85 protein-coding genes are annotated in these 115343 nt (G+C 45.9%); 54 read left to right on the top strand and 31 right to left on the bottom strand.

The features are described from left to right. Positions 1-186 precede the first annotated feature (186 nt). Positions 187-1062 carry an AraC family transcriptional regulator gene (locus tag MUY27_RS09940; RefSeq protein ID WP_245129863.1) on the bottom strand — a complete coding sequence of 292 codons (876 nt, stop codon included), beginning with the start codon at positions 1060-1062 and terminating at the stop codon, positions 187-189. 160 nt (positions 1063-1222) lie between these two features. Here MUY27_RS09940 and MUY27_RS09935 point away from each other — a divergent pair, with 160 nt between their 5' ends. The 28 genes from MUY27_RS09935 to MUY27_RS09800 all read left to right on the top strand — a co-directional run bounded on the left by MUY27_RS09935 (position 1223) and on the right by MUY27_RS09800 (position 57653). Then, on the top strand, positions 1223-2815 hold the full coding sequence (locus MUY27_RS09935; RefSeq protein WP_245129862.1) for an MGH1-like glycoside hydrolase domain-containing protein: 1593 nt from the start codon (positions 1223-1225) through the stop codon (positions 2813-2815). 183 nt (positions 2816-2998) lie between these two features. Next, complete coding sequence (locus MUY27_RS09930; RefSeq protein WP_245129861.1) at positions 2999-5710, top strand: alpha-d-galacturonidase; 2712 nt, start codon at positions 2999-3001, stop codon at positions 5708-5710. 3 nt (positions 5711-5713) lie between these two features. Further along, positions 5714-9244: a malectin domain-containing carbohydrate-binding protein gene (locus MUY27_RS09925; RefSeq protein WP_245129860.1), complete on the top strand. Its 3531-nt coding sequence runs from the start codon at positions 5714-5716 to the stop codon at positions 9242-9244. Further along, the gene (locus MUY27_RS09920) at positions 9244-11991 is read left to right on the top strand and encodes a family 78 glycoside hydrolase catalytic domain (RefSeq protein ID WP_245129859.1); all 2748 of its coding nucleotides are present in this window, start codon (positions 9244-9246) and stop codon (positions 11989-11991) included. Before MUY27_RS09925 ends, MUY27_RS09920 begins: the two co-directional genes overlap by 1 nt. A 5-nt stretch (positions 11992-11996) precedes the next feature. After that, complete coding sequence (locus MUY27_RS09915; protein ID WP_245129858.1) at positions 11997-13136, top strand: glycoside hydrolase family protein; 1140 nt, start codon at positions 11997-11999, stop codon at positions 13134-13136. Between the two features lie 2 nt (positions 13137-13138). Further along, complete coding sequence (locus tag MUY27_RS09910; RefSeq protein ID WP_245129857.1) at positions 13139-15541, top strand: glycoside hydrolase family 2 TIM barrel-domain containing protein; 2403 nt, start codon at positions 13139-13141, stop codon at positions 15539-15541. A gap of 252 nt (positions 15542-15793) precedes the next feature. Next, on the top strand, positions 15794-16741 hold the full coding sequence (locus MUY27_RS09905; protein WP_245129856.1) for a dihydrodipicolinate synthase family protein: 948 nt from the start codon (positions 15794-15796) through the stop codon (positions 16739-16741). Between the two features lie 278 nt (positions 16742-17019). Then, the gene (locus MUY27_RS09900) at positions 17020-17703 is read left to right on the top strand and encodes a DUF3826 domain-containing protein (protein WP_245129855.1); all 684 of its coding nucleotides are present in this window, start codon (positions 17020-17022) and stop codon (positions 17701-17703) included. A 94-nt stretch (positions 17704-17797) separates the two neighbouring features. Continuing rightward, complete coding sequence (locus MUY27_RS09895) at positions 17798-21052, top strand: SusC/RagA family TonB-linked outer membrane protein (RefSeq protein ID WP_245129854.1); 3255 nt, start codon at positions 17798-17800, stop codon at positions 21050-21052. A gap of 13 nt (positions 21053-21065) precedes the next feature. Next, positions 21066-22910 carry a RagB/SusD family nutrient uptake outer membrane protein gene (locus tag MUY27_RS09890; protein WP_245129853.1) on the top strand — a complete coding sequence of 615 codons (1845 nt, stop codon included), beginning with the start codon at positions 21066-21068 and terminating at the stop codon, positions 22908-22910. A 403-nt stretch (positions 22911-23313) separates the two neighbouring features. Continuing rightward, positions 23314-24960 carry a polysaccharide lyase gene (locus tag MUY27_RS09885; RefSeq protein WP_245129852.1) on the top strand — a complete coding sequence of 549 codons (1647 nt, stop codon included), beginning with the start codon at positions 23314-23316 and terminating at the stop codon, positions 24958-24960. 16 nt (positions 24961-24976) lie between these two features. Further along, positions 24977-28126 (top strand): DUF6298 domain-containing protein, encoded by a 3150-nt coding sequence (locus MUY27_RS09880; protein WP_245129851.1) that lies wholly within the window; start codon positions 24977-24979, stop codon positions 28124-28126. Positions 28127-28174: 48 nt separating this feature from the next. Further along, positions 28175-29116 (top strand): glycoside hydrolase family 43 protein, encoded by a 942-nt coding sequence (locus MUY27_RS09875; protein ID WP_245129850.1) that lies wholly within the window; start codon positions 28175-28177, stop codon positions 29114-29116. A 4-nt stretch (positions 29117-29120) separates the two neighbouring features. Further along, positions 29121-30971 (top strand): exo-alpha-sialidase, encoded by a 1851-nt coding sequence (locus MUY27_RS09870; RefSeq protein ID WP_245129849.1) that lies wholly within the window; start codon positions 29121-29123, stop codon positions 30969-30971. Then, positions 30971-32416 carry a sialate O-acetylesterase gene (locus MUY27_RS09865; RefSeq protein ID WP_245129848.1) on the top strand — a complete coding sequence of 482 codons (1446 nt, stop codon included), beginning with the start codon at positions 30971-30973 and terminating at the stop codon, positions 32414-32416. The genes MUY27_RS09870 and MUY27_RS09865 overlap by 1 nt, the downstream gene beginning before the upstream one ends. Further along, positions 32416-35223: a glycoside hydrolase family 2 protein gene (locus tag MUY27_RS09860; RefSeq protein WP_245129847.1), complete on the top strand. Its 2808-nt coding sequence runs from the start codon at positions 32416-32418 to the stop codon at positions 35221-35223. The genes MUY27_RS09865 and MUY27_RS09860 overlap by 1 nt, the downstream gene beginning before the upstream one ends. Beyond that, positions 35216-37969 carry a glycoside hydrolase family 78 protein gene (locus tag MUY27_RS09855; protein WP_245129846.1) on the top strand — a complete coding sequence of 918 codons (2754 nt, stop codon included), beginning with the start codon at positions 35216-35218 and terminating at the stop codon, positions 37967-37969. The genes MUY27_RS09860 and MUY27_RS09855 overlap by 8 nt, the downstream gene beginning before the upstream one ends. Before the next feature lie 10 nt (positions 37970-37979). After that, positions 37980-39119: a sialidase family protein gene (locus MUY27_RS09850; RefSeq protein WP_245129845.1), complete on the top strand. Its 1140-nt coding sequence runs from the start codon at positions 37980-37982 to the stop codon at positions 39117-39119. Position 39120: 1 nt separating this feature from the next. Continuing rightward, positions 39121-40527: an acetylxylan esterase gene (locus MUY27_RS09845; protein WP_245129844.1), complete on the top strand. Its 1407-nt coding sequence runs from the start codon at positions 39121-39123 to the stop codon at positions 40525-40527. 6 nt (positions 40528-40533) lie between these two features. Further along, a complete protein-coding gene (locus tag MUY27_RS09840) occupies positions 40534-41427 on the top strand; it encodes a sugar phosphate isomerase/epimerase family protein (protein ID WP_245129843.1) in 894 nt (297 codons plus the stop codon). Positions 41428-41450: 23 nt separating this feature from the next. Next, the gene (locus MUY27_RS09835; RefSeq protein WP_245129842.1) at positions 41451-43367 is read left to right on the top strand and encodes a right-handed parallel beta-helix repeat-containing protein; all 1917 of its coding nucleotides are present in this window, start codon (positions 41451-41453) and stop codon (positions 43365-43367) included. Further along, entirely contained in the window at positions 43364-44056 is a 693-nt protein-coding gene (locus MUY27_RS09830) for an L-rhamnose mutarotase (protein ID WP_245129841.1), read from the top strand. Before MUY27_RS09835 ends, MUY27_RS09830 begins: the two co-directional genes overlap by 4 nt. A gap of 14 nt (positions 44057-44070) precedes the next feature. After that, positions 44071-45153, top strand: coding sequence for a Gfo/Idh/MocA family protein (locus MUY27_RS09825; RefSeq protein WP_245129840.1), 1083 nt, complete (start codon positions 44071-44073; stop codon positions 45151-45153). Positions 45154-45158: 5 nt separating this feature from the next. Further along, on the top strand, positions 45159-46748 hold the full coding sequence (locus MUY27_RS09820) for a sodium:solute symporter family transporter (protein WP_245129839.1): 1590 nt from the start codon (positions 45159-45161) through the stop codon (positions 46746-46748). 68 nt (positions 46749-46816) lie between these two features. Then, positions 46817-48943, top strand: a complete 2127-nt coding sequence (locus MUY27_RS09815; protein WP_245129838.1) for an alpha-L-rhamnosidase-related protein — start codon at positions 46817-46819, stop codon at positions 48941-48943. A 3-nt stretch (positions 48944-48946) separates the two neighbouring features. Further along, the gene (locus MUY27_RS09810; protein ID WP_245129837.1) at positions 48947-52237 is read left to right on the top strand and encodes a glycoside hydrolase family 2 TIM barrel-domain containing protein; all 3291 of its coding nucleotides are present in this window, start codon (positions 48947-48949) and stop codon (positions 52235-52237) included. 3 nt (positions 52238-52240) lie between these two features. Beyond that, positions 52241-55624: a glycosyl hydrolase gene (locus tag MUY27_RS09805; protein WP_245129836.1), complete on the top strand. Its 3384-nt coding sequence runs from the start codon at positions 52241-52243 to the stop codon at positions 55622-55624. Positions 55625-55628: 4 nt separating this feature from the next. After that, positions 55629-57653, top strand: a complete 2025-nt coding sequence (locus MUY27_RS09800; protein WP_245129835.1) for an aceric acid hydrolase — start codon at positions 55629-55631, stop codon at positions 57651-57653. On the opposite strand, the gene MUY27_RS09795 is transcribed toward MUY27_RS09800, so the two are convergent. The 3 genes from MUY27_RS09795 to ychF all read right to left on the bottom strand — a co-directional run bounded on the left by MUY27_RS09795 (position 57650) and on the right by ychF (position 62982). Then, on the bottom strand, positions 57650-59965 hold the full coding sequence (locus MUY27_RS09795; RefSeq protein ID WP_245129834.1) for a DUF5703 domain-containing protein: 2316 nt from the start codon (positions 59963-59965) through the stop codon (positions 57650-57652). The genes MUY27_RS09800 and MUY27_RS09795 overlap by 4 nt on opposite strands. Further along, positions 59962-61551 carry a sodium:solute symporter family protein gene (locus MUY27_RS09790; protein WP_245129833.1) on the bottom strand — a complete coding sequence of 530 codons (1590 nt, stop codon included), beginning with the start codon at positions 61549-61551 and terminating at the stop codon, positions 59962-59964. Before MUY27_RS09790 ends, MUY27_RS09795 begins: the two co-directional genes overlap by 4 nt. Before the next feature lie 333 nt (positions 61552-61884). After that, complete coding sequence (ychF, locus tag MUY27_RS09785) at positions 61885-62982, bottom strand: redox-regulated ATPase YchF (RefSeq protein ID WP_245129832.1); 1098 nt, start codon at positions 62980-62982, stop codon at positions 61885-61887. 241 nt (positions 62983-63223) lie between these two features. Here ychF and mgtE point away from each other — a divergent pair, with 241 nt between their 5' ends. Beyond that, positions 63224-64585 carry a magnesium transporter gene (gene mgtE / locus MUY27_RS09780; protein ID WP_245129831.1) on the top strand — a complete coding sequence of 454 codons (1362 nt, stop codon included), beginning with the start codon at positions 63224-63226 and terminating at the stop codon, positions 64583-64585. 56 nt (positions 64586-64641) lie between these two features. After that, positions 64642-65118 (top strand): DUF5362 family protein, encoded by a 477-nt coding sequence (locus MUY27_RS09775; RefSeq protein ID WP_245129830.1) that lies wholly within the window; start codon positions 64642-64644, stop codon positions 65116-65118. 53 nt (positions 65119-65171) lie between these two features. Here MUY27_RS09775 and MUY27_RS09770 read toward each other — a convergent pair whose 3' ends face one another. Together MUY27_RS09770 and MUY27_RS09765 are read right to left on the bottom strand one after the other, a co-directional pair. Next, positions 65172-65501 (bottom strand): DUF3276 family protein, encoded by a 330-nt coding sequence (locus MUY27_RS09770; RefSeq protein WP_245129829.1) that lies wholly within the window; start codon positions 65499-65501, stop codon positions 65172-65174. A gap of 218 nt (positions 65502-65719) precedes the next feature. Then, entirely contained in the window at positions 65720-67507 is a 1788-nt protein-coding gene (locus MUY27_RS09765; RefSeq protein ID WP_245129828.1) for an ABC transporter ATP-binding protein, read from the bottom strand. Between the two features lie 195 nt (positions 67508-67702). Between MUY27_RS09765 and MUY27_RS09760 the strand changes: the two genes are divergently transcribed. The 9 genes from MUY27_RS09760 (at position 67703) to MUY27_RS09720 (ending at position 73779) form a co-directional block, all read left to right on the top strand. Then, complete coding sequence (locus tag MUY27_RS09760; RefSeq protein WP_245129827.1) at positions 67703-68791, top strand: Glu/Leu/Phe/Val family dehydrogenase; 1089 nt, start codon at positions 67703-67705, stop codon at positions 68789-68791. 50 nt (positions 68792-68841) lie between these two features. Beyond that, on the top strand, positions 68842-69792 hold the full coding sequence (gene nusB, locus MUY27_RS09755; protein ID WP_245129826.1) for a transcription antitermination factor NusB: 951 nt from the start codon (positions 68842-68844) through the stop codon (positions 69790-69792). A 3-nt stretch (positions 69793-69795) separates the two neighbouring features. Continuing rightward, complete coding sequence (locus MUY27_RS09750) at positions 69796-70233, top strand: DUF1573 domain-containing protein (protein ID WP_245129825.1); 438 nt, start codon at positions 69796-69798, stop codon at positions 70231-70233. A gap of 12 nt (positions 70234-70245) precedes the next feature. Continuing rightward, positions 70246-70578, top strand: a complete 333-nt coding sequence (yajC, locus tag MUY27_RS09745; protein ID WP_245129824.1) for a preprotein translocase subunit YajC — start codon at positions 70246-70248, stop codon at positions 70576-70578. A 79-nt stretch (positions 70579-70657) separates the two neighbouring features. Then, positions 70658-71605, top strand: coding sequence for a CdaR family protein (locus tag MUY27_RS09740; RefSeq protein WP_245129823.1), 948 nt, complete (start codon positions 70658-70660; stop codon positions 71603-71605). Then, positions 71606-72205 carry a dephospho-CoA kinase gene (gene coaE / locus MUY27_RS09735; protein WP_245129822.1) on the top strand — a complete coding sequence of 200 codons (600 nt, stop codon included), beginning with the start codon at positions 71606-71608 and terminating at the stop codon, positions 72203-72205. Then, positions 72202-73140 (top strand): MBL fold metallo-hydrolase, encoded by a 939-nt coding sequence (locus tag MUY27_RS09730; protein WP_245129821.1) that lies wholly within the window; start codon positions 72202-72204, stop codon positions 73138-73140. The genes coaE and MUY27_RS09730 overlap by 4 nt, the downstream gene beginning before the upstream one ends. Continuing rightward, positions 73140-73301 (top strand): C1orf53 family protein, encoded by a 162-nt coding sequence (locus MUY27_RS09725; RefSeq protein ID WP_245129820.1) that lies wholly within the window; start codon positions 73140-73142, stop codon positions 73299-73301. The genes MUY27_RS09730 and MUY27_RS09725 overlap by 1 nt, the downstream gene beginning before the upstream one ends. Positions 73302-73332: 31 nt before the next feature. Beyond that, a complete protein-coding gene (locus MUY27_RS09720; RefSeq protein ID WP_245129819.1) occupies positions 73333-73779 on the top strand; it encodes a MarR family winged helix-turn-helix transcriptional regulator in 447 nt (148 codons plus the stop codon). Here MUY27_RS09720 and MUY27_RS09715 read toward each other — a convergent pair. Further along, positions 73776-74486, bottom strand: a complete 711-nt coding sequence (locus MUY27_RS09715) for a ZIP family metal transporter (protein ID WP_245129818.1) — start codon at positions 74484-74486, stop codon at positions 73776-73778. The two genes, MUY27_RS09720 and MUY27_RS09715, sit on opposite strands and share 4 nt — an antisense overlap. Continuing rightward, positions 74483-75055, bottom strand: a complete 573-nt coding sequence (locus MUY27_RS09710; RefSeq protein WP_245129817.1) for a phosphatase PAP2 family protein — start codon at positions 75053-75055, stop codon at positions 74483-74485. Before MUY27_RS09710 ends, MUY27_RS09715 begins: the two co-directional genes overlap by 4 nt. 114 nt (positions 75056-75169) lie before the next feature. On the opposite strand from MUY27_RS09710, the gene glmM reads away from it, so the two are divergent. The 3 genes from glmM (at position 75170) to MUY27_RS09695 (ending at position 78480) form a co-directional block, all read left to right on the top strand. After that, on the top strand, positions 75170-76558 hold the full coding sequence (gene glmM / locus MUY27_RS09705) for a phosphoglucosamine mutase (RefSeq protein WP_245129816.1): 1389 nt from the start codon (positions 75170-75172) through the stop codon (positions 76556-76558). A gap of 70 nt (positions 76559-76628) precedes the next feature. Then, the gene (locus tag MUY27_RS09700) at positions 76629-77765 is read left to right on the top strand and encodes a cysteine desulfurase family protein (RefSeq protein ID WP_245129815.1); all 1137 of its coding nucleotides are present in this window, start codon (positions 76629-76631) and stop codon (positions 77763-77765) included. A gap of 136 nt (positions 77766-77901) precedes the next feature. Beyond that, the gene (locus MUY27_RS09695) at positions 77902-78480 is read left to right on the top strand and encodes a hypothetical protein (protein ID WP_245129814.1); all 579 of its coding nucleotides are present in this window, start codon (positions 77902-77904) and stop codon (positions 78478-78480) included. Positions 78481-78558: 78 nt separating this feature from the next. Here the strand turns inward: MUY27_RS09695 and MUY27_RS09690 are convergent, their stop codons facing one another. Both MUY27_RS09690 and accD read right to left on the bottom strand, forming a co-directional pair. Next, entirely contained in the window at positions 78559-79839 is a 1281-nt protein-coding gene (locus tag MUY27_RS09690) for a BamA/TamA family outer membrane protein (RefSeq protein WP_245129813.1), read from the bottom strand. Positions 79840-80007: 168 nt separating this feature from the next. Continuing rightward, positions 80008-80853 (bottom strand): acetyl-CoA carboxylase, carboxyltransferase subunit beta, encoded by an 846-nt coding sequence (gene accD / locus MUY27_RS09685; protein WP_245129812.1) that lies wholly within the window; start codon positions 80851-80853, stop codon positions 80008-80010. 185 nt (positions 80854-81038) lie between these two features. On the opposite strand from accD, the gene fbaA reads away from it, so the two are divergent. The 3 genes from fbaA to MUY27_RS09670 all read left to right on the top strand — a co-directional run bounded on the left by fbaA (position 81039) and on the right by MUY27_RS09670 (position 83112). Next, entirely contained in the window at positions 81039-82118 is a 1080-nt protein-coding gene (gene fbaA / locus MUY27_RS09680) for a class II fructose-bisphosphate aldolase (protein WP_245129811.1), read from the top strand. A 96-nt stretch (positions 82119-82214) separates the two neighbouring features. Beyond that, the gene (locus MUY27_RS09675; RefSeq protein WP_245129810.1) at positions 82215-82718 is read left to right on the top strand and encodes a low affinity iron permease family protein; all 504 of its coding nucleotides are present in this window, start codon (positions 82215-82217) and stop codon (positions 82716-82718) included. Next, positions 82681-83112 (top strand): GNAT family N-acetyltransferase, encoded by a 432-nt coding sequence (locus MUY27_RS09670; RefSeq protein ID WP_245129809.1) that lies wholly within the window; start codon positions 82681-82683, stop codon positions 83110-83112. The genes MUY27_RS09675 and MUY27_RS09670 overlap by 38 nt, the downstream gene beginning before the upstream one ends. A gap of 552 nt (positions 83113-83664) precedes the next feature. On the opposite strand, the gene MUY27_RS09665 is transcribed toward MUY27_RS09670, so the two are convergent. The 4 genes from MUY27_RS09665 to MUY27_RS09650 form a co-directional block, all read right to left on the bottom strand. Beyond that, on the bottom strand, positions 83665-85002 hold the full coding sequence (locus MUY27_RS09665; RefSeq protein WP_245129808.1) for an NAD(P)/FAD-dependent oxidoreductase: 1338 nt from the start codon (positions 85000-85002) through the stop codon (positions 83665-83667). Between the two features lie 101 nt (positions 85003-85103). Then, positions 85104-88067 (bottom strand): protein translocase subunit SecDF, encoded by a 2964-nt coding sequence (gene secDF, locus MUY27_RS09660; RefSeq protein WP_245129807.1) that lies wholly within the window; start codon positions 88065-88067, stop codon positions 85104-85106. Positions 88068-88180: 113 nt separating this feature from the next. Then, entirely contained in the window at positions 88181-88669 is a 489-nt protein-coding gene (locus MUY27_RS09655) for a dihydrofolate reductase (protein WP_245129806.1), read from the bottom strand. Positions 88670-88877: 208 nt separating this feature from the next. Then, positions 88878-89672, bottom strand: coding sequence for a thymidylate synthase (locus tag MUY27_RS09650; RefSeq protein ID WP_245129805.1), 795 nt, complete (start codon positions 89670-89672; stop codon positions 88878-88880). 161 nt (positions 89673-89833) lie between these two features. Here MUY27_RS09650 and ispE point away from each other — a divergent pair, with 161 nt between their 5' ends. Further along, positions 89834-90637 (top strand): 4-(cytidine 5'-diphospho)-2-C-methyl-D-erythritol kinase, encoded by an 804-nt coding sequence (gene ispE, locus MUY27_RS09645; protein WP_245129804.1) that lies wholly within the window; start codon positions 89834-89836, stop codon positions 90635-90637. Here the strand turns inward: ispE and MUY27_RS09640 are convergent. The 5 genes from MUY27_RS09640 to tgt form a co-directional block, all read right to left on the bottom strand. Then, positions 90634-91521: an NAD(P)-dependent oxidoreductase gene (locus MUY27_RS09640; protein WP_245129803.1), complete on the bottom strand. Its 888-nt coding sequence runs from the start codon at positions 91519-91521 to the stop codon at positions 90634-90636. The two genes, ispE and MUY27_RS09640, sit on opposite strands and share 4 nt — an antisense overlap. A 24-nt stretch (positions 91522-91545) precedes the next feature. Further along, entirely contained in the window at positions 91546-91845 is a 300-nt protein-coding gene (locus MUY27_RS09635; protein ID WP_245129802.1) for a LapA family protein, read from the bottom strand. Between the two features lie 714 nt (positions 91846-92559). Further along, positions 92560-93474 (bottom strand): DMT family transporter, encoded by a 915-nt coding sequence (locus tag MUY27_RS09630; RefSeq protein WP_245129801.1) that lies wholly within the window; start codon positions 93472-93474, stop codon positions 92560-92562. Then, a complete protein-coding gene (locus MUY27_RS09625; protein WP_245129800.1) occupies positions 93474-94571 on the bottom strand; it encodes an LptF/LptG family permease in 1098 nt (365 codons plus the stop codon). The genes MUY27_RS09630 and MUY27_RS09625 overlap by 1 nt, the downstream gene beginning before the upstream one ends. A 1-nt stretch (position 94572) precedes the next feature. Further along, positions 94573-95703 carry a tRNA guanosine(34) transglycosylase Tgt gene (gene tgt, locus MUY27_RS09620; RefSeq protein WP_245129799.1) on the bottom strand — a complete coding sequence of 377 codons (1131 nt, stop codon included), beginning with the start codon at positions 95701-95703 and terminating at the stop codon, positions 94573-94575. Between the two features lie 113 nt (positions 95704-95816). Between tgt and MUY27_RS09615 the strand changes: the two genes are divergently transcribed. Genes MUY27_RS09615 through rsmG form a run of 3 tightly spaced genes read left to right on the top strand, consistent with a single transcriptional unit; the run spans position 95817 to position 98156 of the window. Continuing rightward, positions 95817-96941 (top strand): glycosyltransferase, encoded by a 1125-nt coding sequence (locus tag MUY27_RS09615; RefSeq protein WP_245129798.1) that lies wholly within the window; start codon positions 95817-95819, stop codon positions 96939-96941. Continuing rightward, a complete protein-coding gene (locus MUY27_RS09610) occupies positions 96932-97537 on the top strand; it encodes an RNA polymerase sigma factor (protein WP_245129797.1) in 606 nt (201 codons plus the stop codon). Before MUY27_RS09615 ends, MUY27_RS09610 begins: the two co-directional genes overlap by 10 nt. After that, complete coding sequence (gene rsmG, locus MUY27_RS09605; RefSeq protein ID WP_245129796.1) at positions 97527-98156, top strand: 16S rRNA (guanine(527)-N(7))-methyltransferase RsmG; 630 nt, start codon at positions 97527-97529, stop codon at positions 98154-98156. Before MUY27_RS09610 ends, rsmG begins: the two co-directional genes overlap by 11 nt. A gap of 112 nt (positions 98157-98268) precedes the next feature. On the opposite strand, the gene MUY27_RS09600 is transcribed toward rsmG, so the two are convergent. Then, the gene (locus MUY27_RS09600) at positions 98269-98631 is read right to left on the bottom strand and encodes a BlaI/MecI/CopY family transcriptional regulator (protein WP_245129795.1); all 363 of its coding nucleotides are present in this window, start codon (positions 98629-98631) and stop codon (positions 98269-98271) included. 347 nt (positions 98632-98978) lie between these two features. On the opposite strand from MUY27_RS09600, the gene dprA reads away from it, so the two are divergent. Next, complete coding sequence (gene dprA / locus MUY27_RS09595; protein WP_245129794.1) at positions 98979-100079, top strand: DNA-processing protein DprA; 1101 nt, start codon at positions 98979-98981, stop codon at positions 100077-100079. On the opposite strand, the gene MUY27_RS09590 is transcribed toward dprA, so the two are convergent. The 6 genes from MUY27_RS09590 to sppA all read right to left on the bottom strand — a co-directional run bounded on the left by MUY27_RS09590 (position 100076) and on the right by sppA (position 106263). After that, positions 100076-100552: a SixA phosphatase family protein gene (locus tag MUY27_RS09590; protein ID WP_245129793.1), complete on the bottom strand. Its 477-nt coding sequence runs from the start codon at positions 100550-100552 to the stop codon at positions 100076-100078. The two genes, dprA and MUY27_RS09590, sit on opposite strands and share 4 nt — an antisense overlap. A gap of 13 nt (positions 100553-100565) precedes the next feature. Continuing rightward, positions 100566-101189: a porin family protein gene (locus MUY27_RS09585; protein WP_245129792.1), complete on the bottom strand. Its 624-nt coding sequence runs from the start codon at positions 101187-101189 to the stop codon at positions 100566-100568. Between the two features lie 6 nt (positions 101190-101195). Further along, positions 101196-102164, bottom strand: coding sequence for a glycosyltransferase family 9 protein (locus tag MUY27_RS09580; protein ID WP_245129791.1), 969 nt, complete (start codon positions 102162-102164; stop codon positions 101196-101198). Positions 102165-102172: 8 nt separating this feature from the next. After that, entirely contained in the window at positions 102173-102679 is a 507-nt protein-coding gene (gene rfaE2 / locus MUY27_RS09575; protein WP_245129790.1) for a D-glycero-beta-D-manno-heptose 1-phosphate adenylyltransferase, read from the bottom strand. A gap of 18 nt (positions 102680-102697) precedes the next feature. Further along, the gene (locus MUY27_RS09570; protein ID WP_245129789.1) at positions 102698-104362 is read right to left on the bottom strand and encodes a DNA polymerase/3'-5' exonuclease PolX; all 1665 of its coding nucleotides are present in this window, start codon (positions 104360-104362) and stop codon (positions 102698-102700) included. A 131-nt stretch (positions 104363-104493) separates the two neighbouring features. Continuing rightward, entirely contained in the window at positions 104494-106263 is a 1770-nt protein-coding gene (sppA, locus tag MUY27_RS09565) for a signal peptide peptidase SppA (RefSeq protein WP_245129788.1), read from the bottom strand. Positions 106264-106349: 86 nt separating this feature from the next. Here sppA and folK point away from each other — a divergent pair, with 86 nt between their 5' ends. Together folK and MUY27_RS09555 are read left to right on the top strand one after the other, a co-directional pair. After that, on the top strand, positions 106350-106829 hold the full coding sequence (gene folK, locus MUY27_RS09560) for a 2-amino-4-hydroxy-6-hydroxymethyldihydropteridine diphosphokinase (protein WP_245129787.1): 480 nt from the start codon (positions 106350-106352) through the stop codon (positions 106827-106829). 27 nt (positions 106830-106856) lie between these two features. Continuing rightward, positions 106857-107225: an Hpt domain-containing protein gene (locus MUY27_RS09555; protein ID WP_245129786.1), complete on the top strand. Its 369-nt coding sequence runs from the start codon at positions 106857-106859 to the stop codon at positions 107223-107225. 6 nt (positions 107226-107231) lie between these two features. Here MUY27_RS09555 and purS read toward each other — a convergent pair whose 3' ends face one another. From purS to rho, 3 genes are all read right to left on the bottom strand, one after another. After that, complete coding sequence (gene purS, locus MUY27_RS09550; protein ID WP_245129785.1) at positions 107232-107486, bottom strand: phosphoribosylformylglycinamidine synthase subunit PurS; 255 nt, start codon at positions 107484-107486, stop codon at positions 107232-107234. Next, positions 107483-108193: a CDP-alcohol phosphatidyltransferase family protein gene (locus tag MUY27_RS09545; protein WP_245129784.1), complete on the bottom strand. Its 711-nt coding sequence runs from the start codon at positions 108191-108193 to the stop codon at positions 107483-107485. The genes purS and MUY27_RS09545 overlap by 4 nt, the downstream gene beginning before the upstream one ends. 91 nt (positions 108194-108284) lie before the next feature. Continuing rightward, the gene (gene rho / locus MUY27_RS09540) at positions 108285-109976 is read right to left on the bottom strand and encodes a transcription termination factor Rho (protein ID WP_262918308.1); all 1692 of its coding nucleotides are present in this window, start codon (positions 109974-109976) and stop codon (positions 108285-108287) included. 271 nt (positions 109977-110247) lie between these two features. Between rho and pyrF the strand changes: the two genes are divergently transcribed. After that, positions 110248-111081, top strand: coding sequence for an orotidine-5'-phosphate decarboxylase (pyrF, locus tag MUY27_RS09535; RefSeq protein WP_245130240.1), 834 nt, complete (start codon positions 110248-110250; stop codon positions 111079-111081). A 267-nt stretch (positions 111082-111348) separates the two neighbouring features. Here pyrF and MUY27_RS09530 read toward each other — a convergent pair whose 3' ends face one another. After that, the gene (locus MUY27_RS09530; protein ID WP_245129783.1) at positions 111349-112248 is read right to left on the bottom strand and encodes a cation diffusion facilitator family transporter; all 900 of its coding nucleotides are present in this window, start codon (positions 112246-112248) and stop codon (positions 111349-111351) included. A gap of 110 nt (positions 112249-112358) precedes the next feature. On the opposite strand from MUY27_RS09530, the gene MUY27_RS09525 reads away from it, so the two are divergent. Continuing rightward, positions 112359-113675, top strand: a complete 1317-nt coding sequence (locus tag MUY27_RS09525) for a M23 family metallopeptidase (RefSeq protein ID WP_245129782.1) — start codon at positions 112359-112361, stop codon at positions 113673-113675. Between the two features lie 30 nt (positions 113676-113705). Here the strand turns inward: MUY27_RS09525 and MUY27_RS09520 are convergent, their stop codons facing one another. Then, the gene (locus MUY27_RS09520) at positions 113706-115088 is read right to left on the bottom strand and encodes an exonuclease domain-containing protein (RefSeq protein WP_245129781.1); all 1383 of its coding nucleotides are present in this window, start codon (positions 115086-115088) and stop codon (positions 113706-113708) included. Between the last annotated feature and the right edge of the window lie 255 nt (positions 115089-115343).

Genomic DNA, 115343 nt, shown 5'->3' with positions numbered 1-115343 from the left:
AGTTTTGATGTCATTTCGACGAACGAGGCGGGAAAAAGCATTGGAGTGAGGAGAAATCTTCTATATCATGTACTTTTTCTTGCTTATCTCAGAAGATTTCTCTTTCGCGCAAACGCGCATTTCCTCCCTTGCTCTTTCGAAATGACAGTTTGAGATAGTTTATTTCTTTTCCCCAAGACTACATTATTATTTGCCTTGCAGGTACTTTCTCTTGTAAGCCAAAGGCGTCATCTTGGTCACCTTTTTAAAATGGCGGTAAAAGTTAGACACATTGTTGAAGCCGCATTCATAACAAATTACTTCCGTAGGTAACTTGTTTTCAATCAGCATCCGGTAAGCATGACTGATCCTGATCTCGGTTAAAAAATCATAGTAAGTCTTCTTGGTCATCAGCTTAAAATACCGGCAGAACGATGTAACGCTCAGGTTACTGATGGATGCAATTTCTTCCAGGCTGATCTCATTTTTATAGTTGGTCAGCGTGTACGAATAGATCTTTTTCAACCGTACAATTTCGGCCTCGTTAGAAGAAAGGAAGGTTTGCGGATTGGTGGTGATCAGGTCTGTATTTTCTTCGTCGATCAGAATGTCAAAGATCTTCAGCAACGAAATTATGCGGGTCAGGTTATTAGCTTGCAGGGTCTCTTCCATCAGTTTGGCTATCTGCTTGCGGGCATGGGGTTTTACCATTAAACCGTTCTTGGCCCTTTCAAACATCTTCGCCATCTGGAAAGTTTCTGGCAGATTAAGCATCTGCGGCCCCAGAAACTCCGGCAGAAAATGGACCACAATGGCTTCTACGTTCAGGTCAGGGTTGTTCTGAAAATATTCTTCCTTACAACGCCAGCAATGCGGCAGATTTTCGCCCAAAAGCACAATTTCCCCGGCAGAAAAGTTATTGATCTTATTACCGATAAATCTTACCCCTTCGCCCTTGATAATGTAATGCAGTTCCAGTTCGGGGTGATAATGCCAGATACCTCTGAAGCTTGGCTGAACATCGCGGCGGATACTGAAAGAATTCTGCTGGGCAATCGGAACTTTAAGAAAATGGGCCTTCATAATTAGGGGGTCTCAGGATATTTTTGTTCAATAATTAACTGGTTTTATACCTGGTACTGACCAAAGTTAGCTCAAATCTATAAGATATTAGCATAAAGACACTATGTAATAAAACTTTTAGATAACTTTCGTCATCGTACCTTTCGAACACCAATTGTAAATGATTATTAAGTTTAAAATGGCTGGCGGCAACACCCGTGGTATTGCGAAGAAGATAACTGTTTGCAAGCTGTTACTCCTGCTGGGTTGCGCTTATGTTAATAACGGTTTAGCGCAGGTAAAAGTACTGAGCGATGCCAAACTGAAAAGTTATGTGAATGAGTTTAACCTGGCCGATACGGAAACCGTAAAGAACTATGTTACGAATGACCGTGCCGCTGCCTGGATGTCTGATAACGTGCCGCTGTTTGAATGCCCGGATTCTGCTATTGAGAAAATTTATTACTACCGCTGGTGGACGTTCCGTAAGCATTTGAAGCAAACACCAGATGGCTTCGTGTTCGATGAATTCATTACCCCGGTTAACCACGCCGGCATCTACAATACGGTGAGCAGTGCGTTAGGCCATCATATTTATGAAGGCCGTTGGCTGCGCAACCCGCAGTATATTAAAGATTACATCAACTTCTGGCTGTTTGTAGACCCTAAGCAAAAGAAGCCGCATCTACGCGCATTTAGTAGCTGGCTGCAAGATGCGGTATATCATTTCTACCTGGTGAACCAGGATCAGGCATTTGTGAAATCGGTATTACCGGCTTTAGATCAGGATTACCGCGCTTGGGAGGGTGAGAAGATGCTGCCAAACCACATGTACTGGCAATTTGATGTGAAAGATGCTATGGAGGAATCTATCAGCGGTTCTCGAAAACAAAAGAATATTCGTCCCACTATCAACAGTTATATGTACGGTAATGCGAAAGCGCTGGCGCGGATGAGCAAACTGATTGGCGTAGACTCTTTACAGAAAAGATACGCTGAAAAGGCTAAAGAATTAAAAAGCCTGGTGCAGGATAAGCTTTGGGACGATAATGCTTCTTTTTTTAAAGTGCAGTTCCCTGACGGCAAATTGTGCGATGCCCGTGAAGAACTTGGCTATATTCCCTGGTATTTCAACCTGCCGGATGATAAGGCAAAATATGCCAAGCAGTGGGATGAACTGGTAGACGAAAAAGGATTTGCCGCTCCCTGGGGGATTACTACGGCAGAACGCCGTCACCCGCTGTTTCGTACACATGGCACGGGTCATGGTTGCGAGTGGGATGGCGCCGTATGGCCTTTTGCAACGTCGCAAACTTTGACCGGGTTAGCAAACTTGCTCACCAGCTATAAGCATCAGAACGATATGTCTAAGCAGGTGTTTTATGATAAGCTGGAACAGTATGCGCTATCGCACATCAAACGCGGTAAACCCTATTTAGGCGAATACCAGGACGAAAAGACCGGCTACTGGCTGAAGGGCGATAACCCACGCAGCAGTTATTATAACCATTCTACGTTTTGTGACCTGGTGATTAACGACCTTATTGGTGTTAAAACCCGCGATGATCAGAAACTGGAGGTATTCCCCCTGATACCCGCTAATAAGTGGGATTGGTTTTGCTTGGACAATGTGCTTTACCACGGGCATAACATTACGGTGCTATGGGATAAAACCGGCAGTAAATATGGTAAAGGCAGGGGCTTGCAGATTTACAGCGACGGAAAATTGCTGAGCAGACAAAGCAAGCTAAAACGCGTTTTAGTAAATCTGTAACGGCTGGCTGAAAAAGATAATATCCTACAGAAGATAGAAAAAATAAGTCAGCAATTGAGGGTTTAGTACCGATACTTTTGATCGCGTATAAACCAATTTGCTAATATTTTATCCTGAAACGTATTGTTGCGAATAACGCGCGTGCAGTAATGCCTTTTCGTAACTATTACGGCTGATAACGGTATGAGAAGCCTGAAAAACTACTTTTTAATTCTATTATTTATTGCGGCATGTGCTATTTCAGCTAATGCTGCTGCTATAACTGTTGCTATCAATCCATCCACAACTGTCAAAAAAAATAGCCGTGTTAGTTATGGTATCCAGAAGCTGAGCGAATCACTTAAAAAGCATCAGTATTCAATCGGTTCAAAAGGTACGGTTACCATTAACCTCGGGTTAACTACCGATGCCGTATTCCGCAAGCAACTTCGTGTCGCGAAACTTCCTGGTAAAGAAGGTTTCGTGATCAGCAGAACGGCTAACAGAATCTTTATTGCAGGTGCAGATTATTCAGGTCTGTTATATGGTTGCCTCGAACTGGCTGAGAGAATTAATGCAAAAGGCGCACTGCCCGAAAAAATCAGCTTTACAGACCAGCCTGAAATGATCCTCCGCGGGGCATGTGTTGGCTTGCAGAAACCGCTTTTACTGCCTGGGCGAGGCGTTTATGAATATCCTTACACCAAAGAAAACTTTCCCTGGTTTTACGATAAAGGTTTATGGACCCGCTACCTGGATTCACTTGCCGATAACCGCATGAATGCGCTTTACCTATGGAACGGCCACCCGTTTGCCTCACTGGTGAAGGTGAAAGATTACCCTTACGCGCAGGAAGTAGACGAAGCGACGTTCAAGAAGAACCAAGAGATGTACGACTTCCTCACCAGGGAGGCCGATAAACGTGGGATTTGGGTAATTCAGGGCTTTTATAACATTATTGTATCTAAACCTTTTGCAGAACACAACAAACTTGCAACGCAGGACCGCAACCGCCCGATTGTTCCTATCATTGCGGATTACACACGCAAGTCTATCGCGGCATTTGTAGAAAAGTATCCAAACGTGGGCTTGCTCATCACTTTGGGCGAAGCCATGGAAGGCGTCGGTCAGGATGATGTAGACTGGCTAACCAAAACGATTATTCCGGGCGTAAAAGATGGCTTAAAAGCATTAGGCCGAACAGACGAACCGCCGATTGTGCTTCGTGCGCATGATACCGATGCGCCTACTGATATGAAGTACGCTTTGCCGCTATACAAAAACCTGTATACCATGGCGAAATACAACGGCGAGGCGTTAACAACCTACACACCCCGCGGGCCATGGGCACAACTGCATCAAACGTTAAGTAAAATTGGCACAGTGCATATAGAGAATGTGCACATCATGGCTAACCTGGAGCCTTTCCGTTATGGCTCGGCAGACTTTATTCAAAAATGTGTGCTGGCGATGCATAATGTGTACGGTGCAAAAGGTCTGCATATTTATCCCCAGGCATCGTATTGGGACTGGCCTTACACTGCTGATAATACCAACCCGCGCGAGTTACAGTTGGAGCGCGACTGGATTTGGTACAAAGCCTGGGCGCGGTACGCCTGGAACGTTCATCGCGATCGTGAAGAGGAGAAAAATTATTGGGGGCAAAAGCTGGCTGACCGCTATGGCTGCGATTTGAGTTCGGGTAAGCAAATTTTAGAAGCTTATGAGCAAACTGGTGAAATTGCTCCGCAATTGCTGAGAAGATTTGGTATTACGGATGGTAACCGCCAGACCATGACATTGGGTATGCTGATGAGCCAGCTGGTGAATCCGGAGAAATATGGATTATTTACACTACTGTATAATTCTGAAGGACCAGAAGGGGAGATGCTGAGCGAGTATGCCGAAAAAGAATGGAAGCACCAGAGCCATGTTGGCGAAACGCCGGTAATTGTAATTGATAATGTTAAAAAGTACGGCAAAAAAGGGGTAGAGGCTATCGATGCTGCGGCTTCTGGCGTAAAACGAAATAAAGAAGAGTTTGGCAGACTGGCCAACGATATGCGTTGTTACGATGCTTTGGCAAATTCTTATGCCCACAAGGCACAAGCGGCACTAAGCATTCTTCGGTATAAATATTCTGAAGATATTAGCGATCTGGAAAAGGCTGATATCGATATGCAAAAGAGCCTGGAGTATTTCAACCAACTCACCAGGCTGACCGAAAATACTTACCTGTATGCGAACAGCATGCAAACCAAGCAGCGTAAGATACCGGTTGGCGGTAATGATGGTAAAATGAAAACCTGGGTTGAACTGTTGCCGGTTTATCAGCGCGAACTGAGTCATTTCAGGAAGAATATCGACTCGTTAAAGACTGCGGGTAACACCAAAAGCACTAAAGAGGTACAGCGTTTTGCCAACGCCGATGTAAAGCTCTTAAACGCCGATTTCTATACCTTACAGCCGGGCGAAATTGCCTATGCCGATACCGCCGCACAAGTGCAGGGCTTTGCAAAAGAGCTGGCCGGGTTAAAAGCCGTGAAGCTGAGTAAGGCGAAGCAGGTAAGCGAAGGAACCACGGTTAAATTCTCGAACACTAAACCTGTTAAAGTACTGGTAGGCTATTACGTGACAAAAGATAAGGGCTATCTGCAACCACCTCAATTGGAGACAGATGCCAGTGCGAACGATTATGGACAGGCGGAAGCTAAAATAGCAAATGCAATCGCTGTGGCAGGCCAGCCTGCCGTGAATATCCATACGTATACATTTAAACCGGGGACTAACACACTTACGCTTGGCAAAGGCGCTTGTTTAGTCCTGGGTTTTGTTGATGATATGCAAACCATACCTGTTTATGATGCTGGTTTTGGCGCAAATGGCGCGCGCGATCTTCGCTGGCTTTTCAATTGATAGATGGGCAGTATTTGTAAAAAACATATCCGCTACAATAAACGTCGCCTGGGGAATTTCCTGACCGGCCTTGCTGTATTGCTGTTGCCTTTTATCGCTTTTGGGCAGGAGAGCCGGAAAGATATTAGCTTAAACAGCAACTGGCAGACAATTGCCAGCGAAATGGACAAAAACGCTTACAATGGTTTTGAAAAGCCTGGCTTTAATAAAAAGGATTGGATTAACGTTAACGTTCCGCATAACTGGGATACCTACGAGGGCTATCGCCGTTTAAAACATGGTAACAAACATGGTTACGCCTGGTACACCAAAACTTTTAAGGTAGATAAGCAGCCCGCCGGGAAACGATATTTCTTGTATTTCGAGGGCGTAAGCTCTTACGCCACCATTTGGCTAAATGGTCAGCAAGCGGGTTATCATGCCGGGGGACGTACCACTTTTACGCTCGATGTAACCAATCTCATCAAGTCCGGTGGAACCAACTACCTGGCTGTGCGGGCGGATCATCCTGCGTTTATTAACGACTTGCCCTGGGTTTGCGGCGGATGCTCGGATGATCCCGGTTTTTCCGAAGGATCCCAGCCGATGGGCATATTTCGACCGGTACATTTAATGATCACCAATCCGGTTAGGGTAGCGCCCTTCGGCGTTCATCTTTGGAATGACACTACCGTTAATGATAAGCTGGCCAGAATCAACCTCGAAACCGAACTGAAGAATTACAACCCGGGTACAGTGAATGTTCAGGTTTTAAATCAGCTGAAAGATGCTTCTGGCAAGGTAGTGGCGCAAACGCAAAGTAATGTTAATATTGCTAATGGTGCCTCACAAGCTGTTTCCCAAAACCTAACCGTAAGCGGCACCCATTTGTGGTCGTTAGAAAATCCTTACCTGTATCAATTGGTAACTGACGTAAAGATCAACGGTAAGATCGTCGATCACGTCACCACTCCCTACGGTATCCGCTGGATCAGTTGGCCAATCGGTAAAGCCAATAGCGACGGCCGGTTTTATCTAAATGGCAAACCGGTGTTCATCAATGGTATTGCAGAATACGAGCATTTGATGGGCAAAAGTCATGCTTTTAGTCCGGAAGAAATTAAAGCACGGGTAATGCAGGTAAAGGCGGCAGGGTTTAATGCCTTCCGCGATGCGCATCAGCCGCATAACCTGGAATACCAGCAGTATTGGGATCAGGGTGGTATACTCTGGTGGCCGCAGTTTTCTGCCCATAATTGGTATGATTCACCCGCATTTCGCGAAAGCTTTAAATCGCTGCTGAAAGATTGGGTAAAAGAACGGCGTAACAGTCCGTCGAATATTCTTTGGGGATTGCAGAATGAGAGCCATTTGCCCGAAGATTTTGCCAAAGAATGTTCAGCCATCATCCGTCAGCTTGACCCTACGGCTTCATCTCAAAGAAAAATCACCACCTGCAACGGTGGCAAAGGAACGGATTGGGATGTGCCGCAAAACTGGACGGGCACCTATGGAGGCGACCCGTTAACGTATAGCCAGGACCTGCAAAAGCAGTTGTTGGTCGGCGAGTATGGCGCTTGGAGAAGTTTGGATTTACACACTTCGGGCGATTTCTCTAAAACTACTGTTTTGAGCGAAGACCGTATGGCGCAGATCATGGAAACTAAAGTGCGCCTGGCCGAAGCGGTAAAAGATAAAGTAGCAGGGCATTTCCAGTGGCTATTGTATTCGCACGAAAACCCTGGACGGTCGCAGGGGGGCGAAGGTTTGCGAGAACTTGACCGGATTGGTCCCGTTAACTACAAAGGCTTGTTTACAGCCTGGGGGCAACCTTTGGACGTTTTCTACATGTATCGTAGCAATTATGTGTCGAAAACGAAAGAACCGATGGTGTACATCGTGTCGCATACCTGGCCAAACCGTTGGTTAACACCGGGTGAAAAAGATAGCATCAGCGTGTATTCCAACTGCGATGAGGTAGAGCTTTTTAACGATGTCAACCAGCAATCGTTTGGCAAAAAGAAGCGTGGCCCTGTAGGAACGCACTTCCTGTGGAACGGGGTGGATGTTAAATACAACGTGCTCTATGCAGTTGGTTATGTGAACGGCAAGGCCGTTGCAAAAGACTACATCGTGCTGAACCACCTGCCCGAAGCGCCGCATGCAAAGCAGCTATACAGTCAGGATAAAAGTATTTTAAAACCTGCGGCGGGTTATCATTATGTGTATCGGGTTAATTGTGGCGGTCCGCAATATAAAGACAGTTACGGCAATACCTGGGCAGCAGATACCCATCGTAATGACGATGATTCTTTCGGCTCACGTTCCTGGACGGATAGTTTTAAAGATATGCCCGCTTATTTCGGCAGCCAGCAAAGAACGTTCGACCCGATAAAAGGCACTGCAGATGGCGTGCTTTTCCAGACCTACCGGTTTGGGATTGGCAAGCTGAACTATAACTTCCCACTAAAAGACGGCGACTACCGGGTAGAACTGTTTTTTAATGAGCCCTGGTATGGCGCTACCAATATGAATTGTGCGGGCTGGCGCCTGTTTGATGTCGCAGCAAATGGCAAAACAGTCGTAAAAGGTTTAGATATCTGGAAAGAAGCTGGTTACAATACAGCCTTAAAAAAGACTTTCACGGCACACGTAACCCGCGGGAAGCTAAACATAGCCTTCCCGAATGCAGAGGCCGGTGAGGCTATTATTTCGGCTATAGCGATTAGTTCTTTAAAGAATAATAACGCTGCGCCGCAAGCTACTTCTTCAGTTATTAGTACAACAAAAGGTTTGGTTAGTGAATGGTTGGATTTAGGTGATAAAGTTTACACCGATAGCAAGGCAACTATCGCAAACCTGCCGCCTGTTCTTTACGGGGCAAGCTGGATAAAAGCTGCTGATAAAGGCGAAGCAAACCCCACGACTATTAACGCCAATGCCGATTGTCATATTTATATCGGCTGCCAGGGTAATCGCCCGGCCTGGTTACAAAACTTTGAGGTAACGGGGTTAAACGTCCAAACGGATGAAAACGGTGGTACTAATCTTTCGTTGTACAGGAAGCGGTTAGCTAAGGGCGAAAGTTTGCTTGTTCCGGCAGATCAACGTTATTTCATCGCTGCTCTACCTGTAGATCATATGGCACCTGCCACAGATCTAAAAAAGACAGTAAGTTATCGTGCAGACATTGCTCAAGTCGAAGGCAGTGGTATCACAACCGATACACTTAACTCGAGGAAGGTAATCAAGATTGAGAAGGATGCCACCGGAAAAGTAGTTTTCCCATTCTCGCTTGGTGTGGCAGATCAATACGCTTTACGGGTAAAATATGCCAACACCACAGATAAAACGTTAACTGCAAAAGTAGAACTGCTGGCGGCTGATGGCACGATAATGAGGACTGATAGCTTGCAATTCAGAACGCTTAAGCCGGGCAAAACCTCAACGGCAGGTACTACAACAGGCACCAGTGTAAACGCCGGTGAATATAGGCTGGTAATTACACCGATTGACGCGGGAGGATTAATCATCACCGGAATAGAGATTCAATAGTGAAAATTAAAACCTACATCATTACGCTCTTGCTGCCTTTAAGTACGTTTGCTCAAACGTTGAAGGTGACGAACTTAAGGTGCGATTACCGGACTAATCCCCTTGGCATTGAGTCTGCGGCTCCTAAATTAAGTTGGGAACTGCAATCCAACCAGAACAACACGGTTCAAACGGCTTACCAGATCCAGGTAGCCGACGATTCTGTTGCGTTTCTTCAGCAGAATCATCTTGCTTGGGATAGTAAAAAAGTAAATTCTTCTGCATCAGTCTCTGTAAAATACGCTGGCGCTAAGCTTCAGCCTGCTCATACTTACTATTGGCGGGTTATTGTCTGGGATAATCATCAGTACCAGACTACAAGTGAAATTGCGAAGTGGCAGATGGGATTGCCATCGAAGACGGATTGGAAAGGGGCGAAGTGGATAGCTTATGAAGAACTGCCGGATTCTGAAAGGATAGTTCCGGCGATACATGGCAAAGGGCCTAAAAAGTTGGGTGCTGCGAATGATGTATTGCCGCTGATACGTAAGAATATTTCTATTCAAAAGCCTGTCAAAAGGGCTACCATGTTTATTTGTGGCTTGGGGCATTTCGAGTTGAGCATTAATGGCAAAAAGTTGGGGGATCACTTCCTCGATCCGGGATGGACAAAATATGACCAGCAGGCATTATACGTGCCGTTTGATGTAACAGCCAACCTGAAACAGGGTAATAATGCGCTGGGTATAATGCTGGGTAATGGGTTTTACTACATTCCTCGCGATAAGCGTTACCGCAAACTAACCGGCGCGTACGGGTATCCAAAAATGATCTGCCGTTTGGCGATTGAGTATCAGGATGGTACTTCCGGCGACGTGGTAAGTGACGAAACTTGGCGCATGGCTCCCGGTCCGGTTACTTTTAGCAGCATTTATGCCGGTGAGGATTATGATGCTACGAAAGAACAAAAAGGCTGGAACATGCCCGGTTTTGACGACAGCCAATGGCAGAAGGCAAAACAGGTAAGCGGTGTGCCGGTGTTAAATGCACAAACAGCAGAACCACTGCAGGTTTTCAATCATTTTAAACCGGTGAAAACCACTCATCCTACCACCGGTAAATGGGTGTTTGATCTGGGGCAGAATGCTTCCGGTATTCCTTATATCAAAGTTAAAGGCCACAAAGGCGATACGGTAAAGATCACCCCATCAGAGCTGATCAATCCGGATGGTACCGCTAATCAGAAAGGCTCAGGCGGCCCGGCTTATTTTACGTACGTGCTGAAAGGCGAGGTTGAGGAAGAGTGGCAGCCGCAGTTTACGTATTACGGTTTCAGGTATTTGCAGGTAGAAGGTGCAGTCCCTTTTGCAGCTTCAGAAAAGGCAGGGGATATGCCGGTATTATTGGATATTCAAAGCTTACACACGCGTAATGCAGCAGAAGCGGCTGGAAGCTTTAGCTGTTCAAACGAGTTGTTCAACAATACTTTTTCATTAATTGATTGGGCAATTAAAAGCAATATGGCCAGTGTGTTTACCGATTGCCCCCACCGGGAAAAGTTAGGTTGGCTGGAAGAAGCGCACCTGATGGGGGCTTCTATCCGCTACAATTATGATATTGCTACCCTGGCCAAAAAGTGTATCAGCGATATGCGGGTAGCGCAAAACGAAGAAGGACTGATCCCCGAGATTGCGCCGGAGTTTGTCCATTTTACGAATCCCTTCCTGGACTCGCCTGAATGGGGAAGCAACGGTATTATTCTGCCCTGGTACGTTTATCAATGGTATGGCGATAAAGACGTTCTGGCCGAAAATTATAGCATGATGAAGCGTTACCTGGTTTATTTGAAAGGGAAAGCAAAAGATCATATCCTAACGCAAGGCTTGGGCGATTGGTACGATATCGGCGAAAAAGCACCCGGATTATCACAAAATACAACTAAAGGTATCACTGCTACCGCGATCTATTATTACGACCTGACGATTGCGGAAAAAGTAGCCCGCTTACTGAATAAACCGGCAGATGCCGATGATTTTAAAACCGAAGCGGTAAAAGTCCGCAATGCTTTTAATCAAACGTTTTTTAATAGCTCGACCAAACAATACGGAACAGGAAGCCAGACTTCCAACGCCATGGCGGTTTACATGGGGCTGGTAGAACCGCAATACAAACAGGCGGTGGTCGAAAATATTGTAGAAGAATTAAAATCGCACAATAACAGTTTAACAGCCGGTGATATTGGTTATCGGTACCTATTGCGGGTATTAGATGACGCCGGGCGATCGGATGTGATCTACGCAATGAATAATCGCTCTGATGTTCCCGGTTATAGCTACCAGTTGGCCAAAGGCGCGACTGCGTTAACAGAATCTTGGCAGGCACTGGCAGGTGTTTCCAACAACCATTTAATGCTGGGCCATTTGATGGAATGGTTCTACAGTGGCCTGGGTGGTATATGCCAGGCAGAAGGCGATGTAGCCTTTAAGAAAATCGAAATCCGTCCCGAAGTGGTCGGTGATATTACCAGCGCACGGGCAAGCTACCATTCGCCATACGGAAAAATTGCTACTGCTTGGCAGCAAACAAAGGGCATGTTTAAGCTTAAAGTAGAAATTCCGGTTAATACTACGGCAACGGTTTATCTGCCTGCAAAAGCTACTTCACCGGTCAGCCTGAACGGAAAAGTGTTGAAGACAGGAGTGAAGCATGTGCAGCAAAAGGCGGTAGTCGAAATTGGTTCGGGAACCTATCAGTTTACAGTTAACTAAATACCATGACGTTCAAAAAAATTGGGTTCATCATATTGTTGGTTGCAGGTTTTACATTACCATCTCTGGCACAGCAAGCCAAAAAGGAAGTACCGCAGGAGGTAATTCAGCAGATTTACGACGAAGTAAAAACGCCTTACAAGTATGGGATGGTGGTAGTACCGGTGGATAATTCTAAAAAGCTGGACTGCCCAAGCGTCTTTAGGAAGGGTAACAAGTGGTACATGACCTATATTATTTTCAACGGTCGCGGTTACGAAACCTGGCTGGCCGCCAGTAAAGATCTATTGCATTGGCATACCAAAGGCCGCATCCTTTCCTTTTCTGATACCACAAACAGCAAAGATTGGGATGCGAATCAGAAAGCGGGTTACATTGCCTTGCAGGATTACAAATGGGGCGGCAGCTACAAATTGCAACTTTATAATAAGAAGTACTGGCTATCTTATTTCGGCGGTACAGCTAAAGGTTACGAGAAGGGATTACTTTCTATCGGCATTGCTTATACGGATAAAGATATTACAAAGCCGCACGAATGGCAGCGGCTGGATCATCCCGTGTTAACCTCGCGCGATTCTGATGCACATTGGTATGATAACCACACCATGTACAAGGAAACGGTGATATGGGATAAGGAGAAGCTAACGGGCCATCCGTTCGTGATGTATTATAATGCGAATGGCGATAGCGTGGACCGTAAGCGTGGGGCGGAGCGTATTGGCATGGCTGTTTCTGATGATATGGTAACCTGGAAGCGTTTTGGTAAGAACGCGGTTTTGGATCATGGTAAAGGCATTACCGGCGACCCCTATATCCAAAAGATCAACGGCGTTTATACCATGTTCTACTTTGGTGCTTTCTGGCAAAACAGGGGAGGCGCATTCAACCGTTTCGCCTGCTCTTATGATTTGGTGAACTGGACGGACTGGAACGGCGCGAACCTCATTGAGTCATCAGAACCTTACGATAATATGTTTGCCCATAAATCTTTTGTGGTAAAGTATAAAGGGGTAGTATATCACTACTATTGTGCGGTCAACAAAGCCGACCAAAGGGGAATAGCCGTTGCGACGTCGAAAGATATGGGTAAAAGTACCCTTGATTTTGTTGCTCCGCCACCATCAAAAGTTAAGAAGAAATCATAGCTATGCGTTTTCCAAAATTCAATATTAGCATATTATTAGTACTATTGTTAGTGGTGGCATTCTACGGTCATGATGCAATGGCACAGCGTATCACACAAAATTTCGACCGCGACTGGAAGTTCTTCCTGGGCGATGATTCTTTGGCACGCAACCAACAGTATAATGATGTGCATTGGCGAAAGCTGGAACTGCCGCATGACTGGAGTATAGAAGGGCAGTTTAGCGATAAAAATAATACCACCCAGGCCGAAGGCGGGTTACCCGCAGGTATTGGCTGGTACCGTAAAACCTTTACCGTACCTGCCGCCTATAAAGGAAAAGATGTGACCATTACCTTCGACGGTGTTTACCGCAACAGCGAAGTTTGGATAAACGGCCATTACCTTGGTAAGCGGCCGAATGGTTATATCACCTTTAAATACGATCTGTCACCCTACCTCGATTATGGCGGCGATAATGTGCTTGCTGTAAAAGTGGATAACTCGGCGCAGCCTAATTCGCGCTGGTATAGCGGTTCGGGCGTCTACCGCCATGTTTGGTTAACGGCAAAGGCCAAAAGCCACTTCGTTAACTGGGGCACTTTCATTACTACCCCAACGGTAACAGCTGCATCGGCAACTGTTCATATCAAAGCGCAGATCAATTCAGTAGAAAGCGGTCTGGCAGTCAAGGTCGATATTTACAATCCTATAGGTAAAGTCGTGGCATCTGTCAATATACCCGTGGTCGGTAATGTGCTGGATAAGTCAGTCACTATTAGCAAACCTCAATTATGGTCGGTAGATAAAGCTGCCTTATATAAAGTAGACTTGCAATTAGTGAAGGCAGGCAAAATTTTAGATAATGAAACGGTTAACATCGGTCTTCGTTCGTTCCGTTTCAGTGCGGATAGTGGCTTCTTTCTGAACGGGAAAAATATTAAGATTAAAGGTGTTTGCATGCACCACGACCTGGGTGCGCTTGGGGCCGCTGTTAACACAAGGGCTATGGAACGCCAGTTGCAGATCTTGCAGCAGATGGGCTGTAATGCTATTCGTACCTCGCACAATCCGCCGGCGCCCGAGTTTCTCGACCTTTGTGACCGGATGGGGCTCCTGGTAATGGATGAAGCGTTTGATATGTGGCGGAAGAAAAAAAGCAAACACGATTACTATAAGGATTTTCCTGAATGGCACGAAAAAGACCTGACAGACCAGGTGCTGCGCGATCGTAACCATCCGTCCATAATTATGTGGAGTATTGGGAATGAAATTCGTGAACAGTTTGATAGCACCGGGATCAGTATCACTAAAGAACTGGTAAATATTGTCAAGCGTGCCGATCCCACTCGTCCTGTTACCTCGGCTTTAAGCGAAGCTAATCCTGATAAGAACTTCATTTATAAATCGGGTGCGCTGGATGTCATCGGGTTGAACTATCACCAGGAAGTTTATGCAGATTTTCAGAAAAACTATCCGGGGAAAGCTTTCATCGGCAGCGAAACCATGTCGGCATTGGAAACGCGTGGCTATTATGATCAGCCTGCCGACACCACCAGGCATTGGCCCCAAAGCGCTAAAAAGCCGTTAACAGAAGGCAATGCAGAACTTGCAGTTTCTGCCTATGATAATGTGGCTGCTTACTGGGGTTCTACACACGAAGAAACCTGGAAGATCATTAAAAAATATCCTTTCCTTTCCGGCTTATTCATCTGGACAGGATTCGATTATATTGGCGAACCTACGCCTTATCCATGGCCAGCACGTAGTTCTTATTTTGGCATTGTAGATCTGGCCGGCTTCCCGAAAGATGTATACTACATGTACCAAAGTGAATGGACCGATAAGCCGGTATTGCACCTGTTGCCACACTGGAACTGGAAACAAGGACAAGCCATAGATGTGTGGGCCTACTATAACCAGGCAGACGAAGTAGAGCTTTATCTCAATGGAAGATCGCTTGGTATACGCAAGAAAACCGGCGACGACTTGCATGTTAATTGGAAAGTGCCATTTGAGGCGGGGACTTTAAAGGCGGTATCACGGCAGGCAGGCAAAGTTGTTAAAACCGCAGAAGTAAAAACAGCAGGGAAGCCCGAAAAGCTAGTGCTTTCTGCAGACCGTTTATTCATAAAGGCAGATGGTAAGGACCTTTCATTTATAACGGTTAAAGTGCTGGATGCAGCTGGAAATGTAGTTCCTGATGCTAACGATATGATCACTTTTAGTTTAACAGGCAAAGGGAAGATCGCCGGGTTGGATAATGGCGCGCAAGCAAGTTTGGAATCTTTTAAGGGAAATAAACATAGCGTTTTTCACGGTTTGGGTTTGGCAATTATACAGGCGGGTGATCAAGCCGGTACGCTCACCCTTAAAGCGACTGCGCCGGGTTTGAAACCAGCTCTGATTACCATCAGGCAAAATTGACCGATAAATTTCGCATAAAAGGATAATATCCTACAATAGCAGGCAAAAATTGCGTAAGGAAGGTTTTTAACAGCCTTATAAATTTGCCTTTATCACCTTTTATAAAAAGCATTTCTGTTTTATTGCTTTCTAAATTAAACGAATAATGACCACTGCTTCGCCCTTAACTAGCCTCTTAAGATGATGCCGTATATTATTTTGTTGCAGGTAATGGTGTTTAGCGAGTTTTAGTTTTTGTAATATTTTATGAACATGATAGCGAACGATCAACAAACAAATGGATTCATCCCGGTAATGCTTACACCGTTTAAAGAAGATGGCCAGGTTGATTATATGGGTTTAACCCGTTTGACTGAAACCTACATAGAAGCGGGAGCAAGCGGCTTGTTTGCCAATTGTTTATCAAGCGAGATGTTCGAGCTGTCACCCTCAGAACGTATTGCCGTGGTAGCGCACGTGTTAAAGGTGACTAATAACAGAGTGCCGGTAGTGGCCACCGGAACCTTCGGTGGGCCAATTGCTGCTCAGGCCGAATTTGTAAAAGAGATGTATGCTACCGGTGTACAGGCGGTAATTTTAATTACAGGTCTGCTGGCGCAGGAGCATGAGGCGGATCAGGTGTTTGAAGATAACGTAATGCAGTTGTTGAGCCTTACCGGTGATGTACCTGTAGGCTTCTATGAATGCCCGGTACCGTATAAACGATTGATCACACCTGCCCAATTAGGCAAATTCGCCAGAACGGGGAGGGTGATCTATCATAAAGACACCTGCCTGGATATTGAGTTGATCCGCGAGAAATTAGCCGCTATTGAAGGCACTAAGTGTAAATTGTACGATGCTTACATGGTACATGCAGTGGAATCTTTAAAAGCAGGGTCGGCCGGACTGTCATGTATCCAGGGAAATTACTTTCCCGAATTAATTGTATGGTTGTGTAACCATTACGATAATATCGAGTATAAAGAGCAGGTAAATGCCGTGCAACAGTTTTTGATAGACAATATGGACTTAATGCACCACGTATACCCGGTTACTGCGAAATATTGCCTTCAGAAGCGTGGTGTAGATATTTCTATATTTACCAGAAGGGATGTAGGCAGCTTTACTTCGCTGGTGCAGCATGATATAGACGTGCTGATGAACCAGTATCATTTATTGAGCGAGCAGTGCCACATTGAACAGGTGATAGGCGTTTAATAGCATGGTGATCTATCGCCTGAGATGCTTAGTGTTTATATGCTAACATTGTATAATAAATAGATAAAAAACAGCAAAGAACAACCCCACGGCTCAGCCATATTTGTAATAACCAATTCGCTGTAGTAAACGATTATAAATTATAAACCACAGCCGTAAACCAATCCACCTTGCTATTTTGCGACGTACCGGTCACACACCGTTTGTTTAAAAATTAGTGGTCAGGATTAACGGCAGCTGCAATTGTACTTGTGACAATTATTGCAGTAAAATTTTTGATGATGAAGAGAATCAATCTGTTAGCTCTGGCTATGTTTTTTGTAAGCATTGCCGTAACTGAAGTACGCGCCCAGGAGCAATCTGCCGATAAACAACTGGCTTATCAAAAGATGATCAACCAGCGGGCTTACAAAATTACTGCTACGCTTGGCATTGCAGATTCGGCAAAATTCTACCGTGTCAACCGCATCATTGCTAACCAGTATACCGGCCTGAATGATATTTATACCCAGCGCGACCAGCAGATAAAGGAAGTTAAAGCCACTGCGGCCGATAATAAAGATGCCGCAAAAGCGCGGTTAGACAAGCTTACAGCCGAAGTGCAGGCAAAAGTAGATAAACGCCACGCGCTGTATCTGGACAGCCTTTCAATGTTGCTTAGCGCTGAACAGGTAGATAAGGTTAAAGACGGCATGACCTATAACGTAAAGAACGTTACTTACAAGGCCTATAACCAAATGATGCCGGATCTGACCGCAGAACAAAAAAGCCAGATTCTGCAGTGGCTGATCGAGGCGCGCGAACATTCCATGGATGCCGAAACATCAGAGAAGAAACATGCCTGGTTCGGTAAATATAAAGGCCGGATCAATAATTACCTTTCAAAAGCCGGGATTGATATGAAAAAAGCCGAAGCCGACTGGCAGGAGCGGATCAAAGCCCAGGCGACGCCTAAAAATTAGCAGTTTATTTACCCCTGATTGATATAACTGATAAACTATCTATTAACCCATTAAACCATCCATTTTTTAACCAATTATGTATTAACCACCGATTATGAAAAAAATTTACTTACTATTTTTATTCCTTGCTGTGGTGTTTACTGTACGGGCGCAAACACGCACGATCACCGGTACGGTAACCAGCAGCGATAAGAATGAACCGCTGATAGGGGTAAGCATTCTTGTAAAGGGAAGTACCGCAGGTACACAAACAGATGTGAACGGTAAATTCTCTATCAAGGTTTCCAATATGCAGAATGTTACCTTGGGCATTCGTTACCTGGGTTACAATTACCAGGAACAAACACTTGCTCCAAACAAAACTACGCTGGACGTAAGGCTTGTTCCAAGTGCAGCTAATAACCTGAGCGAGGTTGTAGTTACCGGTTACGGACAGCAAAAGAAAGCTACCTTAACTGGTGCAATTTCTGTTTTAGACCTCAAAAAAGTAGAAGACGTACCAGCACTAAGTTTAAGTGCAGCGTTGAGAGGAACTGCACCGGGCGTTTCTGTAGTGGGTGGCGTTGCCCGTCCTGGCCAAAGCGCAAACATCACTATTCGTAACCCGGTATCTTTTGGTAAAGATAGCGAGCAGGGCACCAACCCGCTTTACGTTATTGACGACGTGATCAGGAAACAGGCCGATTTCGAGGCATTGGATCAGAACGAGGTGGAGAGCATATCTGTTTTGAAAGATGCAGAAGCTGCTATCTATGGTGTGTCGGGTGCTAACGGTGTGGTTTTGGTTCGTACAAAGAGAGGTAAATCTGGTGCGCCGAAGTTCAGTTTTGCAAGTTCTGTAGGTGTATCTAACGCAACTCAATTGCCAAAAATGATGAACTCTACGCAGTTAGCGCAGTTCACTAATGATTACCTGGATGCTGCCTGGAGAGCCACAAGCACACCTGGTGTGCCTTATGATATTACCCAACGCTATATCAGCCCTGTTGACGGAATGAAATACGACAAGGGGGTGGCCACCGGTAATAAAGAAACCCAGTACTACACTACTGATGAGATGGATTATTTCGCTAACAACAGTACAAACTGGCTGGACAAAGCGTTCAACAATGCCTATGTCTATCGCGAAGCCCTGAGCATGAGTGGTGGTACAGATAAATTAAACTATTTCATCGGTGGCGATTATGTAAATCAAACCTCTAACTTTAAGGGTGTAAACTCTTATAAATACGGTTTAAGGGCGAATATTGATGCAAAGCCAACTAAGGGTTTAAATGTTTCGGTATCGTTAAGCAATAACGTAAACTTTTCAAAAAGTTACTGGTACAAGCTAAACAGTACTACAGAAAGCTTGGACAACGACGTTGCATCACTACAATTAGTTTACCCATGGCAGCAATACTACATAAATGGCAACCCGGTAATACTAGGCCCAAGCACCAGCGGTGGTATTGAAAACGTTAACTTCTTTCTGGTACAGAACTCAAATAACTTTACTTCAAACCAAAGCTATGTGATGAACATGCTTGGGAAAGTTACCTATGAAATCCCAGGCATTAAAGGTTTATCAGCAACCGCTACTATTAATAAGAATATCAACAGCTCTAACAACAAGCAGTTCGGTACAACTTTCCAATACTTTAAATATGCAGGTACCGGTGCTAACAACCACATACCTGGTGGTGCATTGGTAAATACTTTTAATATTAAGAATGGTGACCGCGTTCGCTTGAATCCTGTTTTCTCACCTTCATATCAGTTAGATGCCGGTTTAAATTACAACCGTTCTTTCGGCAAGCATAATTTAACGGTGCTGGCATTATGGGAGCAACGCGAAAATAGTACAGAAGGTGTAGCTGCCATGACAGAGGGTGTGGTAGTAGGGGCGTTGCCTTATCAAACCTTTACCGTAGGTACGCAAACTTCTACGCAATCAGGTCAGTTAGGACAAAATGGCTTTCAGTCTTTTATCTCACGTCTGAATTACGACTACGACAACAAGTATATCTTACAGTTAGTATACCGTGCAGACGGTAGCTCGCGCTTTGCGCCAGGCAATAACTGGGGTAGTTTCCCTGCAGCATCAGTAGGCTGGGTAGTTTCTCAGGAAGGCTTCTTCAAGAAAAATGTGAAATGGATGGACTTCTTTAAACTGCGTGCTTCCGTTGGTATAACCGGTACAGATGCTACTAAAGCTTATCAGTACATGGCTTCATATAACCTGGGTACAGGCAGCAGCGGCGGTGCAGTATTTAACAATGATGTTAGAAGTATTGCGATCAAAACAAACGTGGCTATCCCGAATGCCGATGTTACCTGGGATCACGTAACTAAAACAGATTATGGTTTCGATATGGAATTCCTGAAAAACCGTCTGACTGTCTCAGGCGATTATTTCTGGAACCACGGTTATAATTTACTTGCTACATTAAGCTCTTCCGTGCCGGCAACCATTGGCGCGGCCGTACCTACAGAGAACCATAACATTGTGAATATGTTCGGTTATGAGGTTTCTGCCGGTTGGAGAGATCATATCGGATCGAAATTCACATACAGCTTTACGCCGTTCTTTACCTGGTTTGATAACAAGAATGTTCTGATCGACGTAGCCTCTGGTGACGTAGGTACCCTTCGTGATCTTACCGGAAAGTCAAGCGACCAGGGATTATACGGTTTTAAATCTTTAGGTATTATCCGCACCCAGGCAGATGCCGATGCAATTATTGCAGAAAGAGCAGCTGCAGCAGGTGGTGCTTCTAAAGTGAAGATCAAAAATGATTTTGTTCAGCCAGGTATGATCAACTATGTTGACGTTAACGGCGACGGCATTATTGACGATAATGATAAAACCTACGTGAGCAAACGCTCTAGCAACCATAATAGCCTTGGTTTAAACTGGAGCTTAGGGTATGCCGGCTTTAACCTTAATGTGGTAATGGGTATGGCATGGGGTGGCAAAACAAGTATTGGTGGTATTAAAGCTACTGCGCCAAGCGGTAACAGCGTAGCAACCTATGATAACCGTGCCGTATACTGGACCGACCACTGGACACCGACTAACCCAAATGCAAAATATCCTAACCCTTATTTCTCAAGTATTTACGAGGATAGCGATTTCTGGCTGGTGTCTTCAACCACTTTAAATATTACAAACGCAACATTAAGCTATACCCTTCCAAGCAAGATCAGTAACAGACTGGGCTTATCTAACATCAGGTTATACACGGTTGCAACCAACCCAATTCAATTTATCAATCCATTCCCTAGTCACTACCGCGATTTTGCTTCAGCGTTGGCCACATACCCTGCGCTTAGAACGTTTTCTTTCGGTTTAAATGTTGGATTCTAAAATCTGGATGATCATGAAAAAACTTACAACAATCATATTAGCGGCAGGCGTAACCTCTATTGCGGTTACCAGCTGTAAAAAGACGCTTGATAAACAAGATCTGAGTAGTTTTACTGCCAGTCAGGTTTATAACGACTCTACTACCACAAAATTAAGTGTAGACTATATTTATGGCCAAAATCAGCCGGCCTGGTTTGGAAATTCCAACGGAAGCATCAGTACGCAATTGCAGGGCTTAACAGATGAGCAATACTCTGATAACGCCTATGTAAAGGGTACTGTTACTGTAGACAACGTTACTGACATCGGTACTTCCAATACTTCTGGTAACTATGTGAAGATCCGTACCATTAACATGTTCATTCGCGACGTTAACGCCGGTACATTACCAGATGCTCAGAAGAAACGTTTTATAGCGCAGGCACTTTTCTGGAGAGCTTACCGTTATTTCGAATTGGTAAAATTATACGGAGGCGTGCCATTAGTGTTAACGCCGTTAGATGCGGTGGGCGATGAAGCTAAAGCGGCAGCTTTGCTTCCACGTAACAAAACTTCCGAAACCTTCACGCAGATTGTAAAAGACCTGGATACCTGTATTAAATATATACCGGTAAAATGGCCCAACAATGCAGATTATGGTCGCATTACGCAAGGCGCTGCGCTGGCTTTTAAGGGCCGGGTACAATTAACTTACGCCAGCCCTCAGTTTAATCCTGGTAACGATATGGCCAGATGGCAGGCTGCCTATCAGACCAATACGCAGGCGGTGTCGGTACTTTCAGCTAATGGTTTCGGATTATATCCTAAATGGGACGTAACCATGTGGACAACAGATGGCAGTTCGAGCGGTAGCAGGCCTCAAAACCCGGAAGCGGTGCTGGTAACAGGTTACAATACCAAAACGGCGGATATCGAGGCAAATTCAAACTCTTATGCTAACAATACGGTTCCTAAATACATAGGTACTACAGGTGGCTCTAATCAACCGACCTGGGACCTAGCAAGGGCATTTCCCATGAAAGACGGAAAGGATACCCTGACTTCAAAGTACTCTTATTCAACCCAGACGTTTTGGAAAAACCGCGATCCGCGCTTTGAACAGACCATTGCTTATAACGGCGCTAACTGGTATGTTGGTGGTAATTCGGCCTACAGAATCTGGACTTACCAGTACTATAACAAAGCCAACAGTACATCCACTACATCAAGCACAGAAATTACCGGCCCAACAACAACCGGTTTATATCTGCGCAAAGCGGTAGACCCAACATTAACCGGTCAGAACTTCCTGTATTCTGGTACCGACTGGATCGAGATCCGTTATGCAGAAGTGCTCATGAACCAGGCAGAGTGCGCGGCAGAGATCGGTAACTTAGGTCAGGGCCAGGAAGCTTATGCTAACCTGATCGCTATCCGTAAACGTGCAGGTATCGAATCAGGTTCTGATAACCTGTACGGTTTAACAGCAAACATGAACCACGACCAGATGATCAATGCGATTATGAAAGAAAGACAAATTGAGTTTGCTTTCGAAGGTAAACGCTATTGGGATCTTCGTCGTCGTAAATTGATCGAAAGCACCTTGAACGGTAAAAGAAGAATGGGTGTGATATTCCAGTTGGTAAACAACAACAGCGGTACAGATTATATTCAAGGTACCAGGGACGGTTTGGCTAACACCAACTTCGACCAGTTGTACAGCACTTATTTCACCGTGAAGACCAAAACGTTAGATAGCTATAACATTGCTTATCAAACTGCTGATTACTTCTTTGGTATCCCAACTGCTTCCCTGCGCAATAACGCTAACCTACAGCAAAATAATACTTGGGGTGGGCCTTTTGACCCATTGCAATAGTGATATAACTTATATAAGATCTAAGGGGCCTTTGCGCCCCTTTTTTGTTTTAAAAAGTTGGGGTATTTGTATGATGTTGCCAATTGTTCGGTTTTGGATGATGTACAATCGATTTCGAAAAAGTTGCTTTTTGTATGCATTGGCATGTTTTGTAACATATTTGAGATAATTTTTACGCAACTTAGGTGTGGGTTTCTAAAATGCTAAAATCATATAAAACCTTGTCAACATTTTATAGTAATAAGGTAGCGGCAAGGTGCATATTTGAAGAAGTAGAATTACCAATTAAAATACCTGAAGTCTTAATTATCTAACTTTAAAACAGTGCGAAAACGTGGTCTATAGCGTTTTAGGAAAAGCTGTACAGAAGGTGTAATCAGGTGCAGGTTGAAAAATTTAGAATATGAAAATCAAGATTCTTCCGTTACTGGCCGTTGCTGCTTTATCTGCTAATGCTGCCTTTGCACAGTATCCGGACATTCCACAACAGGTTAAACAGGAAACCGAAGCCATGATGAAGGCTGCGCAGGCGCATTCTGATTCTGCATGGCAGGTGGCTTTGCCGATCATCCAGGCAGACCAGCGTCGCGGTAAGGTATTTGTGCCCTGGGCGGCCAGACCTACCGACCTGCCACAAGCCAAGATACCTGCATTTCCAGGTGCAGAGGGCGGTGGTAAATTTACTTTCGGCGGTCGTGGCGGAAAGGTATACGTAGTAACCACGCTTGCAGATGACGGACCGGGCAGCTTACGCGAAGCCTGCGAAAAGGGCGGTGCCAGAATTATTGTATTTAACGTGGCGGGTATCATCAGGCTTAAAACACCGTTGATGATCCGCGCACCTTATGTTACCATCGAGGGGCAAACCGCTCCGGGAGATGGGGTATGTATTGCCGGAGAATCGGTATGGGTAAATACGCACGACGTGATTATCCGTTACATGCGTTTCAGAAGGGGCGAAACTAATGTTGGCCGCAGAGATGATTCGTTAGGTGGTAACCCGGTAGGCAATATCATCGTAGACCACTGTTCTACAAGTTGGGGACTTGACGAAAACTTCTCGATGTATCGCCACATGTTCGACCCGGGCGATGGTTCTAAGGAAGAAAAATTAGGTACTGTAAACATCACTGTTCAGAATTGTATCTACTCAGAAGCGCTGGATTACTGGAACCACTCGTTTGGTAGCACTACCGGTGGCGAGAATTGTTCGCTGGTGCGTAATATTTGGGCTGATAATACCGGCCGTAATCCATCAGTAGGATGGAACGGTGTATATAACTTTGTGAATAACGTGGTATTTAACTGGCATCACCGTTCTATGGATGGCGGCGATTATACCACTAACTATAACATCATCAATAACTACTTTAAACCTGGGCCGGTTACGCCGAAAGACGAACCGGTAGGGCATCGTATCCTGAAACCGGAATCGGGTCGTAGTAAGCTTAAAGAAAAGGTTTACGGTAGGGTTTACGCTGTGGGTAATGTGATGGAAGGATATCCGGAAGTTACTAAAGACAACTGGAATGGCGGTATACAGGTAGAAACTCTACCTAACACCGGGCAGTACAAGGATTACATGAAATCAGACGTGCCGTTTCCCATGCCGCCGATAACCATTCTATCCGCTCAGCAGGCATTTAATTATAATCTTGTCAACGCGGGCGCTACTTTGCCTGTCCGCGATGCGGTTGACAAACGTATTGTAGAGCAGGTAAGAACCGGTAAGATCACTTACAAGGAGATGAACACCGATACGGTATTCCAGTTTAAAGTGCGTAAATTGCCTAAAGACTCTTATAAACTGGGCATCATTACGGCGCCATGGCAGGTGGGTGGCTACCCTGATTATAAGGGGACACCTTATAAGGACAGCGATAACGACGGTATGCCGGACGAATGGGAAATCAAACATGGTTTGAACCCTAAGAGTGCGGCAGATGCCAGCGCACCGGCTAAAAATGGTGGTGGGTATACCAATATCGAGGTTTATTTAAATACAGTTGCCGAAAAAGGGGAAACTAAATTGCCTGTTGCGCAGAAATAGGTGAACCTGTTTAACTATGAATTTTAAGTTTAATATCGGTGTTTGGGGCTGTCTGCTTGCTGCAGCGGTTTTGCAACCATGGGTTGTAGCAGCTCAAAACAACAAAAAAAATAATAAACCGGCTTCTCCCGTCCTGGTACAAAAGGACGGGAAGCTTGTTTATACAGCAGATGAAAAGGGCGACCGTGTGCCCGATTATTCCTACTGCGGGTACATGGCGTCTGAAGCTCCCATTCCTGATGCTGCTGTTAAAGTTTTTGTACCGGTAAAACCCGGCGATGCCACTGTAAGAATACAAGCCGCCCTGGATTATGTTGCAGGTTTACCGGCGGATAAAAACGGTATTAAAGGTGCAGTACTGTTAGGTAAAGGTATTTACCAGGTAAAAGGAAGTCTAAAAATTAAATCTTCGGGTGTTGTACTCCGCGGCAGCGGGATGACCGAAAGTGGTACCATGCTGATCTGTGCGGGTACAGACCGTGAAACGCTGATCAATGTAGCCGGTAAAAATGATTTAGCTGCCGAAGCTGATGTGAAAATCACCGATACATACGTCCCCGTTAATTCGATTTCATTTCATGTTGTTGCTGCCGGTAGCTTAAAAGCAGGAGATCATATCCTGGTTAAAAGGCCAAGTACGGCAGCCTGGATTAACCTGTTAGGTACAGAAACTTTTGGTGGTGGTTTAAGTGCTTTAGGCTGGAAGCCCGGCGACCACAATATTACATGGGATAGGGTGATTACCAAGGTAGACGGCAACACCATCACCATTGATGCCCCCATTACTACTGCGCTTGATACTGCTTACGGTGGCGGTACTATCGCCCGTTACCAATGGGATGGGCGCATTAACCAGGTGGGCGTAGAAAACCTGTTACTGAGATCGGAATACAACAAGACCAACCCAAAAGATGAAGACCATCGCTGGATGGCCATTACCATAGAAAATGCTTCAGACGCCTGGGTCCGGCAGGTAGCTTTCGAGCATTTTGCCGGGTCTGCAGTTTATGTGCTGCCAACGGCGAATCGCGTAACGGTGGAAGACTGCCGCTCTGCCATGCCGGTGTCGGAGATTGGCGGGCAGCGCCGCTACACGTTCTGGACAATGGGCGGGCAGACCTTATTTCAACGTTTATATGCTGATAACGGCTACCACGATTTTGCGGTAGGCTTCTGTGCACCGGGGCCAAATGCCTTTGTACAATGTATGGCGGAGCATCCGCATAGCTATAGCGGCGCCATCGATAGCTGGGCATCCGGGGTGCTGTTCGATGTGATTTATATGGACGGCCAGAACCTGGTTTATAAAAACCTGGAGCAGGATAACCAGGGCGGGGGTTGGAGCGCGGCAAACAGTACTTTCTGGAATTGTTCTGCCGCCAGGGTAGATAATTACCGCCCGCCCGGTGCACAAAACTGGGCCTTTGGTACATGGGCGCAGTTCGGTGGGAATGGTTATTGGGAAGAATCGAACGCTTCTATCAATCCGCGGAGCCTGTTCTATGCACAGCTAAGCAACCGCCTGCAAAAGGATATTGAAAAACAAGCAGGCATACTGCATATCAGTACAGAAGCATCCAGCAGCCCTACGGCAGAGCAGGCTGCCCCGCTGGTAATTGAAGCCAGAAAACCTGCCTTCACCCTTAAAGACTGGATAGCCGGAGCATCGGCGCGTAACCCCATACCTGTTTCCTCAAACGGTGTGAAGACCATCGATGAGCTCGGTGTTAAAGCACCTGCAGCCTCACCGCGTGCATCTGCATTAACGGTTGCCAATGGTTGGCTGGTAAGGGGGAGCGAAGTATTGCAGGGCCGCCACTACGAAACACCTTGGTGGAACGGAAGCATTAAGCCTGCTTACCTCGAAAAAACGGCGAAGCCCGATATTACCCGCTGGGTACCCGGCCGCACTGGAACGGGTTTAACCGACGACCTAAATGAGGTTGCCAACTGGATGCAGAAAAGTAACACCATTGTATTAGAGCATAATTACGGTTTGTGGTATGAACGCCGTCGTGACGATCACGAAAGGATAAGGAGGGCAGATGGCGATGTTTGGCCGCCGTTCTATGAACTGCCTTTTGCACGCAGCGGACAGCAGTCTGCCTATGATGGCTTAAGTAAATATGATCTGACGCAGTATAACCAATGGTACTGGAACCGCTTAAAACAGTTTGCCGATCTGGCAGATGAACGCGGACTGGTGCTGATGCACCAGAACTATTTTCAACATAACATTATTGAAGCAGGTGCACATTACACAGATTTTCCGTGGCGTACGGCTAACAACATCAACAATACTGGTTTCCCCGAGCCGGTAAATTATGCGGGTGATAAACGCCAGTTTATGGCCGAACAATTTTATGATGTAACCAATCCGGCCCGTCGTAAACTGCATATTGCCTACATTAATAAGTGCCTGGATAACTTCGCGAACAACAATGGTGTCATCCAAACCACCAGTGCCGAATATACCGGTCCGCTTAGCTTTATGAAGTTTTGGGTAGAGACGGTGAAGAACTGGGAAGCAACGCACAAGAAAAAACAGCTGATTGGCTTGAGTGCTACTAAAGATGTTCAGGACGGGATGCTTGCCGATGCTGTCTTAGCGGGTACTATCGATGTAATCGACATCCGTTACTGGTATTATCAGGCAAACGGAAATGTTTATGCGCCTCCGGGCGGGCAAAGCTTAGCGCCGCGCCAGCAGGAACGCGTTTTTAAGCCTAAAGCTACTTCTGCCGAACAGGTTTATCGCGCCGTTCGTGAATACCGCGACAGATATCCGCAGAAAGCCGTTTTATACTCTGCAGACGCATATGACAAATTTGGTTGGGCAGTGCTGATGGCAGGTGGTTCTTTACCGGTATTGCCTGCAACTACAGATAAGGATTTGCTGAAAGCCGTATCCGGTATGAAGCCTGTAGGCCCGGTTGCCGGTGCTAACGGACAATGGTTGCTAAGCGGCAGGCAGGGTTACGTAGTTTATAGTAACTCTGGTGCGGAAGCAACACTGAATTTAGATGCAAACACTACTTATCAGCTAAAATGGATTAATCCGGCTGATGGTAAAGTATATCAAACCACTTCCCAAAAGGGCAATGGCAATACCACGGTAAAATCGTCCGGTAACGGTGCATATGTGCTTTGGGTAAGTAAAAGTTAACAATTATAACCAACGCCGTATCATCACGGCTTTTATGAGAAAGATAAAATGTTGCAGGGTATAAAATACTATACTTTGATATTGTTGGTAACGCTTGCATTCACTTCTTGCCGGAGTGCGAAAAGCGTTTACCTGTTCACGTCTTTCCATGAACCTGCCGATAGCGGCCTGCGTTTTCTTTACAGCTACGATGCCTACCATTGGAAAGAGCTGAATCATATCTTCCTGAAGCCGCAGGTAGGGGAGGCTAAAATCATGCGCGACCCATCCATCGCCCAGGGACCGGATGGCATTTATCACCTGGTTTGGACAACCGGCTGGAAGAACGACAAGGGGATAGGTTATGCCAGTTCAAAAGACCTGATCCACTGGTCGGCAGAGCAACACATAGAAGTGATGGCTAACGAGCCGGAAACGGTTAACGCCTGGGCGCCGGAGCTTTTTTATGACGATGAGCAGAAACAATTTATCATCGTTTGGGCTTCCACTATTCCATTCCGCTTCCCAAAAGGGCAGGAAGATGAGCGGAATAATCATCGCCTCTATTATACCACCACTAAAGATTTTAAAACGTTCTCACCGTCTAAACTTTTTCTTGATCCGCAATTCAGCGTCATCGATGCGCAGATCTTGAAACGGGCAAAGAGCGATTATGTGCTGGTGATGAAAGATAATACACGGCCTAACCGCAATATACTGGTTGCCTTTGCAACAAACCCACTTGGACCTTATCACAATTATTCTAAACCCTTCACCGAAAATTTCTCTGAAGGCCCTTGTGCCATCAAAGCTGGGGATGACTGGATCATTTATTACGATTCTTACCAGGCAAAACGCTATGGCGCCGTGCTAACGAGGGATTTCAAGACCTTCAAGAATATTACCGATGAGGTAGATATCCCAAAGGGCCATAAGCATGGGACGGTTTTCAAAGTAGACCGTAAAACGTTAAACAAACTGAAAGAAGCGGCGGGAGCATCTAAAGATTGATGAAATGTTATTGAACAAAAAGATATATCGCTTTTTACTATTTGCAGCCCTTTATACGGGGCTGTCGGCGCATGCGCAGGATACCGTAAGATACATTGGCAAAACGTTGTCGAACGTAGATTATCATCATGGCGAACTAAGTCCGGCGGTGGGGGTACATAATATCCAGATCTTCCGGGCCAATCGCGAGCATCCTGAAAAGGCCGATGGCTTTGGCTTCACATACAACCATGCGCCCATGATGGCCTACTGGAATAAGCAATTTTATGTAGAGTATCTGAGCGATAAGGTAGGCGAAAGTGTTCCACCAGGGCAAACCTTGTTACTCACTTCAAAAGATGGCGAAACTTGGACCAAGCCCGTTGTGGTATTTCCGCAATACCGCATTCCGGACGGTACCACCAAGCCTGGTAAAAACATAGTGGCAAAAGACCTGATGGCGGTGATGCACCAGCGTATGGGTTTTTATACCTCCAAATCTAAAAGGTTATTAGTGCTGGGTTTCTATGGCATTTGCCTGGATGCCCATGACGATCCGAATGACGGATTAGGCATCGGCAGAGTGGTGCGGGAGGTTTCCCCTGACGGTAAATTCGGGCCGATCTATTTCATCCATTACAACCCGCAGTGGAACGAATCGAATACTTCTTATCCGTTCTACAAGAAAAGCAAAGACAAGGGCTTTGTACAGGCATGCGACGAACTAATGGCTAATCCGCTTGAAATGATGCAATGGGTGGAAGAGACCGACAAGAAAGATCCACTGATTCCTTTGCATAAAGATTATAAGGCTTTCAATTTTTACCACTTACCTGATGGCCGGGTAGTAGGGCTCTGGAAATATGCATTAACGGCCATTAGTACAGACAATGGTAGAACCTGGCCGACCAATGCCAGCCGGGCACCTGGCTTCGTAAATGCCAATGCCAAGGTATGGGGGCAGCGCACTACAGATGGTAAATATGCCACGGTTTATAATCCTTCTGAATTCCGCTGGCCTTTGGCGGTATCGGTGAGTAAGGATGGTCTGAATTACGAAAATTTGTTGTTGGTAAATGGCGAGATAGCTACCATGAGGTATGGCGGCAATTACAAATCGTACGGGCCGCAGTATGTGCGCGGCATTACCGAAGGCGACGGTACTCCGCCCGATGGCAAGTTGTGGGTAAGCTACAGCATGAACAAAGAGGATATCTGGGTAGCTGCTATCCCGGTTCCGATCACTGCTGATCCGGGCGGGCAGGCCAATGATGTATTTGCAGATCTTCCTGCTGGTAAAGAGTTAGAAAAATGGAATATCTACAGCCCGCTTTGGGCGAAGGTAGCGATTGATAAGGGGCCAGACGGTCAAAAATGTCTGACCTTAAAAGATCAAGACCCGTTTGATTTTGCCAAGGCGGAGCGCGTAATTCCCGCATCGCAAAAAGTACAGGTAGAGTTTGATCTGGCTGCAGGGCAGAACAATACCGGCAAATTGGACATCGAATTTCAGGACGAAAAAGGCCATCCGGCTGTTCGGCTGACGTTAGATTCTGCTGGGGCTTTTGTTACCAAGGCGGGGTATCGTTTAAAAGGTATGATGAAGTACGAGCCGAACAAGAATTACCACGTTACGGTGAAGCTGCATACCGGCACGCGCTTTTATACTGTTAATGTTAATGGTAAGGATGTTACTACAGGTTTGTTCTTTAATCCGGTAGCAACCATCAACCGGGTAACATTCCGTACAGGTACGGTTCGGCATTTCCCGGATGCGGATACCCCTACAGACCAGGATTTCGACCAAAAGAATGCCGGGGAAGCTGCTCCGCTGGCTACTTATTATATCAAATCATTTAAAACCGCTGCTTACTAATGTTTTTGAAAAGGATCATCGGGCTTTTGATATTGTCGGCATGTTTAGTACAGGCACGTGCCACCGTTGTATTACCTAAAATACTGGGCAATGGAATGGTATTGCAGCAAAAACAATTCGTACCCATTTGGGGAGCCGCGACTCCCGGCGAAAAAGTTACCGTTACGTTTAAACAGCAAACAAAAACTACAACTACAGATGCAGACGGTAACTGGCAGGTGATGTTAAGCCCGCTTGTGGCCTCTGCCGATCCCGCAATCATGACCATCAGCGGGACAAATACCATCCAGCTAACTAACATCCTGGTAGGCGAGGTTTGGTTGGCATCGGGCCAGTCGAACATGCAGTATGAGATGCGGAAGAACAGCAAGGTAAAGAAGCCGGATACCAGCACGGTTAATTCGCCGGTCGATGAACTGGAACGCGCACATAATCCGCAGATCCGTATTTTTCTGGTGACGCAAAAGAATTTAAGAAAGCCAGATTCACTGCACACCGGGTGGGATATTGCGGAAGATTCTGCCTTGCGAAATTTTAATGCGGCCGGTTATTTCTTCGCTAAAAACCTGCAGGCAAGATTGAAGGTACCCGTCGGCATTATTTCCTCAGCTATTAGCGGCAGCCGGATTGAACCCTGGGCGCCGAAAGAGGCCTTTGACCAGGTGAGTTATTTTAAAGAGCAGGATTATAAAATAGAAGGCGAACCGGGCAAGTTTTACAATACCATGATTGCCCCGCTAGCTCCTTTTGCCATTTCCGGCTTTTTGTGGTACCAGGGCGAAAGTAATTGTTTCCTGGGTGAAACCATTAGCTACACTTATAAAATGGAGGCGCTGATCAACAACTGGCGCAGTACCTGGCATAATCTCAAACTGCCTTTCTACTACGTGCAGATTGTGCCCTACTATTATTCTAAAGCTACCGGTAAAGTACCCTACACGGCAGAAACATTACCCAAATTCTGGGAGGCGCAAACCGCTGCTTTGGCAATCCCGCATACAGGGATGATCGTCACCACTGATTTAAACGACGATATTAAAAACTTGCATCCACCATTTAAATGGGAGGTAGGCCGAAGGTTGGCGCTGTTAGCGTTGAAGAACACCTATGGGCAAAAGCAGGTGGTAGCTTCCGGTCCGGTTTATCAGAAGATGAACATCAAGGGGCAGCAGGCAATCCTGAAATTTAAAGACGAAGGAACAGGCTTGGTGAGTCATGATGGTAAACCGCTCAGCCATTTTACCATTGCAGGGGCAGATAGCATTTTTTACCCGGCCACGGCGACAATAGAAGGCGATAAGGTGGTTGTATCTGCACCGCAGGTAAGCAAACCTGTAGCGGTACGCTTCGCCTGGGCCGAAGATGCACAGCCCAATTTTTATAATAAGGAAGGCTTACCGACCCGGCCCTTCAGAACCGATAACCCGTTACAATTTAAACCCTGATGCTGACCCGACTTAAAATAGCTCAATTTATCACAGCCTGTACGTTGCTGTTAAGCGTAGTTAACGTCTTAGGGCAGAAAACACAACGTGTGTACCTTTCCGGCACGGGGAGCGATCATACTGTCAAATGGGATTTCTTCTGTACTGCAGGGCGTAATTCCGGTAAGTGGACCACCATTCCAGTTCCTTCAAACTGGGAATTACAGGGCTTTGGCAAATACAATTATGGCTTAGATAAAGATAGCCTGAAGGGCCGCGAAGAAGGCTTATATAAGTATAATTTTAAAGTGCAGGCCAGTTGGAAGGGCAATAGCATACAGATCGTGTTTGAAGGCTCCATGACGGATACTGAAGTGAAGATCAATGGACAGTCAGTAGGAGCGATACATCAGGGATCATTTTATTGCTTTAAGTATGATATTACCCCTTTGCTGAAGTATGGGGGGGATAACCTGCTTGAAGTCCGCGTTGCAAAATACTCTGCAAATAAATCTGTTAATGATGCAGAACGGAAAGGCGATTTTTGGGTGTTCGGGGGTATTTACCGCCCGGTTTATCTGGAAGCTGCCCCTGCGCAACATATCCGTAGTGTAGCGGTAGATGCTAAGGCAGACGGCCAGTTTAAAGCAAACTTAAAACTTGCCGGAACGAGCACTGCATCAAAAGTGACGGCGCAGATTTATACCCTGACAGGTCAAAAAGTAGGCGCACCGTTTACCGGCAGCATCGCAAAAGGAGATACTGTTGCCCGTATCCAGGGTAAAGTGGTTAACCCCAAATTATGGACACCTGAAATGCCAAACCTTTATAATGTAGTATTTACCCTTTCCGGTAAAGCAGGTGCTATCCACACCGTTACCCAGCGTTTCGGTTTCCGTACTATCGAACTGCGCGAGCGCGACGGTATTTATGTAAACAATGTTAAGATTAAATTTAAAGGCGTTAACCACCATTCGTTCTGGCCAACCACCGGGCGTACGACCAATAAAACGCTAAGCATTGAAGATGTAAAGTTGATGAAGGATATGAACATGAATGCGGTGCGCATGTCGCACTATCCGCCGGATGATCACTTCCTGGATGTTTGTGATTCCCTTGGCCTGTTTGTGTTGGACGAGCTTTGCGGTTGGCATAATAAGTACGATACGCCGACGGGTTCAAAACTGGTGCATGAAATGATTGAGCATGATGTGAACCATCCGTCCATCGTGATGTGGGACAATGGTAACGAAGGCGGCTTTAATTTCGAACTCGATCATTGGTTTGATGAACTGGATATTCAAAAACGCCCTTTGATTCACCCTTGGGCTGTTTTTCGCGGCACTGATACACAACACTACATCAATTATGATTACGGTGCGGGGACGCACTTGCACGGCCACGATATTGTTTTCCCGACGGAATTCCTGCATGGGCTTTACGATGGCGGCCATGGTGCGGGTTTAGATGATTACTGGGAACAAATGTATCGTACGCCGCTTTCGGCAGGTGGTTTCTTGTGGGTATTTGCAGATGAAGCTGTTGTGCGAACAGACCGTAACGGAGAATTGGATGCAGACGGCGATCACGGCCCGGATGGTATCGTCGGACCATATCACGAAAAGGAAGGCAGCTACTACACCATTAAGGAAGTATGGTCGCCTGTTTACCTGGCTCCTAAAGAAATTACGCCTGCTTTTGATGGTAAACTTACCGTTCAGAACCGTTTTATCTACACCAATCTAAAGCAATGCTCCTTCACCTGGAAATTGGCTTCTTTTGATGGTCCGCATTTGACCGGATCAAAGCGCGCTATCACAGGTGGGATCAATGCGCCTGAAGTAGCGCCCGGGCATTATGGCGAATTATCCCTAAAGCTTCCCACTAATTGGAAAACCTACGATGTGCTGTACGTTACGGCTTTCGACCCCGCCCGTCATGAACTGTTTACCTGGAGTATGCCGATCACGCTTCCTGCTAAAATGGCTGCAAAACTGGTTGACAAGTCAGGAGCAGCAAAGCCTGAAATCTCCGAAACAGATTCGATCTACCGCGTTAAAGCAAACGGCGTTCAACTGGAATTTAGCCGTAACAATGGCGTGTTAATGCAGGTGAAAAACGGTAAGGGAAATATCCCGTTCAATAACGGCCCGGTACTATCACAAGGCCAGGCACAGGCTGGTTTTCAAAGCCTGAGCCACCGGTATGAAGGCAATAACCTGATTATTGAAGCGCAGTTCGGCAAAAAAACTATCGAAAAAGAATTGAAATGGACCATCCATTCTTCCGGCATCGTTCAACTGGATGTGAAATACTTCCCTACAGATTACGAATTTGATTACATGGGTGTAAACTTTTCCTTCCCTGAAAGCCAGGTGAAAGGAATTACCTATTTAGGCAGCGGCCCATACCGTGTATGGAAGAACCGCTTAAAAGGAACTTCTTTAGGCGTTTGGAACAAACCCTACAACAATACCATTACCGGGCAGGGCAACGTGATCTATCCTGAATTTAAGGGTTATTACAGTAATCTGTATTGGGTGAAACTGCAAAACACCAGCCAGCCGGTAACCATTTATTGTGCCAGCGAAGATGTCTACCTGCGTTTGTTCACACCGGCTAATCCTAAAAATGTGTACAATACGGCCCCGCCTTTCCCGGTAGGTGATATTTCGTTCATGCACGCAATCCCGGCTATCGGTACCAAGTCGCAAAAAGCAGAAAATACAGGTCCGGCGGGTATTAAAAACCGCTATTACGATTACAGCCGCGATCCGGAGTACGCCAAGCCGTTAACCTTATATTTCGATTTTTCGGGTAATGAATAAAGTATTTTCACATATCAGGCTGATCGCATTGTTGGTAGTTTTTTCAATTACTGCCGTAGTTGCAAATGCTGCCATTACCTTAAGCAGTACAAAGTGTGAAATGCTGGTAAACCCTTTGGGCATCAATACTACCGCACCGCGCCTAAGCTGGGTGATTAACAGTGATGCGCGAAATACGATGCAGACAGCCTATCAGATCCTGGTAGCCTCTACACCAGAAAAATTGGCGGCCGGTAAGGCAGATCTTTGGGATTCTGGTAAAGTGCCTTCTGATCGTTCCATCATGGTCAAATATGCGGGCAGGCCTTTGACAAGCCGTTCAGCATGCTACTGGAAAGTTAAAGTATGGACCAACAAGGGCGAAAGTGGCTGGAGCGCGGTGAACCATTGGTCGGTCGGATTATTAAAACCTACCGACTGGTCGGCCAAATGGATTGGTTGGGAAGCAGGCTTTCCGTGGGATAGCGTATCCAAGTTTTCGCGGCTTTCTGCCCGGTATTTCCGTAAAGAATTCGCCGTTCAGCAACCGATAAAAAAAGCAGTGCTTTATATTGCCGGTCCGGGTCATTACCAACTGTTTGTAAACGGTACCCAGCCTGACGACCAGGTTTTGGCGGAATCACCTACGGATTATACTAAATCAGTAAAGTATAACACGTTCGATGTTACTAAAACCATCAGCAAAGGGAAAAATGCGTTAGGTGTGGTGTTAGGCAACGGTCGTTTCTTTACCATGCGGCCAAAATACAAACCGAAGAAGATTAAAGAATTTGGCTTTCCTAAGCTATTGCTACAGTTGGAAATTACGTACCAGGATGGCCATAGACAGATGATAACCAGCGACGATAGCTGGAAATTTACGGCAGACGGGCCGATTCGCTCTAATAACGAATACGATGGGGAAGAATATGATGCGCGGAAAGAATTATCGGGCTGGAACCTGGCAGGGTTTAACGACACGAACTGGCTTAAACCGCAGCTAACACCATCGCCGGATGGTAAACTGGAAGCCCAGATGAACGAACCTCAACGGGTTCTGCAAAAGATAAAGCCGGTAAGTATTAAGCAATCGGGCAGCGCCTGGATTTTAGACCTGGGCCAGAACATGGCGGGTTGGCTTCAGTTAAAAGTTAAGGGTAAGGCTGGTGAGCAGGTTACACTACGCTTTGCCGAGACTTTGCAGAAAGGTGGTAGCATTTATACCCGTAACCTGCGCGACGCCAAATCCACCGATGTTTATACGCTGAAAGGAGCAGGGATAGAAACCTGGCACCCGGATTTTGTGTTCCACGGATTTCGTTTCGTAGAAGTGAGCGGTTATCCGGGTACACCTGCAATCGATGATTTTGAAGGGCAGGTAGTTTCAGACGATTTGGAAAATACCGGCACGTTTGAAACTTCAGATTCCACCATTAATCATATTTACAGAAACTCTTATTGGGGTATCCTGAGCAACTATAAAGGCATGCCTGTAGATTGCCCGCAGCGTAACGAGCGTATGCCATGGCTGGGCGACCGCGCGGTAGGTTCGTTAGGCGAAAGCTTTGTTTTTGCCAATGGCAACCTCTATGCAAAGTGGCTGGACGACATCGAAGAAGCGCAAACCCCGGAAGGGGCGATCCCGGATGTTGCCCCCGCTTACTGGAACTATTACAGCGATAACATGACTTGGCCGGGTACTTACATCCTGGTAGCAGATATGCTGTACAACCAATTTGATGACAAAGCCCCAATAGAAAAGCACTACGCTTCGATGAAGAAGTGGCTGGATTACATGCGCGCTAAGTACCTGAAGAATGATCTGATGACGAAGGACAAGTATGGCGACTGGTGTGTTCCGCCGGAATCGCCGGAACTGATCCATTCTAAAGATCCGGCCCGTAATACAGATGGTACGCTCATTGCAACGGCTTATTATTACCACCTGCTCAGTCTGATGAAGGGCTTTGCTATCCTGCTAAATAAGCCTACAGATGCCGCAGCTTTTGATGGGTTGATGCGTAAAACTGCAACTGCTTTCAATGTGCGTTATTTCGATCAAAATACATTCAGATACGATAACAATACCGTAACCGCTAACCTGCTGCCGCTTTATTTTGGTATGGTGCCGCAAGCGTATCAACAGCAGGTGTTCGGGAATATCGTAGAAAAGATCAAAGAAAATAACGTGCATATCAGCACTGGTGTAATTGGTACGCAGTGGCTGATGCGCTGCCTCACTAAATATGGTCGTGCTGATCTGGCCTACCGCATTGCCGCCAACGGCGACTATCCGAGCTGGGGGTATATGGTTAACCATGGCGCTACTACCATCTGGGAGCTATGGAATGGCGATACTGCCAACCCGGAGATGAATTCGCACAACCACATTATGCTGCTGGGCGATCTGATTGCATGGTACTACCAGGGTCTGGCGGGTATCAGGGCGCAATCGCCGGGTTTTAAAACAATAGAAATGAAACCGGCTTTCGATTCGGGTTTAAGTGATGTAAAGGCAAGTTACCGCACACCTTACGGCTTGATAAAAAGCGCATGGAAGAAAACGGGTAATGGCTTAAACTGGCAGGTGACTCTTCCGTCGAATACCAAAGCCGTGTTAGCTATCCCGGCGAAGAACATTGCGGCGATTACAATTGATGGAGCTGCTATCGCCGGTCAGAAAGATATTAAAGCAGCGGTTGAAAAGAGCGGGTTAGTGAAAATAGAAATCGGTTCTGGCGATTACAATTTCAGTGTGAAAAATTAAAATGTTGGTGATGGTTAAACTCAAAATAGCTATAGTACTTATTGTCTTTGCGATGGCTTCATCAGCTTTGGTTAAAGCGCAAACGGCGCCCTGGAAAGCAGGCGTAGTTAAAGATGAATTCATATACGAGAAGGCTCCGTACAAAGAGTGTCACGCGGCAACTATTGCAGAAACGCAGAAAGGTTTGGTTGCTTCGTGGTTTGGCGGCACCAAAGAACGCAACCCGGACGTTTGTATCTGGGTGAGCCGTTACGAGAACGGAAAGTGGACAGAGGCTGAAAATGTAGCTAACGGTATTCAGAACGATACTTTGCGCTTCCCTTGCTGGAACCCGGTTTTATTCCAGGTACCCAACGGTAATTTGCTGCTGTTTTATAAGATCGGCCCAAAGCCCTCAGATTGGAAGGGGTATATGAAGACTTCGGCCGATGGCGGCAAAACCTGGTCGGCGCAGATCGCTTTACCAGACGGGTTCATCGGCCCTGTAAAAAATAAGCCGGTGATGCTGAAGAACGGTACCATCCTTTGTCCTTCAAGTACCGAGGGCGATGGCTGGAAGGTACATTTCGAAGCATCTACTGATGGCGGCAAAACCTGGAAAATGATCGGCCCGATTAATGAAGGTAAAGATCTGAAAGCAATTCAGCCAAGTATCTTAACTTATAAAGACGGCCGTTTGCAGATCCTTTGCCGCAGCCAAAACCGCGCGATACTGGAATCATGGTCAACTGATAACGGGAATACCTGGTCGCCGCTGGCAAAAACTTCGCTGCCAAACAATAATTCCGGTACGGATGCGGTAACGCTTAAATACGGCCGGCAGGTATTGGTTTACAACCATGTGCTGCCTCCGGGCAATTTGGCTAAAGGCCCTCGCACACCCCTCAACCTGTCTGTTTCTAAGGATGGAAAGACATGGTATGCAGCGGTGATCCTGGAAGATTCGCCCATCAGTCAGTATTCTTATCCATCGGTTATTCAAACCAGAGATGGCATGATCCACGTGGTGTATACCTGGCGCAGGCTACGGATCAAACACCAGGTGATCGACCCTAAGAAATTAGTATTAAAAGAAATTAAAAATGGCGAGTGGCCCGCTATGCCCGGCTATACTGCGCCGGTAGTTACAGGCGATTCTAAAGATTTGTAAGATGAAAAAGTATTTGCTCTTGATGTTCGCACTTTGTGCCCCTTTGCTGTTGCTGGCGCAGCAGGATGCGGATCACCAATACCGGAAATCGCTGAAAGAGGTTTTGGACGAAATTCAGCAGCGTTTTAAAGTGCGGGTGAAATATACCGATGCCCAGGTGAAGGATAAGTACGTTAATTATGCCGATTGGCGTTTCCGCAACACTGCGGAAGAAACCCTGGCAAACGTGCTGGCTCCGCTGGATATGAAGGTGAACAAGGAAGGGCCAACCACTTACAAGCTTAAAGAGTTTGAATATTTCCGCTGGGCGGTACAAGACGGCTGGAAAAAGCTGGATAGTATAGCCAAGCAATACCATGATAAGGCTTCGTTCGAAGAGCGAAAAGCAATGCTACGGCCGCAGCTGTATAAAGCGCTGAACCTGTCGCCGCTGCCCCCAAAGCCAAATTCCAAACCGATTATTACCGCTAAAAGAATTTATGATGGCTATTCTGTTGAAAACATCGCCATCGAGATTTTACCGGGGCTTTACATCAACGGATCACTCTATAAGCCGCTAAAGATCAAAGGAAAAATTCCGGTGATCCTGAGTCCGGATGGGCACTGGCCGGAACAGCGCTACCGTGCAGATTGTCAGCTGCGTTGTGCAACACTGGCGCGTATGGGGGCTATAGCCTACAGCTATGATCTGTTTGCCTGGGGCGAATCGCTGCTGCAGTTTAAATCCGACGATCACCGAACAGGTATGGCGCAGGTAATCCAGACGCTGGGTGCAATACGCATCTTAGATTACGTGCTGACGTTGAAGGAAACCGATCCGAACCGGGTGGGGATCAGCGGTGGTTCTGGCGGAGGTAGCCATACGGTATTAATGGCGGCATTAGATCCACGCATTAAACTGAGTGCGCCGGTGGTTTCCGTTTCTTCTTATTTCTATGGCGGCTGCCCTTGCGAAAGCGGAATGCCGATTCATTCCTGCGCGGGCGGTACGGATAACGTGGAAATAGCGGCCATGGCAGCACCAAATCCGCAATTATTAATTTCCGATGGCAAAGATTGGACAGCTGAAATGCCGCAGCATGATTTTCCTTACCTGCAAAAGATTTACGGTTATTATGGAAAGGCAGACAATGTAGAAAATGTTCATTTGCCGAAGGATGGGCATGATTTCGGGCCGTCTAAACGCTTTCCGCTTTACCGATTCATTGCCAAGCATTTCAATTTAAATATCAAGGCGATTGAAGGTCAGAACGGGGGGATTGATGAGTCAAAAGTGACCATAGAGAAAGCGCCGCAAATGTATGTTTTCGGCGAACATGGCGAGAAGCTGCCTGCTAATGCGATCAAAGGTTTAGATCAGCTTCAGGCAGAATTTAACCGTATTACCAGTCAAAATTCTTCTAAATAAATAGCGATGGAAAGGTTTAAAAAAGCTTTAAAGGGTTTTGCTTTACTCGGTTTATTAAGTGTGACGTTTACAGTTAACCGTGCAGCAGCGCAGACGAGTCAGCGTTATAAAGTTGCCGTGGTTGACCTGATGATCCTGAAAAGGCAAAAATTGGGCGCCTTGCAGCTGTCTAAAGATTTGGGTGCCGACGGGGTAGAGGTAGATATGGGCGGCTTAGGTAACCGGGAGACCTTTGATAATCAGCTGGCGAAAGATTCGGTAAGAAACCTGTTCCTGGCTAAAGCAAAAGAACTGAACCTGGAGATATCCTCCCTGGGCATGACGGGCTTCTTCGCGCAGTCGTTTGCGCAAAGGCCGACGGCCGTAACAGCGGTGACAGACTGTATCAATACCGCGAAAAGCATGAATGTAAAAGTTGCTTTTTTGCCTATGGGTGTGCAGGGTGATCTGGTGAAGAACCCGGAGTTAAGACCAGCCATTGTAGAACGCTTAAAAGAAGCGGGTAAAATTGCCGAGGAGGCCGGGGTGACCATCGGTATTGAAACTTCATTGGACGCCAAAGGCGAACTGAAACTATTGAAAGATGTAGGCTCGCCTGCCGTAAAAAGCTATTTCAACTTTTCCAATGCAGTAAAGAACGGCCGTGATATTAGCGATGAGTTGAAGGTACTCGGGAAGAAGAACATCGTCCAGATCCACTGCACAAATGAGGATGGCGTGTGGTTACAGAATGACCCGAAGATCGACCTGAAAAAGGTTAAAAAGACCCTGGATAAAATGGGCTGGAGCGGCTGGCTGGTGATCGAGCGTTCGCGCGATGCCAATGATCCGCGTAATGTAAAAAAGAACTTTAGCGCCAATACAGCCTACGTAAAATCAATATTTCAGGCAACAGAATAATGTTCGGCAAAAAGGCAAATATCGTGTTATTAGCAGTTGTATTGGGTTTAACCCGCGTGCAGGCTGCAGATATTTGGATATCGCCTTTGGGTAACGATGCCAATGCCGGTACCAAAGAAAGCCCGATGCGCACGGTTGCGAAAGCTTTACGGAAAGCACGTGAAATGCGCAGGCTGAAAGATTCAACCATCGCCAGTGGAATTCACATCATTTTAAAGCAGGGGGAGTACGTATTAGAGGAGCCGCTTCGTATACTTCCCGAAGACTCCGGTACGGAACAAGCCCCAACATGGATAGAATGCGAGCAGGGTGCCAATGCCGCTATCAGCGGCGGGCTGAACATCGCGGGTTGGCAATTGCTCAAACAGCCGGTAAAAGGGTTACCTAATACAGCAAAAGGGAAAGTTTGGGTAGCAGATGCCCCGCGAATAGCGGGCAACCAGATCTTGTTCCGGCAGCTATGGGTAAACGGCAACAAGGCCATCCGAGCCAGGAGTGTTAACAATTGGGAGAAGATGCCCCGGATTATTTCGCTCGACAAACAAAAGGAAGAAATGGTTATTTCGTCTTCAGCTCTGCCTTTGGGAGACTACGTCCAATTGGAAATGGTAATTCACCAGATGTGGGCCATTGCCAATTTGAGAGTTAAGACAGTTGCTAAACAAGGCGAGCAAACCAAACTGACATTTTATCAACCCGAAAGCCACATCGAATTTGAACATCCATGGCCTTCCGCAGTGATAGATAAAGATGGGAAGATGAACGGCAACTCGCCGTTTTATTTAACCAATTCACTTGCCTTTTTAGATACCCCGGGCGAATGGTTCGAGGATATGCAGACCGGCAAGGTTTATTACTGGCCACGCAAAGGCGAGGATATGAGCAAGGCCACAGTTAATGTTCCTGTATTGGAAAACCTGGTGGAAATTAAGGGTACGGCAGAACGGCAGGTAAGCAACGTTCACTTCAAAGGCATTACGTTCGAATACGCCACCTGGCTTCGGCCTTCGCTACAGGGGCATGTGCCATTACAGTCGGGCATGTACTTGCTGGATGCGTATAAGCTGAAAGTGCCAGGCACGCCTGAAAAGCCAAAGCTGGAGAACCAGGCCTGGGTAGGCAGGCCACCTGCGGCGGTACAGGTTTCTTATGCTAACCACACCTCATTTAACAATTGCACATTTCGCCACCTGGCTTCTGCCGGATTAGACTATCTGAAGTACACCCACGACGACGAGATTTCGGGCAACCTGTTCAAAGATATCGGCGGCTCGGCTATACAGGCTGGTGTGTTTTCTGAAGAAGGTTATGAAGCGCATTTGCCCTATAACCCGGCCGATGTAAATGAATTTGTTACCAAATTGAATATTAATAATAACCTGGTAAATGATGTCACTAATGAAGACTGGGGCTGCCTGGGCATCAGCGCCGGTTTTGTAAAGAATATCAACATCTCTCACAACGAGGTTTGCGAGGTAGGTTATACCGGCATCAGTGTAGGCTGGGGGTGGACCAAGGCTGCCAATGTGATGAGTAATAATATCATCCGCGCGAATAAAATACATCACTACGCCAGGCACCTTTATGATGTAGCCGGGATATATACCCTTTCGGCCCAACCTGGTACCATGATTACCGAAAATGAGGTGGATAGCATCTACAAGGTTTCTTACGCGCACGATCCGCACCACTGGTTTTACTTGTATACAGACGAAGGTTCTTCGGGCATTACGGTGAAAGATAATTGGACGCCTGCCGAAAAATACCTGAAGAATGCCAATGGCCCGGGTAATGTATGGGAAAATAACGGCCCGACGGTAAGTAATACCATCCGGCAAAATGCGGGGTTAGAACCCCAGTTTCGCTACCTGCTGAAAAATGTAGAGGTGAATAACGATAACCAGCCGATCAACCACGCAGAAAAGGAGGAGCAGCAATGAGACATTCTATCTGCTATTTACTTGTAGTAGCCTGGATTATGGTTGGTTCTCGGGCTAAAGCGCAACGTACAAGTACGCATCCAATAGTTATCGAAGTAAGCGGACCGGTAGGTAAATCTCTAAATACTAGGTTGTTGAATCGTATTGCTTCCCACTATCGCATTGCCGATTCAGCCATATATCATTGGAAAAACCACCTGGTGTTTTATGGCGATTTAGCTCATACCGCTGATCTTCAAAAGGCTTTGGCAAAGGCTTACATTGGCGCTCAGGTAAAGCAATATCCGCAACCCTTTTACCGCTTTAATCGACAGCAGCATTGTAAAGGAGCAAAAATAGCGGGCGAGTGGACGAATATAATTTTAACTGCTAACCTGGTGAAAGCCCCTGCTATGCAACAGCAGTACCTGCAATACCACGCCAGCCAGTTTACGAAGTGGCCCGAGGTAGCAAACGGGTTCTGTAATGCAGATTTTCAGCAGTTAATAGTGTATAAAAGCGGCAGGCAGTTAATGTTGGTGATCAGTATACCCAAAGGTAAAACTTTGGATGAGCTGAACCCTAAAACCACCGAGAACAACCCGCGAGTTGCAGAATGGAATAATATCATGAAGAAATACCAGGAGGGGATAGCTGGTACAAAGCCGGGCGAAACCTGGGTGTTTTTAAAACCAATAAACGAGCAATAAACCCGAAATAGAAGATGTTAAAATTAGGGATTTTAGGACTGGGAGAAGGCCGCAGCACCATGTCGGCGGCGTTAGCCAGCGACAGGTACGAATTGAAAACCATCTGCGACCGTAACCAGGAGTTGTGCGAATACCGTGCTAAGGAATTTGATTTTCACAACTATACCACCAATTACCAGGAGATGCTGGATGATTCGGAAATTGATGTGATTGCTATTTACACGCCCGATCATTTACATGCAGAGCATGTAAAGCAGGCCTTGCTGCATGGCAAGCATGTGGTATGTACCAAGCCTTTTATTGATGATCTGTCCAAAGCGCAGGAATTACTAAAGATTGCCGAGCAGTCGGGTAAAAAAGTATTTATCGGGCAAAGCTCCCGTTTTTTTGAACCGGCAAAACGTCAGCGGAAAGATTTTGAAGCGGGATTGATCGGCGAATTGATTACCGTCGAAAGCCATTACCATGCCGATCATCGCTGGTTTCTGGAAAAGCCTTGGGCGTTAGAAAGCGCCTTTAAGTGGTTGTATGGCGGACTGAGCCATCCGGTTGATTTCATTCGCTGGTATTTGCCAAACGTAGAAGAAGTAATGGGTTACGGCATGATCAGCAGTAACGGCAAGGCGGCAGGTTTGAAAAATGAAGACACCATGCACTTTATCTTTAAGGCAAGTGACGGACGGATTGCACGAGTAAGTGGTGCTTATACCGGGCCGACACAACCCGCAGAACGCGATAGCGGCATGACAGTGATCCTTCGTGGAACGGTAGGCGCTTCACAAGCGGACTATCATGAACTGCGCTATTCGGTAACTGATAAAACCGGCGAGGAGAAGATTGTGCGTTGGGGCGATGCTACCATGAAGCATTACTTCCGGTTCGAAGGGCAGAGCCACCACGCAGGGGAGTATCAGAACTACCTGGATTATTTTGCCGATAGCATTACTGAAGGCTTTACGGCCTACCCGGATATTAAAGAAGGTATTGGTACCGTGGCCTTGCTGCAAGCGATGGACCGTACACTGAAAACAGGCTTACCCGTAAAGGTAGCGGATATATTGGCCGAGTACCAGCTTTCAGCAGCAGCACTTAATTAATATCTATGGGAAATCTGGTACAACATCTTACTACGCTAGACTACCTGATTGTTGTTGGCTATCTGCTGGTGCTGATCATTATCGGCTACCGGGTAAGTTTTAGTAAAAAAACAAAACAAGACGAAACGCTTTTCCTGGCTAATAAATCGCTGGGCTGGGCCAGTATTGGCTTTAATATGTGGGGCACCAACGTGGGCCCTTCTATGCTACTGGCCTTCGCCAGTATTGGCTATAGCACGGGTATTGTGGCAGCTAATTTCGATTGGTACGCGTTTGTGTTCCTGATGCTGCTGGCATTGGTGTTCGCACCAAAATACTTAGCGGCGAATGTCACTACCATGCCGGAGTTTATGGGTAAGCGTTATGGCGATTCTACCCAGAATATCCTTGCCGTTTATGCGCTCATCAAAATCCTGATCTCGTGGCTTTCGCTGGGCTTGTTTGCCGGTGGCTTCCTGGTTCGACAAATCCTGGGTATTTCCATGTGGCAATCCGTGATTGTGCTGGTGTCTTTCGCAGGCTTGTTTGCTTTTGCCGGGGGACTGAAAGCCATTGCGAAGGTCAATATTTTTCAGATGATCCTGTTGATCTTGGTTTCGCTCACGTTGACCATTTTGGGTATCAGTAAAGTGGGTGGGCTTTCTGCGCTTTACCATAAAGTGCCGCATGATTACTGGAATTTAATTCACCCCGCCAGCGATAAAAAATATCCCTGGTATGCCATTCTGTTGGGCTATCCGGTTTCGGCTGTAGCCTTTTTCTGTACAGACCAGGCGATGGTGCAGTCGGTGTTAGGGGCGAAGAACCTGGAACAAGGTCAACTGGGGGTTAACTTTATCGGCTGGCTAAAGATATTGTCGCTGCCGCTGTTTATCCTCACCGGCGTGTTGTGTTATGCGCTGTTCCCGGGTTTGAAAGACCCTGCAGAGGCTTACATGACCATGGTAACGCACCTGTTCCCTCCGGGGATGAACGGGTTGGTGATCGTGGTGCTGATTGCCGTATTAGTGGGTACCATCGGTTCGTCGCTTAACTCTTTAAGCACAGTTTTCACAATGGATGTTTACGTAAAGAATTTCAACCCGGATGCTACCGATAAGGAAATTATTAAGATGGGCCGCATTTCTGTTGTGGCAGGTTGCGTATTCGCCATTGTTGTCGCCCTGGCAATCGACAGTATCAAGGGGTTGAACCTGTTCGATGTCTTTCAGTCGGTTTTGGGGTTCATTGCGCCGCCTTTATCTGTTGTATTCCTGCTGACAGTATTTTGGAAACGCACTACCCGGAGGGCGGTGAATTTTACGCTTTCGGTAGGTTCGGCTTTTAGTTTAGGCGTGGGAGTGGTTTACTTATGGGTGCTGCCGCCGGATACGCATCCTTTCTGGCCGCATTACCTGATGCTGTCGTTCCTGATTTTTGCTTTCCTGATGCTGGTTGCCGTCATGATCTCGCTGTTTGACCATAGCGGCACAACCTATACGGCAACAGAAGCCGAGCTGAATGATATTGCGAAACCAACCCAAAGGGTAAAAATAGCCTGGGCGATGCTCGTTATCGTCATGGTGGTACTTTATTTCATTTTCAACGGACATTAATTATGGGTAAAAGCTTTACGAATAAATTAGTCAGAAGGTGGTTCAAGGCCGTTATCATGCTACTGTCGATGACTTCCTCAGAAGCGGTGTTCGCACAAAAGGCATCATGGATCTGGTATCCCGGAGATTATGAGGTATGGATGAGCAACCGCATGCAGAACCGCCGTACAGAAAGAGGTTCTTTCCTGCCGCCATTCTGGAAACTGGACAGCCATTATGTACTGATTGATTTTCATAAAGATTTTGTGCTCGATGCACCTGAAACGGCCAATGTTTATGTAGAAGGGCAGTACAACCTGAAGATAGACGGTAAGGCGCTGCCAGGGTATCCGAAGAAAATTGAAGTACCTGCAGGCAAGCATCGTGTTAGTCTGAAGATTTATAATCAAGCCAGCGTACCCGCGGTGTTTATCGAAGGCAAGCACGTGTTTACGGATACTTCGTGGCGGGTCACTTATGAGGATAAGGAGTGGATCGATGCATCCGGTAAAACTTCAGATATTTCTTCCACCAAATATTTCCCTGCCGGAAGCTGGAATTTTCAAGACCCTAAATTAGCACCGTCTGCTTTCCGCCTACCTGTTCAGGAGCAAAAGGCGGCGGATGTTCAGAAAGAAGATCATCACTTTTTTGCAGATTTTGGCAAAGAGACCTTTGGCTATGTAAAGCTCCACAACCTGAAGGGTAAAGGAAAGATCAAGATTTACTATGGTGAATCTAAAGAGGAAGCGCTGGATACGCAAAAAGGCGAACTGGCGGATGAGATCGAGGTCAATCAACCAGAAGCTGCGGATTATACATTAGAAGGCAGCCGTGCTTTTCGTTATGTGAATATTCAGTTTGAAGGCCTTTCTGCTAACGATGTTTCCATGCTGTATGAATACAATCCGGAGACACGTCGCGGCAGCTTTAAGTGTTCTGACGAGGAGATCAACAAGATATACGATGTCGCGGCCTATACGCTGCAATTAAACACCCGCGAGTTTTTCATTGATGGCATTAAGCGCGACCGGTGGGTATGGTCGGGCGACGCTTACCAAAGCTACCTGATGAACTATTACCTGTTCTTCGACTCGCCCGAGGTAACACATACCTTGCTCGCACTGCGCGGCAAAGACCCGGTGACCAGCCATATTAATACCATTATGGACTATACGTTCTATTGGTTCCTGGGTATTTATGATTATTACCGCTATACCGGCGACCAGGCGTTCATCAAAAACCATTACGAACAAATGCAAACGCTGATGAACTTCTGCCTGAAACGGCGCGACCAGGACGGGTTGATGGAAGGTTTACCAGGCGATTGGGTATTCATTGATTGGGCGGATGGATTAAGCAAACAGGGGCAGGTAAGCTTTGAGCAATTATTGCTTTGCCGCAGCCTGGAAACCGTGGCGCTATGTGCTAAAATAGCAGGAGAGCAGGCTGATGCCGTTACTTATGATGCGCAAGCTTCAGACCTGAAAAAGAAACTGTTCAGTTACTATTGGAACCAGGATAAACATGCCTTTGTACACAGCCGTATTAACGGCAAGGCAACGGACAATGTCACCCGGTATACTAATATGTTCGCAGTGTTTTTTGATTACTTGAACGAGCAACAGCGGCAGGATGTAAAGAAGTATGTGCTGCTGAACAACCAGGTGCCGAAGATCACCACGCCTTATATGCGTTTTTACGAGCTGGAGGCCCTTTGTGCCTTGGGCGATCAGGCTAAGGTATTAAAAGAAATGAAAGACTATTGGGGCGGCATGCTCAAGTTAGGTGCAACATCTTTTTGGGAGGAATACAACCCCGCAAAGAGCGGGGCAGAACACTATGCCATGTACGGCCGCCCGTTCGGTAAAAGCCTTTGCCACGCCTGGGGAGCAAGTCCTATTTACTTGCTGGGTAAATACTACCTGGGTGTAAAGCCTGAAACAGCCGGTTACGAAACCTACAGGATAGAGCCGGTTTTGGGCGGCCTGCAATGGATGGAAGGTACGGTACCGACGCCGAAAGGAGATATTAAGGTGTATTGCAGCAAAGTGGAGATGAAGATTAGTGCAGCCGCGGGTAATGGTGTACTACGCTTTAAAAGCAAAAGCAAACCAAGCTGCAAAGGCGCAATAATTAAAAGCCTGGGTAACGGCAAATATGAGATGGCCGTTAGCGGTGGTAAGGATTATCAGATAAAATATTCGGCTATTTAAGATATGAAGTTAAGCTTTGGCGCTGTCCTTTTTATGGCGTTGTTCCCTTTAAGGTCGTTCTGTCAGCTGGTGGATAAAACACCGGCCGCGGTCCCCGTTGCGCCCGAAGTTTACCGGGAAGTGCCGTGGGAGAACCCGCTGATCGACGGCATTAACCGCGATCAGTCGCGTGCCACTGCCTATTCTTATGCCTCTGTAAAAGATGCTTTAAGTCTGAGCAGGGAGCAATCCGGCCGTATGCTTTCGCTTAATGGCCAGTGGGACTTTCATTATGCCGTTAAACCAGCAGATACCCCTGCTAACTTTTATAAAGGCCTCGTGAGCGGCTGGAAGAAGATCACGGTACCTTCAAGCATAGAAATGCAGGGATATGATAAACCGATCTATAAGAGTGCGGTGTATCCTTTCCGTCCGGTAAATCCACCGCATGTGCCGCAGGATTATAATGGCGTAGGCTCTTATCAGCGGACGTTCACCCTGCCTGCTAATTGGAAAGACATGAACATCACGCTGCATTTTGGCGGGGTAAGTTCAGGTTTTCGTGTGTGGTTAAACGGGAAGTTCTTAGGTTATGGTGAAGACAGTTTCCTGCCTTCTGAATTTAACGTCACACCTTATCTGAAAGCGGGTGAGAACGTTGTTTCTGTACAGGTGATCCGCTGGACTGACGGTTACTTTTTGGAAGATCAGGACCAGTGGCGCATGAGCGGTATCCACCGCGAAGTGATGCTGTTGGCAGAACCGAAGCTGCGGATAGCTGATTTTCATTGGCAGGCCAAGCTGGATAAAGATTATAAAGATGCCTTATTGAGTATCCGGCCAAGGATGGAAAATTTGACAGGCCAGCAGGTAAAAGGATACGTGCTGAAGGCGCAGCTGTTCAACAAAAACGAGCAGCCTGTATTTAAGCAGCCTTTACAACGGAGTGTAGAAAGCATCATTAACGAAATTTATCCGCGACTGGATAACGTGAAATTCGGCCTGCTGGAAGCGAAGGTAAATAACCCGGAAAAATGGAGCGATGAAACCCCCAACCTTTACACCCTGACTTTGAGCCTGGAAGATAGCACGGGCAAAGTGCTGGAGGTGAAAAGCTGTAAAGTAGGTTTCCGTAGCATCGAATTTTCTAAAACTACGGGCAAGCTACTGATTAATGGAAAGGTAACTTACCTGTACGGCGTTAACCGTCCGGATCATGACCCTGTAAAGGGGAAAGCGTTATCACGCGAAGATATTTTAAGGGATGTTCGTACCATCAAACAGTACAACTTCAATTGTATCCGTACCAGCCACTACCCGATGGATCCATATCTGTATGACCTATGCGACGAGTACGGTATCCTGGTGATCGATGAAGCAAACCTGGAAACGCATGGACTGGGTTCTAAACTAAGTAACGATCCCATGTGGACGGGCGCTTACCTCGACAGGGTTACCCGCATGGTAAACCGCGATAAGAACCACCCGAGTGTAATTATCTGGAGCTTGGGCAACGAGGCCGGCCGCGGACCCAATCATGCGGCGATGGCTGCCTGGGTACACGATTTTGATATTACCCGTCCCGTACATTACGAGCCCGCGCAAGGTACGCCTGCGGCAGAAGGATATATTGATAACCAGGATCCGCGCTATCCAAAAACCAATGATCACTCGCATCGCCTGCAAAACCCGATCGACCAACCCTATGTGGATATCGTGAGCCGGATGTACCCCAGCATCTACACTGCGCCACTATTGGTAAATCAGCAGAATGGCGATAACCGGCCCATCTTTTTTGTGGAATATTCGCATGCTATGGGGAATTCAAACGGCAACCTGCAGGATTTGTGGACGCAGTGGCGTTCTATCCCGCGTGTAATCGGCGGTGCCATCTGGGAGTTTAAAGACCAGGGCTTACTGAAGCACGATTCAACCGGAACAGCCTATTACGCCTATGGCGGCGATTACGGCGAAAAGTACTATGACGACTTTACCATTAAAGGAATTGTAGCCGCGGACGGCCGCCCCAAACCAGAGATTGAGGAATGTAAACATGTATTTCAGCCAGTAACGGCAGAGCTGAGCAATCAAGCAGAACGGCTGATAAAAGTTACCAATCGTCATGCTGCAAGATCCTTGGCGGACTATAAACCTGTCATTGAAGTTTTAGAAGATGGTGTGGTTATTTCTACCAAAACGTTATCACCTATCGCTTTGGCAGCCGGAAAAGATACCGTTATCAGTATTGCGAAATACCTGCCTGCCTTAAAGCCGGGTAAAGAATACCTGGTGAATATTCGCTTTTTGTTGGCAAAAGTAGAAGTATGGGCGCCAGCCGGGTTCGAGATCGCTTACGATCAACTCGCATTGACAGGAAGAAAAGCAGTTGCAACGGTAACTAACAAGGCCGCGGTTAAAGTAACGGAAAACAATAATGCCTACGCGGTTACCGGCAGCGGTTTTAAGATATTATTCAACAAAGAAGACGGGGCATTATCCTCGTACATATGGAAGGGTAAAGAGAAGATGTGCCAGCCTTTGCTGCCGCATTTTACCCGGCCTATGACAGATAACGACCGTCGCGGCTGGAAGATGGATAAAAAGCTAAAGCCGTGGTTTAAATCAACGCCAAAGCTGGTTAGTACTGGCACGAACAGGCAAACTGATGGCAAAATTACAATAAATAGCACCTACACCCTGATCGGCGATAGTGCTAAGGTTACGGTTACTTATGTGATTAACGGTAACGGGGCTATCAAGGTTGACTATCAGCTTACCGCTGATCCAAAACTACCTAATATTCCTAAAATAGGGATGCAGGGGGGGATAGACGCCACGTATCAGCAGATCAGTTGGTATGGCCGTGGGCCTTTCGAAAATTACATCGACCGGAATTCAGGTGCCATCGCTGGCATCTACCATATGCCGATCAATTCATTTATGGAACCGTATGTGGTTCCGCAGGAAACCGGTAACCGTACGGATGTACGCTGGATGTTTCTGGGCGACGAATCTAAAAAGCAAGGCTTGCTGATTATTGCGGACAGTTTATTAAGCATGAGTGCCTGGCCTTATACCGAACAAAATATTGCTACGGCAAGGCATACCAACAAGCTGCATGATGCAGGCTTTATCACGCTGAATATCGATCTGAAGCAAACCGGTGTCGGCGGTAACGATAGCTGGTCTGAAGTGGCAGCGCCATTACCTCAATATCAAATACCTTCAGGTAATTACCACTACAGTTTTTACCTGTTGCCTTTTAATGGAACGGGGGCGCAAGCGACAAAAGGAGTGTCGGGATTTAAATTTTAAGGTATGAAAAAGTTGGCTTTACTTGCGCTGATCTTAGTTGCCTGCCTGAACGGGATGGGGCAGAAAAAAGGTACTGCTCCCGCTGATGTTGTCACCCGGGCTTTTCTTCACCCCTCCGCCGCTGCAAAACCGAGAGTGTTATGGTACTGGATGCAGGGTGCGGTGACCCGCGAAGGAATTACGGCAGACCTGGAAGCCATGAAGCAGGAAGGCATAGGCGCGGCTTACCTGGTCTGTATTAAACCGCCTGCTAATCCGCCTTATATTAATCCGCTGGTTGTTCAGTTAACGCCGGAGTGGTGGGGTATGGTCAAGTTCGCCGTGCAGGAAGCCGGCAGGTTGGGGCTGGAATTGGGTATCCATGATTCTGATGGCTTTGCGCTGGCTGGTGGTCCCTGGATAACGCCTCAGCTTTCTATGCAGAAGGTGGTTTCGAGCCAAACCCGGGTGAAGGGCGGCACAACGTTTACTGATACCTTAATTACGCCTGCACATTACAAAGATTACTACCACGACATTAAAATACTGGCTTACCCGGCTTTGCCCGGTTCGGGCGTAACTTCTTATAAGCAGGTACCCAAAGTGACAACCAGCGTAAAGGATATTGATCCGCAGTTTCTGGTTGAAAAAGGTAATAAGAAAACCTTCAGCAGTAGCGATCCCTGTTGGATTCAGCTGGGATTTAAAGAGCCCTTTACCTGCCGCTCTTTACAGATTCGCAGTGCTGCACCAAATTACCAGGCAGAAAGGTTGACAATTGAAGTGAGTGATGATGGTAAAGCCTTTCGGACACTAACGCAACTGAAAGCGCCACGACATGGCTGGCAGGATGGAGATGCACCGGTCACCAATGTTATTCCCACCACCACAGCCCGTTTTTACCGGTTGGTTTATGATAAAGAAGGTTCTGAACCCGGTGCCGAAGATCTTGATTTTGCCAAGTGGAAGCAAAGCCTCAAGATCAACGCGATAGAATTGTCTTCAGAGCCCAGGATTCATCAGTATGAAGGAAAAACGGGCGAAGTGTGGCGAGTGAGTGAGCGTTCTACCGCACTGCAACTGCCCGACGAATTGTGTATACCCAAAGATAAGATTATAGACCTGACGGACAAACTGGATAAAGCCGGTCGCTTGAATTGGAATGTTCCTGCCGGCGACTGGGTAGTTGTACGGATAGGTCATACTTCTACCGGGCATACCAATGCCACGGGTGGGGGTGGCATAGGCCTGGAATGCGATAAGTTTAATCCTGCCGCGGCAGAATTGCAGTTTAACAAGTGGTTTGGTGAAGCCTTGCGCCAATGCGGACCAGAGTTGGCGCGAAAGGTGATTAAAAACTTTTACATTGATAGCTGGGAATGCGGCAGCCAAAACTGGTCGGACAATTTTGCAGCCGAGTTTAAAGCGCGGCGCGGTTACGATTTAATGGCTTATCTACCCGTGATGGTTGGCTTGCCGGTAGAAAGTGCAACGGTTTCTGAAAAAGTATTAAGCGACGTTCGGGAAACCATCGCAGAACTGGTTCGTGATAAATTTTATGGTACGCTGGCAAAACTGGCCCACCAGAACGGTTGCCAGTTTAATGCGGAAAGCGTTGCGCCTACCATGACGAGCGATGGCTTGTTGCATTATAGCATGGTAGACGTTCCGATGGGCGAATTCTGGTTACGCAGCCCGACACACGATAAACCTAACGATATGTTGGATGCGATTTCGGGCGGGCACATTTATGGGAAGAATATCATCCAGGCAGAGGGCTTTACCGAGTTGCGAACCGTGTGGGATGAACATCCGGCCATGCTAAAAGCTTTGGCCGACCGTAACCTGGCCGCTGGCATGAACAGGCTGACCTTCCACGTCAACGTACTAAACCCATGGCTTGATCGAAAACCGGGAATGACACTGGATGGCATAGGCTTGTATTTTCAGCGCGACCAAACCTGGTACAAGCCCGCGAAGGCCTGGGTGGAGTATCTTACCAGGTGCCAGGCCTTGCTGCAACTGGGGCATCCGGTAACAGATCTGGCGGTATTCACTGGTGAAGAAACACCCAGACGTTCTATTTTGCCTTACCGTTTGGTGAATACGCTGCCGGGTATTTTTGGTCAGGAGCGGGTAGCTACAGAGCAGGTTCGCCTGGCGAATAAGGGTTTACCGCTGAGAACCATTCCTGATGGTGTGACCAGCAGCGCCAATATGGCCGATCCCGAAAAATGGATTGATCCACTAAGAGGTTACCAGTATGATTCTTTCAATAAGGATGCCTTGCTCAGGCTGGCGCAGGTGAAAGACGGTAAAATGATTTTACCCGGCGGCGCGGCCTATAACATTTTGATTGTCCCAGGCGATATACCGATGAATCCGCAGGCTGGCAACATTTCGCCGGAGGTAGCAAAAAAATTAACTGCATTGGCTAAACAGGGCTTAAAAATAGTTTTGGCGACAGCATTGGAAAAAGCTCCCGGAATGTCCGACGACGCAACTGTTGCACAGGCAGGTAAGGAATTAGCTGCTTATCAGAACGTATTAAAAGGGGCATATCAGCAAGAAACTTTTGAAAGTGTGGGTTTAGCGAGAGATTTTTCAGCGACGGATTCCGCAGGTCATCCGGTGAATGATCTAGCGTGGGCGCACCGCCAGGGCGAAGGTTTCGACTTGTATTTTATATCGAATCAGCAGGACGCGGGACGAACTGTTAGCATTAGCCTGCGTGTGGGTAACCGTGTTCCCGAAATTTTCGATCCGCTTACGGGCACCATCCAACAGGCTAAACAGTATCGCACTTCATCAAAACAAACCAGTCTCACTTTAAAGTTCGATCCGTCTCAGGCGTTATTCGTCGTGCTTAGGAAGCCCGCTTTGGGTAAGGCCTCAAACAAGGGGGATAACTGGAATCACTTTACCCCGATTCAAACCCTGGAACAAAAATGGCAAGTTCAGTTTGATGCAAAAATGCGCGGACCAAAATCTCCCGTAGTATTTAATGGGTTGAGCGACTGGTCGAAGAGTATGAATGACAGCGTGAAGTATTACTCCGGTACGGCGGTTTACCGGCAACAGTTCAACTTTAAGAACAGCGGTTCTGGCAAAACATATATCGATTTAGGTAAGGTGACTAACCTAGCTACTGTAATCGTCAATGGTGTGGATTGTGGTAACGCGTGGACACCTCCTTACCGCGTTGACATCACTAAAGCTTTAAAACCCGGCATGAATCAACTGGAAATTCAGGTAACCAATACCTGGGCCAACCGCATCATGGGCGACCATAACCAACCCGAGGAGAAGCGCCTCACCTGGACGAATGCGCCCTATCGGTTAGAAAATAAAGCTTTGCTGCCTGCCGGGCTTTTAGGCCCGGTAAGGCTATTAAAAACGGATAATTAAGAAGATGAGAAAGCTATTTGTTGTATTGTTTCTGGCGATTGTTTGCGCTGCCTCGTACGGGCAAAAGAAAGCCCTGGTAAACACATCGGCCAGTCCGTATGCTAAATTAAGCAGCGTGGATATGGGCGATGTAAAATGGACGACCGGTTTTTGGGCAGACAGGTTCAGGGTGTGTAAAGATTCCATGATACCAAATCTCTGGCGGATTTATACTGATCCGAAGATCAGCCACGCCTATGAAAACTTTAAGATAGCTGCCGGGCTGGATACCGGATCGCATTCTGGGCCACCGTTTCATGATGGCGACTTCTACAAGTTGCTGGAAGGCATGGCCATGATGTATGCCACTACGCACGACCCTGCGCTGGATAAAATGATGGATCAGGCTATTGCCGTAATTGCAAAAGCGCAACGGGCCGACGGCTACATCCACACACCAACAATTATTGCCGAACGAAAAAAAGGCAATGCGCAAACCTTCGGCGATAAGCTGAATTTCGAGGCCTATAACCTTGGTCATTTAATGACCACTGCTTGCGTGCATTACCGCGTTACCGGCAAAACCACCTTGCTGAACGTGGCTGTCAAGGCAACAGACTTTCTCTATAACTTCTACAAAACAGCCACGCCGGAACTGGCAAGAAATGCCATTTGCCCATCGCATTATATGGGCGTGGTAGAAATGTACCGTACCACGCATAACCCTAAATACCTGCAACTGGCTAAGAACCTGATTGACATCCGTGGCACTGCGCCGGAAGGGACGGACGATAACCAGGACCGTATTCCTTTGCGCAAGCAGCAGTCAGCCATGGGGCATGCGGTAAGGGCGAATTACCTGTTTGCTGGTGCGGCTGATGTCTACACCGAAACGGGCGACACATCGATCTTAAACACACTCGACCGCATGTGGAATGATGTGGTATACCGCAAAATGTATATTACCGGTGGCTGCGGTGCCCTGTATGACGGCGTTTCTCCGGATGGAACTTCTTACAACCCAACAGATGTGCAGAAGATACACCAGGCCTATGGGCGCGATTACCAGTTGCCAAATTTTACTGCCCATAATGAAACCTGCGCCAATATTGGTAATGTGCTCTGGAACTGGCGCATGCTACAGGCAACCGGCAAAGCGCAGTATGCCGATGTGATGGAGCTGGCGTTATACAATAGCGTGCTCTCTGGCATTAGCTTAAACGGTAAAAACTTCTTATATACCAACCCGCTGAGTTATTCTGATGATTTGCCTTTTAAACAACGCTGGTCTAAGGATAGGGTAGGTTACATTAAGCTTTCTAACTGCTGCCCGCCGAATGTGGTGCGAACCATTGCCGAGATCAGCGACTATATGTACAGTACATCAGATGAGGGTTTATGGGTAAATCTATATGGTGCGAATAACCTGCAAACTACATTGAAGGACGGCGGCAAGATTAAATTAAGCCAGGTGACAGATTACCCCTGGAATGGCAAAGTTACGCTGACCATGGATGAAACTTCAGGTAAAGAATTTGCTTTGTTTTTACGCATTCCGGGTTGGTGCAAACAAGCTGACTTAAAAGTAAACGGCGAAGCGCAAAATAGCAGCTTAACAGGCGGTACTTATGCCCAAGTGAAGCGCAAATGGAAAAAAGGCGACCGTGTTGAGTTGGTGATGGATATGCCTGCAACATTAATGGAAAGTAACCCCTTGGTGGAAGAAACGCGCAACCAGGTGGCTGTAAAACGCGGACCGGTAGTCTATTGCCTGGAAGGGGTAGATCTGCCTTCGCAAGCGGTGATCAGCAATGTGGCTATTCCGACTGGTGTAAACCTTCGCCCCAAAACAATACAGGTAGCCAATACCGAGATAGTCGCTTTAACCGGCGAGGCTGATTTAAGACCGGCGAAGAACTGGAATAACCAGCTTTACCAGGAAGTAGGTGCAAAACCGGCAGAGAAGATCAGCATCAGCCTGATCCCTTATTACGCATGGGGTAACCGCGGCCATACCGCCATGGAAACCTGGATACCGGTTGATCGTTAATAGGCGCTGATCACATCCTTCTCGCGTTCTTTGGGGAATACTTTTAAAGAGGTAACCTTGCCGTTGGTCAGGGTTGCCTCTACAGTAGTGTTGTAAGGTGCGTGCAGCTTAAAATGTACGTTCCAGTCTTTTGGCCATGCCGGGAACAGGTAGATTTTCCGGTCGTTGGTTTGAAGCAGCATTTCCTGTAACCCGATCATGCCGCTGCCGCCCCAGTTATGGTCGGGCACCCAATCGTAGCCAGGGCCCCAGAATGCAGGGAATCTTCTTCCCGAATTTTTGAGCTTAAAGAGTGTCAGCTCTGCCGCTTCGTTTGTCAGTCCCAATCTTGCTGCAAAAATATTATCCTGTTTCCAGCCCTTACCGCTCCTGAACTTAATTGCCAGGGTATCATACTTCCAGGTATTCAAAGCCGTCTCTAAATCGGGTTTGCCTACGCCGTAAATTTCCCAGGGAAATACCGGGTATAGCTGCGTAGTTTCAGTATTGTTAATGCGTTGCCAGGTGAGGGCAGGGGCAATAGTTTTGTGCCCGTTTATCTCGGTATAATTTAAAGGCGGTATGCGCTGCAACATCTGCTGCCATTGTTGTTTCTGCTCGTTGTTTAAATATCCGTCAGGCAATGCCAACAGGCGTGTTAATACCGTACGCAGTGCGGCAATGGTAGAGGTAGAATTATAAGCCATCTTATAGGTCTCGCCACCAGAACCGGGAAAGAGTACCAAATGCCCCGAGCCATCTAAAGCCTTATTACCACGCTGTTTGGCCAGGTACTGGTAGTGTTCGTCAAAAAAGGTGAGGCAGCTTTCAATGAAGGGGATATAGGTTTGGATGTTACTGCCGTTATAACGTTCCGTTTCCAGCATCATCAGGCAAAATTCAATAACGGTATCCCATTCATATTCCAACCAGGCGTTGTATTCCAGGCCCTTATCGAAGTTAGGCGGACGTTTCAGGCCATACTCGGCACGGTTTGGTAGGCCAAAGTTCTCGAGTTGCTCCACAAAACAGGCCCCGTTGTGCCCCCAGTAAAATTTGCTTCTTAACTCGGCGTTCTTTAACAAACGCAGGTAAAACGCAAACTGCGGCAGCATCAGGTCAAAGTCGCCATTCTTTAGCATGGGCCAGTAAACCAACCGTTGGTTTTGTGCTGTCATGGTACCGCCGCCCCAGTTTCTAAAATCGGGTGTAAAACGGTACGCGGTATCTGTATAAGCAGGGTCGACAGTGAATAATCCTCCGTTAAATTTGGTAGGGTAGTGCCCATAAGCATTGCAGCCCAGCATGTAACGGAACAATTGATAATTACGCCCTGCCTGCCAGGCTACATTAGAAGTGTCTGCATTTGTAGGGTTGATGTTGATGAAGCTTCTATACCAGTAGGCTTTCCACCAGTTTGCCGTGGCTTTCCACGCCGATGCCTTGTTATGTGCTGCTTCTGCAATTACTTTGTTTAAACCCGTTCGCCATTGCTCAACCGTGCAGCTATCAGCAGTATTCAGGTAGATCTTCAGGTTGGTTGTCTTCGTAGGGCGGATGTTTTGCAGTGTCCACCCTTTAAAGTCGGTATTCCGGTAAGTGCCGGTGTAAGTATTACCGGGCTTCATGCGCTCGCCGGTCATTCTTCCGCCAAAGGTTAGCCGGTAAAGCGGGTTATAAAGCTGCTGCTTAATGCCTGACAGTCCTTGCTGCCGCACAGTCGCGTCGAAAACAGAGGTGTCCAGGTTATGGTGATAGAATTCTACGCCGCTTTCGGCAAAGCGAATGCTATCTTTCAGCGTCTTTACGTTTACATTCGCCTCCCACTTGTACGAATCCTGGTTATTCTCGCGCCCCTTCACCGGCCGGTCTTTATACCGCCAGCTTTCATAGGCGGCAGTAGCAGTAACAGGCTTGCTGGATTTTATTTCGACGGAAATAACCGGGCGGTGTACATCTACCCAGATCTTAATGGCAGATGAAAGATTGCCGTTAGCGGCTTTTACAATTACGGAACCACCTCGCAGACTTAGCTTTTGTTCGAATTGCTGCCCGTTTAAAGGGCTTGGGCTGAGTTTGATACGTACTCGCCCCAGTTTGAGCATCGTATTGTTTTCATCGAAAGTGCCGCTGCGGGCAATGTAAAAGAGCAGGTCGCCGTTTTCTACCCAAACATTAAGGCCCACATCGCCACCGCCACAAGGCATAGATTCGCCTGCATTCTTACTCGGCGTGTTCCAGCTCACGTCATATTTACTGATTTCTGCAGCGGGTTGCGCCAATAGTGGGCGAATGGCAGACAGCAGCAAAAAAATCAGCAGCCTTAATTTCATACGGCTTGTTTAAGGCTTTCCTGCTGGGCGGCTAATTCCTGCTTACGCGATTCGCGCCAGCCTTTGTAAAGCAGTTTGCTGTCGATATCCGGTTTCGGGAAGAACAGGCTGGCAACATAGCCGACGATGATCACCACAAAATGGCTGTAAACGCCCAGCATATATTTATGCTGGCTGAAGTTGTATTTTCCTAAGTCGAGCAGGATATGTTTGTCTTCACCTAAACCAATTTTGGCAGAGGTAAGAAAGGCATATGAGGTGAAAATAATACAGGCGATGATACCAATGTTCAGGCCCTGGCGGTTGGCCCGGCTGCTAAACAGGCCTAACAGGAAGATACCTGCAATACCGCCGGAGAAGATCGCGTACAACGTGAATACAATCCCCAAAACGCCTTCCTCGCCCGACATGATGTAAAGCGTGGCGATCAGAATAGAACCTATCCCGGCGGCGACTACAATCCATTTACCGGCCTTTAAGTATTCGGCATCGCTGCGGTTTGGGCGAAGCTTTTTATAATAGTCTTCTACGCCAATAGCAGAAAGACAGTTCAGATCGGCGCCAAGGCTGGAAATAGCGGCAGAGATCAAAGCAGCAAGAATTAACCCGACTACGCCCGTTGGCAATTTCGTCATGATGAAATAGGGGAACACCGCATCGGCCTTAATGCCCGCCGGCAATGGATTCTGCTGGTAGAAGGCAAACAGCGCTGTACCGATGAACATAAACAAGGCCCATAACGGTACGGTCAGCGCCACACCCATCAGTGATGCGCGGATAGCAGCTTTGTCTGTTCTGGCTGTCAGATATCGCTGTACCATGGTTTGGTCAGTTCCGTATTTCTGAATAGCATAAAATACGCCGTTAATCGCCATGACGATGAAGGTCAGCTTTTTGAAATCCCAGGTATAAGGGCCAAAGTTGTTTTTATGATTAACGGTAGCAATGTGCCATAGCTCGGGGAAGCCACCTTTGATAGAAAATATCAGAATAACGAATGAGGCGATGCCGCCAACGATTAGCAGGAAGCCCTGCACAACATCTGCCCATATCACGGCTTCTACGCCACCCATTAGCGTGATCACCACGATAACCACGCCGATCACCCAGGTGATCAGGAAAGTGTTGGTATTCGTCATGTTAGAAAGTGCCAGCGCCAGCAGGAAAAATACCGTTCCCATTTTAGAGAAATGCGTGAGTACGAATGATACCGAGCTGTACATACGGGCGAAGGTTCCGAAGCGCTTTTCGAAGTACTCATAGGTACTCAGGCCGATTACCCGGCGGTAAAGCGGCACAATGAACCATACCATCACTAACAGCACGATAGGCACCATCATGCCTTGTACCAGTAAGATCCAGTTAGAGGAGAAGCCTTCGCCGGGGTAGGCCAGAAACGTAACACTGCTGATGAGCGTGGCCATGAGCGACATGCCGATTGCCCAGGCAGGGACAGAGCCGCGGGCGACGAAGAATTTTTTGGTAGAGTTTTGCCCCCTTGAAAACCGCAGACCAATACTTAGCGAAACCGTAAGCGCCAGTGCGATGATAATATAATCTGCCAGATGTAAAGTTTCGTGTTTCATTATTCTCCCTGGATAGAATCCGTTGCGCGGCAACTTGCCAAATACCGCACATTTGTGGTTAGCTCAAATGCGGATACGGCCAGATTCTAAGAAATACGTTTGTTAATTCAGATTTATAACTGCCAAATTTATCGTTCAGTAATAGCTTCTTGTTGTAGCATTTATACTAAAAGTTGTATCATGTTAGCATGGGTTATTTTGCATAGGGGTAAAACGCAAACACGAGAGCAATTTAATAAGAATAACATTTTCCTCATCATTCAACTGAAAAGGTGGGAAACAAAAAAGGCAAGGATAGCTATCCCTGCCTTTAATATCTATTTCAGAAAAATATTATACGTTAAACCTGAAGTGCATAATGTCGCCATCCTGTACAATATAGGTTTTACCTTCCACGCTTAATTTACCGGCGTCTTTACAGGCATTTTCAGAACCGTACTTTACAAAGTCGTCATACTTGATCACCTCGGCACGGATAAAGCCTTTTTCGAAATCACTATGAATTACACCTGCAGCCTGCGGCGCAGTAAAGCCCTTGGTGATGGTCCACGCGCGTACTTCCTGTACACCAGCGGTAAAGTAGGTGCTTAAGTTTAAGAGATGATAAGCGGCCTTAATTAATTTATTTACACCAGACTCTTCCAGGCCCAGATCTTCCAGAAACATCTGGCGCTCTTCGTAGCTTTCCAGTTGTGCAATTTCAGATTCAATCTGCGCAGAGATAATCAGCACCTGTGCATTTTCTTCCCTTACGGCTTCTTTCACCCGTTCTACATAGGCATTGCCGGTATTGACAGATTTCTCTTCTACGTTACAAACGTACATTACCGGTTTTGCGGTCAGCAGCCAAAGATCTTCAATGTGTTCTTTATCTTCTTCGATAACCGGAGCCGTACGTGCAGATTTTCCAGACATCAGGTGTTCGCGATAAACGGTTAACACATCAAAAGCTTTTTTAGCGTCTTTATCACCGGTTTTGGCAGCCTTTTCTACTTTTTGAAGTTTCTTTTCTACCGATTCAAGGTCTTTTAGCTGAAGTTCGGTATCGATGATTTCTTTATCACGGATAGGGTCGACAGAGCCATCTACGTGGATCACGTTGTCGTCATCAAAGCAACGCAAAACGTGGATGATGGCATTCGTAGCGCGGATGTTTCCTAAAAACTGGTTGCCCAGGCCTTCGCCTTTGCTGGCACCTTTCACAAGGCCGGCAATGTCAACAATCTCTATGGTGTTAGGCACTATGCGCTGCGGATTAACCAGTTCAGCCAGTTTGGTCAAACGCTCATCCGGCACGGTAATCACGCCTACGTTTGGCTCTATGGTACAGAACGGAAAATTGGCCGCCTGTGCCTTTGCATTTGATAAACAGTTAAAAAGCGTTGATTTTCCCACGTTCGGTAAACCAACTATACCGCATTGTAAACCCATTTTCTACTAGTTGTTTGGTGTATTGAGTAACTTACAACTTGCCAAACGAAAGGATAATTTAACCTGTTATTAACGTTAAGTTTTTGCAGGAAATTAATACGCCGGCGCTTGGTAAGTGCCCTCAAAAATCCCGCAAAGATAACATAAAAAACATCGTGATATTTTGAAAAAATAAACGACTTTTGCCAGCGTTAACAAAAGGCAGTAAACACATACACCAATGTAAAAAAGGAGCATCGATATGGAAGAAATGGTTGAGCAAATAGAAACATTGCTGGAGCAGGGAGATCATCAACTGTTGCAGGATTATTTGAACGACCTGAACATATCTGATGTGGAACACCTGATAGATGAACTGCCCGAGCATGGGCCGCTATTTATCGAAACCCTGTCTTTAAATCGTGCCGTTAACGTTTTCCGTATCCTGGATTTCCCTACCCAGGAGCGTATTATCAAAAAGCTTTCCGGAAAGAAAATTGCCGACCTGATCAACGAATTGCCGCCGGATGACCGTACTGCGCTGTTCAGCGAATTACACGGCGATGCAGTTAAAAGCCTGATTGTTCACCTCCCGCCGGATGACCGTAAAGAGGCCCTCATCCTCTTAGGGTACGAGGAAGACAGCGTAGGCCGTTTGATGACGCCCGATTATATCGCGGTTAAGAAGACCTGGAATGTAGAGCGGGTGCTAAACCACATTCGTCGCTATGGAAAGAACTCCGAAACCATCGACGTACTGTACGTAATTGATGATAAGGGTACATTGCTGGATGATATCCGGATCAGGGAGATCCTGTTGGTTGCGCCAGAGACGAAGGTGAGCGATTTGATGGATAACCGCTTGATTGCCTTGGATGCGAATGCCCCTCAACAGGAAGCCATCAACATCTTCAGGATGAATAACCGTGTGGCGCTGCCCGTGGTAGATCAGGAAGGGATACTGTTAGGGATTGTAACCGTAGATGATATCCTTTGGATTGCCAACGAAGAGTATACCGAAGATATCCAGAAGATTGGTGGTACCGAGGCGCTGGACGAACCCTACCTGGATATTCCGCTGCTGAAGCTGGTGAAGAAACGTGTGAGCTGGCTGATCATCCTGTTCCTGAGCGAAATGCTTACCGCGACTGCCATGGGTTATTTCGAAGAGCCAATTAAAAAAGCCGTGGTACTGGCCCTGTTTCTGCCGTTGGTAATGTCAAGTGGGGGGAATAGCGGTTCGCAGGCGTCTACCTTAATTATTCAGGCCATGGCGCTGGGTGAAGTAACCGTTGCAGAATGGTGGCGCGTAATGCGCAGGGAGATACTGTCAGGCTTTATGCTGGGGTCTATATTAGGAGCGATAGGTTTCTTCCGGATCTTCGTCTGGACGCTATTTAGTAATATTTACGGCCCGCACTGGTTACAAGTAGGCCTTACAGTAGGCACTTCGTTAATTGGTATTGTGCTGTGGGGCTCATTAGCAGGTTCTATGCTGCCGTTGTTGCTTAAAAGGCTCGGGCTTGACCCGGCAACCTCTTCAGCACCATTTGTAGCGACACTGGTAGACGTAACCGGCCTGATCATTTATTTTACTATCGCAGTAATGATTATGAAGGTTTGATGTTTGTTTAGTGAAAGCAGTTGCCTATTTTTAAGCAAACTAAATCACACTAAAACATGGACGAAACACTTCAGCCTGAAGTACCAGAACTTCAACCAACACCAGAACCAGAATTACTACTTACACCAGAAGCCCAGTATTATTTAAATGAAGGCGCAGGCTGGGCCAGATTTCTCGGAATAATGGGATTTATCGGCAGCGCTTTTATTTTAATCATGGCGATCTTTGCCGGATCTGTTTTTTCTATTTTGGGAAGAATGTCACCAACACCAATGCCGGCCGGTGTGGGCGCATTTATTGGCATAGGGTACGGCTGTTTTGCCCTGCTATACTTTTTTCCATCAATGTATCTATATCAGTTTGCCAACCAAGCCAAACAAGGGATATTGTTTAAGCATACACCAAATATCACAACGGCCGTAGCCAAACTTAAATCGTTCTTTAAGTTTTGGGGAGTTTTAACAGTGATCATGATTGCTTTAATGGTGCTATCCTTCGTCTTTTCAATAATGATCGGGCTGAGAAGCCACTAATTGGTGATAGCAATGTGATAATAAAAAAAAACCTGCTTTAAGCAGGTTTTTTTTTATATCTCGAATGAAAAATCGTCTTCTGTAGCTTGGGCTACTTCTGGCGTATCAGAATATTCGTATCGTTTTTCAACTACTTCCTGGTGATCTTTGATGTAATCTACAGTACCTTTCAGCCCTTCTGCAAATTTTTCGAAATCTTCTTTATATAAAAAGATCTTATGTTTTACAAAAACACCGTCTTCTAAACGTTTTTTACTTTCTGTGATTGTAATGTAGTAGTCGTTAGATCGTGTTGCTTTAACATCAAAAAAATAGGTCCTTTTCCCGGCTCTTACCTTCTTTGAGAATACTTCCTCCCGCTCTCTGTTTTCAAAATCTCCCATTGTTTAAAAGTGTTGTCTTAGTTTGATTGCATAAATATAAATAAATTTTCAAATAGCAAGGAATAATTAAAATATTGTTCTGGTTTTTTAAAACTATAGCAATAAATAATTGTATGGTGCGAGAGCTTGTACGGAAAAACCGGTCGCTTGTTATATTATTTAAATAATAATTAATATTCTCAGGAAAGGGGAAGTGCCTGATAGTTAGTTTTTGCGTATTACGATTCGTTTTCCTGCTCTTCAAGCAGTTGCTTTTCATAAAGGTCGAAGTAAATGCCTTTTTGTTCCATCAGTGATTCATGCGTACCGCGTTCTGCAATGGTCCCGTGGTCTAAAACTAAGATCTGGTCGGCGTTCTTAATAGTCGATATCCGGTGGGCGATGATGATGCTGGTCTTGTTATTCATAATCGACCCCATATTGTTCAGGATCTCTTCCTCGGTTTTGGTATCCACTGCTGAAAGGCAATCGTCCAGGATCAGGATCTGCGGTTGTTTAAATATCGCCCGGGCGATAGAAACCCGCTGCTTTTGTCCGCCAGACAGGGTAATGCCGCGTTCGCCGATCATGGTATCGAAACCTTTGTCAAATTCTACAATGTTTTGGTATACCGATGCATCTTTGGCTGCCTGCTCAACGGCAGGCAGATCCATCTTATCAGCACTAAAAGCAATGTTGCGCGCAATGGTATCAGAGAATAGGAAAACTTCCTGTGGAACAAAGCCTACTTGTGAGCGGTAGGTGTTCAGTTCAAGGGTAGGCAGGGTAACACCATCAATCGCAATGTCGCCGTCGGTAACATCATACATCCGCATGATGAGGTTGGCAATGGTAGATTTTCCCGAACCGGTACGACCAATGATGGCCACCATTTCTCCCGGGCGTGCAGTGAATGACACATTTTTTAACGCTTGAATGCCGGTATCCGGGTAGGTGAAAGAGACGTTGTTAAACCTGATTTCACCCTTTACCTGGTGCATCACATTCCCCGACACAATCTCAGGCGTTTCTTTCAGAAACTCATTAATCCGTTTTTGGGAAGCGGCCGCCCGCTGGATCAGCGAAGTCACCCATCCAAGCGCCATTACCGGGAACATCAGCTGATTAAGGTAAACGATAAACTCGGCGATGTTGCCCGGTGTAACCGTACCCTTCATTACTTCCACACCACCTACGTAGATAATGATCACGTTGCTGATGCCGATCAGCAAAAGCATCATGGGGTAGAAGAGGGCCTGCACGCGAACCAGGGCCATGGAGTGCGTCTTGTAATTCTCGCTTTCTACCGCAAAACTATCGCGTACAAAGTTTTCACGCACGTATGATTTAATCACCCGGATACCCGAGAAGGTTTCCTGGATAAAGCTGGATAGGGCAGAAAGCCGCTGTTGTATCTTCTCGCTCCGGAAGTTGATAATGCTGTTGACGTAGTAAATACTAAAGGCCAGTACAGGTAGGGGAAGTACAGAGAATAATGCCAAACGCAGGTTAACGGTCGTCATGGCGTAGATCACCAGCACAAACAGCACAATCGTATTCACCGAATACATAATGCCCGGGCCCAGGTACATCCGTACACGGCTCACGTCTTCCGTCGCGCGGTTCATCAGGTCGCCAGTGCTATGACGGCGGTAAAAGGCCAGCGAAAGGTTCTGGTAGTGGTTGTAAATGGTATTTTTAAGGTCGTATTCGATATGGCGCGACATCAGGATCAGTGTTTGCCGCATCAGGAACAGGAACAAACCGCGGATCAGCGACAGCATAAGTACCATTAACCCGAAAAGCAGCAGGCTGGAACCAAAAATATCGTAGATCAGTTCCTGGCGGTGGAAACCGCTGTAAAGCCTGTAAATGGCGATGTTTTCCGTAACCAGGTCAAACGCTACCCGCACTACCTGCGCAGGTAACACACCGAATACGTTTGAAATAATTACAAAGATGATACCTGGTATAAATCGCCAGCGGTATTTATATAAAAACTTATTCAGGTAAGCCAGGTCTTTCATCGCGTCGGCAGCAAAAGTACAACTTTATCCAATTCCGGATTTTAATTTCAACGCCTGTTTCGTCGCTAATTTCAATCGAATTGTCATAAAAACAAGCGGTTTTGGGCTTTAATAGGATAAGATTTGCAGCGAACCGATATAAAATATCATAAAAACATCTACTTTTGTCGTGGTGATATTCAAAAACCTTGTTTCATGCCGTTAACGGACAATACACCTTCTTCTATATTCGATTTGCTACAGGCGCTCGGCCATCAGAAGGTTGTTTTCTGCAACGATCCGGACACCGGCTTAAAAGCCATTATTGCTGTTCATGATACCACGCTCGGCCCTGCCCTGGGCGGCACCCGTATGTGGACGTATAAAAGCGAGACGGATGCTTTGCGCGATGTGCTGCGCCTTTCTAAAAGCATGACTTACAAAGCCTCTGTATCCGGTTTAAACATTGGTGGTGGCAGTGCGGTAATTATGGGCGACCCGCGGCGCGACAAAACCGAAGCCATGATGCGCAAGCTGGGCAGGTTTATTAAAAACCTGAACGGCGAGTTTATCACCGCCGAAGATATGGGTACCAACACCCGCGATATGGAATATATCCGGATGGAGACCGAGCATGTAACCGGCGTACCTGAGACAATGGGCGGTAGCGGCGACCCGACACCGATAGCCGCACGCGGCGTTTTAATGGGGATAAAAGCTTCTGTTAAAGAGTTGTTCGGGGCAGATACTTTGGTTGGCAGGTCTGTTATTGTGCAAGGCATTGGCCATGTGGGCGAAAACCTGGTAAAGCTGCTGCGCGAAGAAAGTGCAAAGGTGTACGTAAGTGATATTAACGAAGAGCGCGTTGTACAGGTGTCTAAGAAATATGGTGCACAACCGGTGGCGAACAACACCATTTTTGATATCAACGCAGAGATCTATGCGCCGTGTGCATTAGGTGCTACCGTAAACAGCCGTACCATCGGTAAATTAAAATGTGCCATCATCGCCGGGTCGGCTAATAATCAGCTGGAGGACGAAAACATTCATGGTAGGATGTTGTTGGACAAAGGAATTTTGTATGCGCCTGATTACGTAATTAACGCCGGTGGCCTGATCAATTGTTACTCAGAACTGATGGGTTTCAGTAAAAAACGCACCCTTCAGCTTACCGAGAACATTTATAATGCCACCAGAAACGTTTTAAAACTATCGAAGGCCGAAAATATAAGTACCATAGAAGCTGCAAATAAAATTGCTGAAAAGCGCATTGCAGATATTAGAAAAATAAAATCATCATATTAATATAAGTTTATCTTAAACCGGGGCGATGGCCCCTCAATCGTTCTTATTACATGCTTAACAGAAGGCACCTCAGGGTAAAAGTATTACAGGCATTATATGCCTATTATCAGACAGAAAAAAAAGAATTAAAGCAGCACGAGAAAAACTTGTTGCAGAGTATTGATAAGGTATACGAAATGTATATCTGGATGCTCTCGCTGATTAATGAGGTGGCAGACTATGCACATACAGATGCAGAAGAGCGTGCCAATAAGTACATCAAAACGGCCGAGGACATGGCGCCTAACCTGAAGATCACCGATAACAGGTTCCTGCAGTCGCTGCGTCAAAACCCTGATTACGTTGCCGCGGTTAAGAAATACAAGGTTTCTTGGGATTTCGACCCGGAATTGGCAAAATCACTATTCTCTATCCTGAAAAATTCCGCAGAATATAAAGACTACCTGGAGTTTAAAGACGATACCATCGGTACGGATAAAGATATCATCAAGTACATTTTCAAAAAAGTGATCCTGAAATCGTCACTTGCAGAACAGGTGTTCGAAGACAAATTCATCTTCTGGCCGGTAGATAAAGATGTATTGCAGGCATTGATCGCAAAAACATTCAAGAACTTCTCGTCAGAAAACCCGAAAGAGAATCAACTTGCCGAGGTTACCGGCAATTGGGTTGAAGACCGCGAGTTTATTGTTAACCTGTATACAGAAACCATTCGCCACGATGCGGAGTACCAGGAACTGATCAATAATAAAACACAGAACTGGGAACCGGAGCGTATCGCCATGATGGATACGCTTTTAATGAAGATGGCAATTACCGAATTTGTTAACTTTGCATCGGTACCGGTTAAGGTTACCATTAACGAATACCTGGAAATAGCGAAGGAGTTTAGCACACCTAAGAGTAATGCCTTCATTAATGGTATTCTGGATAAGATTTTATTTGAATTAAAAGCAGCCAACAAGATCCGTAAAACAGGTCGGGGCTTAATAGAAGAATAACCGATGAAAAAACTTATTCTGACAGGTATGATTGCAGCTGCAGTGCTGCAGGCTTGTAACCAGGCTAATTCAAACAACACGGCAACAACCACCGGTAACACTGTTGCAGCCCCGGTAGTAACAACCATTAAGTTTGAAACCGAAGCGCATGATTTCGGTAAGATCAAGCAGGGTGAAATCACCAAGTACGATTTTAAGTTTACCAATACAGGTAAATCTCCGCTGATTATTGCCAATGCTACTGCAACGTGTGGTTGTACTACGCCAACCTTCCCTAAAAAACCGGTGGCCCCGGGCGAAACAGGCGTGGTGCATGTAGAGTTTAACAGCGCAGGTAAAATGGGCATGCAGGATAAGCAGATTACCGTTACGGCTAATACCAACCCGGCAGATACACGCGTACACCTGGTAGGCGAGGTGCTGACACCAAACACTAAATAATTAATTTAACAAATGATAGCAACTATTTTATTACAAGCGGCGGCAGGCGGGTTTGGTAACCTGGGATCATTACTTCCAATGGTACTGATCATCGTGGTTTTCTATTTCTTCATGATCCGTCCGCAGGTTAAAAAGCAAAAAGATCAGAAGAAATACGTAGAAGAGCTTAAAAAAGGCGATAAAGTAATTACTACCGCCGGCATACACGGTCGTATCGCTGATATGAACGAAACTACTTTTTTAATCGAAGTAGAAAGCGGTGCAAAAATCCGTTTCGATAAAGCTTCTATTTCCCTTGATGCTTCAAAAGCGCTGAATACGCCGCCTGCTGAAACCAAGGCATAAATTAAAAACTTTAACTTAGTAAATGCCGTTCAGTTTGATCACTCATTTGAACGGCATTTTAATTTAAAAGGTAGCTGAAATGGCCATTATTAAGTTATCCGAAGCAGAACGCAGACGTTTAACCGCTTTCATCACCTGTTTGGTGCTGGCTGCGGGTGCATGGATACTTACTGCCCTTTCAAGCAATTATAATTACAAGGTAAAGCGCATACTGGTTTACAATAACGTACCGCAGCGCCGTGCCTTCAGGCCGTTACAATCAGATACGGTAGATGCAACAGTACAGGGCAGCGGCTGGCGGATGTTATATGCCGGTTTTAAGCCGGTAGATGAACGGGTAAATATCGACCTGCATACACTCGAAAGCCAGAATTATATTGCGCTGAACTCGCAATTGGATCAGATCAACCGCCGCAAGGAAACAGATCAACGGATTATGTCTTTTGATCCGGATACACTTTACTTCGATTTTACCAACCGCAGTACACGCAGGGTGCTGGTAAAGCTACTATCGCGGATTGATTATCAGCCGCAGTTTATGCAGTCGGGCAACATCGTTGTCAGTCCGGCTTATGTTACTTTAAGCGGCCCCAGCAACCTCATCAGTAAGATTGAATACTGGAAAACAGATTCACTGAAACTACAGGAGGTAAACGAATCTGTAGCTACCCGCGTTAACTTAGTGCCTTCCAAAGAAGCAAATATTACCATTTACCCTCGTACAGTACGTGTACAGGTACCCGTAGACGAGTTTACAGAGAAAACCATAGAGGTGCCGGTAAAGCTGGTGGGCAATACCAGTTATTACGATGTGAAAATCTTCCCGCAAAAGGTAAAGGTAACCTTCACCACTTCTTTAAGCCGTTACGCAGAAACCGACGAGAATTATTTTGACGCTGTTGCCGATCTGACGCTTTGGAGTAAGCGCGACTACAACGTACTACCGGTACAATTTACCAGGGTACCTGCATACTGCAAAATAGTAAAGATAGAGCCCCGCAATATTGATTTTATAGTAAAAAAGTAAATGATTAAAATTGGTATCACCGGGAATATCGGAAGCGGAAAAACAACCGTCAGTAAGGTGTTTGCACTACTTGGCGTGCCGGTGTTTTATGCAGATACCGCAGCCAAAGAGGTGATGGTGAAGGATGCCGAACTGATGGAAGGCCTTGTGAAGCTTTTCGGCAAAGAATCATACCTGGAAGACGGGGTTTTAAACCGTAAATACATTGCTTCAAAGGTTTTTAACAACCCGGACGAACTGGCTAAATTGAATGCACTTGTACATCCTGCGGTTTTTCGCGCTTTTGATAATTGGGCCGTAGCGTATGCAGATGTGCCTTACACCTTAAAAGAGGCGGCGTTGATGTTCGAGAGCGATTCTTATAAAATGTGCGACTATACCATCGTGGTAACAGCCCCTCTTGAAATGCGGTTGCAAAGGGTAGTTGGGCGCGATCATATTACCAGGGAAGAAGCCCTCGCCCGCGATGCCCGGCAGATGAACGAAGAAGAAAAGATCAGACTGGCAGATTACCGCATTTGGAACGATGATAGCCGCCTGGTTATTCCCCAGGTGCTGGAACTTCATCAGCAGTTTTTAAAACTTGCCGCAGGCAAATGATACACGAAGATTTTATTTACATTACAGATAAAGGGATTTATTGCCCTTACGGCCGTTTTTATCTTGATCCGCAGCAACCGGTTGATAGGGCTGTCATATCCCATGCCCATGGCGACCATGCCGTAAGCGGTAACAACGAAGTTTATTGTACGGCAGCTACCGCCGCTTTTATGCAATTACGCTACCAGCGCAATGCCGCAAAAACGTTTAATATGATTGCTTATAAGCAAGCTTTTACTATAAACGGCGTGGAAATAAGCTTTTTGCCCGCAGGACATATGTTGGGTTCGGCTATGGTGTTGATGACGTACGATGGTGTAAAGTACCTTTATACAGGTGATTTTAAACTACAGGCGGATGGTAGTTGTGAGCCGATCGAGTTTGCGGAGGCCGATGTGTTCATCACGGAAAGTACCTTTGCTGATCCGGCAATCACCCACCCGGATCCTGTTGCTGAAATTCAAAAACTTAACGAAATTAAAGTTAATATCCTGTTGGGCGCATACGGTTTGGGTAAAAGCCAACGGTTGATCCGGCTGATAAACGACCACGCGCCTCAGAAGAAAATACTGGTGCACCACAAAGTAATGCCATTGTGCGCTGTTTACGAGAAGGACGGTTTCCATCTGGGGAACTACCAGATCTATAATCGTAAACTGATGAAACAGCAGGACGAATACGTTTACATCGTCCCGCCGTTTACGTTTGATAGTTACATCCGCGCTACGGGTGTAAAAAGGCTGTTTGCCTCTGGTTGGAAAAACCTGCAGGTGAACCAGAACGATACCTTGTTTATTTCAGATCATGCCGATTGGAGCGATATTTTAGCGGCCGTAAAATTGGTGAAGCCGCAGCAGATCTGGACGCTTCATGGTAATGGCGAGCGTTTGAAGGCTTACTTTGAAGGTAATATCTTTGTAAAGATCTTGAACTGATGTTACAGGAAAACGTGGATTACTATATCAACGAGCAGGGGTTATTTGTGTTCACTAAAGAGTACCACCTGAAGCGCGGGTACTGCTGCAAAAACAAATGTTTGCATTGCCCGTGGAACTATGGCAAACCCAGGCCGCCTCGGGAAATAAAAAATAAATAAACATATTTGTATTACTTTGCATTTTACAACCATGACGATAGACGAGGAGATACAAAGTAAGTTTGAAGATAACATTCATCGTGCTGTAGTAAACCTGCACTATACGGCGGGCTGGCTTGGTAATATCCAAAGGGAGCTTTTCGAAAAGTATAACCTCACGACGCAACAGTTTAACATCCTTCGTATCCTTCGGGGGCAATATCCCAACCCGGCTACCATCAATTTACTAAAAGAGCGCATGGTAGATAAAATGTCTGATGCTTCGCGCATTGTAGACCGCCTGGTTCAGAAAGAATTGGTTTCGCGGTGTACCAACAGTAAAGACCGTCGCGCAGTTGATATCAGGATCAGTAACAAAGGATTGGAAGTGCTGGAGGTGATGGACCGTGAAGCCAAACCAAGTGACCTTTTCAAAAATAATTTAACCGAAGAGGAAGCAGGCCAGCTAAGCGCACTGCTCGATAAATTTCGCGGTTAAACAACTTCTACCAAAAATCCGCCCAAGGCTATCCCTGTACCTGCCAGTACGGCAATCAGTTTTCTTCTGTTGAATTTATGATCGGGCCCGGCCTCGAATAAAATGGTGGTACTGATGTGCAGAAATATACCAATCACCACACCCATAATCCGGTTAAAATAGTGCTGCAGGTTACCCACTCCGCCGCGGCTTAAACTATCGCTGAAAAAGTACCCTAACGGAGCCATTAGTGCAAATAGCACGATGAAAAATAAGGTGGCGTTTCTGCTTTGGTTATTGTGCAGCAATACGGTGCCCAAAGCAAACGCAGCAGGGATGTGGTGCAGCGCAATTCCAAATACCAACTGCGACTGATAACCTTGTGCCAGCGGCATGCCTTCCAGAAAAGCGTGTAAACAAAGGCTGGCCATAATTCCGATAGGGAAGGCCTTGTGTGCATGAGTATGCATGTGGCCGTGTTCAATACCGTCTGAGAACTGTTCCAGCACAATCTGGAAAAGAAATCCTGCGAGTATAAATACTCCTACCATATTGTCGTTGTTATGGTAGGCGTCTGGTATCAGGTGCAATACGGTGATGGCAAACAAATACGCCCCGCTGAATGACAGGATGAGTCTGAGCTTTTTATGGTGATCACCCTTAAAAAGAAATACAGACACTCCGCCGATAAAGGCGGCAGAAAAAAGCAGGATAGATTGCCAGATCATGTGGTATAGAATGCCGTATTAAATTTTTTGTTTATGGTAGCGAAAATAAAACCGATCAATGAACCGTAGACGGCACCGCAAATTACATCAACCGGGTAGTGTACACCTACATATACTTGTGCAAAGCTAATAGAAGCTGCCCATAAAATTGTCCAGAACCATACCCGCCGCCACCTTTTATGAAATACCAGTGACAGAAACAGTGCGATTGAGAAATGATCTGTTGCATGCGTGGATGGAAAACTGTAGCCTGTTCCGCATCCAACCCGGTCTGTAACAGAGTCTTTCAACGCAACATCATTACAGGGGCGTATCCGTCGGACGGTCTTTTTAATCAGCGTGGCGCTGGTAAAATCGGCCACACCAACGGTAATGGCTAGCAGCAGTATCACCACCACACCCTGTTTCTTATATTTCCAGGTGGTGAAAATAATAATGAAAATATAAAGGGGGATCCAAAAGCGCGCATTACGAAGTATGGGCATCAGCCAGTCGAAAAAGGCATTGCTCATTTCGTGGTTGATCAGGTAAAACCCATGGCGGTCAAGCTCTAACAGATGTTGCAGCATACACAAGATAAGCGTGCTAATATAGCCATTATAAGCGGCGGTTAAAACAGTTATAAAACTGTATTGGCGGTCATTCTATTTTGTTATTTTTGCCGTCTATATAAATTCAGGATTTTGACACTTATAAAATCTATTTCAGGGATACGCGGAACAATAGGCGGCAGAGCGGGCGAAGGATTAACGCCCCTGGATATTGTGAAGTTTACGTCGGCATTTGGTACCTGGGCGGTAAAGAAAGCCGGGCTGAAGAAAATAGTGGTAGGCAGAGATGCCCGTATCTCTGGCAGTATGGTGAATAACCTGGTGATCGGTTCCTTGCAAGGCTTGGGTATAGATGTGATTGATCTGGGCCTTTCAACCACACCAACTGTGGAAGTAGCCGTTCCTGGCGAAAAAGCTGCAGGTGGTATCATCATTACCGCCAGCCATAACCCCAAGCAATGGAACGCGCTGAAGCTATTGAACGCAGATGGCGAATTTATCAGCGATGCAGACGGTAAAGAAGTGCTGCAAATAGCAGAAGACAGCGATTTTAACTATGCCGATGTGAATGACCTGGGCAAGGTAACCGTTGACGATACCTGGATGCAAAAACATATCGACGCCATTTTGGCCTTGCCGCTGGTGGATGTTAAAGCCATACAGAAAGCTAATTTCAGCGTGGTGATAGATTGCGTAAATTCAACCGGCGGAATTTTTGTTCCCGCCCTGCTTGATGCTTTAGGTGTAAAAACCGTTCATCCGTTATATTGCGAGCCTGATGGTAAATTTCCGCATAACCCAGAGCCGTTGCCGGAAAACCTGACCGAATTATCGAGAGAGGTAGTAGCCAAGAAAGCGCAGTTAGGTATAGCAGTAGACCCTGATGTGGATCGCTTGTGCTTTGTAGCAGAAGACGGCAGCATGTTTGGCGAGGAATATACATTGGTTGCCGTGGCAGATTATGTACTGAAACATGCCAAAGGCAACACGGTATCTAACCTTTCGTCAACCCGTGCCCTGCGCGACGTAACCGAAGCCGCAGGTTGTACTTATGAAGCCGCGGCGGTTGGCGAGGTAAACGTGGTGAATAAGATGAAGGAGACCAACGCCATCATCGGTGGCGAAGGTAATGGCGGGGTAATCTACCCTGAATTACACTACGGCCGCGATGCTTTAGTAGGTATTGCCCTGTTCCTGACACATCTGGCTAAGTTTGGAAAGAGCGTTTCCAGGCTACGTGCTACTTATCCTGGTTATTTTATTTCTAAAAATAAGATTACGTTAACGCCTGAGATGGATATTGATGTGCTGCTGCAAAAGGTGGAAGAGAAATACAAACGCCAGCCGCATAGCACAATCGATGGTCTGAAGATAGAATTTGACAAGGAATGGGTGCATTTGCGCCGTTCAAATACAGAGCCTATTATTCGTATCTATTCTGAAGGTAATTCAGAAACCGTAGCGAATAACCTGGCAAATAAGATAATTGCCGATATTAAAGAGATTTTGCAAATAAGCTAATAGTCCGAAAGTCAGTAAGTCCGCAAGACGGAATCAATGACAAATGACTATTGCCCAACGACTAAAAACTATGCGTGTTTATTTAGATAATGCTGCGACTACGCCGCTCGATCCGGAAGTGCTGAAAGAGATGTACAAAGTAATGGAAAGCCAGTTTGGCAATCCTTCATCTATCCACGCACACGGCCGCGAGGCGCGTACCGTTATCGAAAAAGCACGCCGTACGGTAGCCCAGCTACTGCATACTTCTCCGGCAGAGATATTCTTTACCTCTGGCGGAACAGAGGCCGATAATATGGCTATCCGCTGCGGTATCACAGGCTATGGTCTGAAACACGCCATTACCAGCCTTATAGAACACCACGCTGTGGTTCATACGCTGGAAGCGCTTGAAAAAGCCGGGCAAATTAAACTGAGCTTTGTAAATGTTGACGCACAAGGCCATATAGATTATCAGCACCTCGAAGAATTACTGGCAAATAACGAACGCAGTTTCGTTTCCATTATGCATGCCAATAACGAGATAGGTACGCTGAACGATATTGAACGTATAGGCGAGCTTTGCGAGCAGTATAACGCCATTTATCATTGCGATACGGTACAAACTGTCGGCCACTTCCCGCATGACCTCAGTAAGCTTAAAATTCATTTCATGGTATGTGCGGCTCATAAGCTGCACGGCCCAAAAGGTGTGGGCTTTTTGCATATCAATCATCGCGTAAAGATTGACCCGATGATTTACGGCGGTGCGCAGGAACGTAACATGCGCGGCGGTACAGAAAACGTATACGGCATTGTTGGCCTGGCCAAGGCGCTTGAACTGGCGTACGAGCATATGGACGAGCATCATCAATACATCCAGGGATTAAAAAGCTATATGGCGGATAGCCTTAAAGCGCAAATCCCGGGCATTCATTTTAATGGTGATACTGATCCTGAAAAGAGCCTTTATACAGTACTGAACGTATCTTTCCCAGAAATGGAGATGGCAGATATGCTGCTCTTTAACCTGGATATCGCCGGTATTTCCGCATCGGGTGGCAGCGCCTGCAGCTCGGGTACCAATATCGGTTCGCACGTGCTGAATGCCATCGGCGCCAATCCAAATCGTCCGGCTGTCCGCTTTTCTTTTTCGAAATATAATACCAAAGAAGAAATAGACTACGTGGTAGGTAAAATCAAAGAGATTTGCCTGGTAAACGCTTAACCGGCTCTTTTTTCAAATAAAAACGGTTTATTTAGCCCTTTACTTATAGTTAGATTTAAGTAACGGTTTATTTTTATTCTTAAAACAATCCCCACTTTCCGCAGGTTATAATAGTACCAAACAAAAAACAACTATTATGGCAGCTTTTAATGACGCTCCTCTCAAAGAGAGGGAAGATCTGTATACCACTGATGAGCTTAACTATAGTCGCTTTTGGAGCGTTGCCACCCCAGACCCGGATGACGACGATCTGCTGGAGGATGATGACGACCTGGATGAAGATGATCTGGACGATGATACATTAGGTGATGATACAGATTTAGATGATGAAGATTTTGAAGATGATGATCTGATTGACGACGAAGAAGAAGAGGATGATGACGACATTGTTGCCGGCACCAATCAAACTTTCACGGCTGAAGCAGATACCGATCCGATTGATGATGATGAGGAATTAGACCCAGATCTTTCTCCGGACGAAACGCCTGAAAGGGAAGAGTCGGATAACGAAGATCTGCGCTATCCAAAAGAAACAGAAACCCGCCCGGGCGATTCTCAAAGCAGCAGCGACTGGAGCGAACAAATCGACGTAACGCCACCAACACCGCACGAATTTCCTGGCGAGGGTAATACCAAGGCAGACTTTCACAGCCGTCCGTTCGGCCGCTCCAGCAGCCGTATCATAGGCAGTGACCCAGGTTTGGGTGGTGAATAAGCTTTAAAAAAGGGAACATATATTTAGAGGAAAAAGGTTTGCAGTTTACTGCAAGCCTTTTTTGTTGGGCTGACCATATTAAAACACCTCGTTTAAGCCCAGAAAGATGCCCTTAGAGCCATAATGTCCCACGCCATAGTCCAGACATACCGCCGAGCGCGAATATTTGTTAAACAGGAACCTTAGGCCAGCGCCGCCTCCGGGTTCCCAATACTCATACAGCTTGATATTGCGGCGGTTGTTGGCGGTTTGTGCGTTAGCAAATAATACGCCGCTGATCAGCTTATTGGAAGTGATAGGGAAACGGTATTCCGTTTCCGCATAGGCAAATGAAAATCCCTTAAAACGCCCGATGGTATAACCACGTCCGATGCGATTAGCCACATCTGAGCCCGTTCCGGGCAGTTCCAGGTAGGGGATAGAGCCGCCCAGCAAATAATTACCCCAAAGCCAGAAAGCCAATACATGCTGCGGGTTTTCCTTGGAAAGCGAAACATATTTCCGGGCCTCTGCCTTCAACTGCACGGCGTTTTTGGTACTACCAAGCCATTGCTGGTTTACCCGAAGTACAAAATCAGCGTAAACCCCTTTATAAGGGCGGTTTGGCTGATCGCGCGAGTTAAATTGCAGGTTAAACAACATGCCGCTTGCCATGTAACCGCGTGGGTTGTAACCTTTGATCATACTGTAGCGGAAGTTGTGCGACCGGAAATTATGGGATTCATTGTGGATGTTATCGATACCCGTATACCAATCTGCCACTACACCTGCACCGGCATAGACATGGGTAAACAGTTTGCGATAAATATGTTCATCAAACTTGATGTAGGTAAAGTTGATCGGGAAAACGTCCGAATTATTCGCCAGCGGTACACCGTTTAAAGAAAACTCCCCATCGCCCTGGTGCTTTTTCCCCGTTCCGACGCCATAATCGAAAGCCACGGTGCGTCCGATTTCTACCTTTCCCTGAAGATTTAAGACATTGTTGGGCGTAAATGTATTGTGACTGAATTCGCACGAAGCCAGTTTATTAGTAGAAGCGTAAGCGTTCCAGTGAAAGGTAGAATAAGTGGTTGTGGCTGGGTCTCCAAAGTAGCACCCGCCAACCGAGGATACGCCTAACTGGAAACCAACACTTGGGTTGTAACCTGCGGAAGGCAACACAGAAAAGAAGGATTGTCTTTGTGTCGTATCGGGCGGGGCAGGGGGCTTGTTCCTCATTTTCCTCACCACATCGCGCACGTCTACCTGTCCCCGGATAGAATCCGGTTCGGCCAACTGGGCTTTGGCATTCGTTAGGGGTACTAAAAAAACAAGTACACCAAAAATATACTTGCGAAAAACTATCTTGAATGTCAATTATTCAGGCTTATAATGAGCCCAATATAACAGAAATGTTACTATTTGACAAATTGATGACAAGTAAGTTTTAAACAAAAAAGAGCTGAAAATTTCAGCTCTTTTCGTATTGCTTAATAATCTTGCTTTTCTGTTTCGCGCTTAATCTTTACGAACTAATCGCTCAAATTAATTTGCCATCATCTTCAGGAATGAAGCCAGTTTTTCTTTCATTTCGCGACGGTCAACAATAAAGTCGAGAAAGCCATGTTCCTGCAAAAACTCCGCAGTTTGGAAACCTTTTGGCAAATCTTTTTTGATGGTTTCCTTGATTACACGCGGGCCGGCGAAGCCGATCAGTGAACCTGGTTCGGCAATATTAATGTCGCCCAGCATCGCATAAGAAGCGGTTACACCGCCGGTAGTAGGGTCAGTAAGCAGTGAAATATACGGCACACGTGCTTGTGCCAGCAATGCAAGTTTAGCAGAGGTTTTCGCCATTTGCATCAGCGAGAAAGCCGCTTCCATCATCCGTGCACCACCAGATTTGGAGATCATCAGAAACGGCACCTTATGTTGGATAGAATAATCGATAGAACGGGCAATCTTTTCGCCCACTACAGAGCCCATAGAACCGCCTATGAAGTTAAAATCCATACAAGCTATCACTACGTCCTGGCCGCCCATTTTACCAACGCCGGAGCGTATGGCATCTTCAAGTCCCGTTTTTGCAATGGTATCCGTCAACCTGTCGGTATATTTCTTGGTATCCACAAAATGAAGTGGGTCGCCAGAGCGCAGGTGAGGATATAGTTCGGTAAACTCGTTATTATCAAACAGTATAGAGAAATACTCTTTTGAGCCTATTCTGAGGTGATAGTTGCAGTAATGGCACACATACTGGTTTTCAACCTGCTCTGAGTAATGTAATGGCTTTTTACAGTTGGGGCATTTGTTCCAGATGCCATCCGGAGCTTCTTTTTTTTCCTCGGTAGAAGTTATAATTCCTTTTGATTCACGTTTAAACCACGCCATTTATCTAACTTTCTTTTTTTGTTGGGTTATGGAAAAAGTAAGTGCAAAGAAACAAAAAATTAATGCAATACAATGTTTTACCAATGCACGTATTTTTAAAACTCAGGCGTTTTTATTGTTAGTATGCTATCTGCAAACGCATAAATAAATAATTTTTATAACTTCGAAACCAAAATAGGCTTCAAATGGATATTAAGAACTATAAAGGAGTACTGCACGGCGATCAGGTGCAGGAGCTTTTCGAAGCAGCTAAAAAGCACCAGTTCGCGCTTCCAGCTGTCAATGTTATCGGTACCAATTCAATTAACGCGGTAATGGAGACCGCCAAAGCAGTAAATTCACCTGTTATTATCCAGCTTTCTAATGGCGGTGCGCAGTTTTACGCGGGCAAGTCGTTAGATAATTCTAAGCTACAGGCTTGTATCCTGGGCGGTGTATCTGCTGCCAAGCACGTTCATCTATTAGCAGAGCACTATGGCGTAGCAGTAATTCTGCATACAGACCACGCTGCAAAAAAATTACTGCCATGGATAGATGGTTTATTAGAGTACGGCGAAAAACATTTTGCTGAAACCGGCAAACCGCTGTTCTCTTCGCACATGCTGGATCTTTCTGAAGAGCCGATTGAAGAGAATATCGAAATTTCTGCCAAATACCTGGCGCGCATGGCTAAAATGAACATGACCGTTGAAATTGAACTGGGTGTAACCGGTGGCGAGGAAGACGGCGTAGACAACAGCGATGTAGATAGCGCACGTTTATATACCCAGCCAGAAGAGGTTGCTTACGCTTATGAAGAACTTTCTAAAGTAAGTCACCGTTTTACCATTGCTGCTGCATTTGGTAACGTTCATGGTGTTTACAAACCGGGTAACGTAAAACTGCAACCGGTAATTCTGCACAATTCACAAGAGTTCCTGAAAAAGAAACATAACCTTGACGCCGAAAAGCCAATCAACTTTGTGTTCCACGGTGGTTCTGGTTCAAGCCAGGAAGAAATCCGCGAGGCGATCTCTTATGGTGCTATCAAAATGAATATCGATACCGATATGCAATGGGCATTCTGGGAAGGTATTAAAGATTACTATCAATCTAAAGAAGGATATCTGCAAAGCCAGATTGGTAACCCTGAAGGCGAAGATTCTCCGAACAAGAAATATTATGATCCGCGGGTATGGTTACGCAAAGGCGAAGAAACCTTCGTTAAGCGTTTAACCCAGGCTTTTGCCGATCTGAACTGTTTAGATGTAAACAGCAAACTATAATATTTTATATATTTCTATTAAAAAGCGTTTGTACTGTTGAAGTACAGACGCTTTTTTTATTGCTAATTTGTAGCTTTAATTTCTAAAAGAATACCTATGTCTAAAAAGAAAGAAAATTTCGTTGAAAGGTTTGCCAACTGGGCTACCGCTGCAACGGGTAGTTCGGCGGCCTTTATTATAGCTACCTCTGTAATTATCATCTGGGGCGTGACGGGGCCATTGTTCCACTATTCAGATACCTGGCAGTTGGTGATCAATACCGGGACCACCATCGTTACTTTTCTGATGGTGTTCCTGATCCAGAAATCGCAGAACAAAGATTCGCGTGCGTTGCACTTGAAGTTAAATGAACTGATTGCCGCGCACGAAGGTGCCAGCAACCGCATGGTAAGTATTGAGGATTTGAGCGAGGTGGAACTGGAACAGATCCGTAATTTCTATATCAGGCTGTCTGAATTGGCCGAAAGCGAAGATAACCTGGGTTGTACCCATACGATAGACGCTGCCGATCTGAACCATTCCGCTAAAGCGCAAAGAAATAAAACGACAACAGAACGTATTAATGAGTCTAAACGAAATAAAAGTAAGCAAAGTAAGTAGCCCGGCCGACCTTGAAAAAGCGTTTGCCGTAAGGTACGAGGTATTTGTAGAAGGGCAGGGGGTACCTGTTTCGTTAGAAATGGAATTTAACGGCGTTTCAACGCATTTTCTCGCCACGGTTGATGATATACCTGCCGGGGCTGCAAGATGGCGCCAGACGGAGAATGGCTACAAACTGGAACGCTTTGCTGTTTTGGATAAATATAGAGGGCAGGGCGTGGCACAAGCTATGGTTAAAGCCGTATTGGCTGATATACCTGATGACGATAAACCGGTGTACCTGAATTCACAGCTACAGGCAGTCAGCTTGTATGAAAAGTTTAACTTCGAAAAATCAGGACCAGAGTTTGAAGAAGCCGGTATCAGGCATTATAAAATGGTGCTGAAAAGATAGTCAATGATCATTGGTCATTGAGTCATTAGTCAATGGCTATTAATAAGTGGCTATGTTAATAAAATAAGCTTCACATAGTTAACATCCGTCTTGTCATTCTGAACGAAGTGAAGAATCTGCCTTTAAGGAACTGCACAGAGTGACCGCCGTTAATAATTGTCACTCGCTGCAAGCGAGCGACTACTTTCCTTGTTTTTAGCAATCACGGGAAAGATAGCTTTAGTATTTAAACTTAAAGCAGCGGCGGCGCTCTTGCCGAGTGGGCATTCATTAATTATTCATGTCATTGCGAACTGCGATAGCAGTGTGGCAATCTCATAGTAGGTTAAAAGGCCAGGCTGGCTGGCAAAAACCAGTTCGCCACGTCTGCCGCATTCGCCGCATTCGCCACGTCTGCCGCATTCGCCACGTCTGCCGCATTCGCCACATTTACCGGGCTGCCACCGGTTTACTGACTTTTAAGTCAAGATTTCTGCCAATATAGTGTCAGTTGAAGCACAAAAAAGGCCCGGCAAATGCCAGGCCTCAATCACTTAATAACTCAATAACTAATTATCCGGCTTGCGGCGTTACGGCATCGGTTTTAGGCTTTACTACCGCCTGGTCATCTGTCAGGCCTTCACGGATAAACTTCCGCATAATCAGCCTTGTACCGCCGTTATAATTCACGTAGCTGCCCAGCCAGTTAATAAATACAATCACCTTGTTGCGGAAGCCTAATAGCGAAATCAGGTGGACGAACATCCAGATCAGCCAGGCAAAAAATCCCTGGAATTTAATCTTACCTAAGTCGGCCACGGCCTTGTTACGGCCTATCGTCGCCAACGAACCTTTATCATTGTATTTAAAGGCGGTAAGCTGCTCGCCTTTAAGAATACCCCTGATGGTTTTCGCTACAAATTCGCCCATTTGTATGGCAACTTGCGCTACACCTGGGTGTCCTTTTGGTGTGGCCTCTGTAATCATGGCAGCCACGTCGCCAATGGCAAATATGTTGGTGGTACCGGCTACCACGCACTGTTCGTTAACACGGATGCGGTTACCGCGCTCGATGTTTTCTTTTGCGATACCTTGTGGTACCACACCCATTACCCCGGCAGACCAGATCACGTTCTTGGTCGGGATAACGCGTCCATCTTCAAACTTAATTTGCGCGCCGTCATAGCTTTCTACTTTAACGCCCAGCATCACTTCCACACCCATGTTCACCAAAAAGTCTTTCGCCTTTGCAGAAGCCTCGTCAGACATCGGGCCTAATACCTTCGGCAGAAAATCTACCAGGTAAACCTTCATATCCCCCTTGGTTAGCTCGGGATAGTCTTTGGTCAGGATATAATTCCGGTACTCTGCCAGTGAACCTGCAAGCTCTACACCGGTAGGCCCAGCACCGACCAATACAAAGTTCAGGAAAGGCTCGCGCTCTTCCCTGGTTTGCTTTAGAACGGCTTCTTCCAGGTTCTGAAGGATCAGGTAGCGCAGGTTCAATGCCTCGGGGATGGTCTTCATCGGCATGGCATAATGCTCAATTTCCTTGTTGCCAAAGAAGTTGGTGATAGACCCGGTAGCAATTACCAGGTAATCGTAAGCTATTTCGCCAATGGTGGTATCAATGGTATTACGGTCAGGGTTTACGGCAGTTACTTCTGCCAGCCGGAAGGTAAAGTTTTTCTGGCCTGAGAAGTTCTTCCGCAATGAAAATGCTATTGATTCTGCCTCCAGGCTGCCTGTAGCCACCTGGTAGAGCAGGGGTTGAAACATATGGTAGTTATGCTTATCCAGCATTAAAACTTCAACGGGCTGGTCGGCCAGGTGCTTGGCAACCTCTATGCCACCAAAGCCGCCACCGACAATCACTACCCGCGGAAATCCTGTTTTAGTTGTTGTAGTCATACAAACAGACAAATTTTAGTATAGATTGATGCAATAGTATAATAACAAAAAAGGCTCCAAATGTTCTTTGGAGCCTTTAGTAAATTCTAATTATCGTGTAATTATTTTAGCTCCTTTTTATCAAAGTCAACGATAACCGGTGTAGCTACACAGATGGATGAGTAGGTACCGAAGCATACGCCGATCAATAACGCGAACGAGAACCCACGGATCACGTCGCCGCCAAAGATAAACAATACTACCAGTACAAACACCACGGTAAGGGCTGTGATAATGGTACGGCTTAAGGTGCTGTTAATCGCTTTGTTGATTACTTGTTTGGTATCATCAGTACCCGAGCGGTGGCTCAAGAACTCGCGGATACGGTCAAATACAACCACGGTATCGTTAATAGAGTAACCAATTACGGTCAGTATCGCTGCGATAAAGTTCTGATCAATATCCAGCGAGAATGGCAACAGACCGTGGAACAAAGAGAAGAACGATAGTACCAGCAAAGCATCGTGCGCAGTTGCAATTGCTGCACCCAAGCTGAACTGCCATTTGCGGAAACGGATCAGGATATAGATCGAGATCACCGCGATGGCAAATAATACGGTCCAGATAGCCGAAGTTTTTAAGCTGTTGGCAATGGTAGGACCTACTTTTTGCTGGCTTACGATCTGGAATTTCGGATTGATCTTGCTCATGGACTGACGCAGGGTGCTTTCCACCTTGTTGTCAGCATTGGTAGAGTTATCGGTGATCAGGTAATCTGTAGTGATGCTTACCTTCTGATTGTCGTTTACAAAGGTCTTAACAATCGCTTTTCCATCGCCGAAGGTCTCGTCCAGGTTTTTACGAACGTCTTCAATATTTACGTCTTTGCTGAACTCGATCACATAGTTACGGCCACCACGGAAATCTACACCGTAGCTGAAACCACGGGTAAACATAGAGATGATACCTGCAAGGATGAAAATACCAGAGAAGGCGTAGAAACGGAAACGGTTGCGAACGAAGGCAAAGTTTGCGTTTTTAAACGTATGGGCGCTCCATGGGTTAGAGAACTTGATGTCCCAGCCTTTTTCAAGCATCCACTCGAAAATAAGGCGAGAGATTAGTAATGAACAGAACAATGAAGTGATGATACCGATCATCAGCGTAGTTGCGAAACCTTGTACAGGGCCGGTACCAAACACAAACAGGATTAAACCTGTAATGAAGGTACTGATGTTAGCGTCAAGGATAGAAGACAAAGCATGTTTGTAACCGTCTGCAATAGAAATGCGGATTGATTTTCCAAGCGCCATTTCTTCACGCACACGTTCGTAGATCAACACGTTTGCATCCACACACGTACCCAGGATCAATACGATACCTGCCACACCCGGAAGCGTTAACACCGCGCCGAGGTTGGTAAGTACACCCATCAGGAAGAATACGTTGATGAATACGGCAACAACAGCTACGGTACCTGCACGGTTGTAATATGCAACCATGAATACCAATACCACGATCAGGCCGATTACGCATGATGCCAGACCGTTATTAATAGCTTCCTGACCAAGAGACGGACCAACCACGTCTTCTGCAACAATGCGCGCAGGAGCGGGCAGACGGCCGGCTTTCAGGATATTAGCTAAGTCTTTTGTTTCTTCTTGTTTAAAGTTACCAGTGATAGAAGAACGACCACCAGAAATTTCGTTGCTTACGCGTGGTGCAGATACCACGTTCTCGTCAAGTACGATAGCGATACAACGGTTATCGTTTTCGTCTTTAGGGTTACCGGCAGCAGCAGCGGTGATTTCGCGCCATTTTTCGGCACCTTCAGAGCTCATGTCCATGGTAACCTCGTAACCGCCTTGTTGCTGGCTAACGTCGCTGTTCGCATCAGTAATTACGTCGCCGGTTAATACGGGGCCGTTGTTTGCACCAGAAAGTTTGATGGCATAAAGTTCGAAACTGCTGATCTTATTCATTTCACGCGGCTTTGCACCCCACATGAACTTAATATTTTGCGGAATAATTGCCTTAACCTCTGGCGTGCGGAACAGGTTATTCACTTTTGCAGTGTCCTTAGTTTCTGCATAACCAACAACCGGGCCGGGAAGATATTGTATTTGGTCGTTACCTGCACGATATACTGCCGGAGCAAGCAGGGAGAATAAAGGATTCTGAGAGGCAAATTGTGCTTTATTTGCTAAAGCGCTGGTATCTTTTGCCGAACTCTTTTTAACCTTGCTTAACAATGAACCACCCGCTTTTGCGGTATCTGCTGTAGCAGCAGTTGCTTTGGTGGTATCTTTAGTGGTTTTGTTTTTAGCAGCAATAATGCCGTTAATGTTATTTAACAGGCCTGCAACTTCAGTGTTTTCTGCAGTCTCATAGAATTCCAGCTTCGCAGAACCTTGTAACAGCTTGCGTACACGTTCTTTTTCTGTTACGCCAGGCAGCTCGATCAAAATGCGGTTAGTACCAGGCTGTAACTGAATGTTTGGAGAAGTTACACCAAATTTATCAATACGGGTAGAAAGGATGTTGTATGATTGGGTAACCGCAGCGTTAGCCTGATCTTTCAGGAAAGCTTCAACCTCGCTGTTGCTGGAGTTAAATTTAATGTGTTCCTGGTTTTCTTTAGTTGCAAATATCGGGGCCAGCTTTCCGTCCGGAGCAATTTTCTTGTACTCGTTCATGAAAAGCGTAATGTAATTCTCCGGATTGGTGTGAGAATCAATTTCTGCTCTTGATAATGCCTGGTTAAAGGCCGGATCAGTGTTATTGTCAGAAAGCGTTTTGATCAGCTCACCTAAAGAGATCTGCATGGTAACGTTCATACCGCCTTTAAGGTCGAGACCTAAAGCAAGTTCGCGTTCTTTACAGTATTGATAGGTGTGTTTGAACACCGGATACACCGGCTGGTTTGAAATAGAATCAAGATATGCTCTCTCTTTTTCTGCGTTACCTTTCGCATAGTCCCGCGCATCAGCCTCTACTTTACGGGCAACCCACGTAAACGAAAGCTGATACAAGCATACAATAGCCAGCAGGATGGCGAAAAATTTAATAACCCCTTTACCTTGCATTGTTGTGTTTAGTATATAATTAAATAGTTTATAAGCTTTTTAAACAAGTCGGCAAATCTAACAAAATTTTGCAACCCATAAATTTTAATTCAAACAAATTTAACTGGCTGTTGTTAAGCGCGCTCAAGGGTTATAAAAGAGTAGGGGTAGAGGTGTTTTTCATCCGTTCCGAAATCTTCCCTTTCGATGGTTTTCCACTCTTCGGGGTTCAGTTCAGGGAAGAAGGTGTCGGCATCAAAGCTATGGTGTACAACGGTAAGATAAATGCGATTGACCTTCGGTAGCGACAGCTTGTAGATTTCTGCACCGCCTACAATAAAAACTTCAGGCTCAGCTGCACACAAGGCCAGCGCATCATCCAGCGATTTTACCACTTCGCAACCTTCTATAGTTATATCCTGCCGGGTGATAATGATGTTACGCCGTTTTGGTAGCGGTTTACCGACCGAATCAAAAGTCTTGCGGCCCATAATTACAGTGCCGCCGCTGGTAATATCTTTAAAATGCTTAAGGTCTTTAGGCAAGTGCCACAGCAACTGGTTATTCTTGCCTATGGCATTATTTTCTGCAATAGCGACAACGATGGTGATGTATTGGTTCATGAGGTGACTATAGGTGTAAAGTAAGTTGTCATTCTGAACGCAGTGAAGAATCTTCTCGTATAGCATTATTTACAGATGCTTCGACAAGCTCAGCATGACAATTCGTAGTTAGATATCACAATATGTACAGTCGATAATTGTTCGCCACTAATGACTAATGACTAATGACTAATGACTAATGACTAATGACTAATGACTAATGACTAAATCACACCGCCACAACGCCTTTAATATGCGGCCACGGATCATAGTTTTCTAAAGTGAAGTCCTCGAATTTAAAGTCGAAGATATTTTTCACTTCTGGATTGATCTTCATTGTTGGCAATGGCCGTGGTTCGCGCGATAGCTGTAAGCGAACCTGCTCCAAGTGATTGTTATAAATGTGGGCGTCGCCGAAGGTATGGATAAAGTCGCCGGGTTGCAGGTCGCATACCTGGGCTACCATCATTGTAAGCAGGGCGTACGAAGCAATGTTGAACGGAACACCCAGGAAGATATCCGCGCTGCGCTGGTAAAGTTGGCAGGACAGTTTGCCTTCTGCTACATAAAACTGAAACAGGGTATGGCAAGGCGGCAGCGCCATCTGATCCACATTGGCCACGTTCCAGGCAGAAACAATCAGTCGCCGTGAATCCGGATTTTTTTTGATCATGTTGATCAGGTTCGTGATCTGGTCGATATGGCCGCCGTCAGGCGTTGGCCATGAACGCCACTGGTAACCATAAACCGGTCCAAGGTTGCCTTCCTCATCCGCCCACTCGTCCCAAATGCGGACGCCGTTATCTTTAAGGTACTTGATATTGGTATCGCCTTGTAAAAACCAGATCAGTTCATGGATGATCGATTTCAGGTGCAGCTTCTTCGTAGTCACCAGCGGAAAACCTTCCTGCAGGTTAAACCGCATCTGGTAACCAAATACACTTATCGTCCCAGTACCGGTACGGTCATGCTTTTGCGTGCCGTTATCCAGTACATGCTGCATCAAATCGTGGTATTGCTTCATTTTGGTTATTTAGTTATTTGTTTTTGAGTTATTGTGGTTCCGGCTCATTTAATAACATAGTAACTCAGTAACCTGTAACTATAGCTCAACCGCAAAGAAAAAAAATCTAATTTTGACATCCTAACTGTTGTGCAAAACTACAACACGTGGTGGATAATTATATGATCGTTTTTCCAAACGCAAAAATCAATATCGGTTTAAACATTACGGCTAAAAGGCCGGATGGTTATCACAATATCGAAACGGTTTTTTACCCGGTAAAAATTAATGATGCGTTAGAAGCTATTATAGCCCCTCTGTTGAGTTTTTCATCCTCCGGGATAAATATACCCGGCGAGCCGGAGAAAAACCTTTGTATCAAAGCTTATGAGCTCGTTTCTAAGGATCACCCGCTTCCGCCGCTGGAAATTTACCTGCACAAGCACATCCCGATAGGTGCGGGGTTGGGTGGTGGTTCTGCCGACGCTGCTTTCTTTATTAAGTTACTGAACCAGCAGTTCGGGTTGAACTTAACTGTACAGGCAATGCAGGACTATGCACGTCGGCTCGGGGCAGACTGCGCTTTCTTTATCGAAAACAAACCCGTGTATGCTTTTGATAAGGGAGATCAGTTCGAAGAAGTGTCGTTGGATCTAAGCCGGTATCACATTGCCCTGGTAATGCCCAATGTGCACGTCTCTACAGCGGACGCCTATAGCGGGGTAAAGCCTGAACCGTCCGGTCAGTCATTAAAAGAATTGGTACAACTACCGGTAAGCGATTGGAAGGGCAAGATCAAGAATGATTTTGAACCTTCTGTATTTGCGAAATATCCCCAGATAGGAGCGGTGAAGCAAGCGCTTTACGAAGCGGGGGCACTTTATGCCAGCATGAGCGGCAGCGGTGCTTCTGTTTTCGGGATATTTGAAGCCCCGCCCCAATTAAAGCATCTCGAGGCGGAGCATCAGGTGTTTTACGATCTTTAAAGGCCTGCGTCGTTACTGACGCCTTTGCCAAAGGCTTCGGCCCAGTCGCGTTCGCTCCGGCCTTTTGCCAAAGCGGTGAGTAAACGGTTTTGGATCAATGCGACAAGCGGCATGGGGGTCTGGCTTTCCTGGGATAGCTTCGCCACTAGGCTGGCATCTTTATAACCCAATTGCGAAGTGAAGCCAACAGGCTCATATTTATGCTCGGCAATCAGTTTGCCATAATTTTTAAAGATGGGTGCATTGAATATGGTAGATCCAAAGAAGTCTGCAACGGCAGTTCTTTCTATCCCAAATTTTTCTGTCAGGGTATAAGCTTCCGCCATCATCTCCATCGAGGCCTGGATCATGAAATTACCTGCCAGCTTAACCACATTAGCCTGGCCGGCTTCTTCGCCAAAGTTAAAAATGCCCTGGCTGGTGCTTTCCAGCAGTGGCCTTGCTGCTTCCTGAATTTCCTGAGCGCCTGAAAGGCAAACCCAAAGTTTCTTAGCGGCGGCAGCATCCGGCCGGCCGAAGACAGGAGAGGTGAGGTAGCGGCTACCGGCTTGCTCATGCAATTGCGACAAATGCTTTGCCGTGTCCGGTGCGATGGTGCTCATCGAGATATGAATTGCACCTTTAGGCAGGGTTTTCAAAATGCCCTCTTCCCCGGTGGTGGTTTGGGTAACCACTGTATCATTCGATAAAACGGTCACGATAAACTGAACACCATTTGCAGCTTCTGCGGGGGAATGGCAAACGGTGATGTTGTCCTGGTCCAGCTCTTTTGTTTTTTCAACGGTACGGTTATATACCTGCAGGTGGTAACCTGCTTCTATAAAATTTCGTGCAATGGGGGTGCCCAGGTTACCCAGGCCTATAAATCCGATTTTTGTTTTCATGTGGATAGTGTTAAGAATATATAGTTAACTAATATAGTCGCGGTCTTCGTCGCTTAGTGTACCCGGCCTGCGTTTTTGTCGGCTGCCGTCTTCATCGTTTTCCAGGTTGTCATGTTCGTACATCTCCACTCGTTTAACCTTACCCGGTCTGCCTGCGATAACGCCGACCAGGAAAGAACCAACTGCAACGGCTGTAAGGATCACCAGCTTTGGCATCTTCACATCGGTGAACAGAAGGGTCACTTTTACTTCGTCTGTATTTTGCATAATCACTACGGTGATCAGTATGGTTACCACAATGGCGAACAGGGTTGAAACTCTCATGTTGATGGTTGGCTTCTTGCTGCGCCAATATCAATCTTTTTTATCAGGCGATCAAATCGGCAAGGGCACAACAATGTAAAGTTTTGATAGGGCAAAAAAGGGGAGTAGTCAAGGTGTACCGACTTTGGCATGGTAATAGCAATATTTTCTTTGTAATTAAAATTACACAATCCCTTTTGTGCAGGACATCTCCAGCGGTCCGTAACACAAAAAGCAAAATCACCCTGATAATTAAGCTTCCTTAAATTCATTACGGTACACTTACCGGTCTAACGCGCCTGTAAATACAGAAGTGAAAATTTTGTTTAATTAAATGTTGTAACCATCTGAAAAACAAAATTTAGTTTACCCAAAAATAGTACTTATAATGGGATTGCTAAAAATTATAGTATTTTGCTTTTGCTAATCGTTTGTTTACTTTCAGTATGACTTTAATAATTAGAATTTATTCACTGATTATCAGTTAAATATTTATTCAATTATTTTGATAGTTAAAGTGGCAAAAAACGTTTAAGATGCATTTACAGGAGCGTTTTGACAGGCTTTTAAAGAAGGTAATTTTTGTCTGATGATACACTTAGTGATTTTTGCAAAAAATGCCCTGTGTGCCGTAGAGGAAGTTAATCTGCTGCGATAACGGTTTTAATTAAGCAAGGTGGAATACGCACTTAACAGGAAGTTAAATGCCAGGTGATGATCAGAATTGGAAAGAGCTTAAGCTTTAGCGCGAAATTTAGTGACCTGTTTTTGAGCCAGTGGAAACAGGAAGACAGTAGACAATATAATCAGCGCACCTATCCAGAAACCCAGCGTCATGAGGCGCAACTCGCCGAAGAAAAGGAAAGACATGACGATGCCGTATACTGGCTCCAGGTTGGTGATAAGCGCTACTTTGAACGCAGAGAATTCGCGCATTACGGATACCCCCGCTACGTAGGCCAGCGAGGTGCATACAGTGCCTAAGATGAAAAGATAGCCAAGGTCTGTAGTTGAGGGCAATGCAAATTTCGAGAAACCGCCGGTAATTAAAAGGTAGGCCGAGATCCAGACGAACGCTCCGGTAAGCTCGTAAAAAGCAATCACCGGGGCTTCCAGTTTCTTTACCTGTCGCGAGTTGATGATAGAAAATAAGCTAGCGCAGGCAGCGCAAATAAGCCCCATAATGATACCCTTAGTGTAACGGGTTTCAAATTTGAAGATCAGGATAATGCCGGCAATGATTAGTATACCTGCTGCAATTTCCAGCCTGGAAATCTTCTTACGGTTAATCAGCGGTTCAAAGATCGCGGTAAAAAGCGTGACAGAAGAAAGGCAGACCAGGGCTACAGAAAGCGTGGAAACCTTAATGCTGGCGAAGAATAAAATCCAGTGCCCGCCCACTAAGGCGCCTGTAAAAAACAGCCCGATCACTGTTTTTAAATCTGTTTTAAAAGCCGTTCTGTTGAATTTAAAATAAAGGAACAACGTGCTTGAAGCAATCAGCACACGATACCAGACCAAGTCTATCGCCGTAATGCTGATCAGCTTTCCGAGTACGCCGGTAAAGCCCCAAATGAATACGGTAAAATGTAAGATCAGCAGGTTTTTGTTAAGGCCACCGCTGTTGCCTTCGTTGGTGGCTGTCGCCATTATTTAGGGGCTTTGAGTAGTAAATAGTAGCCTAAGGCGCCGAATAAAACATTAGGGATACATACCGCAATCAGCGGTGGCATATTGCCTTTAATGGCAAAAACAAATGCAAAACGATCTACCACGATGTAGGTAAAACACAAGAAAATCCCGATCCCGAGGGGTAACCCTATCCCTCCCCTCACTTTACGTGAAGAGATGGAAACCCCGATAATCATGAGTACATAAGACGATAGGGGGTATATAAACCGCTTGTATTTCTCAAAAAGCATGTCGGTGAGTGCGCCGGTGCCACGCATTTGCTCGCGGCGGATGTTCTTGTTCAATTCCCACATAGACATCGCGGTATATACCTTATCGTGCGTTTCAAAGTCCTCCGGCCGCATATCCAGCACGGTATCTTTTCTGGTTTGATTGATAAACTTCTCGTGAAGGCCGTTTATGCGCCTCACGCCATAGTCCTGAAGCGACCAAACGTGCTTCACCGAATCAAACACAATGCGGTTAGCTACCAGTTTTTCCTTCATTACATCACCGTCAAACTTCTCCATAATAAAGTTGTAGCCGGTATGCTGGGTAGGGTCGTACGATTGCAGGTAAACATAAGTTTGTTTATCCAGCTGCATGTGTACCTCACTTTTGGTAGGGTCAGAATCGTTAAAATACGTATTCTCGAACTTGATATTCAGCTTGTTGGTAAATGGGATCAGGTATACGTTCGCAAAAAAGAACACGATAAAAATTGCGCTCGATGCTACAAAGTATGGCCTCAAAAAACGGTTAAAACTGGCCTTACTGCTTAGTATAGGCACAATTTCGGTCTGATTGGCCATCTTCGCGGTAAAGAAAATTACCGCAAGAAAGTTAATCAGCGGCAGCAGCAGATTAAGATAAAAGGGCAGATAGCCGCCGTAATACAAGAAAACGATGGCGCTGAGCGGGGCGTTGTGCTTCAGGAAATCGTCCAGGTGTTCGGATATATCAAACACCACAATAATCACCATGAACAGTACCACCGTAAATACAAAAGTACCCAGGTACTTACGGATAATATACCAGTCTATAACCTTTATATATCTGTCTAACAGTGTTTTCATGTTATAATCTTTGGGCTAAACGCTTCACCATCACGTTTTTCCATTCGTAAAATTCGCCCGAAATTATTTTTTCACGGGCTTGCGTTACCAGCCAAAGGTAAAAATGCAGGTTATGTAAACTGGCAATTTGCGCCCCTAATATTTCTTTAGAAGTGATCAGGTGGCGCAGATAAGCTTTGCTATGCTCACGGTCGGCCCATAAATCGCTGTCTGCTTCAATGGGTGAAAAATCATCCTTCCATTTTTCGTTACGGATATTAATGATGCCCTCTTTGGTAAACAACATTCCGTTACGTGCATTCCTGGTAGGCATCACGCAATCAAACATATCCACACCTAAGGCGATGTTTTCCAGGATATTAACCGGTGTGCCAACGCCCATTAAATAACGCGGTTTTTCCTTTGGTAATATATCGCACACCAATTCTGTCATGGCATACATTTCCTCGGCAGGTTCACCGACAGATAAGCCGCCGATGGCATTGCCTTCCCGTTCAAACGAGGCAATTACTTCGGCGGATTTTACGCGAAGATCCTTATAAACAGAGCCTTGCACAATAGGGAAGAGGGTTTGGCTGTAACCATACTTAGGTTCAGTGCTGTCGAAGCGGTCGCAGCAGCGTTTCAGCCAACGGTGCGTCATTTCGATAGACCGCCGTGCATAGCCGTAGTCGCAAGGATAGGGCGTACATTCGTCAAAAGCCATAATGATATCGCCACCGATGGTGCGCTGAATGTCCATTGCCGCTTCTGGCGTAAATAAATGCTTAGAACCGTCAATGTGCGAGCGGAAGGTGACGCCTTCTTCCTTAATCTTGCGTACTTCTGTAAGGGAATATACCTGGTAACCACCGCTATCTGTTAAAATCGGGCGGTCCCAGCCGTTAAATTTATGTAGTCCGCCTGCTTTTTCCAGCACGTTCAGTCCGGGGCGCAGGTACAGATGGTAGGTATTACCCAGGATGATCTGGGCTTTGATATCGTTCTTAAGCTCGTGCTGGTGAACTGCCTTAACCGTGCCGGCAGTACCTACGGGCATAAAAATCGGGGTTTTTATTGTTCCGTGATCGGTTGTCAACTCTCCGGCTCGTGCCTTTGAAAACGGATCTTGTGCTTGTAAGTTAAATTTCATTTTAAGGATGCAAAAATAACATTTTCAGGTAGTTTAAATTGTCTTGATATTTTAACTTCTTCGGAGATTATTCATCTAATTTTAACAACTTTGTCACTGCAAATTTCAAGGATTTGAGTATACCCCTACTACAGCAAGTTTTATTGGCCGTTTTGGCATTCGGTTTCGTCGTGCAACTGTTCTATCTGCTGGTTTATCATCTGAAACTGAATAGCTATAAGGCAGAGGAAGCTCCTGAGAAAGAGTGCGTTCCTGTTTCTGTTATCATTGCCGCCCGTAATGAAAGGGACAATCTTGAACGTTTCTTACCGAAGATATTGACCCAAAATTATCCCGATTTTGAAGTGATTGTAGTAAATGATTGCTCGGTGGATGATTCCAATTACTTGTTAGACGAGCTGCAGGCGCAATATTCAAAGCTGAAGATTGTTACCGTTACAGAGAGCCGGCAGTTTAAAACTGGAAAGAAATTTGCGATCACGATGGGGATCAAAGCGGCAAAACATCCGTATTTGTTGTTTACCGATGCAGATTGCGAGCCTGAATCAGAAAACTGGATCAGTTGTATGGCTGCATCATTCTCTAATCCTGAGCATCAGATCGTTTTAGGATATTCGCCTTACGTAAAAACCAAAGGTTTGCTGAACGCGCTTATTCGCTTTGAAACTATTAAAACCGCCATCAATTACTTTTCAGCCGCGCTTAAAGGTAATGCGTATATGGGGGTTGGGCGTAACCTGGCTTATCGTAAAGATTTGTTTTTCAATAACAAAGGCTTTGCTTCGCACATGCACATCATGTCTGGAGACGATGATCTTTTTGTGAATGAAAATGCTACCCGTAATAACGTAGCTGTAGAGATCCGCACGGATTCTTTTACCTGGAGCGAACCTAAAGCCAGCTTTGGCGAGTGGTTTCGTCAGAAAAGAAGGCACATGGGGGCGGGGAAATTTTATAAGGCCCGCCATAAACGGCTTTTAGGCCTTGATGCCATCAGTGGCCTGTTGTTTTATAGTGCATTTACGGCATGTTTGTTTTTTAAACCGGCGTTTATCATCGCTTTGGTTGTGTTTGTTCTCCGGCTGGGTTTGCAATTGCTGATTTACAGCAAACAATTCAGGCAGTTAAAAGGTAAAGATTTATTGTGGACCTTGCCTTTTTTAGACGCACTCTACTACCTGTACCTCAATTTTTTTGGTTTGATCGGAAGCTTAACAACTACAAGAAGATGGAAGTAAATGCCCATTTTACCGAAAACGCGAAGAATGACTATCAACTGGTGCTGAAAGCCAGGGAAGGAGATCAGAAAGCGTATGCCAGCCTGATGCAGCGTTATAAAGATTCTATTTACTTTATGGCGCTCAAAATGGTGAATAACCGCGAAGATGCGATGGATTTAACGGTGGAAACCTTTGCCAAAGCATTTGAAAAGCTGGATAAGTACCAGCCGGAGTTTGCCTTTAGTACGTGGCTATTTCGGGTGGCGACTAATAATTGCATTGATTTTATCCGCAAGAAGAAGCTGAATACCACATCGCTGCACGGTATTGTAGATGATGATGGCGACGACCGGCCGCTTCAGATAAAAGCCGATGTGCTGAACCCCGAAGAGACTTCCATTAAAAAGCAGCAAACCGCCGAACTGAAAGTATTGGTGGAAAGTTTGCCGCCGCGGTACCGTAACCTGATCACCCTGCGTTATTTCGACGAGCTTTCTTACGAAGAAATTGCCCAGGAGCTGAGCCTGCCTTTAGGTACAGTAAAAGCTCAGCTATTTAGGGCTAAATACTTGTTGGGCAACGTGATAAATAGAAATAAAACGAATGACTTCTGATCTGATCCTGCATTATTTCCCCGATCTTACCCCCGAACAGCAACGGCAGTTTTCGCAGTTGCAGGAACTGTACGAGCTTTGGAATAACCAGATTAACGTGATCTCGCGCAAAGATATCGATCAGTTGTACGAGCGGCATGTACTGCATTCGCTTGGTATCGCCAAGGTGATTTCTTTTTTGCCGGGCGAGAAAGTGCTGGACGTAGGAACAGGAGGGGGCTTCCCCGGTATCCCGCTGGCAATTATGTTTCCCGAAACCGACTTTTTGCTGGTAGATTCTATCGGGAAAAAAATAAAAGTGGTGCAGGAAGTAGCCGCGGCCATCGGCCTTAAAAACCTGAAGGCAATGCATTTACGCGCAGAGCAGGCAGATGTTAAGTTTGATTTTGTGGTTTCGCGGGCGGTTACCCAGTTGAAAGACTTTTATCCCTGGGTGAAAGGTAAGTTCAGCAAGCAATCAAAAAACAAGCTGAAGAACGGCATCTTATACCTGAAAGGGGGAGACCTGGTGCACGAAATTGCAGAATCGGGCCTGAAGGTGCAGCGCTTTTACCTGAAAGACTACTTCGATCGTGAATTTTTTGATACCAAACAGGTGATTTACGTGCCTGCTCAGTAATCTATAGACCAATAAAGGCTGAAATCACGCTATCAGCTTGAATAACACCCCATATTAACTCTAAATTATCTTACCGGGTAGGGGCATGCCTACTTCTCTATTAATTGGTTAGCTACTTCTTCGCCTTCTGCGAGAGCAGAATCAGCTCAGCAAGGTCTGTAATGTCCAATTTTCCTTCTTTGGCCAGGTAAGTAACCAGGTCTTTCACCGAATTATTAAACCAGGTTTTCATCATTCCGTCGAAAACAAACTTCTTATAATCAGCCTCCGTGATCAGCGGATGGTACACATGCGTGTTTCCAAAGGCCTTATGGCCCAGAAACCCCTTGGTTTCCATTACCCTAACTACGGTAGACACGGTATTGTATGCCGGCTTCGGATCGGGCATTTTAGCCAGTACATCCTTCACCACACCCTCTTTAATCTGCCATAGAATCTGCATTACCTGCTCTTCTGCTTTGGTTAGTTCTTTCATTTCGGGCAAAAATAGGCACAAAACCCCAACTATAGTCGTAGTTTTGAATAACTATTCAGATAGTTGATAAACTATTCAAATAGTTTAAATATCCCAAAAAGCTACTATTTTCATAGTTGGTGAACTATTTATGTAGTTTAGATCTACAAAAGTGTCTGATTATCAGTTATTAAGCGATTTTTAAGCCTCCAAAGACCATTTTGGACAACTTCTTTTTAAAAACCGAAAATTGGGAGCGATAAAAATTACCTTACATTATGTTAAGTAGGATTGCGCGGTCAATTTTGGGTTTTTAGTGCTCTTTGTGATAGACAGAATGGCTAAAAAACGTACCTTGTGGGCTTATTATGTCTCTTTTACATCAACTAGCCTTAACTTTTATCAGGGGTGTGGGGCCCGTCCTGGCAAAGAATATGCTGGCTTACGCAGGCAGTGCAGAGAATGTATTTAACATAGCTCCTGCTAAACTTCTGAAAGCGCCGGGCGTTGGAGAGAAGCGTTTAGAGATGCTCGACTTTAACAGCGCGCTTAAACGGGCAGAAGAAGAATTAGCCCTTATAGAGCAGCATGGTATTGATGTGGTATTTTATACAGACCCGAAGTATCCAAAGCGACTGAGGGCTTGTAATGATAGTCCTGTGCTGCTTTATACCAGGGGCGATATGGACCTGAACAACGGAAGGGTGGTAAGTATAGTCGGCTCGCGTAAAACAACCGAGTATGGGCGGTTGCTATGCCGCCAGTTGGTTGCAGAGCTGCAAGCTTACGATGTATTGATTGTGAGCGGCCTGGCTTATGGCATAGATGGCGAAGCGCACAAACAGGCCCTGCAGTTAGAAATGCCTACCGTAGGTGTGGTAGGCCATGGGATGGGCAGCATGTATCCGGCTGCGCACCGTAGTCTGGCCGATAAAATGATGAAGAATGGCGGTATGATTACCGAATACCCATACCATACGATTGCTGATCCAAAGAACTTTCCTACCCGTAACCGTATTGTAGCTGGCCTGGCAGACGTTACCGTGGTAATAGAAGCAGGCATTAAAAGCGGTACTTTGATCACTGCCGAGATTGCTAATTCTTACAACCGCGATGTATTTGCTTTTCCGGGCCGTGTCGGCGATGAGCTATCTGAGGGCTGTAACTTCCTGATCAGGCATCATAAGGCCGGTTTGCTCACTTGCGTAGAAGATCTGGCGTTTATTATGGGCTGGGAGAAGGGCGATAAAGAAGCCCAACCAAAGCAAAGCCAGTTGGCGCTGGCGATGGATCTTTCCAGCGAGGAACGTTCGATTATTACGGTTTTAAATGAGCACCCATCTATCGCAATAGACGAGCTGACGTTGAAGCTGGGGATGCCGGTAAGCCAGCTGACCATGAATTTGCTTAACCTGGAAATGCAGGGCTTTATTCGCTCTATGCCTGGTAAAACCTATGCGTTGAATTAATCGGCAGGTTCATAAAACCATGCTCTTACGCCGCTTTCCTTCGTGATTTCTTCCCAGCGGTCTTCTTCAAATAAGATGAGTATAGCCGCCGCAGGGCTTAAACTAACGTATTTCCCCGTCAGATAAACGGCAATATCCGTGAAGGCAGGATTATGGCCTACAAGTGCTATAAACTGGTGCTGGTCCGGCAAACTGTTGATCAAGCCTAATATCGTCTTGGTACTTGCTTCGTAGATCGCTTCGATCTTTTCAGCTTTTGCAATCCCCGTTCCTGAAATGACAATCTGCGCGGTACTTTCTGTTCTGGTAGCAGGGCTCATGATCAGCAGTTCGGGACACATTCGTGCTGCTTTCAGTTTTTCTGCAAGTTCCTGAGCGCATTGTCGTCCCCGGGCGGTTAACGGGCGATCAAAATCGCTTGTGCCGGTAGGGTGTGCCGCTTCGGCATGTCTGATCAGTAGCAATTGCTTCATTGATTGAATAAAATTAGTGAAGTACGTAGCCCAGGCTTAGTACCAAAAGCCTGCTTTTGATAGCGCTGGTGCCGGTGTCTTTTAGATTTGGGGTACTCAGGTTTTTCATTCCGAACGCATATCGCAGGTCGAACAGCAGGTGGTTATCCAGTTCAAGCCCGGAAGTGATGTTCAGGCCATAATCATACCGCTGCAGATATTTATCATTACCTATTTCCAGGTCGTCGCTGGTAACACTGTTGGGTGTTTCGTATTTGTATTTACCAGATAAAGCACGCGCAAAAAAAGCACCTCCACCGATAAATATTTTACCCAATCCCGAAAAATTGAACCGTTTTACCAGGTTCAAAGGCACATCTGCGTATTTGATTCTGGATGTGGTGGTGATGGCGTCTTCAACCACCTGCGCACCTTTTTCGCTGTAATTGATACCGGCCTGCAATAAAAGGTCTTCTTTGAGGTAATACTTAACAAAGCCGCCTGCATTAAAAGTTCTTATAGAGTTAACCTCTATAATCTCCTTGTTAGTAACGCTTTGATTTGCTATGCCGCCGCCAACTTTTAAGCCATATCCCCACTTTTGCGCGAAACCGGGAATAGACAACAACAGAAAAAATATGTAAAGGATGTGTTTCATCTTTAACTATGCTTCTTTTGTAAAGTTAACAAGTATATCTTCCGGAATATCATTCATGCACTTAAAATGCTTTAACGGGCATTGAGGTAAACCATACCTGGAGCAGGGTCTGCAGGGCAGATCAACACCGACAACCAGGGCGTCTTTCACATGATAGGGCTGTACGCCTACCAGTTCTGGCACGGTGCTACCCCATATAGAGGCAATAGGCATGTCAAATGCTTCAGCGATATGTGTGAGGCCGGTATCAAAACCAATAACACGTTGCGCTTGCGATACTAAGAAAACGGATTCGTCCAGCGATATGGTTCCGCAGGCGTCATGTACCTGGTTACCCAGCGCAGTTGCAATTACTCGGGCATTTTCTTTTACATCCTGGCCACCCAAAAGAACAATTGGCTGCTTAATTTCCCGGCAAATGCTGATTACCTTTTCATTGGGCATGCGCTTGGTGAAATGGTTAGCGCCGATGATAAAAGCAATATAACCCGACTGGTGGCTGGCCGGAAGCAGGTCGGTCAGCTGGTAATTCTTTTTGATATAGTAGTTGATCGGGCCGCCATCGTTATACACATTTAAAAATTCAACTGTTTTTAAATACCTGTCTACTAAATGTATAGGAGGTATCAGCTTCAAGTTAAATTTAAGTGACAGCCACTTGCGTATACGCTGTTTGTTATAGGTGGACGACTTAATACCTGTGCGGAATTTAATGATTGCTGTGCGCAGGTTGCTGTGTAGGTCGATGACATAATCATAGCGCTCACTCTTGATTTCTTTGATTGTAACTCCCAGTGATTCTCTCAACAACAGCAGCTTATCTACGTAAGGGTTTCCTTCATAAATGTACCTGAAGGCTGGCTTGGTGAGGAAGTGGATTTCAGCATTCGGCAGTTGTGTTTTTAAACACCTGACAACGGGTGTGGTATAAATAATATCACCCATTGAACTGAACCGGATCACTAAAATTTTCATACGTTAATTCAGCAAGCGTTCTGGCTCCTGATCTTATTGATAATAGCGGTTGACGAATAGCCGTCGACAAAGGTAATGGTTTTTACCTCGCCGCCGTTGGCAACAACATCTGGCGCACCCACAATACGGTCGAAAGTGTAATCGCCGCCTTTTACTAAAACATCGGGCAATACGGCTTTGATCAGGTTTGCCGGTGTTTCTTCTTCGAAAATAATCACCGCGTCTACAAAAAATAAGGCTGCTAAAAGCGCAGAGCGGCTTTCCTCATTGTTGATCGGCCGGTTCTCGCCTTTCAGTTGCTTCACCGAGCTATCTGCATTGAGGCCGATAATGAGTTTATCGCCCAGTTCGGCAGCTTTAGCCAGGTAGGTAAGGTGGCCGATGTGGATCAGGTCGAAGCAACCATTGGTAAAGACAACTTTTTTGCCCTCTGCTTTCCACTGCTGCACGTCGTTTAACAGCTGCGGCAATTGGCGGATCTTATTTTTTAGTATTGATTCTGCGTTATTCATCATTGTAGCACTTAACGTTCTTTAACCCCGTTTAGCTTTAAAAACTTCCGTAATTTCAGCTAAGCTTAATGCGTTAAGACATTCTTCTTTTGTCAATCCACCTTTGCGCGCCACCAGTACCCCATATTTCATGTCGTGAAAGCCTTCGTTACGGTGGGCATCGGGGTTAATGGAAAGCCTTACACCTTTTTCTAATGCGTAGGCATGCCATCTCCAGTCCAAATCGAGGCGATGGGGGTTAGAGTTGATCTCGATCACGACATTATTTGCCGCACAGGCGTCAATTACTTTTTTATGATCGATATCGTAACCCTTTCTCGAAAGCAATAAACGGCCTGTAGGGTGCCCCAGAATGGTGGTATACGGGTTTTCAATTGCCTTAATTAACCGTGCTGTAGCTTTCTGCTCGTCCATCTTCAAATTGGAGTGGATGGATGCGACAATGAAATCGAACGTTTTTAAAATATCTTCCGGATAATCTAAAGAACCGTCGTTCAAAATGTCCGACTCGATTCCTTTAAAAATGTGAAAACCTTTAAGTTGGGCATTCAGACGGTCAATTTCCTGGTGCTGCTCCAACACCCGTTCTGCGGTAAGGCCTTTGGCATACACCGCGCTACGGCTATGGTCTGATATGCCCAGGTATTCCAGTTTCAGTTCGTCGCGGCAATATAAAGCCATTTCTTCGATCGTGTTGACGCCGTCGCTCCAGGTACTATGGTTGTGTAAAGATCCTTTTAGATCGCCCAATACGATCAATGCGGTGTTAGCAGGAGCGTTGAAGGCTGTTGTTCCTACCCGTTGTTCAGGGTGAATCCAGTTTAAGCCTGCTTTCTGATAGATAATTTCTTCAGATTCCGCATCATGAATGTCAAGGTCTATCCGTGATAAAACGGCCTTCACATGATCCTCATCGCCGGTACGGGTGAACAATTCCAGGTAATACTGCGCTTTGGGCACACAGGTGATTGCCACCTTTAAACCTGTTTCGGCGGTACCTTTTAGGGTGCAATTTTCCAGGCTGATGTCTGCAAGCAAGGTAGAATCTTTGATGACATCAATTGCCGTTTCGGGATCACGTGTACCGATCACTATCTCCAGTTCGGTGATGATCTCGTCGCAACGGCGATAGCCGCCTGCAAAATTCTTTAATGCTTCCGGCAGGAAACCTTTGATCTGGTCCATCAACATCTCTGCCTCCGGTTCCACCTGCATATACAGGAAACAACCGTCGCCGGCCATCCTGAATTCAATGGCTTTACGGATCTCTTCCTGCGTTTTCAGGCCGAAACCTTTCGCTTCTATCAGCCGGTTTTCGTTACAAGCATAATAGAGTTCGCCTACGTTTTCTATGTTAAGCTCTTTCCAGATAATGGCAATCTTTTTCGGGCCGATACCCTTAATGCCCATCATTTCTACAATCCCTTCAGGCGTTTGTGAAAGCAGGTCGTCAAGGTCTGTAATATGGCCGCTGGTTAAAAGCTCTACAATTTTAACGGCAGTACTTTTACCAATACCCTGTATCTTTTCCATTTCTTCCAGGCTTTTGCCTGCTAAAGGAAATGGTAGTTTATTTACCTGAAATGCAGCATTAGCGATAGACTTTACCTTAAAAGGATTCTCGTCATGCAGTTCCATTAACTGCGAAAGTAGCTTCAGCGTGCGCGATATCTGTTTGTTCTCCATAGCGGTAGCGGTAAAAATACAAAAGCCGCCCTAATTGAGCGGCTTTCCGATCATAATTTATTTGGCCCACCCAACCATCCCAAAGGGAGGGCCTGGATATTTTCTCCGATAGAAAGGGCTACAGAAATCAGTTATTTTACCACCACGTCGTAAGGTAAACGGGCCTGAGGTGTACGCATCATTTCCTGAACAGATTTGATCTGCATGTAGTAGCGGTAGTTTTCACCCAGTTCTGACTGCATCATGCGTGTCCTTACTTCAGTACTTAAACTGCTGGCTGCTTTGCTAAACATGTTTTTCTGCTCAGGGTAGGCGACAACCTTATAATCGCTCACTTTTGCCTTTTTGGCAGCAGAAGCGATGGCATCGTTGATAGAGCCTAAACGGTCTACCAAACCTAACTTTACAGCTTGTGCGCCTGTCCATACGCGGCCCTGGCCAATACTGTTGATATAAGTCTGTGTTTTATGTCGCCCGTCAGCAACGGCTTTGGTGAACTCATCGTAACCGCGGTTAACCTGGTTTTGCAGAATTAAGCGCTCTTCGGGTGTAAGCGGGCGGCTGATATCACCCAAATCTGCGTATTTACCGGTTTTTACACCATCGAATGTAATGCCCAGTTTATCGTTGAACAGTTTCTGCATATTAGGCAGGATAGCGAAGATGCCGATAGAACCGGTAACGGTATTCGGTTCAGCAATGATAGAATCAGCTGCGCAGGAGATGTAATACCCTCCGGAGGCGGCGTAATCGCCCATGGAAATGATGATTGGTTTTACCTGGTGGATCAATTGAACCTCGCGCCAGATCACTGCTGATGCCAGCGAGCTGCCTCCGGGTGAATTTACGCGGAACACAACTGCTTTTACTTTATCATCCAGGCGGACTTTGCGTAGCGCAGCAGAAATTGTTGTTGAACCAATCTTATTGTCGTCGCCGTCACCGCTGGAAATTTCGCCAGAGGCGTAAACTACCGCAATTCGTTTATCTGAAGAGCCTTTGTCTTCATCACCGTCAGATTTAGTATGGGTATAGTCGGCAATATCCACGCTTTTAACGGTACTCTTTTTAGCAGTTCCGGTACGGCTTTTCAATTCATCCAGAATCTCGTCTTTATATTTCAAGCCGTCGATCAGTTTATACTTAACCGCGTCCTCTGGGTTTTGCACCTGAAGGTTGTTGGCGATGCTGCGAAGCGAATCAACCGGTACATGTCGGTAAGCACTGATACCGGTAAGGAAATAGTCGTACAGAGAACCAAGGTAAGAGTTCACCTGCTCGCGGTTGGCATCGCTCATTTTATTTAATACAAATGGCTCTACCGCACTCTTATATGTACCCACTTTAATTACCTGCGCTTCAATACCTAATTTATCTAATGCGCCTTTAAAGAAAGTGATCTGGGAGCTGAAACCGCCAAAATCAAAAATACCTTTAGGGTTCATGTATACTTTATCGGCAACAGAAGCCAGGTAGTAAAAGCCCTGGGTATAAACTTCTGCGTAAGCAATGATAAATTTGCCGGATTTCTTGAAATCAATCAGCGCACGGCGAATCTCTTCTGTAGTGGCCTGGCCAGAAAGCATGTAGCTTTCTGAAAGGTAAATACCTTTGATATGCTTATCGGTTTTGGCTTTTTTAATGTTCGCAAGCAGATCATTTAAGCCCGTTGTTTTGTCGCTGTCGAAGCCCGGTATACCGAGGTTGGCTAATGGATTATTGGGGGTGCGCTCGGGGATAGGGCGATCAAGGGAAATGGTAAGGACAGAATTATCTTCTACATTAACATCTTTATCTCCGCTGGCAGAAACTACCACACCAACCACAATCAGTACAAGTATCAGCGAGGCAACAATAATACCGACAACGGTGGCTAATACAAATTTGAAAAATTGTTTCATTAAATGATCTAAATCTTGTTATCTATGCAAACTTAGCATTACAAACGCTTATTATTAAGAGCGTAGTCTATAATATTTGTTACAACATGTTTGATGTTTTTTTATTGCTTGGAAGCAATCTGGGCGACAGGTTTTCTTATCTGGAAAAGGCCCGCCGTGCGATAAGGGACAACGTTGGTGAAATTATTAAAAAATCATCGGTTTATGAAACCGCCGCATGGGGAAAAGAGAATGATCCCGATTACCTGAACCAGGTACTGGAAGTGCAAACAAAGCAAAATGCCCCGGATTTGTTAAAAACGCTGCTTGAAATAGAATTAACGATGGGGCGGGAGCGGAAAGAGGTTTGGGCCGCAAGAACGATAGATATTGATATTCTTTTTTTTGAGAAGGAAATTATTGATCAGGATAATTTAATTGTTCCTCATCCGCGCCTGCATTTACGTAGATTTACGCTGGAACCCCTTGCAGAAATTGCCCCAGATTTTGTTCACCCGGTATTGGGTAAAACCATCACAGAATTAAAAAATGAACTTCCGGATAGTTTAACTGTGAAAAAATTATAAATTTGAATAATTACGTTAATCCTTTTTATGACTGATAATCAAGACCTTGACCTGTCTTTTCTTTATGAAATAGCAGATGGAAGCAACGAATTTATTGTTGAATCTATCGATATGTTTTTGTCGCAAACGCCAGAACTGATGCATACGATAGAAACAGCTATAGCAGAGCGAAACTGGTCTGTAGCAGGTAGTGCTGCACATAAATTAAAACCTAACCTAGGGTTTTTCGGTATGTCCGGAAGCCAGGGCACCATGCAGGAAATAGAGCATCTGGCTAAAACCGGTGCACCAGACATTCAACTGATAGAAGGCAAGTTCAACCAGGTGAAAAGCGTAATTACCGCAAACCTGCGTAAGCTGCTACAAATAAAAACAGAGGCTGAAGCCCAGCTTTGAAGAAATTTAAAGGGCTTTGATCTCGAAGTTATAGCTTTCCATGATCAGGTTTGCCAATAAGCTTTTGCAGGCCTGATCTACTTTCTCATGAGCAACCTGCTCATTTTCTGCTTCGATTTCTAATGTGATGTGTTTGCCGATACGTACGTTCTCAATTTCGGACAGACCTAAGTTTTTCATACTTCCTGAAACTGCTTTTCCCTGCGGATCAAGAATTTCTTTTTTAGGCATTACGTCTATTTCGGCCTGGAACTTTGTCATTTGGCAATTTTAAATTGTATTACGGATAGGGTGATGTACATTACGATAACCACCGGAACTGCCGCAAATTTAAAAAATAGAATGAGAATTGCCGAAAACAGCAGCAGTAAATAACGATAGATATTTTTCTGAAAGTCTCGGTTTTTAAATTTCAACGACATCAGCGGCATTTCTGCAACCAGCAATGCGCACATAATCAGCACGAAACAAGAAAGGAAGTACGGGTTGAGGATGTAATCTGCAAAATAAGCCTGGTTGTCTTTCAGGATCAGTGGGAAAGAGGCAATCAGTATGGCATTTGCAGGGGTAGGTAAGCCGATAAAGCTGTCCGTCTGCCGGGCATCATTGTTAAACTTTGCCAGGCGCAGCGCAGAAAATACCGGTAACAGGAAAGCGATGAAGTTTAAGTATTGGCTTACGTGGTCTATCTGCGGCGATTGCAAAAACAATTCGTAAAGGATCACCGACGGTAATACGCCAAAGCTGACCATGTCTGCCAGTGAATCAAGGTCTTTACCAATCCCGGAAAAGGATTGCAGTACTCTTGAGGCTAAACCATCAAAAAAATCAAAAATAGCTGCCAGGAAAATGCAATAGGCAGCAAAGATCAGGTTTTCCTGAAAGGTAAATACGATACCTACGCAGCCACTGAAAAGGTTAGCACAAGTGATGGCATTAGGAACGTGTTTTTTTACTCTCCTCCTCATTTTACGGTTGTAAATATAGCAACCTATTATTAAGGTTTTATGAAGTCGGGTGTTTTTAATACTTCATAAAACCTTAATAGGATTTGGAATATCAGGAGTTCATGGAGATCAGGAACTCTTCGTTGGTTTTGGTACCTCTGATTTGTGCCTGTAAGAATTCCATTGCTTCCTGCGAATTCATGTCGGCAAGGTGGTTTCTCAGGATCCAAACGCGCTGTAAAGTTTCGCGGTCATGCAGCAGATCGTCGCGGCGGGTACTTGAAGCCGTAAGGTCGATAGCAGGGAAAATACGTTTGTTAGAAAGTTTACGATCTAACTGAAGCTCCATGTTGCCGGTACCTTTAAACTCTTCAAAGATCACTTCGTCCATTTTAGATCCGGTTTCTGTCAATGCTGTAGCGATAATGGTTAATGAACCACCATCTTCGATATTACGGGCCGCACCAAAGAAACGTTTAGGTTTGTGCAACGCATTAGCATCCACACCACCTGATAATATTTTACCAGATGCAGGGGCTACAGTATTATAAGCACGGGCCAGGCGGGTGATCGAATCCAGCAGGATCACCACATCGTGTCCGCATTCCACCATGCGTTTTGCTTTCTCAAGCACAATGTTTGCAATCTTAACATGACGTTCAGCCGGTTCGTCAAAGGTTGACGAAATTACTTCTGCACGTACACTGCGCGCCATATCAGTTACCTCCTCCGGACGTTCGTCAATCAGCAGGATAATCAGGTATACTTCCGGATGGTTTTTGGCGATAGAATTGGCCACATCTTTCAGTAACATGGTTTTACCTGTTTTTGGCTGGGCCACAATTAAACCACGCTGACCTTTACCGATAGGGGCAAAAAGGTCCATAATACGGGTTGAATAATTTCCCGGATCGGTGAACAGGTTTAAACGCTCCTGCGGGAAAAGCGGCGTAAGGTGATCAAATGGAACACGGTCGCGCACTTCTGCCGGGATACGGCCATTAATCGCTTCTACACGCACCAGCGGAAAATATTTTTCACCTTCTTTTGGCGGGCGGATGCTACCGCGTACGGTATCACCGGTTTTCAGGCCAAACAATTTGATCTGAGATTGAGAAACATATATATCATCCGGCGAAGTAAGGTAGTTGTAATCGGATGAGCGAAGGAAACCATAGCCATCTGGCATAATTTCCAACACACCTTCGTTCACAATTACGTTATCAAAATCAAGGTTGATAGGTGGCTCCTGCTGCTGTTTTTGCTGCTGCTGGTTGCCATTGTTTCCGTTATAAGAACCGTTATTCCCGTTGCTGCCATTCTGAAAGCGTTTTTCAAAACGCGGGCGTTCGGTTACAACAGGTTCTGCCGGTGCATTAGGCGCTTGTGTAGTTTCCTCAGCAACGGTTTCTTCAACCGGTGTTTCTACGGTTTCTTCTTCACCTGCCGTGGTTTCTTCCTCACCTGCGCTAAACAAATCGGTATCTAAGGGTACAGACTCGCGTTTAGGCTGCGGGCGTTGAGGTTCGGCGTCTTTTTTAGATTTTACAGTGCGTGCACGTTTGGCACGTGGTTTATCAGCCTCTGCATCAGAAGATGCATCTGCTTCAGTATTTTTTTGAGCGTAGCTTTCGTTAAGAAGATCTTGTTGGGCACGGGCAGCTTCAATTAATTGCTGCTGTTCGCTGATACGGCTGATCAATTGCGGTTTACGCAATTCATCCGCTTCTTCAATACCCATACTTTTTGCCATCTGGCGCAACTCGGACACGAGTTTGTCATTCAATTCAATTGTATCAGACATGCGGAGTATTTAATTCAAAAAAGGAAAATTTTTGTTGGGAGTTTAACCTGCAAAAATGTGCGTAGCAAATGCTATGTTCATTTTAATTTTATCAATCTGTAAACCGGGATATGATCGTTTCTCAGATGCAAGAAAACTTTTTGTCAGGAAAACGATGCAATTCTACTTATAAAATTATTTATTTCAAAATTTTTGAAAAATATATACATACGATTAACACTTCCGTTAATTTTTAGTTTTTTTGAACCCGATAAAAAAATCAGAACAAAACATGCTTTCGCGACAGCAATTAATAACGCACATCAGGCAGAAAAAGTCTTTCCTTTGCATCGGTCTGGATACTGACATTCATAAAATCCCGGCATTTTTACACCGCTATGATGATCCTGTGCTGGAGTTTAATAAACGGATTATTGATGCCACCCAGGATCTTTGCGTAGCCTATAAACCTAATGCCGCTTTTTACGAAAGCCGTGGGGTAAAAGGATTGCAAAGCCTGATTGATACCTATCAATATCTGCCGAAAGATTGCTTGTCTATTATTGATGCCAAACGCGGCGACATCGGTAACACTTCAGATCAATATGCCAATGCTTTTTTTAACGAAGCAGAATCAGGTATGGGTTTCGATGCTATTACCATTGCACCTTATATGGGTAATGACAGCGTTATCCCTTACCTTAAATATGAAGGGAAGTGGATTATATTGCTGGCCTTGACCTCTTCTGTTGGCAGTAAAGATTTTCAATACCTGCAGTCTGACGAAGGCTTTTTATACCAAGCTGTAATTAAAAAATCAGCTACCTGGGCCGGTGCAGACCGCCTGATGTATGTTGTAGGTGCAACCAAAGGCGAAGAGTTTGCGAACATCCGTAAACTGGCGCCCGATAACTTCTTGCTGGTGCCCGGGGTAGGCGCGCAAGGGGGTAGCCTGGAAGAGGTATGTAAATATGGTATCACCAAAGAGTGCGGCTTGCTGGTGAATTCATCACGTTCTATTATCTACGCTGCTAATGACGAAACTTTTGCCGAAGCCGCCCGCGAAGAAGCTAAAAAACTACAACAGGCAATGGCGCAGGAACTGGAGAAGGCGGAGATTATTTGATGTGCAGATGTGCGAATGTGCAGATGGTCCCGTCTTAAGACGCACAGCCGTCAAGAAAAACTATTATTCCCTCCCGTCGGGAGGGTTAGGGAGGGGTTAAGCTATTTATTACTCCTTCCCTGGTGAAGGAATCGCAATTCTCATTTTAATAATATTACCTCTCTATAACATGTGGGCTCTCCAGAGGGAAATTCATAATTGAGGCAATCACTCAAATTAATTTATAGATATTCACATCTGCATATTTGCACATCTACTCATTAATCCTTACCCAGCGCAGGGCTCAATAAATAACTGCTTGTAATGCGGGTATTTAGTTTGGATATCATTCCTGATGCTGACGATAGCTTCGTCCAGTTCATTTATAGACGTCGTGATCTTAAAGTTTACCTTCAAAATCATGATCACTTCTTCAGGCGCCAGGTAGGTAGATTTTTGGCTGGTGACTTTGTTAACTGCGTTATGTGCTTCGGTAATTGCAATCACCTGTTGTAATTCTTCTGCCGAAGGGGTTTCGCCCATTAACAAACTGCGGCTTTCGCGGACTAACAGGATCGCAACCAGCGTAAGCAGAATGCCGATCATGATGGAGGCGATGCCGTCTATATAAGGGTTATGCAAAATTTGCCCTAACAGAATACCAAAGAAGGCAATAGCAATACCGATCACATCGGCCGCATCTTCAAACAATACCACAAACGTAGAAGGGTCTTTACTTTGCCTAACCGCCTGCCAGAACGGTGTTTTCCCGCGCTGGCGTTTAAATTCTTTCATGGCCGTGATAAAAGAAATGCCATCAAACACAAATGCAAAACCCAATACGGCATAGTTCCAGATCGGATTTTTAACTTCTTCGGGGTTGCGTAAATGCTCGATCCCCTCATAAATAGAAAAGCCGCCGCCCATGGCAAAAAATAGCAACGATACCACAAACGCCCAGAAATAGAGTTCGCGCCCATAACCGAAGGGGCGTTTTTCGTCTGCCGGTTTCTGGCTGCGGCTGATACCCAGCAATAGTAAAACTTCATTACTGGTATCCACTAGCGAGTGGATACCTTCTGATACCATGGCCGAGCTACCCGTAAAAGCTGCCGCGACAAGTTTAGTGATCGCTATGGCAAGGTTTGCGCCTAATGCGGTATAAATAGGAGTTTTAGATGCAGACATATTTTAGCACAAATGTGTGTAATAGCGGCCAATAATCATAGCCGAAGTTGTGTTGCAGGGGTATAAAACGAGCTATTAAAACCTTTAAATCTGCCAACAGTTTTAATAGAATGAGAAAGCTGACTTGGGCGATTTATGCGGGGCTTATTTTTCTGGCTTGTGGGTGCAGCAGAACTTCCGGGCCGATGGCCTTGTTTAAGAAGATGTCGCCTCACGATCAGTATGCACAACGTTTGAAAGACGCCGGATTAGACCGCACGGCTATGGGGGCTGCCTGGATACAAAAAGCGTCTTCGGCTTTTACTAATGTCCTGAACGTTATACTTCCATATAAAGAATTAGGATACTTTGAAGGTAGCAAAGTAAATGCAACAGCGCTTAGGTTTGAAGCAAAGCGCGGGCAAAAATTACATATTGCCCTAAGCAAAAAGCCCGCTGCAGGTTTCACCATATTTACAGATCTATGGCAGGAAAGAACAGGTGACCAGCCCAAGCTATTGGCTTCGATAGATACTACTTCGCTACGGCTGGATTATGATATCGATGAAACGGGGAAATATATAGTCCGCCTCCAGCCTGAATTATTGCGCGGCGGTGAGTACACGCTGACCATTACTACCGGGCCATCATTAGGTTTTCCGGTTGCTGCCGCGGGAAAACCACATATCGAAAGTTTTTGGGGGGCAGCGCGCGATGCAGGTGCCCGCCGGCATGAAGGAATTGATATTTTTGCACCAAAAGGCACGCCTGCCGTTGCTGCGGCCAATGGTACAGTAACCAGTGTAACAGAGAACAAACTGGGTGGACTGGTGGTTTTTATGCGCCCGCAGGATAAAGACTATACGCTTTATTACGCCCATCTTTCTAAACAATTGGCCCGAGACGGACAACAAGTAAGAGTAGGAGATACGTTGGGGTTTGTTGGAAATACGGGGAATGCAGCAGGTGGCCCAACTCATTTGCATTTTGGTATTTACGCTTTCGGCGGCGCTATCGATCCCATTTATTTTGTCGACCGGGATATGAAATTGCCCAGACCAATTACCGGCAATACCAATTTGTTAAACGCTACGGTAAGGCTACAACGCCGCTCCGGCTTGTTTACGGAACCCGATAATGTTTCGCACAAAAAGCTCGATCTTCCTGCAAATACCATACTTACCGCCGAAGCCGCGACTGATAATTGGTTTAGAGTTGCCACGCCTGAAGGCGAAACAGGTTTTATACCAGGGCGGGATGTAGAAAGTACGAAAGAAACTGATCGGCTGACTATCAGATTAGCTACGGCGTTATTAGATGCTCCTGCATCATCTGCTTCCAGGAAAAAGCAACTAGCAGAGGGTGACCGGGTAGAGGTTTTAGGTCGATACCATAATTATAACTTGGTAACCGCAGGGGATACCACGGGTTGGGTGTTGATGAAATAGGCCTTATTAAATTTTTAACTAGCCCTTTGCTTAGGCTGTGGCTAATTCAGGCACAAACATCACCTTTTTATGCGGATGTTTTTCTGCATGGGCCAGCACCATATTCCGGATGTAATCATTACCTGGATACGGCTTCAAGTGAGCTTTTAACTGTTCCATATTATTAACCTCGAAGTAGTGCGAAATGTAGCCCATTCCGTAAAATTTGCCTTCTTCTATTAAAATGCAGCTATGCTCGTCGGGCAGGCGGCCTTCGTCGCGCAAGGCAAATGTAGGCAGGGCATGTTTCAATTCGTGGAGCGCATTAGCTACTTTGGCGTTATAATCGTTGGGCTCTTCATGCCCTTCGCATGCACAAAGCGCCGCATTCGGCCCGGTACAAACGTGACTATTCTTTTGTATGAAGCAAAGTTTCGGGCAAAGTCCAAACTGGTCTATCAAACGCATTAACAGCGTTCGCCCTTCAAACATAGATCCGCAGCTGTACACAGGTGTGCTATGTTTCCTGCGTTTATCTACAGCTAACCGCATGTAGCCGCGCTGGTCTTCAAAAGTATACAGCCCGTAACCGAATTCTGGTCCTTTCTGCGAGCGGTTGTACTGCGGCCAAAGGCGTTTGATCTCGATGTTCTCTAACACAAAAGCCATCAGTTCGGTGCCGCATTCCTGGAAGCTGATCCGGTGGATATTCCGCATAAATTCCTGCCGCTGGTAGCCCGTGTTGTTGCCTGTAAAGTGACTGCAAACCCGTTTTTTGATATTGACGGCCTTGCCTACATAGATAACACGATCATGCGCGTCATGGAAATAATAAACTCCGGGTGTATACGGTAGCCTCTCAATATTGCTTTTGGGCAGATTCGCCGGCAGCACCTGCTCACGCGAGCGCTGTTTTAACGCTTTTTCTATGTGGCCTTCTTTGTCCTCCTGCATCAGCAGCGAAAACAACATCGCTGTAGCTTCAGCATCGCCACCTGCGCGGTGCCGGTCGTAGTTTGGTATGTCCAGATGGTTGCAAAGCTTCCCTAAACTGTAAGAGGGTAGGCCGGGCAGAATTTTCCGGCTCAGGCGCACAGTGCAAAGCTTATTGCTGTTTAAGTTGAAGCCCGCTAATGAAAGGTGGTGCCTAACGAACGAATAATCGAAATTGACGTTATGCGCCACAAAGATCTTATCCTGAAGTAACTCGTAGATTTCTTGTGCAACTTGCTTGAATGTGGGTGCCGTAGCAACCATCTCGTTGCTGATCCCGGTGAGCGCGCGAATATATACGGGAATATCGCGACCAGGGTTAACCAGCGTTTGATACCGTTTTACCACTTCTTTGCCATCGTGCAGGCAAATCCCTATTTCTGTAATGCCATTTGCGTTGGCATGCCCTCCCGTCGTTTCGATATCCACAATGGCGTACATAAAACAAATATAAATATTTGCTAATTATTTTAGTCAGGAAAAAATTAAAGTTAGCGATTGCTGTTAGAAGCTCAATGGCAGTCGCTTGGATACTGCCGAGTGACTGCTATTTAATAGTTGCCACTCGCTGCAAGTGGCTGTTGCACAACTAAGGTACAATTAGTATCTTAAAGCATGCAAGGGAAGAAACATTATCAGGAGAAACTGTTTACCAACTTTCAATTGTCAGAGCGTATTCCTTTAGATAATCTTTAC

Source organism: Mucilaginibacter straminoryzae (assembly GCF_022953055.1).
Classification (GTDB): domain Bacteria; phylum Bacteroidota; class Bacteroidia; order Sphingobacteriales; family Sphingobacteriaceae; genus Mucilaginibacter; species Mucilaginibacter straminoryzae.
Note: the sequence above shows the minus strand (reverse complement) of the source record. Positions and strands in the feature narration are given on the sequence as shown.

Coding starts and splice junctions, on each gene's coding strand:
- MUY27_RS09825 (WP_245129840.1), top strand. CDS start 44,071: ATGTTAAAATTAGGGATTTTAGGACTGGGAGAAGGCCGCAGCACCATG.
- ychF (WP_245129832.1), bottom strand. CDS start 62,982: ATGGGTTTACAATGCGGTATAGTTGGTTTACCGAACGTGGGAAAATCA.
- MUY27_RS09820 (WP_245129839.1), top strand. CDS start 45,159: ATGGGAAATCTGGTACAACATCTTACTACGCTAGACTACCTGATTGTT.
- MUY27_RS09815 (WP_245129838.1), top strand. CDS start 46,817: ATGACTTCCTCAGAAGCGGTGTTCGCACAAAAGGCATCATGGATCTGG.
- MUY27_RS09845 (WP_245129844.1), top strand. CDS start 39,121: ATGAAAAAGTATTTGCTCTTGATGTTCGCACTTTGTGCCCCTTTGCTG.
- MUY27_RS09830 (WP_245129841.1), top strand. CDS start 43,364: ATGAGACATTCTATCTGCTATTTACTTGTAGTAGCCTGGATTATGGTT.
- MUY27_RS09770 (WP_245129829.1), bottom strand. CDS start 65,501: ATGGGAGATTTTGAAAACAGAGAGCGGGAGGAAGTATTCTCAAAGAAG.
- MUY27_RS09805 (WP_245129836.1), top strand. CDS start 52,241: ATGAAAAAGTTGGCTTTACTTGCGCTGATCTTAGTTGCCTGCCTGAAC.
- MUY27_RS09850 (WP_245129845.1), top strand. CDS start 37,980: ATGGTTAAACTCAAAATAGCTATAGTACTTATTGTCTTTGCGATGGCT.
- MUY27_RS09720 (WP_245129819.1), top strand. CDS start 73,333: ATGACGATAGACGAGGAGATACAAAGTAAGTTTGAAGATAACATTCAT.
- MUY27_RS09840 (WP_245129843.1), top strand. CDS start 40,534: ATGGAAAGGTTTAAAAAAGCTTTAAAGGGTTTTGCTTTACTCGGTTTA.
- MUY27_RS09715 (WP_245129818.1), bottom strand. CDS start 74,486: ATGATCTGGCAATCTATCCTGCTTTTTTCTGCCGCCTTTATCGGCGGA.
- rsmG (WP_245129796.1), top strand. CDS start 97,527: ATGACTTCTGATCTGATCCTGCATTATTTCCCCGATCTTACCCCCGAA.
- MUY27_RS09730 (WP_245129821.1), top strand. CDS start 72,202: ATGATACACGAAGATTTTATTTACATTACAGATAAAGGGATTTATTGC.
- MUY27_RS09925 (WP_245129860.1), top strand. CDS start 5,714: ATGGGCAGTATTTGTAAAAAACATATCCGCTACAATAAACGTCGCCTG.
- MUY27_RS09915 (WP_245129858.1), top strand. CDS start 11,997: ATGACGTTCAAAAAAATTGGGTTCATCATATTGTTGGTTGCAGGTTTT.
- rho (WP_262918308.1), bottom strand. CDS start 109,976: ATGTCTGATACAATTGAATTGAATGACAAACTCGTGTCCGAGTTGCGC.
- MUY27_RS09600 (WP_245129795.1), bottom strand. CDS start 98,631: ATGAAAGAACTAACCAAAGCAGAAGAGCAGGTAATGCAGATTCTATGG.
- MUY27_RS09860 (WP_245129847.1), top strand. CDS start 32,416: ATGCTGACCCGACTTAAAATAGCTCAATTTATCACAGCCTGTACGTTG.
- MUY27_RS09655 (WP_245129806.1), bottom strand. CDS start 88,669: ATGAACCAATACATCACCATCGTTGTCGCTATTGCAGAAAATAATGCC.
- fbaA (WP_245129811.1), top strand. CDS start 81,039: ATGGATATTAAGAACTATAAAGGAGTACTGCACGGCGATCAGGTGCAG.
- MUY27_RS09555 (WP_245129786.1), top strand. CDS start 106,857: ATGACTGATAATCAAGACCTTGACCTGTCTTTTCTTTATGAAATAGCA.
- MUY27_RS09870 (WP_245129849.1), top strand. CDS start 29,121: ATGTTATTGAACAAAAAGATATATCGCTTTTTACTATTTGCAGCCCTT.
- MUY27_RS09665 (WP_245129808.1), bottom strand. CDS start 85,002: ATGACTACAACAACTAAAACAGGATTTCCGCGGGTAGTGATTGTCGGT.
- MUY27_RS09930 (WP_245129861.1), top strand. CDS start 2,999: ATGAGAAGCCTGAAAAACTACTTTTTAATTCTATTATTTATTGCGGCA.
- MUY27_RS09765 (WP_245129828.1), bottom strand. CDS start 67,507: ATGAAAGACCTGGCTTACCTGAATAAGTTTTTATATAAATACCGCTGG.
- MUY27_RS09580 (WP_245129791.1), bottom strand. CDS start 102,164: ATGAAAATTTTAGTGATCCGGTTCAGTTCAATGGGTGATATTATTTAT.
- MUY27_RS09885 (WP_245129852.1), top strand. CDS start 23,314: ATGAAAATCAAGATTCTTCCGTTACTGGCCGTTGCTGCTTTATCTGCT.
- MUY27_RS09875 (WP_245129850.1), top strand. CDS start 28,175: ATGTTGCAGGGTATAAAATACTATACTTTGATATTGTTGGTAACGCTT.
- sppA (WP_245129788.1), bottom strand. CDS start 106,263: ATGAAACAATTTTTCAAATTTGTATTAGCCACCGTTGTCGGTATTATT.
- MUY27_RS09895 (WP_245129854.1), top strand. CDS start 17,798: ATGAAAAAAATTTACTTACTATTTTTATTCCTTGCTGTGGTGTTTACT.
- MUY27_RS09625 (WP_245129800.1), bottom strand. CDS start 94,571: ATGAAAACACTGTTAGACAGATATATAAAGGTTATAGACTGGTATATT.
- MUY27_RS09585 (WP_245129792.1), bottom strand. CDS start 101,189: ATGAAACACATCCTTTACATATTTTTTCTGTTGTTGTCTATTCCCGGT.
- MUY27_RS09880 (WP_245129851.1), top strand. CDS start 24,977: ATGAATTTTAAGTTTAATATCGGTGTTTGGGGCTGTCTGCTTGCTGCA.
- MUY27_RS09725 (WP_245129820.1), top strand. CDS start 73,140: ATGTTACAGGAAAACGTGGATTACTATATCAACGAGCAGGGGTTATTT.
- MUY27_RS09610 (WP_245129797.1), top strand. CDS start 96,932: ATGGAAGTAAATGCCCATTTTACCGAAAACGCGAAGAATGACTATCAA.
- MUY27_RS09520 (WP_245129781.1), bottom strand. CDS start 115,088: ATGTACGCCATTGTGGATATCGAAACGACGGGAGGGCATGCCAACGCA.
- coaE (WP_245129822.1), top strand. CDS start 71,606: ATGATTAAAATTGGTATCACCGGGAATATCGGAAGCGGAAAAACAACC.
- mgtE (WP_245129831.1), top strand. CDS start 63,224: ATGGAAGAAATGGTTGAGCAAATAGAAACATTGCTGGAGCAGGGAGAT.
- purS (WP_245129785.1), bottom strand. CDS start 107,486: ATGACAAAGTTCCAGGCCGAAATAGACGTAATGCCTAAAAAAGAAATT.
- MUY27_RS09760 (WP_245129827.1), top strand. CDS start 67,703: ATGCCGTTAACGGACAATACACCTTCTTCTATATTCGATTTGCTACAG.
- MUY27_RS09695 (WP_245129814.1), top strand. CDS start 77,902: ATGGCAGCTTTTAATGACGCTCCTCTCAAAGAGAGGGAAGATCTGTAT.
- MUY27_RS09905 (WP_245129856.1), top strand. CDS start 15,794: ATGATAGCGAACGATCAACAAACAAATGGATTCATCCCGGTAATGCTT.
- MUY27_RS09675 (WP_245129810.1), top strand. CDS start 82,215: ATGTCTAAAAAGAAAGAAAATTTCGTTGAAAGGTTTGCCAACTGGGCT.
- MUY27_RS09530 (WP_245129783.1), bottom strand. CDS start 112,248: ATGTCTGCATCTAAAACTCCTATTTATACCGCATTAGGCGCAAACCTT.
- MUY27_RS09525 (WP_245129782.1), top strand. CDS start 112,359: ATGAGAAAGCTGACTTGGGCGATTTATGCGGGGCTTATTTTTCTGGCT.
- MUY27_RS09810 (WP_245129837.1), top strand. CDS start 48,947: ATGAAGTTAAGCTTTGGCGCTGTCCTTTTTATGGCGTTGTTCCCTTTA.
- MUY27_RS09800 (WP_245129835.1), top strand. CDS start 55,629: ATGAGAAAGCTATTTGTTGTATTGTTTCTGGCGATTGTTTGCGCTGCC.
- MUY27_RS09790 (WP_245129833.1), bottom strand. CDS start 61,551: ATGAAACACGAAACTTTACATCTGGCAGATTATATTATCATCGCACTG.
- MUY27_RS09670 (WP_245129809.1), top strand. CDS start 82,681: ATGAGTCTAAACGAAATAAAAGTAAGCAAAGTAAGTAGCCCGGCCGAC.
- secDF (WP_245129807.1), bottom strand. CDS start 88,067: ATGCAAGGTAAAGGGGTTATTAAATTTTTCGCCATCCTGCTGGCTATT.
- MUY27_RS09910 (WP_245129857.1), top strand. CDS start 13,139: ATGCGTTTTCCAAAATTCAATATTAGCATATTATTAGTACTATTGTTA.
- yajC (WP_245129824.1), top strand. CDS start 70,246: ATGATAGCAACTATTTTATTACAAGCGGCGGCAGGCGGGTTTGGTAAC.
- ispE (WP_245129804.1), top strand. CDS start 89,834: ATGATCGTTTTTCCAAACGCAAAAATCAATATCGGTTTAAACATTACG.
- MUY27_RS09740 (WP_245129823.1), top strand. CDS start 70,658: ATGGCCATTATTAAGTTATCCGAAGCAGAACGCAGACGTTTAACCGCT.
- MUY27_RS09630 (WP_245129801.1), bottom strand. CDS start 93,474: ATGGCGACAGCCACCAACGAAGGCAACAGCGGTGGCCTTAACAAAAAC.
- nusB (WP_245129826.1), top strand. CDS start 68,842: ATGCTTAACAGAAGGCACCTCAGGGTAAAAGTATTACAGGCATTATAT.
- MUY27_RS09640 (WP_245129803.1), bottom strand. CDS start 91,521: ATGAAAACAAAAATCGGATTTATAGGCCTGGGTAACCTGGGCACCCCC.
- dprA (WP_245129794.1), top strand. CDS start 98,979: ATGTCTCTTTTACATCAACTAGCCTTAACTTTTATCAGGGGTGTGGGG.
- MUY27_RS09750 (WP_245129825.1), top strand. CDS start 69,796: ATGAAAAAACTTATTCTGACAGGTATGATTGCAGCTGCAGTGCTGCAG.
- rfaE2 (WP_245129790.1), bottom strand. CDS start 102,679: ATGATGAATAACGCAGAATCAATACTAAAAAATAAGATCCGCCAATTG.
- MUY27_RS09940 (WP_245129863.1), bottom strand. CDS start 1,062: ATGAAGGCCCATTTTCTTAAAGTTCCGATTGCCCAGCAGAATTCTTTC.
- MUY27_RS09865 (WP_245129848.1), top strand. CDS start 30,971: ATGTTTTTGAAAAGGATCATCGGGCTTTTGATATTGTCGGCATGTTTA.
- MUY27_RS09570 (WP_245129789.1), bottom strand. CDS start 104,362: ATGGAGAACAAACAGATATCGCGCACGCTGAAGCTACTTTCGCAGTTA.
- MUY27_RS09650 (WP_245129805.1), bottom strand. CDS start 89,672: ATGAAGCAATACCACGATTTGATGCAGCATGTACTGGATAACGGCACG.
- MUY27_RS09795 (WP_245129834.1), bottom strand. CDS start 59,965: ATGAAATTAAGGCTGCTGATTTTTTTGCTGCTGTCTGCCATTCGCCCA.
- MUY27_RS09710 (WP_245129817.1), bottom strand. CDS start 75,055: ATGCTGCAACATCTGTTAGAGCTTGACCGCCATGGGTTTTACCTGATC.
- MUY27_RS09590 (WP_245129793.1), bottom strand. CDS start 100,552: ATGAAGCAATTGCTACTGATCAGACATGCCGAAGCGGCACACCCTACC.
- MUY27_RS09900 (WP_245129855.1), top strand. CDS start 17,020: ATGATGAAGAGAATCAATCTGTTAGCTCTGGCTATGTTTTTTGTAAGC.
- accD (WP_245129812.1), bottom strand. CDS start 80,853: ATGGCGTGGTTTAAACGTGAATCAAAAGGAATTATAACTTCTACCGAG.
- MUY27_RS09935 (WP_245129862.1), top strand. CDS start 1,223: ATGATTATTAAGTTTAAAATGGCTGGCGGCAACACCCGTGGTATTGCG.
- MUY27_RS09775 (WP_245129830.1), top strand. CDS start 64,642: ATGGACGAAACACTTCAGCCTGAAGTACCAGAACTTCAACCAACACCA.
- pyrF (WP_245130240.1), top strand. CDS start 110,248: ATGCTTTCGCGACAGCAATTAATAACGCACATCAGGCAGAAAAAGTCT.
- folK (WP_245129787.1), top strand. CDS start 106,350: ATGTTTGATGTTTTTTTATTGCTTGGAAGCAATCTGGGCGACAGGTTT.
- MUY27_RS09890 (WP_245129853.1), top strand. CDS start 21,066: ATGAAAAAACTTACAACAATCATATTAGCGGCAGGCGTAACCTCTATT.
- MUY27_RS09545 (WP_245129784.1), bottom strand. CDS start 108,193: ATGAGGAGGAGAGTAAAAAAACACGTTCCTAATGCCATCACTTGTGCT.
- MUY27_RS09855 (WP_245129846.1), top strand. CDS start 35,216: ATGAATAAAGTATTTTCACATATCAGGCTGATCGCATTGTTGGTAGTT.
- MUY27_RS09635 (WP_245129802.1), bottom strand. CDS start 91,845: ATGAGAGTTTCAACCCTGTTCGCCATTGTGGTAACCATACTGATCACC.
- tgt (WP_245129799.1), bottom strand. CDS start 95,703: ATGAAATTTAACTTACAAGCACAAGATCCGTTTTCAAAGGCACGAGCC.
- MUY27_RS09700 (WP_245129815.1), top strand. CDS start 76,629: ATGCGTGTTTATTTAGATAATGCTGCGACTACGCCGCTCGATCCGGAA.